General features: G+C 36.9%; 101 protein-coding genes and 1 tRNA gene (1 of these 102 running past the window's edge). 15 read left to right on the forward strand and 87 right to left on the reverse strand.

All coding sequences use genetic code 11. The features are described 5' to 3' along the window. Positions 1-308: 308 nt before the first annotated feature. The 6 genes from EKM68_RS00005 to EKM68_RS00030 all read right to left on the reverse strand — a co-directional run bounded on the left by EKM68_RS00005 (position 309) and on the right by EKM68_RS00030 (position 6,987). Positions 309-2,366, reverse strand: a complete 2,058-nt coding sequence (locus EKM68_RS00005; RefSeq protein ID WP_125587622.1) for an LTA synthase family protein — start codon at positions 2,364-2,366, stop codon at positions 309-311. A gap of 41 nt (positions 2,367-2,407) precedes the next feature. Then, complete coding sequence (locus EKM68_RS00010) at positions 2,408-3,418, reverse strand: lysylphosphatidylglycerol synthase transmembrane domain-containing protein (protein ID WP_125587623.1); 1,011 nt, start codon at positions 3,416-3,418, stop codon at positions 2,408-2,410. Then, positions 3,418-4,452 carry a glycosyltransferase family 4 protein gene (locus tag EKM68_RS00015; RefSeq protein ID WP_125587624.1) on the reverse strand — a complete coding sequence of 345 codons (1,035 nt, stop codon included), beginning with the start codon at positions 4,450-4,452 and terminating at the stop codon, positions 3,418-3,420. Before EKM68_RS00015 ends, EKM68_RS00010 begins: the two co-directional genes overlap by 1 nt. Next, complete coding sequence (locus EKM68_RS00020; RefSeq protein ID WP_125587625.1) at positions 4,445-5,644, reverse strand: glycosyltransferase family 4 protein; 1,200 nt, start codon at positions 5,642-5,644, stop codon at positions 4,445-4,447. The genes EKM68_RS00015 and EKM68_RS00020 overlap by 8 nt, the downstream gene beginning before the upstream one ends. Before the next feature lie 75 nt (positions 5,645-5,719). After that, positions 5,720-6,208, reverse strand: coding sequence for a QueT transporter family protein (locus tag EKM68_RS00025; protein ID WP_125587626.1), 489 nt, complete (start codon positions 6,206-6,208; stop codon positions 5,720-5,722). 128 nt (positions 6,209-6,336) lie between these two features. After that, positions 6,337-6,987: a deoxynucleoside kinase gene (locus tag EKM68_RS00030; RefSeq protein WP_125587850.1), complete on the reverse strand. Its 651-nt coding sequence runs from the start codon at positions 6,985-6,987 to the stop codon at positions 6,337-6,339. A 231-nt stretch (positions 6,988-7,218) separates the two neighbouring features. Here EKM68_RS00030 and EKM68_RS00035 point away from each other — a divergent pair, with 231 nt between their 5' ends. Further along, on the forward strand, positions 7,219-9,750 hold the full coding sequence (locus tag EKM68_RS00035) for an excinuclease ABC subunit UvrA (RefSeq protein WP_125587627.1): 2,532 nt from the start codon (positions 7,219-7,221) through the stop codon (positions 9,748-9,750). 10 nt (positions 9,751-9,760) lie between these two features. Next, positions 9,761-10,621 (forward strand): glycerophosphodiester phosphodiesterase, encoded by an 861-nt coding sequence (locus EKM68_RS00040; protein WP_125587628.1) that lies wholly within the window; start codon positions 9,761-9,763, stop codon positions 10,619-10,621. A gap of 18 nt (positions 10,622-10,639) precedes the next feature. Here the strand turns inward: EKM68_RS00040 and EKM68_RS00045 are convergent, their stop codons facing one another. Both EKM68_RS00045 and EKM68_RS00050 read right to left on the reverse strand, forming a co-directional pair. Next, on the reverse strand, positions 10,640-12,406 hold the full coding sequence (locus tag EKM68_RS00045; protein ID WP_125587629.1) for an adenine deaminase C-terminal domain-containing protein: 1,767 nt from the start codon (positions 12,404-12,406) through the stop codon (positions 10,640-10,642). 11 nt (positions 12,407-12,417) lie between these two features. Beyond that, positions 12,418-13,755, reverse strand: coding sequence for an NCS2 family permease (locus EKM68_RS00050; protein WP_125587630.1), 1,338 nt, complete (start codon positions 13,753-13,755; stop codon positions 12,418-12,420). 224 nt (positions 13,756-13,979) lie between these two features. On the opposite strand from EKM68_RS00050, the gene add reads away from it, so the two are divergent. Continuing rightward, complete coding sequence (gene add, locus EKM68_RS00055; RefSeq protein WP_191987361.1) at positions 13,980-14,999, forward strand: adenosine deaminase; 1,020 nt, start codon at positions 13,980-13,982, stop codon at positions 14,997-14,999. Positions 15,000-15,103: 104 nt separating this feature from the next. On the opposite strand, the gene adhE is transcribed toward add, so the two are convergent. The 20 genes from adhE to murB form a co-directional block, all read right to left on the reverse strand. Then, positions 15,104-17,710, reverse strand: coding sequence for a bifunctional acetaldehyde-CoA/alcohol dehydrogenase (gene adhE / locus EKM68_RS00060; RefSeq protein ID WP_125587632.1), 2,607 nt, complete (start codon positions 17,708-17,710; stop codon positions 15,104-15,106). A gap of 332 nt (positions 17,711-18,042) precedes the next feature. Further along, positions 18,043-19,719, reverse strand: a complete 1,677-nt coding sequence (locus EKM68_RS00065; protein ID WP_125587633.1) for an oleate hydratase — start codon at positions 19,717-19,719, stop codon at positions 18,043-18,045. A 164-nt stretch (positions 19,720-19,883) separates the two neighbouring features. Beyond that, positions 19,884-21,071 (reverse strand): acetate/propionate family kinase, encoded by a 1,188-nt coding sequence (locus EKM68_RS00070; RefSeq protein WP_125587634.1) that lies wholly within the window; start codon positions 21,069-21,071, stop codon positions 19,884-19,886. An 11-nt stretch (positions 21,072-21,082) separates the two neighbouring features. Continuing rightward, a complete protein-coding gene (locus EKM68_RS00075; RefSeq protein WP_125587635.1) occupies positions 21,083-22,099 on the reverse strand; it encodes a class I SAM-dependent methyltransferase in 1,017 nt (338 codons plus the stop codon). Between the two features lie 30 nt (positions 22,100-22,129). Further along, positions 22,130-22,363, reverse strand: a complete 234-nt coding sequence (locus tag EKM68_RS00080) for a hypothetical protein (RefSeq protein ID WP_125587636.1) — start codon at positions 22,361-22,363, stop codon at positions 22,130-22,132. Beyond that, positions 22,350-22,757 carry a ComGF family competence protein gene (locus tag EKM68_RS00085; protein ID WP_164509311.1) on the reverse strand — a complete coding sequence of 136 codons (408 nt, stop codon included), beginning with the start codon at positions 22,755-22,757 and terminating at the stop codon, positions 22,350-22,352. The genes EKM68_RS00080 and EKM68_RS00085 overlap by 14 nt, the downstream gene beginning before the upstream one ends. A 281-nt stretch (positions 22,758-23,038) precedes the next feature. Continuing rightward, a complete protein-coding gene (locus tag EKM68_RS00090) occupies positions 23,039-23,500 on the reverse strand; it encodes a type II secretion system protein (protein WP_164509312.1) in 462 nt (153 codons plus the stop codon). Beyond that, positions 23,460-23,804 (reverse strand): competence type IV pilus major pilin ComGC, encoded by a 345-nt coding sequence (comGC, locus tag EKM68_RS00095; RefSeq protein ID WP_225422933.1) that lies wholly within the window; start codon positions 23,802-23,804, stop codon positions 23,460-23,462. Before comGC ends, EKM68_RS00090 begins: the two co-directional genes overlap by 41 nt. Beyond that, the gene (locus EKM68_RS00100) at positions 23,805-24,818 is read right to left on the reverse strand and encodes a type II secretion system F family protein (RefSeq protein WP_125587639.1); all 1,014 of its coding nucleotides are present in this window, start codon (positions 24,816-24,818) and stop codon (positions 23,805-23,807) included. Further along, positions 24,784-25,752: a competence type IV pilus ATPase ComGA gene (gene comGA, locus EKM68_RS00105; protein ID WP_125587640.1), complete on the reverse strand. Its 969-nt coding sequence runs from the start codon at positions 25,750-25,752 to the stop codon at positions 24,784-24,786. Before comGA ends, EKM68_RS00100 begins: the two co-directional genes overlap by 35 nt. A gap of 79 nt (positions 25,753-25,831) precedes the next feature. Then, positions 25,832-26,566 (reverse strand): YebC/PmpR family DNA-binding transcriptional regulator, encoded by a 735-nt coding sequence (locus tag EKM68_RS00110; protein WP_125587641.1) that lies wholly within the window; start codon positions 26,564-26,566, stop codon positions 25,832-25,834. Between the two features lie 102 nt (positions 26,567-26,668). Then, positions 26,669-29,899, reverse strand: a complete 3,231-nt coding sequence (locus tag EKM68_RS00115; RefSeq protein WP_125587642.1) for a leucine-rich repeat protein — start codon at positions 29,897-29,899, stop codon at positions 26,669-26,671. A gap of 147 nt (positions 29,900-30,046) precedes the next feature. Continuing rightward, on the reverse strand, positions 30,047-30,571 hold the full coding sequence (locus tag EKM68_RS00120; RefSeq protein WP_125587643.1) for a VanZ family protein: 525 nt from the start codon (positions 30,569-30,571) through the stop codon (positions 30,047-30,049). A 4-nt stretch (positions 30,572-30,575) separates the two neighbouring features. Next, positions 30,576-32,165 (reverse strand): APC family permease, encoded by a 1,590-nt coding sequence (locus EKM68_RS00125; protein WP_125587644.1) that lies wholly within the window; start codon positions 32,163-32,165, stop codon positions 30,576-30,578. A 99-nt stretch (positions 32,166-32,264) separates the two neighbouring features. Further along, positions 32,265-34,076 carry a glutamine--fructose-6-phosphate transaminase (isomerizing) gene (gene glmS / locus EKM68_RS00130; protein WP_125587645.1) on the reverse strand — a complete coding sequence of 604 codons (1,812 nt, stop codon included), beginning with the start codon at positions 34,074-34,076 and terminating at the stop codon, positions 32,265-32,267. A gap of 262 nt (positions 34,077-34,338) precedes the next feature. Beyond that, a complete protein-coding gene (gene glmM, locus EKM68_RS00135) occupies positions 34,339-35,691 on the reverse strand; it encodes a phosphoglucosamine mutase (RefSeq protein WP_125587646.1) in 1,353 nt (450 codons plus the stop codon). Positions 35,692-35,709: 18 nt separating this feature from the next. Further along, positions 35,710-36,837 carry a CdaR family protein gene (locus EKM68_RS00140; RefSeq protein ID WP_225422934.1) on the reverse strand — a complete coding sequence of 376 codons (1,128 nt, stop codon included), beginning with the start codon at positions 36,835-36,837 and terminating at the stop codon, positions 35,710-35,712. Next, on the reverse strand, positions 36,815-37,681 hold the full coding sequence (gene cdaA, locus EKM68_RS00145; RefSeq protein ID WP_125587647.1) for a diadenylate cyclase CdaA: 867 nt from the start codon (positions 37,679-37,681) through the stop codon (positions 36,815-36,817). Before cdaA ends, EKM68_RS00140 begins: the two co-directional genes overlap by 23 nt. A gap of 81 nt (positions 37,682-37,762) precedes the next feature. Continuing rightward, a complete protein-coding gene (locus tag EKM68_RS00150; protein ID WP_125587648.1) occupies positions 37,763-39,880 on the reverse strand; it encodes a cation:proton antiporter in 2,118 nt (705 codons plus the stop codon). Between the two features lie 464 nt (positions 39,881-40,344). Then, entirely contained in the window at positions 40,345-41,244 is a 900-nt protein-coding gene (gene murB, locus EKM68_RS00155) for a UDP-N-acetylmuramate dehydrogenase (RefSeq protein WP_125587649.1), read from the reverse strand. 114 nt (positions 41,245-41,358) lie between these two features. Here murB and EKM68_RS00160 point away from each other — a divergent pair, with 114 nt between their 5' ends. Both EKM68_RS00160 and EKM68_RS00165 read left to right on the forward strand, forming a co-directional pair. Beyond that, positions 41,359-42,111 (forward strand): exodeoxyribonuclease III, encoded by a 753-nt coding sequence (locus tag EKM68_RS00160; protein ID WP_125587650.1) that lies wholly within the window; start codon positions 41,359-41,361, stop codon positions 42,109-42,111. Between the two features lie 16 nt (positions 42,112-42,127). Further along, positions 42,128-42,664 (forward strand): 3'-5' exonuclease, encoded by a 537-nt coding sequence (locus EKM68_RS00165; protein WP_125587651.1) that lies wholly within the window; start codon positions 42,128-42,130, stop codon positions 42,662-42,664. Here EKM68_RS00165 and EKM68_RS00170 read toward each other — a convergent pair. Genes EKM68_RS00170 through EKM68_RS00185 form a run of 4 tightly spaced genes read right to left on the reverse strand, consistent with a single transcriptional unit; the run spans position 42,661 to position 45,286 of the window. Continuing rightward, positions 42,661-43,125, reverse strand: coding sequence for a GNAT family N-acetyltransferase (locus tag EKM68_RS00170; protein ID WP_125587652.1), 465 nt, complete (start codon positions 43,123-43,125; stop codon positions 42,661-42,663). The genes EKM68_RS00165 and EKM68_RS00170 overlap by 4 nt on opposite strands. After that, positions 43,122-43,601 (reverse strand): tRNA (adenosine(37)-N6)-threonylcarbamoyltransferase complex ATPase subunit type 1 TsaE, encoded by a 480-nt coding sequence (gene tsaE, locus EKM68_RS00175; RefSeq protein WP_125587653.1) that lies wholly within the window; start codon positions 43,599-43,601, stop codon positions 43,122-43,124. The genes EKM68_RS00170 and tsaE overlap by 4 nt, the downstream gene beginning before the upstream one ends. 18 nt (positions 43,602-43,619) lie before the next feature. After that, positions 43,620-44,588: a phosphate acetyltransferase gene (gene pta, locus EKM68_RS00180; protein ID WP_125587654.1), complete on the reverse strand. Its 969-nt coding sequence runs from the start codon at positions 44,586-44,588 to the stop codon at positions 43,620-43,622. A 2-nt stretch (positions 44,589-44,590) separates the two neighbouring features. Further along, on the reverse strand, positions 44,591-45,286 hold the full coding sequence (locus EKM68_RS00185; RefSeq protein ID WP_125587655.1) for a uracil-DNA glycosylase: 696 nt from the start codon (positions 45,284-45,286) through the stop codon (positions 44,591-44,593). An 81-nt stretch (positions 45,287-45,367) separates the two neighbouring features. On the opposite strand from EKM68_RS00185, the gene EKM68_RS00190 reads away from it, so the two are divergent. Continuing rightward, positions 45,368-46,261, forward strand: a complete 894-nt coding sequence (locus tag EKM68_RS00190) for a Cof-type HAD-IIB family hydrolase (RefSeq protein ID WP_125587656.1) — start codon at positions 45,368-45,370, stop codon at positions 46,259-46,261. Beyond that, positions 46,258-46,797, forward strand: a complete 540-nt coding sequence (locus tag EKM68_RS00195; RefSeq protein ID WP_125587657.1) for an LURP-one-related/scramblase family protein — start codon at positions 46,258-46,260, stop codon at positions 46,795-46,797. Before EKM68_RS00190 ends, EKM68_RS00195 begins: the two co-directional genes overlap by 4 nt. 41 nt (positions 46,798-46,838) lie before the next feature. Here the strand turns inward: EKM68_RS00195 and EKM68_RS00200 are convergent, their stop codons facing one another. The 12 genes from EKM68_RS00200 to EKM68_RS00255 form a co-directional block, all read right to left on the reverse strand. Next, positions 46,839-47,405, reverse strand: a complete 567-nt coding sequence (locus tag EKM68_RS00200; protein WP_125587658.1) for a GNAT family N-acetyltransferase — start codon at positions 47,403-47,405, stop codon at positions 46,839-46,841. Between the two features lie 100 nt (positions 47,406-47,505). Next, positions 47,506-47,979, reverse strand: coding sequence for an SsrA-binding protein SmpB (gene smpB / locus EKM68_RS00205; RefSeq protein ID WP_025025234.1), 474 nt, complete (start codon positions 47,977-47,979; stop codon positions 47,506-47,508). 6 nt (positions 47,980-47,985) lie between these two features. Continuing rightward, positions 47,986-50,358, reverse strand: coding sequence for a ribonuclease R (gene rnr / locus EKM68_RS00210; protein WP_125587659.1), 2,373 nt, complete (start codon positions 50,356-50,358; stop codon positions 47,986-47,988). Then, positions 50,351-51,100, reverse strand: coding sequence for an alpha/beta hydrolase (locus EKM68_RS00215; protein WP_125587660.1), 750 nt, complete (start codon positions 51,098-51,100; stop codon positions 50,351-50,353). Before EKM68_RS00215 ends, rnr begins: the two co-directional genes overlap by 8 nt. Positions 51,101-51,167: 67 nt before the next feature. Next, on the reverse strand, positions 51,168-51,404 hold the full coding sequence (gene secG, locus EKM68_RS00220) for a preprotein translocase subunit SecG (RefSeq protein WP_125587661.1): 237 nt from the start codon (positions 51,402-51,404) through the stop codon (positions 51,168-51,170). 74 nt (positions 51,405-51,478) lie between these two features. Beyond that, complete coding sequence (locus EKM68_RS00225; RefSeq protein WP_125587662.1) at positions 51,479-53,017, reverse strand: ClC family H(+)/Cl(-) exchange transporter; 1,539 nt, start codon at positions 53,015-53,017, stop codon at positions 51,479-51,481. Positions 53,018-53,086: 69 nt separating this feature from the next. Then, positions 53,087-54,139, reverse strand: coding sequence for an oxidoreductase (locus EKM68_RS00230; protein ID WP_125587663.1), 1,053 nt, complete (start codon positions 54,137-54,139; stop codon positions 53,087-53,089). Between the two features lie 95 nt (positions 54,140-54,234). Then, entirely contained in the window at positions 54,235-55,536 is a 1,302-nt protein-coding gene (gene eno, locus EKM68_RS00235; protein WP_125587664.1) for a phosphopyruvate hydratase, read from the reverse strand. 85 nt (positions 55,537-55,621) lie between these two features. Continuing rightward, on the reverse strand, positions 55,622-56,374 hold the full coding sequence (tpiA, locus tag EKM68_RS00240; RefSeq protein WP_125587665.1) for a triose-phosphate isomerase: 753 nt from the start codon (positions 56,372-56,374) through the stop codon (positions 55,622-55,624). 19 nt (positions 56,375-56,393) lie between these two features. Beyond that, a complete protein-coding gene (locus tag EKM68_RS00245; RefSeq protein WP_125587666.1) occupies positions 56,394-57,608 on the reverse strand; it encodes a phosphoglycerate kinase in 1,215 nt (404 codons plus the stop codon). Between the two features lie 117 nt (positions 57,609-57,725). Next, on the reverse strand, positions 57,726-58,742 hold the full coding sequence (gene gap, locus EKM68_RS00250; RefSeq protein ID WP_125587667.1) for a type I glyceraldehyde-3-phosphate dehydrogenase: 1,017 nt from the start codon (positions 58,740-58,742) through the stop codon (positions 57,726-57,728). Positions 58,743-58,780: 38 nt separating this feature from the next. Beyond that, positions 58,781-59,821: a sugar-binding transcriptional regulator gene (locus EKM68_RS00255; protein WP_125587668.1), complete on the reverse strand. Its 1,041-nt coding sequence runs from the start codon at positions 59,819-59,821 to the stop codon at positions 58,781-58,783. 225 nt (positions 59,822-60,046) lie between these two features. Here EKM68_RS00255 and EKM68_RS00260 point away from each other — a divergent pair. Both EKM68_RS00260 and EKM68_RS00265 read left to right on the forward strand, forming a co-directional pair. After that, positions 60,047-60,118 (forward strand) — tRNA-Arg (locus EKM68_RS00260). Between the two features lie 106 nt (positions 60,119-60,224). Continuing rightward, a complete protein-coding gene (locus EKM68_RS00265) occupies positions 60,225-61,229 on the forward strand; it encodes a carboxylesterase family protein (protein WP_125587669.1) in 1,005 nt (334 codons plus the stop codon). A gap of 36 nt (positions 61,230-61,265) precedes the next feature. On the opposite strand, the gene trpA is transcribed toward EKM68_RS00265, so the two are convergent. From trpA to EKM68_RS00300, 7 genes are all read right to left on the reverse strand, one after another. Then, entirely contained in the window at positions 61,266-62,018 is a 753-nt protein-coding gene (gene trpA / locus EKM68_RS00270) for a tryptophan synthase subunit alpha (RefSeq protein ID WP_125587670.1), read from the reverse strand. Then, positions 62,011-63,219: a tryptophan synthase subunit beta gene (gene trpB / locus EKM68_RS00275; RefSeq protein WP_125587671.1), complete on the reverse strand. Its 1,209-nt coding sequence runs from the start codon at positions 63,217-63,219 to the stop codon at positions 62,011-62,013. The genes trpA and trpB overlap by 8 nt, the downstream gene beginning before the upstream one ends. A gap of 12 nt (positions 63,220-63,231) precedes the next feature. Further along, positions 63,232-63,807 (reverse strand): phosphoribosylanthranilate isomerase, encoded by a 576-nt coding sequence (locus EKM68_RS00280; protein WP_125587672.1) that lies wholly within the window; start codon positions 63,805-63,807, stop codon positions 63,232-63,234. Between the two features lie 3 nt (positions 63,808-63,810). Further along, positions 63,811-64,545 carry an indole-3-glycerol phosphate synthase TrpC gene (trpC, locus tag EKM68_RS00285; RefSeq protein ID WP_125587673.1) on the reverse strand — a complete coding sequence of 245 codons (735 nt, stop codon included), beginning with the start codon at positions 64,543-64,545 and terminating at the stop codon, positions 63,811-63,813. Further along, on the reverse strand, positions 64,542-65,576 hold the full coding sequence (gene trpD, locus EKM68_RS00290) for an anthranilate phosphoribosyltransferase (RefSeq protein WP_125587674.1): 1,035 nt from the start codon (positions 65,574-65,576) through the stop codon (positions 64,542-64,544). Before trpD ends, trpC begins: the two co-directional genes overlap by 4 nt. A gap of 491 nt (positions 65,577-66,067) precedes the next feature. Beyond that, the gene (locus EKM68_RS00295; protein WP_125587675.1) at positions 66,068-66,640 is read right to left on the reverse strand and encodes an anthranilate synthase component II; all 573 of its coding nucleotides are present in this window, start codon (positions 66,638-66,640) and stop codon (positions 66,068-66,070) included. After that, entirely contained in the window at positions 66,637-68,076 is a 1,440-nt protein-coding gene (locus EKM68_RS00300; RefSeq protein ID WP_125587676.1) for an anthranilate synthase component I family protein, read from the reverse strand. The genes EKM68_RS00295 and EKM68_RS00300 overlap by 4 nt, the downstream gene beginning before the upstream one ends. A 630-nt stretch (positions 68,077-68,706) precedes the next feature. Here EKM68_RS00300 and clpP point away from each other — a divergent pair. Then, a complete protein-coding gene (gene clpP, locus EKM68_RS00305) occupies positions 68,707-69,294 on the forward strand; it encodes an ATP-dependent Clp endopeptidase proteolytic subunit ClpP (protein ID WP_125587677.1) in 588 nt (195 codons plus the stop codon). Between the two features lie 56 nt (positions 69,295-69,350). Here the strand turns inward: clpP and EKM68_RS00310 are convergent, their stop codons facing one another. The 4 genes from EKM68_RS00310 to EKM68_RS00325 all read right to left on the reverse strand — a co-directional run bounded on the left by EKM68_RS00310 (position 69,351) and on the right by EKM68_RS00325 (position 74,173). Next, on the reverse strand, positions 69,351-69,536 hold the full coding sequence (locus tag EKM68_RS00310) for a hypothetical protein (protein ID WP_125587678.1): 186 nt from the start codon (positions 69,534-69,536) through the stop codon (positions 69,351-69,353). A gap of 179 nt (positions 69,537-69,715) precedes the next feature. Then, positions 69,716-71,881: a hypothetical protein gene (locus EKM68_RS00315; protein WP_125587679.1), complete on the reverse strand. Its 2,166-nt coding sequence runs from the start codon at positions 71,879-71,881 to the stop codon at positions 69,716-69,718. An 81-nt stretch (positions 71,882-71,962) separates the two neighbouring features. Beyond that, entirely contained in the window at positions 71,963-73,051 is a 1,089-nt protein-coding gene (locus EKM68_RS00320) for an Ig-like domain-containing protein (RefSeq protein WP_125587680.1), read from the reverse strand. 12 nt (positions 73,052-73,063) lie between these two features. Beyond that, positions 73,064-74,173: a hypothetical protein gene (locus EKM68_RS00325; protein WP_125587681.1), complete on the reverse strand. Its 1,110-nt coding sequence runs from the start codon at positions 74,171-74,173 to the stop codon at positions 73,064-73,066. Positions 74,174-74,589: 416 nt separating this feature from the next. Between EKM68_RS00325 and EKM68_RS00330 the strand changes: the two genes are divergently transcribed. The 5 genes from EKM68_RS00330 (at position 74,590) to EKM68_RS00350 (ending at position 80,498) form a co-directional block, all read left to right on the forward strand. Beyond that, on the forward strand, positions 74,590-75,972 hold the full coding sequence (locus EKM68_RS00330) for a DHA2 family efflux MFS transporter permease subunit (protein WP_125587682.1): 1,383 nt from the start codon (positions 74,590-74,592) through the stop codon (positions 75,970-75,972). A 124-nt stretch (positions 75,973-76,096) separates the two neighbouring features. Next, positions 76,097-77,812, forward strand: a complete 1,716-nt coding sequence (locus tag EKM68_RS00335; protein ID WP_125587683.1) for a glycosyltransferase family protein — start codon at positions 76,097-76,099, stop codon at positions 77,810-77,812. A 142-nt stretch (positions 77,813-77,954) separates the two neighbouring features. Further along, complete coding sequence (locus EKM68_RS00340) at positions 77,955-78,677, forward strand: ABC transporter ATP-binding protein (protein ID WP_125587684.1); 723 nt, start codon at positions 77,955-77,957, stop codon at positions 78,675-78,677. Further along, complete coding sequence (locus tag EKM68_RS00345; protein ID WP_125587685.1) at positions 78,677-79,792, forward strand: ABC transporter permease; 1,116 nt, start codon at positions 78,677-78,679, stop codon at positions 79,790-79,792. The genes EKM68_RS00340 and EKM68_RS00345 overlap by 1 nt, the downstream gene beginning before the upstream one ends. 67 nt (positions 79,793-79,859) lie before the next feature. Further along, positions 79,860-80,498 carry a TetR/AcrR family transcriptional regulator gene (locus EKM68_RS00350; RefSeq protein WP_125587686.1) on the forward strand — a complete coding sequence of 213 codons (639 nt, stop codon included), beginning with the start codon at positions 79,860-79,862 and terminating at the stop codon, positions 80,496-80,498. Between the two features lie 33 nt (positions 80,499-80,531). Here the strand turns inward: EKM68_RS00350 and whiA are convergent, their stop codons facing one another. The 32 genes from whiA to hpf form a co-directional block, all read right to left on the reverse strand. Then, on the reverse strand, positions 80,532-81,464 hold the full coding sequence (whiA, locus tag EKM68_RS00355) for a DNA-binding protein WhiA (RefSeq protein WP_125587687.1): 933 nt from the start codon (positions 81,462-81,464) through the stop codon (positions 80,532-80,534). Continuing rightward, positions 81,464-82,498 (reverse strand): gluconeogenesis factor YvcK family protein, encoded by a 1,035-nt coding sequence (locus tag EKM68_RS00360; protein ID WP_125587688.1) that lies wholly within the window; start codon positions 82,496-82,498, stop codon positions 81,464-81,466. Before EKM68_RS00360 ends, whiA begins: the two co-directional genes overlap by 1 nt. Beyond that, the gene (rapZ, locus tag EKM68_RS00365; protein ID WP_125587689.1) at positions 82,485-83,399 is read right to left on the reverse strand and encodes an RNase adapter RapZ; all 915 of its coding nucleotides are present in this window, start codon (positions 83,397-83,399) and stop codon (positions 82,485-82,487) included. Before rapZ ends, EKM68_RS00360 begins: the two co-directional genes overlap by 14 nt. A gap of 99 nt (positions 83,400-83,498) precedes the next feature. Beyond that, positions 83,499-84,026 (reverse strand): DUF3278 domain-containing protein, encoded by a 528-nt coding sequence (locus EKM68_RS00370; protein ID WP_125587690.1) that lies wholly within the window; start codon positions 84,024-84,026, stop codon positions 83,499-83,501. 4 nt (positions 84,027-84,030) lie between these two features. Continuing rightward, positions 84,031-84,219 (reverse strand): helix-turn-helix transcriptional regulator, encoded by a 189-nt coding sequence (locus EKM68_RS00375; RefSeq protein ID WP_125587691.1) that lies wholly within the window; start codon positions 84,217-84,219, stop codon positions 84,031-84,033. Positions 84,220-84,342: 123 nt separating this feature from the next. After that, positions 84,343-87,231 (reverse strand): excinuclease ABC subunit UvrA, encoded by a 2,889-nt coding sequence (gene uvrA, locus EKM68_RS00380; RefSeq protein WP_125587692.1) that lies wholly within the window; start codon positions 87,229-87,231, stop codon positions 84,343-84,345. A 2-nt stretch (positions 87,232-87,233) separates the two neighbouring features. Further along, complete coding sequence (gene uvrB, locus EKM68_RS00385; RefSeq protein ID WP_125587693.1) at positions 87,234-89,243, reverse strand: excinuclease ABC subunit UvrB; 2,010 nt, start codon at positions 89,241-89,243, stop codon at positions 87,234-87,236. 117 nt (positions 89,244-89,360) lie between these two features. Beyond that, complete coding sequence (locus tag EKM68_RS00390; protein ID WP_125587694.1) at positions 89,361-90,605, reverse strand: MFS transporter; 1,245 nt, start codon at positions 90,603-90,605, stop codon at positions 89,361-89,363. Then, entirely contained in the window at positions 90,602-91,891 is a 1,290-nt protein-coding gene (locus tag EKM68_RS00395; RefSeq protein ID WP_125587695.1) for an alkaline phosphatase family protein, read from the reverse strand. The genes EKM68_RS00390 and EKM68_RS00395 overlap by 4 nt, the downstream gene beginning before the upstream one ends. Before the next feature lie 98 nt (positions 91,892-91,989). Next, on the reverse strand, positions 91,990-94,518 hold the full coding sequence (locus tag EKM68_RS00400) for a SpaA isopeptide-forming pilin-related protein (RefSeq protein WP_125587696.1): 2,529 nt from the start codon (positions 94,516-94,518) through the stop codon (positions 91,990-91,992). 111 nt (positions 94,519-94,629) lie between these two features. Continuing rightward, positions 94,630-96,348 (reverse strand): phospho-sugar mutase, encoded by a 1,719-nt coding sequence (locus tag EKM68_RS00405; protein ID WP_125587697.1) that lies wholly within the window; start codon positions 96,346-96,348, stop codon positions 94,630-94,632. 119 nt (positions 96,349-96,467) lie between these two features. After that, positions 96,468-96,719: a helix-turn-helix domain-containing protein gene (locus EKM68_RS00410; RefSeq protein WP_125587698.1), complete on the reverse strand. Its 252-nt coding sequence runs from the start codon at positions 96,717-96,719 to the stop codon at positions 96,468-96,470. 142 nt (positions 96,720-96,861) lie between these two features. Next, on the reverse strand, positions 96,862-97,797 hold the full coding sequence (trxB, locus tag EKM68_RS00415; RefSeq protein WP_125587699.1) for a thioredoxin-disulfide reductase: 936 nt from the start codon (positions 97,795-97,797) through the stop codon (positions 96,862-96,864). A 98-nt stretch (positions 97,798-97,895) separates the two neighbouring features. After that, positions 97,896-98,711, reverse strand: coding sequence for a prolipoprotein diacylglyceryl transferase (lgt, locus tag EKM68_RS00420; protein ID WP_125587700.1), 816 nt, complete (start codon positions 98,709-98,711; stop codon positions 97,896-97,898). Further along, on the reverse strand, positions 98,708-99,658 hold the full coding sequence (gene hprK, locus EKM68_RS00425; protein WP_125587701.1) for an HPr(Ser) kinase/phosphatase: 951 nt from the start codon (positions 99,656-99,658) through the stop codon (positions 98,708-98,710). Before hprK ends, lgt begins: the two co-directional genes overlap by 4 nt. A gap of 120 nt (positions 99,659-99,778) precedes the next feature. Next, the gene (locus EKM68_RS00430; RefSeq protein WP_125587702.1) at positions 99,779-100,144 is read right to left on the reverse strand and encodes a phage holin family protein; all 366 of its coding nucleotides are present in this window, start codon (positions 100,142-100,144) and stop codon (positions 99,779-99,781) included. Then, positions 100,141-100,434: a PspC domain-containing protein gene (locus EKM68_RS00435; RefSeq protein WP_125587703.1), complete on the reverse strand. Its 294-nt coding sequence runs from the start codon at positions 100,432-100,434 to the stop codon at positions 100,141-100,143. The genes EKM68_RS00430 and EKM68_RS00435 overlap by 4 nt, the downstream gene beginning before the upstream one ends. Before the next feature lie 64 nt (positions 100,435-100,498). Continuing rightward, positions 100,499-101,176 (reverse strand): phosphate signaling complex protein PhoU, encoded by a 678-nt coding sequence (gene phoU / locus EKM68_RS00440; protein WP_125587704.1) that lies wholly within the window; start codon positions 101,174-101,176, stop codon positions 100,499-100,501. Between the two features lie 11 nt (positions 101,177-101,187). Continuing rightward, positions 101,188-101,946 (reverse strand): phosphate ABC transporter ATP-binding protein PstB, encoded by a 759-nt coding sequence (gene pstB, locus EKM68_RS00445; RefSeq protein WP_125587705.1) that lies wholly within the window; start codon positions 101,944-101,946, stop codon positions 101,188-101,190. An 11-nt stretch (positions 101,947-101,957) separates the two neighbouring features. Next, positions 101,958-102,764: a phosphate ABC transporter ATP-binding protein PstB gene (gene pstB / locus EKM68_RS00450; protein ID WP_125587706.1), complete on the reverse strand. Its 807-nt coding sequence runs from the start codon at positions 102,762-102,764 to the stop codon at positions 101,958-101,960. Positions 102,765-102,768: 4 nt separating this feature from the next. Beyond that, on the reverse strand, positions 102,769-103,656 hold the full coding sequence (pstA, locus tag EKM68_RS00455) for a phosphate ABC transporter permease PstA (protein ID WP_125587707.1): 888 nt from the start codon (positions 103,654-103,656) through the stop codon (positions 102,769-102,771). Further along, on the reverse strand, positions 103,656-104,576 hold the full coding sequence (pstC, locus tag EKM68_RS00460) for a phosphate ABC transporter permease subunit PstC (RefSeq protein WP_125587708.1): 921 nt from the start codon (positions 104,574-104,576) through the stop codon (positions 103,656-103,658). Before pstC ends, pstA begins: the two co-directional genes overlap by 1 nt. Before the next feature lies 1 nt (position 104,577). After that, the gene (locus tag EKM68_RS00465; RefSeq protein WP_125587709.1) at positions 104,578-105,453 is read right to left on the reverse strand and encodes a phosphate ABC transporter substrate-binding protein PstS family protein; all 876 of its coding nucleotides are present in this window, start codon (positions 105,451-105,453) and stop codon (positions 104,578-104,580) included. Between the two features lie 131 nt (positions 105,454-105,584). After that, a complete protein-coding gene (locus EKM68_RS00470; protein WP_125587710.1) occupies positions 105,585-106,562 on the reverse strand; it encodes a glycoside hydrolase family 73 protein in 978 nt (325 codons plus the stop codon). 236 nt (positions 106,563-106,798) lie between these two features. Next, complete coding sequence (locus EKM68_RS13785) at positions 106,799-107,830, reverse strand: glucosaminidase domain-containing protein (RefSeq protein ID WP_125587711.1); 1,032 nt, start codon at positions 107,828-107,830, stop codon at positions 106,799-106,801. A gap of 135 nt (positions 107,831-107,965) precedes the next feature. Then, the gene (locus EKM68_RS13650; RefSeq protein ID WP_225422935.1) at positions 107,966-108,121 is read right to left on the reverse strand and encodes a hypothetical protein; all 156 of its coding nucleotides are present in this window, start codon (positions 108,119-108,121) and stop codon (positions 107,966-107,968) included. Between the two features lie 102 nt (positions 108,122-108,223). Continuing rightward, the gene (locus EKM68_RS00480; RefSeq protein WP_225422936.1) at positions 108,224-108,898 is read right to left on the reverse strand and encodes a peptidoglycan recognition protein family protein; all 675 of its coding nucleotides are present in this window, start codon (positions 108,896-108,898) and stop codon (positions 108,224-108,226) included. A gap of 136 nt (positions 108,899-109,034) precedes the next feature. Further along, the gene (gene pnpS / locus EKM68_RS00485) at positions 109,035-110,684 is read right to left on the reverse strand and encodes a two-component system histidine kinase PnpS (protein ID WP_125587712.1); all 1,650 of its coding nucleotides are present in this window, start codon (positions 110,682-110,684) and stop codon (positions 109,035-109,037) included. A 2-nt stretch (positions 110,685-110,686) separates the two neighbouring features. Beyond that, a complete protein-coding gene (locus EKM68_RS00490) occupies positions 110,687-111,349 on the reverse strand; it encodes a response regulator transcription factor (RefSeq protein WP_125587713.1) in 663 nt (220 codons plus the stop codon). A gap of 1 nt (position 111,350) precedes the next feature. After that, a protein-coding gene (gene prfB, locus EKM68_RS00495; protein WP_125587714.1) for a peptide chain release factor 2 occupies positions 111,351-112,467 on the reverse strand; the annotation gives its coding sequence in 2 pieces (ribosomal slippage) (positions 111,351-112,415 and positions 112,417-112,467; 1,116 coding nt in all). Between the two features lie 44 nt (positions 112,468-112,511). Next, a complete protein-coding gene (gene secA / locus EKM68_RS00500; protein WP_125587715.1) occupies positions 112,512-114,872 on the reverse strand; it encodes a preprotein translocase subunit SecA in 2,361 nt (786 codons plus the stop codon). A 265-nt stretch (positions 114,873-115,137) separates the two neighbouring features. Further along, positions 115,138-115,343: the 3' portion of a ribosome hibernation-promoting factor, HPF/YfiA family gene (gene hpf / locus EKM68_RS00505; RefSeq protein WP_125587716.1), read on the reverse strand. The gene runs 343 nt beyond the window's last position; the window shows 206 of its 549 coding nt (coding positions 344-549); its start codon lies off the right edge, out of view — the gene reads right to left on this strand; the stop codon is at positions 115,138-115,140.

A 115,343-nucleotide genomic window follows, 5' to 3' on the forward strand; every position in this document is an offset into this window, starting at 1 on the left:
AACTTCTTAACAAGCGACTCAATTAGTTTATCAAGAACCCAACATGATGTCAAGAACTTTTTAAAATAATTTTTCAATGACTATCAAGTTGGAAGCTCTCAAGCCGTTGTCGCCGTTGCTCTGTCGCAACAACAAATAATATATTACCAATTAGAATTGATGTATGCAAGTGTTTTTGCGAAAAAAGTTCATTTTTTTATCATCTAATAATTGGTACTGGTGATTACTTACTAATATTACTACGTTTTACTATTAATTGTCTAGATAAAAAAATACCAAAGACGATTGTGTCTTTGGTATCAAAGTTACTACTTACTTAGCTCAGGAGCGTCAGTGGTATATAGATCGAGCATTGATTTATTGTCATTTTGAGCTAATAAACTAGTTCCGTTCTTACTTCTAGCCTTCTTTAACTCTTTCAATGCAGTACTCTTCTTATAAGAGTAATCTTTCTTATTAACTTTTGTAAATCCTGGCACTGTATGGAACCTCAATAGATCCCCATTAATTACACGATCAGATAAGGAGAGCTCTGTCGTAACTTTATTAGATAGTTTTGCCTTCTCAGTAGCTGATATCTTCTTGTCTACTTTACCTGTCTTGGTATTGTAGTAAACACTTCCGACCTTAGTTACATTTGGAGTGACAAAGTCTCCGTTTCTAAATGCAACAACCTGTGAATGATCTTTAGATAGTAGATCACTACCAAATTGAATCATATTCTTATCACTTACTCCTAAGAGATTAAGTAATGTTGGAAGAACATCGATCTCGCCACCATAAGTATGATTGATTCCACCCTTTAGTCCATCCATATGAATCATAAACGGTACACGTTGGTATTGAGCATTATCAAAGTCATCGAATCCCTTAATGCCTGTCAACTTAGCCATAGCTTTCTTATGGTTATCAGAAATACCATAATGATCACCATATAGTACGACCATACTATTCTTATCTAAACCTGTTTCCTTCAACCAGTTCATGAATTCACCGATAGACTCGTCCAAATATCTAGCTGTCTGAACATATCCATCAACTGTTTTATCACCAGTATCTGTCTTAGATATACTTTGGTTCTTCTTATCCAATGTATATGGATAGTGGTTAGTTACAGTGATTAGTTTTGCATAGAATGGTTGTGGCAATTGCTCAATGTACTTAGCTGAATCCTTAAGGAAAATCTTATCCTTCATACCATAACCGACTTCATAATCCTTCTTGATCTTATAGTAGTCAGAACTAAAGAAGTAATCATATCCCCATGACTTGTATGCATTATCACGGTTCCAGAAACTTGGAACATCCCCATGGAATGAGGCTGTAGTATAACCATGTTGATCCAAGATAGCCGGTGCAGCTTGGAAAGTATTAGTTGTACCATCAGTAACCATAGCTGAACCTTCTGGTAATCCATACAATGAGTTTTCAAGCATCAATTCCGCATCGGCAGTCTTACCTTGTCCAACTTGATTAAAGAAATTATCAAAACTTAAAGTATCATCCTCGTGATAAATCTTGTTTAGATTAGGAGTTACTTCTTCTCCGTCCCATTTGAAGTCGATCATAAATTGTTGCAGACTCTCTAAATGAATAACAAAGACATTCTTACCTTTGGCAACACCTGTATATTCAACGTTCGGTGTTACATAGTTATTCTTCATATACTTCTCAATAGAATCCAAGTCTGAACTCTTAGACTTAGCCTTAACAGCATTCGTTTGCGAAGTCTTAACCACGTCATAAATATTAAAAACATTGAGTCCTAAATACTTAACAATATAGTTATTATCAAATGTTCTTGTCAGTAATTGTGAACGGTCACTCTCGGCAAGAGTTAGGTTAGCACCAAATAGAAGAACAGCAAGTGAGCTGATCAATACTGGTATTCTCCAATTCAGTCGTTTAACATCCATTCTAATAACATGAAATGCGAGTAACAGTATTAATATCAGAACGTCTAGGAAGACTAAGAAGTCAGTTGGTTTAACAATTCCGAGAATACTCTTACCTAAGTTATTGGAAACCGATCCTGAACCTTTGATCAAGACCATTGTTAGAAAATCTGAGAATTCACGATAGTACAAAATATTAGAGAACAGCCATACAGTATCCAAGAAATCAACGATCAATAGGAATATGTATGACTTTCTCCCTTTCATATATAATGCGATACCAAATAGAAGCAACATTATCGGTATTGGGTTGATTATCATCAAGAAGGTTTGAATCGACCCTTTAACACCTAGGTTAAACTTATTTTGATAGGCATATACAGTTTTAATAGTGTATAAAAGTACAGCTAAGATTACGAATCCCAGCCTAGTATTTAAAAAATTGGAAATACTTTTAACAATACGCTTCATTATTTACGCTCCATAGATTTACTAACAACTTTTACGATGTCTCATTTAATTTTGGGTTTCTTCGAAACCGCAACAATCCCCAAAAACATCCCCAAATAATATGTAATAAATCTCCATAAAAACATACCTAGAATCAAACCTGAAGGAGAAGGAATGAATCCAGCAAACAGTGTTTTGAAACTAAATTCCGCTCCACCTGAACCCCCAGGAATCGGAAAAATAGATGTGATCATTACAATCATTATGTGCATCACTAAAACATCAACAATATTTACATGATCACAGTTAAGTGCTAACAGTACAAAATAAACTACAAAATAGTATAAAAACAGTTGAACAATCGTTAGTAGTGACGCTTTGATAACTTTTTTCTTCTCACGCTTTAATACTAAACTTTCATTGTAGAAACTATCAATACTTTCAATAGTTGACTGTAAAATTCTATCACGTTTTTCTTCTTTTAGAAAAAATAAAACTGGTTTAAGAATGACATGAACCATTTTTTTAGTGAAATCATAATAGTACATAATCATTAATAAGAATGAGATGGTAACTAAATGAATGACCATTCCAAACAAAATCAAAGTGGCAAGTCCTGAGAAATGTTGTGCAACACTCTTAAAACTCACCGCCATTGCAACAATGAAATTTACCAAAACCATTGCTTGATAAATAATAAACTTCATCAGTAATACTGAGCTTGCTCGCCCAGGATCAATCTTAGACTGCATCAAACCAACCAATTGAGCCGGTTGTCCACCAGATGAAAATGGTGTTATGGCATTAAAAAGTGCTTGAATCAATGGGATACGATACATTTCCCAAATACCAAACTTTCTATCTTCTTTCTTTTTTAACAGTGTATGCAATACTAATGCTTCTACCGCATACGACAAAAGAATTGATAAGAGTGCCACAGCTAGCCAGCCATAATTCAGGCTCTTAAAAGTTGTAACTAGTGACTTGAAATCAATCTTTCTGGCTTCCCACCAAAAAATACTGAATCCCAGTCCTAACATTACAAATAATGCAACTATATTTTTTCTACTCATTATTTATCCCGTTTAGCAATTTTATATTGATCGGTATAAAACTCGTACCAAATTTTACTTAAATTATCCTCTGAATATTGTTCCGTAGCCTCTTTAGACTTCTTCTTAAAACTATTCAAAATATCTCTGTGAGTCGCAGCCTTATTAATAAAATCATTCATATCTGAATAATCTCTAGCTGGCTCGTAATAACCTGAAATTATCGCACGATAAAGATCTAAATCTCTCAACAAAACTGGTGCTCCACATGCAAATGCTTCTAATACTGACATTGGGAACAGTTCATCATATGATGGCAATAAGAATAGGTTACAAGCATTGTAATAATCCACCAACTCATTACGGTCAACGATACCTGTAAATTTCATATTCTTAGGTGCATTATCGATCATATCCTTGTAACGGTCGTATCCATCAGTTATTTTTCCAAATGAGAAACCACCTGCCCAAATGAATTGGATATCAGGATTACCCTTAGCAAGTTTGTAAAAATCATCAATACCTTTACGTTCTTGAACTTGTCCATCGCCAAAAACGATAAACTTATCTTCAGGTACACCGATTTTTTTACGAAATGCCTTTTTTTCTTCATCAGACTTCTCATAGAAGTTTTCAGTCGAAACAAAGTTAGGAATATATTTGATTTTTTTACGATCAAGTCCATGAGCTACTAGTTTATCAATAAAAGTCGGATTGACAACTACTATTTGATCCATTCTCTTATAAAAATTAATTACATATTTATAAAAGACTGACTTAGCCGGCTCTGGCAACTTAATACTGCCTTCAAGTGTTTCAGGTAAAAAATGAACATATCCTATCTTGCGACCTCTTTTTTTAGAAAAGGTAGACAAATAAAATTGTGGATCGATTGTATGATAGTGACTCAAATCACTACGTCCATAATTATTTATCTTAATATCAAATTTATCACTAAAGCGTTCTTTCAGCAGGTTAATTAATTCCTTATAGGCACTGCCGACACCTTGTCCCGCTACTTTATCCGCTGATGAAAACATTGTTATCTTAATCATTCGAATACTCCTCTGGATCTATTGATGAATCTGAAAGTTCCTCTCTGACAAAGTATTCCTCTGAATGGTGGTAAAAATCTAAAATAGAATTACCAAAATTATCTGAAGATATATTATAGAGGATCTTTTGTCTTGCATCGCGATCATCAAATGAATTTGGGTGATCGAGGTAAGCAATAATTCTAGGCACTAACTGACTATCTTGAGAGAATGTTACACCAACTGACGGATCTGTCAAAAGTTGATCTGTGTATGGTGCACTTCTAACGACGATTTTTAATCCTGAAGCAATTGCCTCAATATACGTTAATCCTTGAGATTCAGTATCACTCGAAGACACAAAAATATTCGCCATATGATAGTATGGTGAAATTTTATCATGTTCAACTTCACCAGTAAAAGTAACATTATCACTAATGCCCAAGTCCTTAGACATTTGAACTAATTCATCCATATCAGGACCGTCTCCAACAATAACTAACTTTATATCAGGATTGTATTTTAACAACTCTGGCATCGATCTGAGCATATGATCAATTTTCTTCTCTAGAGCAATTCGGCTCAGCATCAAAATAACTGGTGTATCTTCAGAGAAGCCAAGCTTTTCACGTATATCCGATGCGTTGACTGGTTTTGTATACTCCGACAAATCGACTCCAGTTGGGATAATTGAAATTGGGGCCGGAACATCATATCGATCTAAGGTTGATTTAACTTGTTTACTTGGAGCGACAACGCCTGAAGCATTTTTCAAAAACATTCGTGACATTTGCTTAACATGATATGGCTTTAACAAATGTCCGTTCAGGACGTAATGCAAATAATCCTCATACATTGTGTGATAGGTATGAACAAAAGGTATTTTCAATTGTTTGGCAACAAATTTACCCATCAGTCCCATCGAGAATTCAGTCTGCGTATGAACAATGTCCAGCTTTAGTTCTTTGGCAAGATCCACTGCATGAAACATTCCTCTAATGGCAATTCTTCTATCAGTAAATGATATGAACGGAACACTTCCTACACGGAAAATATTTGGTTCAATTGTTTTTTTAGAAACATTAGGATCAGTTGTTGTAAAAATATAAACAGAATTTCCTTTTCGTTCCAAATCATTCTTCAATGTTTGGATCGATGTAGCTACTCCACTAACTTGAGGGAAGTATGTATCGGTAAAGATTCCGATATTCATAAAAACATCTCCTCACAATCTTTATAATGATGATTATAACAAAAAAAAAGAGGAATCACTTCCCCCTTTACAGTCTTAATTAATTAATTTACTGAAATTACGATTTTTCATTAAGAAATAAAAAATTGCAGCTCCGATTGCAACTACGACGACTTCGCCAAGTGCCACTGATCCAGCATTGATCCAAAATGGAATCTTTAAGACAAAATGTAATTCTGCACCAACGATAATTCCATTAACAACGGCACAAATTACTGGCACAGTCCAGATCCATTCCATCTTAGACGGAACTAATGTGATCAAATAACAAGCAATAGCCGTAGCCAGTGTACCGACTATCATATCGATAGCTGTAACACTGAAAATATTGGAAATGAAACATCCAATAATCAATGACCAGCTGTACTTGTGATTGAAAAACGGCAATAACATCAGGATCTCAGAAACCCTAAACTGAACTGGACCATACGAAAAGGCCGATAGTCCAGGGGCAGCTGTCACCGCCACATATAAGGCAGCAATAATCGCTAACTGAGTTATATCCCTAGTATTTAATTTGTTCATAGAAAAAAAATCCCCCACTGTTTTTATTTTGGACAGGTTACCAGAAAAACTGTCTTAAATAGATTAACGTATTTTGTTATAGACATCAAATAAAAAAGAAGCCAAGCGGCTTCTCCATTAAATCAATTTTAATTATTAGATGTAATTCTGTATTTTGCTAATTCAGTATCGATTTGGTCTAAGACTTTTTGTAAATCTTCAGGATTTTCAACGAAATCATACTTATCTCCATCGATCTTCATCTTAGGACTGTAGTCATAGTCGTCATACCAGCCATCATAACGGCCAAGTAAGTTGTGGTAGTACTCAACCAATGATGGATCTTGTTCTGGTTGCTCGTAATCACGACCACGTTTTTCGATACGCTTGATCATAGTGTCATATGAGATATCAATATGAACTAATAAATCTGGAGCTTTTTTAGCAGCGGCATATGGTAGCTCTTGCATCATATTGTCCAGCAATTCATCATAAACTTTAACTTCTTGTGGTGTAGCGCGTCCCATATCAGCGTTCATATGGAAGAATAATGAATCCTCGTAAATTGAACGATCCAACACATTGTTATCATCCACCATTGCTTGTTTGATAGATTCAAAGCGTTTGTTCAAAAAGTAAATTTGTAATAGAAATGCATATTTTTTAGGGTCAGCATAAAAAAGTGGTAACACGGGATTGTTATCTACTTGTTCATAGAATGCCTCTGTTCCTAAATGTTTTGACAAAATAGTTGCCAATGAACTTTTACCGGCTCCAATAGTGCCGCTCAATACGATCATCATTATTCTCCTCCAACCAATTCATTAAATAATCTGTAAAAAATCAACATTCACTATAATACCACTTCATGACTAGATATTGTATACAAATATAAATCTTAACCATATATGGTAGTGGTTTCACATGTATAGTCCTTGACGTGATAGGCTTTATATTCTCTGGAATTTCTAAATTCACAATATAATTGTCATCAATGTTAGAATATTAATGCAAAACGGAAGGAGTTAATAATGACGATCAGACATAAAAATTATATTCCAGATAATATTGAGGTCCGCGGTGCAAATGCGAACAATCTCAAAAACTTAGATATAGATATTCCGTTAAATTCATTCGTTGCGATAACGGGTGTTTCTGGGTCAGGAAAATCATCCCTTGCAATGGATACGATTTACTCTGAAGGTGCCAGAAAATATCTCAACGCATTATCGACCTACACGAGAAGACGCATCACCCAAATGGGGCGTTCAAATGTTAAAGAAATCAAAAATCTTCCCTCTACAATTGCTCTACGACAAAGACCAGTGGTCCCTGGTGTTCGTTCAACCGTTGGAACAATGACAGAGAGTTTGAACATCTTGCGACTAATGTTCTCTAGGCTTGCTTCAGTTAAATGTCCCAATGGACATCGCTTAGATCCAACTTTAAAAATTTCTCAGGTTATGGACTTGCCTTCTTCGGATGACAATATGGGAGTCTTAACTTGTCCAGTCTGCCATGTTCACTTCATGACCTTCGGTGCTGAAGACTTTGCCTTTAATTCCACTGGAGCATGTCCAACTTGCCAAGGCACCGGATTTCTCAAAACAATTGAGCTTGATAAGATTATACCCGATAAAAGTTTAACCATTGCTGAAGGTGCCGTTCGTTCGTGGCGACTACCGGGACGTTCACTTCAAATAGAACTTGTTGAACAGCTAGGAGTTAGAATTAACGTTCCATTTGAATCATTAACTGACAAAGAAAAAGATATTGTTATTAAAGGTAAAGGAGTAAAACGAGAAGTTATCGTTCCTACATCAACTGGTAAATCTTTCAAATTGAATGCCTTATATGAAAATGCTATCGATTCTGTAAAGCACAGTTTGAAAAGTGCCAAAAACGAAAACACACTAAATCGATTAGGCAGATTCTATTCAACTCAAGAATGTCCCAATTGCTTGGGCAGTCGCTTTGACCCCAAATTATTCAATAATGAATTGGTCGGCAAAAACATTGCAGAAGTATGTCAGTTAAGCATTGATCAACTCCAAAATTTCTGTTCTGAAATTCTAAATTGGTTACCTGAAAATATGCAAAAATTAGGTAAAAATCTGACTAATGAACTATTGGAGCTGTTACAGCCAATCGATGACCTCGGCTTAAATTACCTAACTTTGACGCGTGCTGGTAATACTCTATCAACCGGCGAACTACAACGAATCCAATTAGCTAGAACGATCCGTAACCAAATGACTGGCGTTTTATATGTCCTGGACGAGCCAAGTGTGGGATTGCATCCTGCTAACGTTACAGGATTGATAAAAATACTTCGTGAGTTAGTCAAACTAGGCAATTCTCTGATTGTGGTCGATCACGATACTAGCATCATCGCTGCAGCTGATTATGTTATTGAAATCGGTCCATCTTCTGGTGCCAGTGGCGGACGCGTTATCTCAAAAGGTACTGTTGATGATATTATGAAGGATCAGGATTCAGTAATTGAACCCTATCTAACTGGTAAAGCTAAGATAATTCAACACAATCATATTGAACCTTTTAGTAAAGGAACCATCGATGTAGAAATTAGTGACCGTTTCAACATTCATAATATGCAAGCAAAATTCAGTAAAGAATCCTTGAACGTCGTCTCTGGTATGTCTGGATCAGGTAAAACTACACTTGTCTTCGATAGTTTCATTAACGCCCTTGAAGATAAAACCAATGGTGACCCCATGCCAAGTTTCGTTAAAAAACTGGATGCTAATGGGATCAAAAATATTTTGACCGTCGATTCAACACCGATCGGTAAAAACGTTCGTTCAACCGTGGCTACATATACCAAGATACTCGATAAAGTACGCAAATTGTTTGCCGCAACTGATTCAGCCAAAACTAAGAAGTACACTGCTAGTTATTTTTCTTATAATAATAAGGAAGGTGCCTGCCCTAACTGCGGTGGTACTGGTGTGATCACGCTAGACATTCAGTATCTTCCAGATATGGTTGAGACCTGTCCAGTTTGTAACGGTAATCGTTATAATCCGGATATCTTAACAATTACTTGGCACGGAAAAAATATTGCTGAAATATTAAATATGTCAATAACTGAAGCTGCCAAATTTTTTGAAGATGAATCTAGTATTGAGGGAACCATCGACACCTTGAATGAAATTGGATTGAGTTACTTGGAACTTGGTGAAAGCACCCCCACTCTGTCTGGTGGCGAGGCTCAGCGTCTCAAACTGGTTACTTATATGAAGCGAAGTCAAAAAAATCAATTATTCGTTTTCGATGAGCCTAGTGTTGGTCTCCATCCTAAGGACGTTTCAATTTTGATAAACGTTCTTAATAAATTAATTAATAATCATGCTACCGTTATTGTTATTGAACATGATTTAGATATCATTGCTAATGCTGACTATATTAATGACCTTGGTCCCGAAGGTGGTATCAATGGTGGTAAAATTATAGCCAGTGGAACTCCAAAGGATATTTGTTCATCAAGCGATAGTATTACTGGTAAATATCTTCAAGAGCACATGAAACTATTTAATATTTAAGGGAATAAATATGAAAAAAATATCTATTATTGCTAGCCTCGCAGCCATCTTCATCGGGTTAACCGCGACTGGTGTAACGGTCAATGCCGCTGTTAAGGCAAAAAATCTTACTTCTATAGAAACTAGCGTTAACCATGCTGCACCAGAATCACCACTTGTCTTCTCGCATCGTGGTAGTCCATATAATCAACCAGAACATTCATTTGCCGGTTATAATACCGCTATTAAAGATGGAAGCCAGTATATTGAACAAGATGTTTGGTTGAGTAAAGATGGTAAACTGTATGTTTCACATGATGACAATTTGAAACGTACAACTGGTAAGAATATCAAAATTTCTGATTCCACCTCTAAGGAATTATCCAAGGTAAAATTAGTTAACGGTGAGAAACTGCATCAGTTAAGTGACATCTTCAGACGTTATAAACAAAATGTTCATTATATTATAGAAGCAAAAAAGAACGCTGGAGATAATACTGATACCGAAAAAGCCTTGGCCAAAACTCTAGATAAGTACAAAATGAATAAAAATATTATCATGCAAGACTCGAGTATTCCTGGTATCAAAGAATTTCATAGTAAAAAAGCTCAAAAGAATATTCCAATTTTATGGTTACTCGATTCCGTTACAGAAAGACAATATACTGAAGAAATCAATAACGCTCCTAGATATATCAAATTTATTTCAATTGACCAGACTCAATGGACAAAGAAACTCGTCAAAAAGGCCCATGACAATGGATTTAAAACCAACGCCTGGACTATGGATACTTATAACGATAATTACAATGCCTTAAATATTTATAAGTTTGACAGTGTCTTTACCAATAATACTAAAGAAACTAACAAACTTATCAGCAAATGGAAATAGTAAAAGCTAGCCAATCGGCTAGCTTTTTTTGATGTTTAAAATAGGATCAAATAATTTCAATCCAATACAATCCGTCGGACCAAGGTCTGTTATTGCCAAATCTGGAATCGCAGTAATTGGTAAAAATGTCATATAAAACATCGGATCATCAACTTTACTTCCCAAGCTACGTGCAGCTTTGAGAATACTTTTCTCTTGTTTTACCACTTCTTCAGGAGTTGCTTCAGAAACAATTCCGGCAATCGGTAATGGTAAGAAGCTGAGAACTTGGTGATCCTTAACAACGATTTGTCCGCCACCACGAACGATTAGCTCGTTAGCAGCAAATGCCATGTCCTCTGCATCAACACCCATAACAATCAAGTTGTTATCATCCGGTGCAGCGGTCGATGCCATTGCTCCAGCTTGAAGTCCCCAGCCAGATGTGAACCCTAATGACTTATTACCATTGATCCCAAATCTTTCTATTACTGAAACCAGTGCGACATCTTTGGCAGGATCAATTTTAACTTCATAATTCTTAACCGCCAATTCAACATCACGACGTTTTCTAACGAAAGGACCGACGCTCTTAATAGTTTCAACATCAGCAACACCATTTTCAACATCAACATTATAAATAAAATCTGCTGCTTTTAGATGATCAGCCTTAACAGAATTCATAATATCCTCTGAATACTCCGTTTTGGGAACGACATCAGCGTCAACAACCTTACCCTTTGAAATAACTTCTGAAATTTCAAATTTATTCAGATCTTCAACGAATAAAATATCAGCATCGCGATTAGGCGCAATCATTCCAACTTGATCATCGATTCGATATGCTTCAGCAGAATTGATAGTTGCCATTTGAATAGCAGTCAATGGTGGCACTCCAGCTTGAATTGCCAAACGCACTACGTGATCCAAGTGACCAAGTTCAGCGATATCAGTTGCAGTAACATCATCTGTACAAAAACTAACATGACGAGCAACATCAGCAGTGTTTTCGGTAATTGCACGAATATTTTCTTTTAAGAAATGTGTGACTGATGATTCTCTGACAACGACATTCATACCCTTACGAGCTTTTTCTAGTAATTCTTCATGATCATAACTTTCATGATCAACACGAACACCACTCATCAAATATTGATTAAGTTTGGTGCCACGAGCCATTGGAGAACATCCCCAAACTGGCTTATGTGCTTCTTTAGCGTATAGCATTGTCTTCAACGTGTCGTCATCTAATTCTTGGATATCTTCACGAACTGTTTCCCAAACACCATAGACATTCGAATGTTTTAGCAATTCTGATTGCATATCTGAATCAATGTTTTCAGCAATCGTTGATTGCGGAATTGTATAAGGCGTCTTGAATGGAGCACCCCAGAACAATTTCAAATCAGACTGATCTATTTCTTTAAAGATTTCTTTGAGACCCTTCAAACCAATTACAGAGATATATTCATCTAATCCTGAAATAATACTTGTTGTACCATGTGGAACAACTGCATGAGCAAAGCTTGTCATACTTAACTTGCTACATTCAACGTGGATATGTCCATCGATCATACCGGGAACCAGGTACTTGCCCTTGGCATCGATCACTTTAGTGGAATCACCAAAGTATTCTGACACATCCTTATCTACCGCCACAATTTTGTTCTTGTAGATAGCAATCTGTGCCGGATAAACTTCCTTGGTTGAAACATTCACTAATTGTCCATTTTTGATAATTATATCAGCCGGAATTTCAGCTGCTCCAGCTCGAATCAAATCTTTGAAATCATTCAAATCTAACAAAGTAGTGCCTCCTATTTGGGTAAGATATTAATTGTATAAAGCAAGATAATAAATACAACGAACAAGATATACATAATTGGATTAATTTCTTTTCTTCTACCTGCAGCAAGCATTGTAAGTGGATAAGCTAAGAATCCGAAAGCAATACCGTAAGAAATATTATAAGTAAGTGGCATACCAACAATTGTTAAGAAAGCTGGCATGGCAATTTCAAATTTGCCCCAATCGATTTCTTTCATTGATTGTGCCATTAAGATACCAACAATGATCAATACTGGCGCTGTAACATTAGAAGTCACAACGGTAAGTAGTGGTGAGAAGAACATTGCAAAACCGAACAGAATTCCGACAACCATTGAAGTCAACCCTGTACGACCACCAACTGCGATACCGGCACTTGATTCAACATAAGCAGCTGTTGGAGTTGTTCCCATTACTGCTCCACCAAGCATTGAGATCGAATCAGCCATCAAAGCTCCACCAATTCTTGGCATCTTGTTATCTTTCATAAATCCAGCTTGTGCAGCCAAACCAATCAATGTACCGGCTGTATCAAAGAATGCAACTAATAGAAAAATAAGTACGACTGACCACAATTGAGGTTGACTGATGTCACCCAAGTGAGCCACACCAACTCCAAAGGTTGGTTTCAAACTAGGAATAGATGAAACAATATGACTTGGTAAAGGAATAAGCTTTGTTACTAATCCTAAAACAGTTGTTAGGACCATTCCGATAAAGATTGAACCAGGAACCTTTTTCGCCATCAATCCTGCAGTTACTACTAATCCAAAAATAGTTAACCAAGTAGTAGGAACTGATAGTGAACCCATGGCAACAAGTGTTGACTTACTTCCAGTGATCAATCCACCGCCTTGAAATCCAACGAATGCAATAAAGATACCAATCCCAGCTGCCATCGCTAACTTAAGATCATGTGGAATTGCATCAATAACGATTTCACGTAACTTCACTAGTGAAAGGATCAAGAACAAGATACTGGAAATAAATACTCCAGCCATTGCTGTTTGCCAAGGAATACCCATGGCTAGTACGACTGAGTAAGTGAAGAACGCATTGTCACCAAGTCCAGGTGCAATTGCGATTGGGTAATTTGCTAATAATGCCATTAATACTGAACCTAAAATTGCTGATAGTGCCGTAGCTGTAAAGACTGCTCCCTTGTTCATTCCCGCATCCCCTAATACTTGCGGATTAACAAATAGGATATAAGCCATCGAAACGAAAGTTGTTAGTCCGGCTAAAACTTCACGTCTTACCGTTGTTCCATTTTCTTGAAGATGGAATAACTTTTCAATAAAACTCTTTTGGTTCATTGAGGTATCCATTTTATTTAATCTCCTTTTGCGTTAAGTACAATTCTCATACTCGTTTACAACAGAAGTATCTCAAATTTGTATAATAATATCAAGTAAAATACGATTGATTTTTATTAATATTTTTCTATTGTTCGTATTTAACAAATATTTTTATGTCTCAGACGGTTGATTAATAGTTTTATCCTTGTTATTCTTAACTTTGTAAAATAATACAGATTAAGGAGCTAATCAACTTGTTACCCAAAACAATTACGAGAGAATTCATAGAAGGACTGCCCAAAGCCGAACTTCACTTACATCTAGAAGGAACGCTCGAACCTGAATTGAAATTAAAATTAGCACAAAAGAACGGTATCGATATCGGTCAAACTACTATAGAAGATGTTCGAAAATCATACGACTATGATTCTTTGGCATCATTTCTTGCCGTATATTACCCTGGAATGAATGTTTTACAAACAGAAGATGACTTCTATCAATTAGCAATGGAATACTTAAAGCGTGCCAAACAAAATGGTGTACGACATGTCGAGATGTTCTTCGATCCTCAAGCACATCTAACACGTGGAATCTCTTTTGAAACATTTATTCACGGTTATCATCGGGCTTGTGTCGACGCCAGTGCCTTCAATGTTGATGCACATTTAATCATGTGTTTCTTACGAGATATGTCGTCTAAATCGGCCAATGAAGTGCTCAAAATGGCAGAACCTTACCGTGATATGATTCTCGGTATCGGACTCGACTCAGATGAACATCACAATCCACCATTGAAGTTTGCTCGTCCATATAGTGATGCAATTGCGCAAGGGTATCACACTACTATGCATGCCGATATTGATCAAGTAGATTCAATCGACCATATTAAACAAGCTCTAGAGATTATCGAAGTCGAAAGATTAGATCATGGAACTAATATTGTTGAAAATCAGGATCTAGTCGATTGGGTAAATCAAAAAAAACTAGGACTGACAAGTTGTCCACTATCTAACGGCTTTGTAACTAATGATATGAAGGGTAAAGAAATGATTGAACTGATGGAACAAGGTGTTAAAGTTTCAATCAATTCTGACGACCCCGCCTACTTTGGCGGTTACATTGCTGATAACTATGAGTCTATGGCAAAGAACTACAATTTAACTGCTGAACAATTGGTGACATTTGCTAAAAACTCGTTTGAAACTTCCTGGATCAGTGACTTTCAAAAAGAAACCTACTTAAAAGAAATTGACGATTTTGTAAATAAGTTTTAATCAAAAAAAATAAGCTTTCGGCTGTTAAAGTCGAAAGCTTATTTTTTATTCTATTCAGTATCTATCAATATTCGTACCAATAAGCGGCATTAAAACCAAAAATATTATTTAATATCCTTACCCTCATAAGCATTCAATAATACTTGTTTCAATTCAGCAATCAATGGTTCTTTAGGATTAGCAAATGAGAATTGATCTGCAAATGCTGATTCTGCTAATGAATCAACTTTTTTATCGAAATCAGCTTTGTTAATACCATTTTCTTTTAAACTCAACTTAACATCAACACGATGTGCCAAATCAATAATTCTATTGATTAATCCATCACGCAATTCTTCGTTGTTCTTGCCATTCAAACCAATTGAACGTGCAATTGTTGCATAATCTTCATCAGCTCTGAAGTTTTCATACTTAGGCCACATAGCAATCTTGGTAGGTTGTTCAAAGTTATATCTAATAACTTGTGGCAAAGCAATGACTGAGGCAAGTCCATGTCTAATGCCAAATTCATTATTCAGAACATCAGTAATTGAATGACCTACACCTGCAAAGGCATTACCAAATGACATACCAGCTAAAGTTGAAGCATTGTGCATTTCAGCTTGTGCGTCAGGGTCACCATTGTATGCCTTAGCTAAATTATCAAAAACTAGTTTGATAGCCTGTAACGCATAAGGACGTGTGTAATCAGATGCCATGTTTGATACATAAGATTCAATCGCATTATTCAAGACATCCATTCCCGATTCAGAAATAACATTCTTAGGCATTGTTTCAACAAATTGTGAGTCAACAATGGCAACATCAGGTGTTAATGAATAGTCGGCAATTGGATATTTAACACCAGTCTTGGAGTCAGTTAATGAAGTAAATGGTGTAACTTCCGAACCTGTACCAAATGTTGTGGGAATAGCTACAAATTGTGTTTTTTCAGGCTTAGGGAATTTGTAAGTACGTTTCCTAATATCAATGAATCCTTGCTTAGCTCCAAATAGGTCAACATCAGGATGCTCGTAGAATAACCACATATCTTTAGCTGCATCCATTGTTGTTCCACCACCGAGAGCAATGATCGTATCTGGTTTAAATAGTTTCATTTGAGTAACCCCACGGTTCACCATGTCGGTCGTAGCTACTGAATCAACATCTGAGAACATTGAATATTCAACACTAGTCTTACTACGTTTTAATTCATCAACAATGGTATTAACGTAGCCAAGTTGAACCATAACTGGATCACAGACAATGAACGCTCTGCTCATTCCTTGTAGATCTTCTAGATAACGTACTGAAGTTTTTTCAAAGTAAACACGAGGTTGTTTGATCCATTGCATATTGTTTCTCCGTCTAGCGATTGTCTTAATATTAAGCAAATCAAATGATGAAACGTTATGTGAAACTGAATTTTTTCCCCATGAGCCTGTACCTAGTGTCAATGAAGGAATCATTTCATTGTACAGATTACCGATTCCGCCAATAGCAGCAGGCGTATTAACAAGTACACGACTTGCTTTCATCTTAATACCAAATTCTGTTGCCAAGTCTTCGTCCATTGTGTGAATTGCGACCGTATGACCCAGTCCACCGAAGTGAAGTAACTTATCAGCTTTGTCAAAAGCATCCTTGTGATCCTTTGCTTTGAAAACTGATAAAACTGGTGAAAGTTTTTCAGCTGAAAGTGGCTCACTTGGTCCGATGCCTGTGATTTCAACACCAACGACCTTCGTATCATCAGGAACCTTGATACCAGCTAGCTTAGCAATTTCCACTGCCGACTTACCAGCGATAGGTCCCTTAACTCCACCTTCTGGCCTAAACATTGCATCAGCTAAAGCCTTGTGATCACTCTTCTTAATGAAATAAACTTTGTTCTTCTCTAATTGTTCTTTAACTTCTTTATAAATATCTTGATCAACAATGGCACTGTTTTCTGAAGCACATACCATACCATTATCAAATGTCTTGGAAAGTACGATATCATTAACCGCACGTTTGATATTAGCTGTTTTCTCAATGTAGGCTGGTCCATTACCAGGTCCAACACCCAGTGCAGGTTTACCAGTTGAGTAAGCCGCCTTAACCATACCAGGGCCACCGGTTGCTAGAACACTGGCAACATCTGGATGATTCATCAAGGCTGAAGTAGCCTCAATACTTGGTTTTTCGATCCATTGAATGACATTTTCTGGAGCTCCAGCTTCAACCGCCGCCTGGAGCATGATTTTTGCTGCAGCAACAGATGACTTCTGTGCTTGAGGATGAAAGCCAAAAATAATTGGGTTACGTGTCTTTAACGCAATCAATGATTTGAACATTGTCGTTGAAGTTGGATTAGTAACTGGTGTAACACCTGCCAATACACCAAGTGGTTCAGCAACCTTGATCAAACGATGCTCTTTATCATCTTCAATAATACCAACAGTCTTATCACGTTTGATCGAGTGCCAAATTTCCTCAGTCGCAAACATATTTTTGATAACTTTATCTTCAGTGACTCCACGACCAGTTTCTTCATGTGCCAACTTAGCTAATTCTAAACTAGCATTTAATCCGGCAATTGCCATGTGATGAACAATATGATCGACTTGTTCTTGAGTGAAACTATCCATGATATTCAAAGCCTTTTGTGCTTTTGCAACCATAGTATCAATAACAGGACCTACTTGATCCTTCTCATTTTGAACCATTTCTTCTTTCGAACCTTTTAACATTACAATACCTCCAAGACAGAATAATATTTTGCTAATTAATTCACGTTATATATTTCACAGTCTATCTTAGCATTCTTTGAAAATATAGCAACTGTTTTCAGTTAAAAACTAATAAAATTGTCAAAACGTATAAATATCAATATATAATCATTGACATACCAGTGATTATATATGAAAACGTTTTCACTAAATACACCATTTTTAACTTGTTTATGTAATGTGATTTTTGTGAAATAATAGTCAATCACCACTACCGGCATAGTATTTTCCCTTGTTAAATGAATTCACAAGGACACAAAAAATAGAATACCCGAAAGTATTCTATTTGATTTCTATCTAAACATTGTTTTAGCAGCTCTAGTCATAACTTTAGGATCTTTTTCATAATGATGCATTGGCGTCATTTCTGATAAAGGAATTCCTAAGAATGTATAGACTGCTCTTTGTGCTGCTCTAAATGAATATTGTTCTGTAAATACCATATCAAATGGTTGTTCACAGAATTGACTGATAAATGCTAAGTTCTTGCTGTGCTTTGGCACAACGTCAGGACGATCTCCGACCGCTCTTTGATTGAACAAGGCACTGGCATATGGCATGTGAACGGGAATTACGTTGACGATGCTGTCCATAATTTCATCTGTGTGATTCTTGATGTTGTCTTTACTTGGATCGACTGCGGCTAATTGTCCTAATAATTCTTGAAGCATCTCTTCACCTGTCATTTCGATAACTGGCTTTTGAACATAGTCACCATTACGACGTGGATACATGAAATAACCCCAGAAGACTGATTCATTAGGTTTCTGTGCTTTGAAATGTGGTTGATGGTGAATAACTAATGACATCAACGGTGTACTATTGATCCATGTATTCAAGGCGTTACCTGGTTCTTGCTGAGTAATACGAGAAATCTGATTTAACAAATAATGATTATTTGTAGTAATAGTAAAACTCATCCACTCACTCTGCGTACGGTCATCAAAGAACTTATCAGGATTACCTAGTGAATAGAATTTTTCAGCTGCTTTCTTCCAAAGCATGGCGCTTGGAGCGTATTCCATATTCTCAGTAACTGGTGTGTTGTAATCACCAATTGATGAACTATCTGTAATTGAACCATTTGTATCAAAGACTAAATCATTTTCATCAATATCGATATGACCTTCTTTGTTGTCATTATCGACTTCTTCATACTTAAGTCCAGTAACGATGATGTCATCTTGTAGCGGTGTATCCTTGAATTCGAAGTCTGTAACCTTGCGATTATCAATGAATGTTACACCACGATCTTCAAGATACTTACGCATTGGAATAATAATACTTTCATATTGATTATATGGTGTTCTTGTAACACCCTCCAAAGTATTGATACGACTGAATTCTAGAATCATACGATTCATGTAACGACGTAATTCCATGGCTGAACTAGCACGTTTAAATGCAAAAGTTGTTTGCCACATATACCAGAAGTTTGTGGTAAAGAAATGTGGAGAACTAGCAAAGTATTCAGCAATACTAATATTGTTCAATGCTTGTTCATTTTTTTCAGAGCTCATCATCAACTTGGATAACAACATTCTATCTTTGTTGTTAAACTGCATGTGTTTGTAATTATCTTTATTATTTTTAATACGTGGTCCGTCATAATCCATCAAACGACCAACATCGTGTGTTGGGTGAGCGTGATCAAAGTTAAGAATATCATCTGTAACAGTTTGACCTGGATTATCCAGAGAAGGAACTGAACGCAACAAATCCCAAAGGTTTTCATATGTTTCTTCATTGAGCATACGTCCGCCCTTTGCTAGAAATCCTTTGTTGTTGGATAAAGCTTGATTACTATATTCACTTTCATATGATGCGGTTGTGCCACCATCATTTGCACCGTGAGTTTCGAGACCCATCATAGTTATTTGGTCACCTTTGAAGCCACCATCACGGATCAAATAAATACCTGCAGCTAAATTACCGATACCAGTACCAATCATATAAGCTTTTCTTGTCATATTATGACCTCCGTTCAAATTGTTACTCCCTACAACCTAAATATAGCTAGTTTACGAACAAATGTAAAGGCTTTCTAAATTATATAGCTAAAAATTGATAAATATATAATTTATTTTTTGATAATTGATTTAATAAAAAAGACAGGGCAATTAAGCCCCATCCATTATTTTGTCAATCTAACTACATCACGAACAATCATTAATTCCTCGTCTGTAGGCACAACTAATACGTCTACCGATGAATCATCCGTACTGATCTTACGAATACCTTTACCGTTCTCATTTGCATCCTTATCAATCTTGACTCCCATATAATTAAAACTGTTAGCAATCAATTCACGAATCCAAGGATTACCTTCACCCATTCCAGCAGTGAAGAGAATTACATCTGTTCCACCAAGTAAGGCGATATATGAACCAATATACTTAACAATACGATTAATGAAAATTTCAATTGCCAATTCAGAACGCTTGTTATCATCCTTGGTAGCAATCAAATCACGCATATCAGGTGAAACACCTGATATGCCGAGTAATCCAGATTTGTTATTTAAAATGTCAATCATGTCTTGAATATCAGTTATCTTGAGTTTTTGCATTAAGAATGCAACTAATGAAGCATCAATATCTCCTGAACGTGTACTCATAGTAATACCAGCAAGCGGTGTGAATCCCATTGAAGTATCAACAGATTTTCCACCTTCGATAGCGTCGATTGAAGCACCACTACCCAAGTGAGCAGAGATAATCTTCAAATCTTCAATTGGTTTGCCTAGGAAATCGGCTGCAGCCTTAGAAACATAGCGGTGGCTAGTTCCGTGGGCCCCAAACTTACGAACACCATATTTCTCATAGTATTCATATGGCAAACTATATAGATAATTTACTGGCTCCATTGTTTGATGGAATGATGTATCGAATACAGCAACTTGAGGAACATCTGGAAGAATCTTCACAAAAGCTTCGATACCCGCAGCTTGTCCAGGATTATGTAGTGGAGCAAACTCTGACAAATCTTTGATTTCTTTGATGACCTTTGGTGTTACGACAGCAGAATCTTTGAAAATATTTCCACCGGCAACAACACGGTGACCAATACCAGTAATTTCATCGTAACTACTGATGATCTTCATCTCTAGCAATTTTTTCAACATCATATTAACAGCTGTTATATGGTCTGGAATATCGCCAACCTTACTGAATTTTTCACCATTATATTTTACTTCAAATACTGAGTCTGATAAACCTAAACGATCTACCATCCCTTTGGCAATCACATTTTCTTCTGGATATGAATAAAGCTTCCATTTTAATGTCGAACTACCTGAATTAACTGCAATGATCTTTGACATACTATTTTCACCTAACCTTTAAAGTTGTTTCTTGCCCAATCTTGTAATTGATCTTTGAATCCCTCAAATAATTTTGGTTGATTCGTATCTGGAATTGTACCCATCAAAACATTATCTGCTTGCTTTGAATTACCACCGTGTTTTTGTAGCACGACAACCGCTTTTTGCGCTTCTTTAGAAGCAAAGAGATTTGAAGGTAAATCTAATACTGCTTGTAGATAAACGCTCGAAACCATCCATTCAGATAGCTTTTTAGCTTGATCTGTTTGGAAGATTTGTGACGGAACAATGAAGATACCAACACCACCATCATTCAAGTTATTCATAGTTTGTTCAATCAAGAGATGATGTGCATATGAATGTCCTTCATCTGACTTGGTCTTAAACTTAGCTGCATTCTCGTCAATTGGATAATATCCAACTGGCAAGTCTGCAATCGCCATATCAATGTCAGTAACTTCCCACTCTGAGATACCGTCTTGATGGTAGGCATCAAGATTGATATTCATAACTTCACTGAATGCTTTTGATAGGGTAACCAAAGCGTCATCATTATCGATTGCGGCGGCATTGATTTTGAAATCACCGGCTTGTCGTAATTGTTGGATAAATTCAATTAAGAAATTACCTGTACCAACAGTAGGATCAATCAAATTCAGTTCGTTCTTACCTTCTGATTGTAAGATTTCAAAAGCAATCAAGCTGGCGATCAATCCAATCATATCGGGTGTCATCAGTTTATTAACTTCAGAATTATCAACTTTTTGGTCTTTGATGATATTAACTGTAATGGCTTGTTTCAATTGTGCTGGAGTCAATCGTAATTGTTTGAGTTCAGCGTATATTGATTCTAGTTGTGACACTGTTTCTTTATCGGGAGCACCGTTTTCTACAAATACGTGTCCATCTGCAATATTAGTCAGATTCTCGGACAATGCATCCAAATAACTGGTACCAAGTGACTTCTTTAGTAAAGTGGTAGCTTGATCTAATTGATCATAGTACTTTTGCATATTCTCTTCTGCCATATTTTACCTCTTTAGTAACATACTAAAATATTACCTTTGTAAGCGATTTAATTCAAGGGGTTGTAGCGTTTCCATAAATTTAACATTAGTATTTTTAGTATTGTTAATAATTTCTTGCCGATATTTCTCATCAAGTTTTTGATAATTGCTAACTTGCCTTTCAAAATAAGCATTACTAAATCCTATCACTAAAACGGCAATAGATAAAATCATAACTGCATTGAGAATAATTGTTCCTTGATGTTTATGATTACGTTCCCTCATTGATTAAGTACATCTCAGACTTTCGATCAAATTTATCAATAGTATGAATAATATAAATACTTTCTTTTTGTTCAAATTTAATATGTTTTAAATTTACTAAAATAGGCATATGTCCGCCGGACTCAGCACCGGTCATTCGCAACATGTCACCATTTTTATATGATTCAATCGAATACCTTTTGTCTTCCGACACTTCGAAGACTATTTTTTGCTCAGTACTATTCAATACTTTTGCATATAAAAATAAATCTTGAATCCGTTCGTTTGAAACATGCCATCGAAGGACTTCACTTCTGGTATTTGACTCGACCTTTTTCACAATTTGGAGCGATTGCTGCAATATTCCCAATGTCATGACTGTTACTAGTAGTGCAATTACCGCTTCAGCCAACATAAACCCCTCATGGCGACTTCTGTACATAAAAAACTTTTCCATTCACTTCCACCATCATTTTGTCTTTCGTTTGACTGAATCGGTAAACTCGTCCATCTATTGTAATATTATTTGGCACATTTTCGTATCTGGAATGTAGCTGTATTATCTTGTGTGCACTAGTTCGAGATTCCCAGTTACTGATTATTTTGAATTGTTCGCTAACACAATATGACAGAGTTAAAACTATCATCACAGAAATTGTCAGTGTTATTAGGGATTCTAACAAAATGAATGCAGATCTATTTTTCAACCAGCTCACCCCACATCATTTGAATCGTATAATGATAAATTCTGTGAGTTAAACTAGATTCCAATTCAATAGTTCTTGGACCAGTTGAACCATTATTACTGACATTTATTCGAATGTCATGCCCTCGGTTACTTTTAAGGGTTTTGGGCAATTTAATCTGATTGAAAAATTTATCTTTGTTATTGTAATCCATAAAGTTCATTGTATTAGTTTCATAATTATAGAAAAATGTAGAATAATTTTTATTCAGATAGGAATAGTTCAGCATATTGTGCCAATTAGTTTTGAATTGGCTGATAACTTGTTTCTCCTCTATCCGCTGTTGATATGCATGAAGCCCATAAATTGAAACTGAAATAAGTGTACAGAATATGGCCAGTGAGATTACAGTTTCAAGCAGGGTAAAGGCTTTATTTCGCCGAAGCTTCAGTGAGAGAAATTTTATATGCACTAGTCTTCTTATCCAGAATAATATAGTATTTTTTGCTTGCACGTTTAAACTGATTCTCAGAAATATATCCATCATCTTTTAAATTTCTCCATGTTGGAATACTTACGCCATCGCCATCATACATATCAATTTCAGTTTGCATAGTAGTTACAAAAGCATCCTCACTTTTAGTACTTGCATTATTTTTTTGTGCACCAAGGTTAGGAATCATTACCAGCAATAATAGTGAAATAATAAATAATACGATCACCATTTCAATCAGTGTAAAAGCTTTTTTAGTTTTCTTAATTAGTTTGCTCATCATTTATGTGAGTCCTTTCATCATCCCGTATACTGGGAGAAGTACAATCAAATATGTCACGAGTATCACAATAGCAATCACTCCGAACAATATAGGCTGTACCAAATTTAGTATTTTTTTTAGTCGTCTTTGGGTCTCTTCAAACTTGAGCTCAGACATCAATGTCAAATCTTGCCCAATTTCTTTAGTACTGCCACCTGATTGAAGTATCATCTTCAATTCATTTGGCAATAGTGGTTCGTTCTCTATCAATGAATATATATTCTTCCCACAACTCATTCCAGTGCTGAATTTGTTTGATAATGCACACTGTATCGATCCTTGTTCAAATAGTTGACTTGATGAACAAATATCATGGAGATTCATACCACTTCCAACTTGCATCCCCAATCCTTGTAAAATTATGAATTGAAAAAAACTAGAATATGTTTTACCAATAATTGGAAGTTTGATGAGTACAACTGCTCGCTGATATTCAGTCATTTTTTTTAATTTGTAAATAAAATACGTCATCCCGATAAACGTGAATATAATTAAAGAAATAACTGACATAATAAATATATCTATCAAGTTACTATCATTATTCAGATCCAATTGAGGAATAATATATGCTTTCATTCCTACTAACATCACTACCAAAAACAACATTATAAAAACTGGATAGGCCAAGAGATCCATCAATTTTTCTTTTTGCCGAGATTTGTTTTGTAAGATCATTCCACTTTGAAACAACGTCTGTTGCAAGCCACCATGGCTTTGTGCAATCATCAATTGATTATTTATCACTGGTGGCAGTTTCAGATGGCGCATTGCATGGGCTATCATTTCACCCATTTGCAAATCCTGATAAATCAAATCAAAAATATCTTTTTTATCTTCTAGCATCTTTAAACAATTAATAGCTTGTTTAATCGAAAAACCATTCATAGTTAGTCGACTTAATACCAACAAATATTCCGCTTGTTTCTGTGGCTTTAATTTTTTATCCGTAAATAAATTCTTGGTAAGTATCTTCATCGATATATCCATCTTGAAAAGTATTTTTGATCATCTGAGCCCAATTATTATCAGGTTCATTTGTATTGATAAATTGCTTAATGCTTTCTGTATCAATCAAATCGATAAACAATTCCTTCTTATTGATGGTCGGAATCAATCTCTGATATGAAATTAAATTTATTGAATTTAAAATTTCTAAATCATTTATTCCAAATTGTTTTAATCTTTGAAGCACAGAATACTTTGATTTACCATGAATCGTGGTGAGAACTGTGTAACCGCATAGTGCCGCCTGCATAGCTTGCTGTGCTGTCTTACTATCACGTATTTCTCCGATGATCAAGACCTCTGGACGATGGCGAAGACTTGTCTTAATCAGCTCTTCATAGTTCATACCAGAATCTTCATTAACTTGCAGTTGTAAAAACGAATCTTCTACAATTTCAATCGGATCTTCAATACACATTACCGTTTTATTGACTGACAAATATCTGCCAAGTGCATACATCAATGATGTTTTGCCTGAACCCATAGGACCGGCGAAAATCATCATTCCTTTTCGCTTAGCAATTGGCAGCAACTCGTTCAAAATACCTTGATCCATTCCGATACCCAATGCTTGGGGATAAATCAACCGGATTACAACTGATTCTCGATTTCTGAAGTCTCCAACAGCTGAAATACGAATATGAATCCGATGATTCTGAAAATAAAAACTAAAAGAGCCTTTTTGGGATCTCCGTCTTTCAGAAACATCTAGTCCACCATTGAACTTCAAGAAGTTAATGATTGCTGATGTTTCATCCAATGTAAATTCCGCAAATACGTACTTCCCGCCATCATTGCGAGCTTCGATCCGATATGAATCTTCTTTAGGTAAAAAATAAATATCCGATACCATATCCTTACAAGCATTCAATAATAAATCGTTAGCCATCGTTTCAGTGGTCATGTCATTCCTCCTTATACTTAAAATTACGTAAAAAAAAAGACCGCAAACTTTAAAAGTTTGCGATTTTTATTATTTATGACTATTCTTCGTCATCATCAGCTGCGGCTGTATAAACTTCTGAAACATCATCGTCATCTTCAAGTTGATCGATCATGTGTTCAAATTGTTCTTGTTTATCTTCAGGAACTGCTGTTGTATTTTGGGGAATCATTGTTAATTCAGCATTAGCAATTTCATAACCCTTTGCAATTAGTCCATCACGAACTGCGGCAAATTCTTTGGCATCAGTATAAATTTCAAATGCTTCATCTGATGTTTGCAAATCGTCTGCTCCAAGATCCATGATGTCTAAAAGAACTTCATCTTCGTCTTGTGTATTCTTTGAGCGATCGAGTACAAGGTAACCTTTACGATCAAACATATATGCAACTGATCCACTAGAACCTAAACTACCTCCGTTACGAGTAAACGCAACACGTACGGCAGAGGCTGTTCTGTTCTTGTTATCTGTCAAAGCTTCAACTAAAACTGCAACTCCACCTGGAGCATAGCCTTCGTATATAACCTCATCATAATGTTCTTCACTGCCACCTTCGGCCTTATCTAAGGCACGCTTGATATTATCTTTAGGCATGTTAGCTGCACGAGCTTTATCTACTATTAAACGGAGAGCAGCGTTACTGTCCGGATCGGCACCACCCGATTTTGCTGCCATGAATAATTCACGTGATAGTTTTTGGAAAATCTTTCCACGTTTAGAATCTTGGGCGTTTTTTCTACCCTGGATGTTATGCCATTTTGAGTGTCCTGACATTTCTGCTTCCTTCTTTCGTCAATAATTGTAAACCAGGTAATATAATATCAAACTATGCCCGCCATTACAATGTCTACAATCAATTAACTACTCGTTTAAAAGCTATATTTTTCTTCTTTTAATATCAATTCCTAATAATCCTAGTGCCGCTATAACGATACCAACTACAGAAATAGCTGTTCCATTGCTAGAACTTGTTTGTGGTAATCGACCACCATTATATGTTTTAGCAGATAAATTATCAGATGGTAATATTACTGTTTTAGAACCAGATAGGACAATCACATTGCTTGGATTCTGGTTATTATTACTTACACTAGCTGAATCTGTATTCGCTATTGGTGGATCTACTGGATTTGTAGGATCTTTGGGATCTGTCGGATCCGTTGGGTCTGTCGGATCTGTTGGGTCTGTTGGGTCTGTTGGGTCTGTTGGGTCTGTTGGGTCTGTTGGGTCTGTTGGGTCTGTTGGGTCTGTACCACCATTGCCGCTATCATTCCCAGTTCCCAAAACATGTAATACAACTGTCTTGGTCTGACCATCTTTCGTACTTAACAAAACATCGTAATTCCCCACAGCGGTCAGATTAGCACCATTCAAATCAAGTTCAACATCCTCTGGTTGACCATTCTCGTCAGTCGCACTTGCCTGAAAATCACTCACAGTCGGAGTTGACTCACCGACATGCATTGTATAATCACTGCCTGCTAAACTAAGTGCAGCTTTGTCAATGGTAAAGGTTCCGTTATTGACCGTAACAATGTAATTTCCATTTGCTGTATAAGTAATGTTGATTGGATAATCACCAACAGTCTCTCCTGCTTGTCTATCAATACTATATTCAAAATCATTATTGTAGATAGTTCCATTAACCGTAGCTGATAAAACTGGATCCTTTTGTCCAGCAATTTTGGAGCTATTATTTGCTGTAATTGTTACGTTCTCTGGACTGATAGTGAATGATGGCAGATCTCCTGCCAATGTCCAATTGTAAGTTGCGCTTTGATCAAGACTATTAAGATTACTTATTCCCTGATCAGATAAGGCCACTTGGTAACTACCAGCATTAGTTGCATTGCCATTTTCAATCTTCAGATCCCCGGCTTGGAGTTGATAAGTCGTGTTGTCGGATAATTGCACATAATATTTCGAAGTATCGGGCGTCTGACTAACGCCATTATAAGTACTTGATGAACCACCAACAATTTGATAAGTACCTTCGGCTTTTAAAACTGTGACGGTAACTGCAGTACTATCATTTCCATAGCTATAAGTAACTGTATACTGATGCGCTTTGGATGTATCTACAGTATCTACAGGGGTATCTGCTGTATAATCATGAACCGAAACAGTTATACTACTCAAACTTACAGACTGCCCATCAGGGGTTTGTGCACTAACAAAGTTGTCCTTTGGTTCCCAGTTAGATCCAGCCATAATTTGTGAACTAACAGCCTTAATATCGGGATCATTTAAAACAACATTATAATCACCATTGTATCCATCGCTCATATACCAATGGAATGAGAATGAATTAGTTCCTGTCGGTATGTTAAATAATCCAGTATATTCACTATATGTAACGCCATTAGTTAAACTACTCAAATTCAATACTTTTTCAGTATAGCCATCGACATTCAAATCAAATAAGTCGGAAATATTATCATGGGCAGAATCCGTAAAAATCGTTGCTGCTTGATCAGCCGCTACATTGCCTTGCAATACAGCACTCGGTGCATAAATATTAGTAATACGGTTATACTTGAAGGCTTCGTCCTTAATAGTTGTATTGCTTCCATCTAACACCAATTTTGTAATCTGATTACCCAAGAATGCCTCTGTACCAACAGAAGTTGTTGCTGCTGGTAATTCAACAGTTCCGCCAATATTATTGAATGCAAAAGCAGAATCACCGATACTTTGAAGATTATTATCAAATTTAACACCTGTTATATGATCACCAGCAAATGCCTGGTCACCAATCGAGTTTAAACTGTCGGAGAAGTCTAAATCTCCTGTAACTCCTGAGTACTCAAAAGCACCATTACCAATAGTAGCTAAACTCGTAGCATTCGAAATATCTATATTCGATAATTCTCCATCATAAAGAAAGGCTGAATCGCCAATAGACACCAGCCCACTGTCTAATTTGACTGACTGTAAATGAGTATTGGATACAAAGGCAAGCTTTCCAATGGTTTGAACTGAATCAGGTAAATCTATGCTTGTTAATCCAGTATCATAAGCAAAAGCACTATCTCCGATTGTTGTTAATGTACTTGGAAAATTAACTGTTGTTAGTCCTGTATCACCTGCAAAAGATGCGGTGCCAATGGTAGTCAGTCCCTCATTAAGACTGAGATTGGTTAAATCCGAATCATAAGCAAAGGCATTATCTCCAATAGTCTTCACCGAATTAGGAAGAACAATTGACGAAGCATGTGCTGATATAAAGGCATTGTTGCCAATAGTGGTCAATGTCGTATTATTCGACATATCAATGGACGTTAGATTAGGTATATACGCAAAAGCTCCATCACCAATGGTTTGTAATCCATCATTTATAACCACGCTAGTGATATTGTCATTACCAACAAACGCATTATCGCCAACCGCGGTAACATCGTAATCCTTGCTATTCAAGTTTACTTTAGAAGGAATATTAACCTCAGTATAAGTACCGTTAATTCCCGTAACAGTCGCCGTTGAATTAGTATCATCAGTACTCCACAAAAAATCATCTGCACTATCAGCAACTGTCTTAGTAGCGGCAGGTGCTACAACTGTGGTTGGAGTTGATGTAGCATCTACAGCATCAGCTGGAGCTGCCGCAGCGACCGCTTCAGGAACAGGTGCGGTCGACTGAACTGTCGGAGCTGCGTTGCTAGTATTAACCGCTTCGGTAGTAACTTCAGGCGTAGATGCGTCTGACGACGGTACAGGTGTAGTTACCGTTGTATCTGAGGTACCTGAAGCAGTGCCATCAGTCTGGCTGACAGCATTCACAGGTGTTGCTAATGGAGTGACTGTAGCGGCAGGTGTCGCATCCGCAGTCTTAGTTTGAACTGATGTAGAGCTCTGGACCACCGGAGTTGAAGTTGTTACCGGTGTGGAAGTATCTGATGTTGCATCAGAATTTCCAGTTGTATTATCAGAACTAGTACTTGTAGATGCAGTGCTATCCGACACTGTTGAACTAGACTCACCAGTTGAATCTGCCTTAACGACTAATTCATGTTTAAATGATGCACCAACTCCCATTGCCATCACAGCACTAGCAGCAATCATCAATTGTTTACTATTTTTGGATATCATTATCTTTCTATTTTTCATAGTGCTACCCCACTCAAACGAAATTTATTCAATTATATTATCATTTTATACACCATGATAAATTCTGTCTTTAAACAAATATATTTACCATTTATGACAAAAATATAAGGCCTGATATTGGAAAAATCCAAATATCAAGCCTTTTTATTACAATTCGTCATTATGATGTCGTTCGACTAACCAAAGCACTAGCATAAGAACTAAAATACCAGTTAGAGCACCCATGCTATCTAAGATAACATCTGTAACTGATGGGGTTCTACCACCGGTTAATCCTTGATGAAACTCATCGAATGCTGCTAATCCAGTTGTAGCTAACCATGGGATTAGCATCATCAAAAATTTATTCTTACTGAAATACTTGTATACCGCCAAACATAAAAATAATCCTAGTAGCAGATAAATACTAAAATGTGCCCCTTTTCGAATGAAGAATTCAACAAAATGGTAATATCCATCATTCTCGATCGACTGAATTTTTCCACCATAATTAAATTTAATTTTACTCAATCCACCATAAAATGGTTTATCCGAATGTCCTAATGTACGCTCCAAAAACGGTACTGAAGTCTGTTGTTTATAAGTCATTGATGAACTATAAAATAAAATCAGTTCAATCGCAATGACCGCACCCCAGAACCATTTTGCTTTATCTTTTAATTTATTATGCATGTTATCATCCCATATTTACTTTTGAATTTAATTTTCTCGCATCGTCAAAGTACCCAGAATGATAAGAGGAATTGATTGCCCAATAATACATAATCGTTGAGAAAGCAATTATCACTACGAAGTCAATTGGATATTTAATTAAATTCAATCCACCAAAGTCTGTACTGCCGATCCATGATATAACTGACAATCCTATTAAATGAACAATTATCCATAAACTGGCATACATCTTCTGTTTAAATTCTTTGAATCCTCGTCTGTAATCATAAATAAGATAAATTGGCAATCCAACAATTATGATTACAATAACTTGAACTGTCGTTGGAAACATTGACCAATAGATTGCCAAACTTATCAAATCAAAAACAACCGGCGCCAAATACTTCATTCCGCGTATTTTGGTTGGACGCTTGAAGTCAGGACCCATTCGGCGCAAACTTCCGGCAACTACTGGCCCAGTTAATAATGAAATCAACGTTGAGGCAGCAACTACCCGTGACAATAATGCCCAATTTTTGAACATTAATATTAACAAGAAACTAACCATAAAATCAACTGCCAACGCTACACGTGGCGTATTGTATTTATTATTTGTCTTGCTCAAAAACTTAGGTAGATGCTTATTCTTAGGCATCGACGATAATGACTTACTTGCTGAAGCTGAAAATGCTATTCCACTTCCAACCGGTGAAATAAATGCCGTAAAATAAATTAGCGTTGATAACCAGTATACATTTAACAAAATAGCCAAATCGGCGAATGGGGAATTAAAACTAATGTGACTCCAACCCGCACTAATGATCGACTTAGGTAACGAACCAATGAAGACAATCTGTAATGAAATGTAAATCAGAGCACTTATCAATAGCGACAAAATAATCCCTCGACGAATATTTACAGCTGGTTTTACAATATCATTACCTAGATTAATAACTGTCTGAAAGGCAACATATGAGTATATGATACCTGCACTACCAATAGCAATAAAGATTGAGGACGTACCATTAGGCATAAATTGACTAGTAGTCGTTCCCATGTTAGTCCAGTCAAAATGTGATGTTATCAAAACAATCATCGTGATAATTGGCACAAATAATTTGAATACTGAAATAAAGTTATTAAATTTGGCCATAATGGTTACTGACCAATAATTGATCAAAGTAAATACAAAAATCAATAATGTCGCCATCATCAAACCTTCTGCTGACAATTCTCCATGCGACATGAATCCGTGAGTCCACTGTGCCCATTTCCAGGGCCAGGTACTCATATATTGAGTTGATGCCACAGCCTCAATCGGAAGAATGGCAAGTAACGATAACCAGTTTGCCCATGAGGCAATATGCCCTAAAAATGAACCATGAGTATACATCGTAAATCTGCTCATTGCTCCATCTTCCGGAAACATTGTTCCTATCTCTACATAAACCATAGCAATCATCGCAACCAAGATTGCTCCAAGTATCCAAGCAATAATAGCTGCTGGACCTGCAATTTTGGCTGCTTGACTAGATCCAAACATCCAACCTGACCCAATGATGGCACTGAGGCCAAACATCACGGTTGAAAACAGGTTGAGCTTTTTACCTTTCATTAAGAAAATCACCACATCTTTTAAATATTTCGTCATTATCGGTAAACAAAAATAGTCTCTATATCCATAGAGGCTATTTTTTAATAACTATTTCGTACCTTACTCTACTGTGACACTTTTCGCAAGGTTACGAGGTTTATCAACATCGTTGCCACGCGCCAAACTTGCATAGTATGAAAATAGTTGTGCGGGCACGACACTAACGATTGGAGAAATCATTTCGTCGATTTCAGGAATGATAATTTGGTCTCCAGGCTTAGCGTATTTTTCATTAGCAATAACCAGGACATGAGCACCACGTGCTTCGACCTCTTGGATATTACCACGAGTATGGCTTGCACCGACACCATCATTAATATAAGCAAATACCGGCGTACCTTCTTCAATCAAGGCAATTGTACCATGCTTCAATTCACCAGCAGCAAATCCCTCAGCATGAATATATGAGATCTCTTTCAACTTCAAAGCAGCTTCAAGTGACAAAGCATAATCAATTCCACGACCGATATAAAAAGCATGATCTTGACCATCCAAGTAGTCCGCACTCAATTGTTTGATGTAATCTTTTTCATCAACAATTGTTTGGATTCCATTAGCGGCAATAGCCAATTGTTCCTTCAAGTCAAGGTCCTTAGCTGCTTGAACTCCTTTTAACTCACCTAGTGCTTTGGCAAGAACCGCTTCAACCGCAATTTGTGATGTATATGACTTTGTTGAGGCAACAGCAATTTCTGGTCCAGCTAGTAATTCCATTGTGTAATTTGATTCACGTGACAAGGTTGAATTAGCAACGTTTGTCATTGTCAAACTTGGCAAGTTCATTTCGTTGATTTTAACTAGAACTTGACGACTATCGGCAGTCTCACCACTTTGTGATAAGAAGATGAAGAATGGATGTTGTGACAATTTTGGCATATGGTAACCAAATTCACTACCCAACTCAACATCTACCGGAACATCTGCCAAGGTCTCAAAGATATTCTTACCGACTAATCCGGCATGGTAACTAGTACCAGCAGCAACAATATATAGTCGATCAGCTTTATTGATCTCTTTCAACATCTCAGGATCAACATTGATCGAACCATCTTCCCTGATATAATTCTTAGAAATACGACGCATAACACTAGGTTGTTCGTCAACTTCCTTCAACATATAGTGCTCGTAAGGACCCTTTGAAATGTCACTTGCATCAATATTAACTGTGTAAGAACCACGTTCAACCGGTGTACCATCGAGCTTACTAATTGATACCTTGTTCTTTTCAAGGATAACAACTTCACCATCATGAATTTCAACGAACTCATGGGTACGATCGAGCATTGCCATAGCATCAGAACAGATAACATTGAACCCGTCGCCTAATCCGATCAACAGTGGACTCTTGCTCTTAGCCACAAAAATCTTATCCGCTTCTTCTTTGTCAACCATAGCAAATGCATATGATCCTTCAATCAATCCGAGTGCTTTTCTAAAGGCTGATTCGGCATCCATACCTTCGTTAGCAAAATGAGAAATCAATTGAACTGCGACTTCAGTATCGGTTTGACTCTTAAAATCAACGCCCTTCAAATATTCTTCTTTTAGTTCGTTATAATTTGTAATTACACCATTGTGTACAAGATAAAATCTGTTGTCAGCTGAAAAATGAGGATGAGCATTGTCAACTGTTGCTGGTCCATGAGTTGCCCAACGAGTATGTCCAATTCCTGTTAGTCCTTGAACATCGGGTGTAACAGCTTTTTCAAGTTCACTAATTTTACCGACTTCTTTAATTAGGAAATCTTTTCCCTTTTGATTGTTTACATAAATGCCTGCAGAATCGTATCCACGATACTCAAGCTTTTCTAATCCATTTAATAAAATATCTGTTGTTTCTGAATTACCAACAACTCCAACAATTCCACACATCTTTAAAAACCTCGCATTTATAATTGGTCTAGCCATTATTTTTTTAATTGGTCTAGTCTTATTAACTAGGTATCCCTTATGGGAACAAAGCTTAGAATACTAATTTGTTTGTGGTTTGTCAATGGTTTTATTTTTATTTTGTATACATCTTAAATAATTGGTACAGTTGGTTTATACCAATATTGGTATAAACTGTTTTTGCGTAAAAAAAATAGACCAGAATGTATACTCTGATCTATAGCGTTTGATTTTGTTTTATCTTCTAATTCATTTCAGTCTTTACAACTTCAACGATTTGGTCACAGAATTCACTTACTTTTTCTTCTGTCGCAGCCTCACACATAACACGTAGTAATGCTTGTGTTCCACTAGGGCGAACTAGCACACGGCCATCTCCGTCCATTTCGTCTTCAACGGTCTTAATTGCATCAATAATTGGTTGGTGTTCCTTCCACTTATCCTTATCGTGCACAGGTACGTTTACAAGCTTCTGTGGATAAACTTTAACAGGAGCACCTAATTCTGCCAAACTCTTGCCACTTTCTTTCATAACGTGCAATAAATGGATACCTGTAAGCATACCGTCACCAGTATTCATGTATTCATACAAAACAACATGTCCAGATTGTTCTCCACCGATGTTGTAGTTATTCTCACGAATTTCTTCAACAACGTGACGATCACCAACAGCTGTTTGCACACTGTGCATGCCATTAGCTTCAATAGCCTTGTACAATCCCAAGTTACTCATAACAGTAGTTACAATGGTATCTTTCTTTAAACGTCCCCCATCATGCAAATACTTACCTAAGATGTACATGATCTTATCACCGTCAACAATATTACCATCCGCATCAACAGCAATACAACGATCTCCATCACCATCAAAAGCTAATCCAGCAACAGCATCTGATTCTTTAACTTTTTGAGCTAATTGTTCTGGATGTGTTGAACCAACATTTTTGTTGATATTGATACCATCCGGATGTGATGCCATGATTTCAAAGTCAACATTCAAGTCAGCGAACAATGTGCTAGCAAGACGACTGGTTGATCCGTTAGCTGTATCCAAAACGATCTTCATCCCACTTAAATCATCTGATAGTGTTTGCTTCAAGAATTGTAGGTACTTTTGTGCACCTTCTGGATAATCTGATACGCTACCCAAGCCTTCAGCTGAAGGTCTTGGTAATGTGTCTTCTTTAGCGTCTAATAATTCTTCAATCTCATCTTCAACATCGTCCGGTAATTTGTAGCCATCAGAACCAAAGAACTTGATTCCATTATCTTCAGCAGGATTGTGTGATGCCGAAATCATAATTCCAGCATCAGCTGAAACGGCACGTACTAAGTAAGCTACAGCTGGAGTTGTGATGACATCCAAGTTCAAAACTTCGATACCAACCGATAGCAATCCAGCGATTAGGCTGGATTGTAGCATTTGCCCAGAAATACGTGTATCTCTAGCAACCAAAACACGAGGATGTGCATTTTCATTATCTGAATGTTGTGTTAATACATAACCACCTGAACGGCCTAGCTTAAAAGCTAGTTCAGGACTCAACTCCTTATTAGCAATTCCTCTTACTCCATCTGTTCCAAAATACTTTGTCATAAATTAATACCCCCAACGTTACTTTCCATCGTTGTTATTATTGTTATTGTTGTTTGAATCACTATTGTTACTTGTAGAACTATCATCACTTGAAGTGTTGGTGTTAGAACTACCGTTGTTATTATTAGAATTAGTATTTGTACTATTGCTGTTATTGTTGACTGAAGTACTTGTACTACTGCCACTATTACTAGAAACACTGACATTAACATCTAATGTCTCCGGATCAGTTAAAGTCACTTGATTACCTAAAGCATCCGCAAGATTAATCGTCTTTTTGGTATCTTGGGTCACATCGGATACATCAACCGGCACATCAATTGAATCATCGATAGCGTCAAGTTGATCTTGAGTGCCATAGATTCTGATGGTTTTCACATCAGATTCAAAGGAGAAATTCGAATTTGAGGAACTCCCCTTCTGTGTGAGATTAATACTTACTTCTTTACTTGGCATACTAATTGGAATCTTAACATGAACTGTTTGTGGATCCAAAGTTACATTAACAGTTTTACCATTTTTATCCAAAGCTTGCACTAAAACTTCTTGATCAAAGGTAGTTTTTATACCCTTAGGCAAGATTGGTTTGACAACAACCTTCTTGATCTTGTTGACTTCTGATGCGGCACCAGTAACGCTAACCGTCTCGGGTGATAATGTTATCTTACCTGCTTCATAGCCAGATGCCAACGCACTCTTAGTGTAATCAACATCGACTGCAAAAGTTTTGGTCTTACGTTTTTGAATGTTTACATCTACATATTTAGGCTTGATCGTATATGTCAATTCACTGTTCAATCCAGTTTCCTTGATCTGTACACGATGTTGACCAGTTGACAACTTTTTCAAATTCAGATAAAGATTAAAGTTTTGAGTATTCTTCGTAGCTGTCACCAGTGCTGAAGGTCCCTCAATCGTAATTTTGACACTATCTGGATAACCAGTAATGTAATAATCATTTGTATTCGCCTGTACTTGAAGTGGCACAGTTAGTGTCGTCTTAGTATTCACAGTCGAAGTACTAGATTGATTAGAGTCTCTGGTCGAACCGACTCCGGGAGAACTAACGGTTAAGAACAACCAGATAGCAGCGCAAAGTGCAATGAAAGCATAAAAATAATTACTATTTATTATTTTCTTCATCATCGTCTTGCTTCCCCCCATTCTTTCGACGTATTGAGAAAAGACTTAAAATTGAGTGACTGCTTTCGTCGTCTGAATCCGCAAGTTGTGCCTTGAGATACTTCAAGTAATCTTCCCTAGAAAGATCAAGCATCATGTGACCATTTCGAGTGATCATGACACCACCTGTTTCCTCCGACACAACAATCGTAATGGCATCAGTAACTTCACTGATACCAACAGCCGCACGGTGACGCGTACCTAATTCCTTGGGAATTGTATTACTCTCTGATAATGGCAAATACGCAGCCGCTACAGAGATTCGATTTTTCCGAATAATTACCGCTCCATCATGCAACGGTGTATTCGGAATAAACGTATTAATCAAAAGTGCGCCGGTAACTTCGGCATCCAGTTTGATACCTGTTTCGACGTACTCTTCCAAACCAGTATTCATTTCAAGAGTTATCAGCGCACCAATTCTACGCTTACTCATATATTGAATAGCCTGATCCAAACTCTCTATCAGATGGTTCTTGGTCTTACCTTCTTCATTACTTGCTGTACTGAACAGAGGCATTCGGCCTAAATGTTCCAAACCACGTCTGATTTCAGGTTGGAAAATAATAACTATGACAACAATTCCCCAATTGATCAATTGATCCATTAAGAATGAAACGGTATGTAGATTCAACGCCCAACTAATTAATTTAATCAGGAATATTATCACGATACCTTTTAGCAGTTGAACGGCCTTAGTTCCTCTAATCATCGAGAGAACTTTGTAAAGGACATACCAAACTACTAAAATATCAACCAAATTGGCTAAATTCTGCCACGTAAATATATTACTTGGTATAAAATTCATATTTATTACCCCTTTACAGCTCGAACTAATTATATCAAACAATAAAAATTATAAAAGTTTAGTAAATATAATAATTTTTATTTAATCAATATCTACATTAATTACTTCTTCACTGTAATTAATATTTTGACGTAATTCATTAGCAGTTGATTTACTTATTTTTCCTTGTTCCAGTAAGTCTTGAACAAAGGCACGTTGATAACTTAAAGCTTGAATCTCAATCGTGATACGTTCGCTGTTGAATTCTGGTGAACGATGTTTGTGTCGGCCTTGTAACAAGTCCAATCGATCTTCGTAGTGACGTTGGAATACATAAACCAAATTATCCGCAACACCACCATGTTCACTCTGATCCAATTCATGTAACTTTGCCAGAGCTCGTTCGGCACCAGCAATTGAGATTTTCATTGCATCCTGATCGAATTGAATTACTTCTTCTCGTTTGATCAAGCTACGACGAATTGTTTTTTTAATGCCACGATAAGTTTTTTTGAAATAATTAATAAAGAATTCAATTGACTGACTGTACCTACGACGAACGATTTCTTTTTTATATTTAGCAATTTTCTTCAGAGCTAACTCATAAGAATCTTCAGATATCTCGTCATGTGAATGCAATTCCTCAATTGCTTCTAATTCACAATTGAAACAAATATCCCATAATTCGGCATCTTTCTTATTCTTAACACGTTTTTTACTGATTGGAGATGGATAGTTAGACTGGATTCCGAGATTATGAAGACTATACAAATACTCAGCTATGACAGTTGAATAAACAATATTTTCATCTTCTTCATTCTCGTCTTTTAATTTATCAATAGTCTTTTCCAGAACTAATTTGTTGGCTTGATATTGATCTAATTCAATCTGAGTATCAACAACCTCTGTATCTTCAGCTTCATCGTCAATATTAATATCGTCATCAATAAACGAATTACCACGATAGGCAACTGGTGCACTATTCTTAGTCATCAACGGGATCAAAATAGTTGCACCTAATAAACTAAAAATAATAACGGTACTAGCGATAAATAATACCAGAGTCCTTGATGGAAAAGCTGCTCCACCACTAATAGTTAATGGTATCGACAAAACACCAACCATCGTCACGGCACCACGAACACCTGAGATGCCTGACATTAAACAATAATCAAATCTTTCTTTAGAAAACATGCTAAATTTATCATCGGCAAATGTTGAATAAACATAGCTCCAGATAGAACGTATGGCAACTAACATAATCCAAATAATGAATGACAATCCAATTGCACCAAACGTATTGATATTGTCATTGTGAACCAATTTTTCCATAGCAAACGGAATTTCAATTCCTAGTAATACAAAGACAATACCATTGAGAACATAGACTACCAAGTCCCAAGTTCTTGATGTTACCAAACGTATTTCTGGTGAAAAGGCACTGACGGTCCTGCTTGAAGAAATATTCATAATTCCGGCAATAACAACCGCTACGACACCAGATACATTCAAAATATCTTCAGCAATATAGTAAATAATAAACGGAATAATTATCTGAATAATAGCATGAAGAATAGAATCGTCAACACCTTGATTGATCAGATAAAGTCTGACACCATTGAATATCCAAATCATCACAGCACCAGCTAATGCACCCATGATGGAAATATAAAAGAAGTCTATCGTAGCACTCCGCAAAGAGAACATCCCTGTAACAGTAGCCGCCACACCATACTTGAAACAAATCAATCCAGACGCATCATTGATCAAACTTTCTCCACTGATCAAATGCATCAACTTATCTGGAATATGGGCTTTCTTAGCAATCGACTGTACAGCAATTGGATCAGTTGGTGACAAGACTGCTACTAATGTAAATGCCACTGACCATGGCAAAGTCGGAATAAGTTCCTTAACGATTATTCCTCCGACTACCGTAGAAATAATAACTAGTATAACGGCGTTACCTAGAATCGGACCTTTAAGTTTCCAAAGTTCACGTTTAGGGAACCGATTTCCATCATTAAACAAAATTGGCGCAATAAACGCCAACATAAACCATTCCGTATCAACAGAAATTTGAACATGCATGAATAAGGCGGCCAGTATCCCCGCCGCAATTTGTATTAAGCTGGGGGGAATTGACACGAAGTAGTGGCTAATAATATTTGCCACAATTAATAATGTAAGAATCAAAATAATTGATTCAAGTATCTGCACAGACATCACCCATTTCTTTTTGTTTTTGTCTTTTATTTTTAAATTTGTATTGGTTAGGGCCGCTTCCAATTGTCACTGACTCCACCCGCTGTGGGACCAGTCCCAGCCATAGTGCGGTCTGGGACTTCGACTTTAAGCTTTGCTTCGCAAATCTTAAAGTTCGTCCGTTTTGTAAGGCCGGATAAATCGCCGACCTAACAAAACTTTCACAGCTGGTTCCATCACTGACAATCTCCAGCTAAATAAGTTCTTACTCTGCAGTAATTGATTGAATCCAAGTGGAGCTAGGCAGGCACGATAATCCCGTGTTGATGCAGTTAGTCAGCGATTTATGCTGACTTACTGCATGGGACGACCTTGAAGACGTTATTTCCGGCTTCAAGGCGAGGCCATAGACCACTTTGTGGCTATGGCCGTTCCCCACAGGATACCGTGCCTGCCTAGCGGAACGACGTACCTAAAAACTACTTAACATCCTCACCAATAATTCTAACTTCAGTGTGAAGATCAATATCAAATTGATACTTAATAGCTCTTTGAATCAAATGAATCAAGTTCATATAATCCGTCGCAGTTGCACCGCCTAAGTTAACGATAAATCCAGCATGTTTCATTGAAACCTGTGCTCCACCAATAATACGACCTTGTAGTCCAGCCTTGATGATCAGAGGACCAGTAAAGTGGTCCTTAGGACGTTTAAAGACACTACCGCAACTTGGATATTCCAAAGGTTGCTTCGAACGCCTAAGCTCGTTTAAACGATCCATTTCAGCTTGAATCTTTTCTCCATCACCTTGTTTCAAGGCGAATGTAGCACTAATAACAATGCCACCATTTTCCTGAACCAAACTATGACGATAAGTAAATTTCATGTCATCATGTGTTAAAGTAACAATTTTTCCATCTGGTAATAATATTTCGGCAGATTCAAAAACATCTTTGACCTCACCACCGTATGCGCCAGCGTTCATAAAGACTGCTCCACCAACACTACCAGGTATCCCGGCCGCAAACTCAAGACCAGTTAATGATGCTTTTTGAGCAACAATTGTTGTGTCAATAATCGTTGCTCCAGCTTCAGCTGTGACTTTGTCACCATTGACTTCGATATTCTTGAAATTAGGCAAAATAATCACGATTCCGCGAATCCCACCATCTTTGATAATCAAATTACTTGCATTACCAATGATAGTAATGGCAATATCATTTTCACGGGCAGTATTAACAATCTCGACTAATTCTTCGCGAGTTTTCGGAAAGGCCAATGTATCAGCATTACCACCAGTTTTTGTAAAAGTATACTTACTTAATGGTTCGTTAGTTTTAAATTCAATATTAGGTAATTTTTCAATTGGAAAGTTCAAAATTTCATCATCCTTAATATATGTAAGCTATTTACAATTTTATCACATAGTCGGTTCCATAACGAACTGCCAAGTTCTGGAATAATGATATAATCGTTTCGAGGTGATTAAATAATGAAACTTATATCATGGAACGTTAATGGGCTACGTGCCGTCGTAAAAAAAGATTTTACATCAATCGTCGATCAATTAAATGCCGACATTATTTCGATCCAAGAAACAAAATTACACCAGGATCAAATTGACCTTGAATTACCCGGATATCATCAATATTTTTATGATGCTGAACGTAAAGGATATTCTGGCACAGCCATCTTTACTAAAGAAGAACCGATTAATGTGACTCACGGACTTGGCGTTGAAGAGTTAGACACTGAGGGTCGTACATTAACACTAGAATTTCCAAAATTTTATTTAATTGACAGCTATTCACCAAATTCACAGCAAGAACTTAAGCGTCTCGACTTCAGAATGCAATACGATGATGCACTACGAGAATATATGAAACAATTATCTGCCGACAAACCGGTTATTCTCTGTGGAGACTTAAATGTTGCCCATGAAGAAATCGATATTAAAAATGATAAAGCTAATCATAAGAATCCTGGTTTCTCAGATGAAGAACGCAATAAGTTCTCAGAACTACTCGATAGTGGATTCATTGATACCTTCCGTTACATGCATCCCGATGAGGTTAAGTATTCATGGTGGAGTTACCGTTTCAATGCACGTAAAAACAATGCCGGTTGGAGAATTGACTACTTCGTGATTTCTGACAATGGCAAAGACCTAGTCGCCAACGCTGATATTCTAAATGATGTTTTCGGATCTGACCACTGTCCTATCGAATTAGACTTAAACTTATAACATAAGGAGTTTTTATATGAACTTTGTTTCCATGGATTTTGAAACTGCCAACGGTCATCGTACTAGTGCTTGCTCACTAGCATTGGTACTTGTTCGTAATAATGAAATTGTCGACAGTTTCTACACATTAATCAATCCACAAGAATTTTTTAGTCCCAGAAATATTCAAATTCACCATATCAGACCTGACGATGTCAAAGATGCGCCAACTTTTGATCAAGTTTGGAGACACATTCAACCGTTGTTTGATAGCTCACATTTAGTAGCTGCCCACAATGCTAGTTTTGATAATAGTGTTTTGAAGAATACATTAACAAATTACGGCATTTTTGCACCAAAGTACTTAACAATCGATACACTCAAAACTAGTCGTAAATTTTATCCACAATTGCCTAATCACAAATTGGATACTGTTTCGCGAAATTTGAACATCGACCTTGAGCATCATCATAATGCCTTGGCGGATAGTATTGCTTGTGCTGAAATCTTACTCAAAACTGAACAACAATTTGGTACTGAGCAAATAAAAAAGATGGTTAAGCTAACTAGCTAAACCATCTTCAACATAATTATAGTTTTATCTGTTTCTGACTCTGTTGCAAATCCATATTTTTCATAAATATGAATTGCGGCAGGGTTATTTTTGTATACTTCTAAAGTTAACTTATTTAGTGTGGAATCAGTAGCCCAATCAAGAGCTTCTTCAATTAAATATGACGCAATACCATTATTCCAAAAGTCAGAATCCACTACTACTCCAAATTCAGCTATACCATCGGTCGTTTTTTCCAAGCGAGTAAATCCAATAATATCATCATCAAAAATAGCAACGATCAATTCATCTTCAGCCGAGTTATAAATCTCATCTAATGATTCTTCCTCGGATTCGACGGTAACATTCGCCAAAAAATCATGTTCAATAAAGTTGCTTTGGTTACTGGCACGCTTCAAAAAATCCAATAATTTACTAGCATCACTGGGGATCGCTTCTCGCAAAATTAATTGTTCGCTCATTTGGTAGCTCCATCCAAATATTTTCCGAAGTCACGTTTTTCATAACGATCACCATACATTTTGAAGGTAATTTGACGATCATCATCAGCTTCTAAGCGTTTGATATTGATCGACATGTGATCATCTGGGACTTCTTCCTTAATAAATTGTGGCCATTCAACGATCGTGACACCGTCTCCATTAAAATATTCATCAAATCCTAAGTCTTCATCGGGACTGCTTTCTAGTCGATAAGCATCCATGTGATACAGTGGCAAACGGCCTTCTTGATATTCACGGATCAAAGTAAAAGTTGGACTTTTAACATTCTTCTTGATACCCAATCCCTGAGCCAATCCTCTAGTAAAAGTTGTCTTGCCAACGCCAAGGTCACCATTCATCAAAATGACATCCCCTGCCTTCAAATATGGCGCAAGGCCCTTACCCAAAGTTTCAGTATCTTGATAAGAATTCGTTTGTAATTGATATTCAGTCATATTATTCCCCATTAAAAATTAAAGTGCTAAGGCAGCTGTAAGAATTGATGTCTTGTAAACATCTTCCTCATTGCATCCACGTGATAAATCAGAGATTGGTTTGTTCAAGCCTTGTAAGATAGGTCCAATAGCTTCGAATCCACCAAATCTTTGAGCAATCTTGTAACCGATGTTACCTGATTGTAGATCTGGGAATACGAAGACATTAGCATGTCCAGCAACCTTTGAACCTGGAGCTTTTTGGGCACCAACACTAGGTACAAAAGCAGCATCAAATTGCATCTCACCATCAACTGGAAGATCAGCATCTAGGCCGTGAGCAAATTCTGTAGCTGTACGAACTTTATCCACTTCTTCACTCTTGGCACTACCCTTAGTTGAAAAGCTAAGCATAGCAACTTTTGGATCAATATCAAAGAGTTTTGCACTCTTAGCAGTTTGAACAGCAATTTCGGCTAGTCCTTGAGCATCTGGGTTGATATTAATGGCACAGTCAGCAAACATGTATCTTTCGTCACCCTTTTGCAAAATAAATGATCCACTGATTCTTGAATTGCCTGGAGCGGTTTTAACAATTTGAAGTGCTGGACGGACAGTATCACCAGTTGAATGTACTGAACCAGATACCATACCACTAGCCTTATCCATATAAACAAGCATTGTACCGAAGTAGTTATTGTCTTTCAACATTTTAACTGCTTGTTCTTTAGTATTCTTACCCTTACGACGTTCAACGAAAGCATCAACCATTTCATCAAATTCAGGATAAGTTTCTGGATCAATAACTTGGAGTGCATCAATATTTAAAGAATTATCACTGGCAACTTTTGCGATGTCATTTTTGTTTCCCAACAAAATTGGTTTGAGAATATTTTCTTTTTGCAAGCGAACTGCAGCACCTAAGATACGAGGTTCAGTACCTTCAGGTAGTACGATCGTTAAATCTTTCCCATCAATTTTATTCTTAAGACTTTCAAATAAATCCATTATTAGTTCTCCTCCATTTCATCGACAACTTCAGGTAATTGCCAATTGATTACCCTTTCATTATAGGATAAAAGCGCTTTATTTGTGCGAGAAAATGGTTTTGAACCAAAAAAACCTCGATAAGCAGACAATGGACTGGGATGTGGTGACGAAATAATTGTGTTTTTACTTTGATCTATTAACGGAATTTTGCCTTTAGCGGCACCGCCCCACAAAATAAAAACGACTTTACCACGATCTGACAAGGCTTTGATTGCATAATCTGTTAACTGCTCCCACCCCTTATCCTTATGTGAGTACGCCTGACCTCTTCTAACGGTCAAAACAGAATTAAGTAATAATACACCTTGATCAGCCCAAGACTTCAAATAGCCATGGTTTACTGGCGTACATCCAACATCATCTTGTAATTCTTTATAGATATTAACTAATGACGGTGGAATTCTCACACCTGGTGCCACTGCAAAACTACATCCAATAGCTTGATTAGGTTCGTGGTACGGATCTTGTCCTAAAATAACTACTTTTGTATCAGCAAAAGATGTCCAGATGAAAGCTTGGAAAATATTATACATATTTGGATAAATAGTTTGTGTATTATATTCTTTCTTCAAAAAACTATGAAGATTCTGATAATACGGTTTATCAAATTCTCCATTCAAAACATCTTGCCAATCATTTTTTATTAACGTTCTCAAATTTACACCTACTGTCCTTGTATATGTCTTCTTAAAATATGGTAACATTCAATTATAGAATAACGCATTCGGAGGAGCTTTATGATTAAATTAATTGCATCAGATATGGACGGAACTTTGTTAAACGAAAAAATGGAAGTATCCGAACGTAATATTCAAGCTATAAAAAGTGCTAAAGATAATGGCATTGAATTTTTAATTGCATCGGGCCGCGGCTTGAGTGAAGCCAAGCCTTTCTTAAAAGATCGCGTACATCCCGGCTATATCACCCTTAATGGAGCTGAAGTTTTTGATAGTGAAGAAAATATGGTCTCCAGTAATCCCATTTCTAAAAAATCAAAATTCAAAATTGTTGAATTGTTTCATAAATATGATGTATATTTCGAAGTTGTAACCAACAAAGGAATCTTTTCAGACAATAAAGAACTACGTATTTCTAGTTTAGCTGAACTACTTATGAGTTTGAATCCCGGAACAACCTACGAAAAAGCATACGCCGACACCTTGGAAAAAATCAAGTTGACTCCAATGACTTTTGTGGACAGTTACGATAAAATTTTCGATGACGACTCATATCAAATAATGAAATTACTCGCATTTGATTCTGATAATAAACGAGACGTAAAATTGGAACCACTAAAAGATGAGATTCACGATTTGCTGACAGATGTTGTTGTTACGGCATCTTCACCTAACAATATTGAGGTAAACAGTACAGATGCCCAAAAAGGTATTGCCCTGCTGAAATACGCTAAAACTAAAGGTATCAAACAATCTGAAATAATGGCTATTGGCGACAACTTGAATGATGCATCGATGATCCAAGAAGCAGGTGTCGGAGTTGCTATGGCTAACGCTATTCCAGAAATAAAAGATATGGCCGATGAATTCACCGACAACAACACTAATGATGGTGTTGCCCAAATTATCGAAAAGGTTATCACACAAAACGAGATGGAGGGTCAAGTGGAATGAAACTTTATATACGCAAAGCAGACTTAATGGTGGGAAATATTCTTGTAGTAACAAATCAGAATAAAGAAACTATTTTTATTGCTTCGCGTGATAAAGACAATCCTTTTTTGATTCAGCTATACAACCGCCTCAACACTAAAATTGGTGAGATAAAGCTCAAAAATAATTTTTTGAAAATTTATTCGATTGAAGTCAATGGTGAAGAAATTGCAACAATAAATGCTGTTCCAATGATAGATATGAAGTATGTATATTTATCTAAGATAAACTGGAATATAATTGGCAACATGGTCATTTCTAACTACCATGTAATGCAAGCTGGTAAAGAAATAATGACGGTTCAGCCTACAATAATGAGTCAAGGCCATCCCGGACTCGAGATAGATATTGATGATATGGACAATAGACCAATCGGTACAATGGTTGCTATCTTCTTAGATAAATACATCAAGGTACCAAATCTAAAGCCTGACAATGACGTCGACATTGGCTTCAAATCAAAACTATCATTTTTTAACTTCAAAAATAAATGCTAGACAAAAATAGTGCTCCTGACCAATTGTCAGAAGCACTATTTTTATTTATTTAATTCAAGTTGCATGTGATCGTACAAGTGATCACCAATATATAATTGACCCACTTTGTCAAATCCAACTTTGTCATAAAGATGTCTGGCAGGTTTATTGGTAACATCAACATTCAAACTCATGATTTTCTCACCACGTCCATGGATCAACTCAATCAATTCTTTGAGCGTCTTAGTTCCAATTCCTTTACCTTGCATATCTGGAGCAACCGCAAATGAATCAAGATACCATTCCCCTGGCCAAGCTTCCTTGTCAGTAAAAATACTGTCTTTTTTGATTCCATGCTCGTGCATGATTTTAACTAGCGGTGCATCGATTCCATCTTCTAATTCTTCAGGATAACCAACAGAGATAGCAGCTACCTTGCCGTCGATCTCATTAACCAAAATGTGATCTAATCCATAACGGTAATCGGGTAGTTCAAATCCTTCGCGAATGATTTGTGCCATCGTATCATTACCAAGTTCCTTAAAAATATCTAACTCCATTTCGTCAAATATTTGGAACAATGTCGGTAATATCTGATCGATGTCTCCCTCTTTTGCATATCTAAACATACTTTCACCTCAATAACATAATACATGAAAATAGATAAATTACCAAATTAGACAAAAAGATACCCAAAAATTGGATATCTTTTTATTTTTTATATGATTTTTAGCGTACTGCACTCTTCATTGCACGTTGAATTTCACGCTCTTGGTCACGTCGTTTGATAGTCTCACGCTTATCAAATTGGCGTTTACCTTGAGCTATTCCAATCAATACTTTGGCAAAACCATTTTTCAAGTATACTTTCAAAGGAATAACTGTAATTCCTTTTTCTTGAACAGTTGAAGCAATTTTTCTGATTTCTTTTTTGTGTAATAGTAATTTTCGATTACGCAATGGATCATGATTGAATTGATTTCCTTGATCATAAATAGCAATATTCACGTTCTCAAGCCACAATTCACCATTTCTAGGTTGAACGAATCCATCACGAATGTTGATTTTACTTGCTCGTACGGACTTTATTTCAGTACCAGTCAGAGAAATACCTGCCTCATATGTACTCAAAATATTGTAATCGTGACGAGCTTTACGGTTGTTAGCTACTTCGTTAGCAGCTTTTACGTGATGCTTCTTCATTTCTCATCACCGACTTTCGTATTTACCACGTCTCTTATTATTTCCGTTACTGCTATGACCGTGATTGTTATTGCCACGACTTTGACCACCGTTATTAGAGTGACCATTCGAATGATTGTTACCACCACTGTGACGACGATCACTTCTACTGTGACTGCCACGACGCTTAGCAAATTCTTCTTCGCGCTTCTTAGCTTGTTCAGCCTCTTCAGGTGTTAGAACTCTCTCAAAGTCGATTTGACGATGTTCAACGTCAGCACGGATAAGTTTTACTTGGATAGGTTGACCGACCTTAAAGGACTTACCAGTTCCACGTCCATGCATTGACATACTCTTCTCATCGTATTCGTAATAATCATCTTTCATATTAGAAATATGAATCAGGCCTTCAACGGTATTATCTAGTTGAATGAACATACCAAAGCTTGTAACTGAGCTGACAACGGCATCAAAAGTTTCACCGACTTGATCAGCCATATATTCAGTCTTCTTAAGATCATCAACTGCACGTTCAGCATCAATTGATTTTCTTTCACGACCAGAAGTATGCTCACCAATTTCTTTAAGTCTGCCACCCCACTTAGCTTGCTCATCATCAGTAAAGCCGTTCTCGTCATAACTGTGAATCATACGGTGAACAGTCAAATCAGGATAACGACGAATTGGTGAAGTAAAGTGCGTATAATACTTGGCAGCTAATCCAAAGTGACCTAACGGTTCGTCTGAATATCTAGCTTGTTGCATACTTCTCAATAACATGATCGTAACAACGGCTTCTTCAGGTGTACCAAGTACTTGTGCAAGTACTCCTTGGAACATCTTAGGACTGATATCTTTCAAATTGCCATGAACATCAATACCCATTGCTGCAACAAATTCAAAGAATTTCTTAACCTTTTCATCATCTGGCTTCTCATGGACACGATATAGGAATGGAACATGCTTCAAATTATAGTTCTTAGCAACTGTTTCGTTAGCAGCCAACATGAATGATTCGATCATTCGTTCAGAAGTACCACGGTCACGCAATTGAATATCAATTGGCTTACCATTTTCATCCACAATGATCTTAGCTTCTGTTTCTTCGAAGTCAATTGCTCCACGTTCATGACGCATCTTTAGTAGAATTTCGTGAAGTTCAGCCATATCTTGCAACATTGGTACTAGTGGCTTGTATTCTTCATTTAACTCTTCGTCACCCTCTAATATCTTATTAACATTGTTATATGTCATACGATATTTAGATTGAATAATACTAGGATAAATATCATACTTCTCAACTTGTCCAGCATGATTGATGACCATATCACATGTTAAGGCAAGTCTATCCTCACCAGGATTCAATGAACAAATACCATTTGACAATCTAAACGGAAGCATTGGAATAACACGGTCAACTAGATAAGTACTAGTTCCACGTTCATAAGCTTCCTTATCAAGTGCTGAACCTTCAGTTACATAGTGTGTAACATCAGCAATATGAACTTCAAGATGAAATTTACCATCAGCAAGTTTTTCAACGCCAACAGCATCATCAAAATCTTTTGAGTCATCCCCATCAATAGTGATAACCATATTGTCAGTCAAATCATGACGTCCCTCCCGATCACTTTCTAGAACATGATCGGGAATTTGTTCGGCCTCGTCTAGAACTTCCTTAGGAAATTCTGGATTAATATCGTTATCAACAACGATCGACATAATATCAACACCAGGGTCATTCTTGTTACCAATGACTTCTAGAGCTGTACCTTCCATGCTTTGTGGATGCTTGTCATTTGGATATTCATCAATCGATACTTGAACCATATCTCCCATTTGTGGATGTAGTCCCTTATCTGAGATGAAGACCATATATGAAGCCAACTTCTTTTCGTGACTCTTAACATAACCATAGTTGCCAGACTTCTCCACTTGAGCATCACTGTACGGATGAAACTCACCAACGATTTTTGACAACGAACGTTCAACAATCTTGATAATTTCACCCTCTGGTCCTTTATCGATCCAAGGATTAGATGGTTTAGTGATTTTAACTTCAACTGTATCTCCATTAACGGCGTGAAGTGTGTTGTCTCTTGCAACGAAGGCATCAGGTTCTACTTCGTCATATCTAACGAAACCAAATCCCTTGTCATTACCCTTAAATGTACCTTCAAGTACTTTGTCAGGTTGAGTCATCTTGAACTCTTCCTTGTTTGTGAGAGTGATCTTACCCTCACCTTCAAGAACTGCCAAAGCCTTCACAACACGTTTAAATGCTGAGGCTCCATTCATTCTCAAAGAATTTTCAATTTGTTCAGAATTAAATCTACGTTCTGGATTATTTCTGAAAAATTCTAGTATATCTGCAATTAATTTATCTTCTTTATCAGGCATTTCTTTCCTCAATGTTTTCTAAAAAGTTTAGCACATCGCCCTCTAATTCCTTATGAGCACGATTAATTGTTAAGACATGTCCTGCATCATATTGATGAAATTCCGCAGTCTTAACTATCTGAGCCACTTGCTTAGCGGCTTCAGGATCTATCATTTTATCTCTCGTACCTTGCCCTATAAAGTAGGGCTTATCTATTTCAGTTAATTTATTACCCACACCAGTGGTCGTATTTCTAATATCAAGCAGCATTGAATCAATTTTTGAATCGATCGTTCGCAGATTTTTATATTTTTCTATTTCTGAAACTTCACGAATTTCATAGGCCTTCTCAGCATAAGTCATGAAAGCATTTCTGACATTTTTGAAGTCCCTGGACAATACTGGCGAGCCAAATACTCCTCCAGCTTTGATCTCGGGAATTTCTTCAATTGCTTTAGTTGCAAAGATTGCCCCTAATGAAAGTCCAAATATATATATTTCATCCTTGTCATGATCCTTCAAAAAAACCACCGCATCATTGACTTGTTGCCACCACTTATCTGGTCCACCGAGATTCAAAATATCCATTGGCTCTGCTGTTCCGTGGCCCATAAACATCGGAGCATACGCTGAAAAATTATTACGTTCCAACATTCTGCCCATTAATCTCATATCATTAGATGTCCCTGAAAATGAATGCAACAATATTACCGCCTTTTTTCCTGAGTCAAAGAAAAAAGGTTTCGGTGTCAAAATTCTCAATAAAAAACACTCCTTATAACAAAAAACCTCCCAAGCAACTTTTAGTAGCTTCAGGAGGGTAACTTGCTTAGTGTGATGATAAATATACTAATACTATAGCAAACACAAAGAATAGCACTAGTAAAACATAGGTAACCTTTACCATGAAGGCTTCAAAACCACGTTTCTTCTGGTTGCTGAACAAGTCTCCACCGCCACCTGACAATGCATTCAATGCATCTTGTTGCTTTGTAGGTTGCATTAATACTGCAATAATTATCAAAATGGAAACAATAATTAATAAAGTTTCAATAACGTTATACACCCGTAAAACCTCCGTTCATGGTGTTAAAAAGCTGAAATCACTCCTAAAACAATAACACAAAATAAGTCAAAATTCTAGTCAATTTCATTAATCAAATGATTTATCTTGTCACGCATTTGCTTACGCTTGGCGGCATTAACCATCATGACTATTCGATCCCCGGCCTTGATAACCGTGTCACCCTTAGGAAGGATTTGAGTCTCTCCACGATAAATAGCAATGATCAAAACATCCTTGGGAAAAGGAATATCTCGAATATACTTACCATCGATCGTACTACCTTCAAAAATTGGAATCTCCAATCGATCATTGAACTTACTAACACGATTCAAATAATTTGTATCAACATTCAAACTTTCCTTCAATGATTCATAAATTGGAGCACCGTTTAACATATCAACCACTATGTACGCTACCAATGATAACACAGCTAATGGCATCAAGTGTCCCAGTGAACCGACCATTTCGGTAACCAAAATAATCGCAGTGAATGGTGCTTTACCGATGCAGGCAAAATACCCTGCCATTGAAAAAATAATCAAATCACTTTCAAATCCCGATGGAAGTAACCCCATACTGTGCATAAACACAGCATAAATTGCTCCAATAATAGCACCTAAGTTCAATATAGGAAGAAAAATCCCGCCCGGAAGTCCAGAACCATAAGAAATCATTGAGTAAATAAATCTCAACGCTAATAATCCTAGCAGGAACCACATACTCGATCCCCAACCATTCAGACTAGTAATGATACTATTACCACCACCAATAAACTTAGGAAACAACATTCCAATAGGAAGAATCAGAATGATAGGAACTAATCCCTGCAAATAACGTGGAATTCTTGTTTTATCATACCAAGATGGCATGGCTAACAAAACAATTTGATACAAACGTCCCATTAATCCCAACACAATACCTAATAATATCAAGTGCCAATATAAGCTTATCGGCAGACTCTGTTTATGAGTAATATTCAAAACTGGCGTCAATCCGAATACGTAGAGAGCTACAAAGTTTGCACTCACAGCACTTGCCAAAGACGTAACCCATACTAGTGGAGAAAAATTATGATAAATTTCTTCCAAAACAAACATTGCACCCGCAATCGGAGCATTGAAAGCTGCGGCCAATCCACCCGCGGCCCCACTAGCAATCAAAACTCGACGGAAAACACCGGTCTCTTTTGTAACTTCACTGAATCCTTGTCCAATAGCTGAACCTAATTGAATAGACGGTCCTTCACGACCAAGGAACAATCCTGGAGCAATACTTAAAACTCCTCCGACAAATTTGCGCCAAAGAATCGACCACCAATCCATTTCCATTTCTCCAGCTAATTGAGCCTCGACTTGAGGAATACCGGATCCTGAAATATTAGGTTCTTTTTTCAGAAACATAGCAACCAAAAATCCAATCACTAACAATAAAAATAATAATGCCAAAAAAATAATTATATTATTCCTTGCAGCAACATATGCCCCTTGAAATATCATTAGTAGATGGCCGATTGACCATCTAAAAGTACTAACGACAGCACCTGTAAGGGTCCCGACAACTATCCCTTCAAGTGTCAATTTTAATCTATCGTGGTCTGCAACGACTACTTTCATAAACTTCACCCCGTTACATATAAGTATACAACAGTTACTAAGATATAAAAAAAGCAGTCACTTAGACTGCTAAATTTCTGGAACATTGTAAATCGATGGTGATGGTTGATAAAAACCAGCTTCCAATAATTCAATATCAGTTAATACTTGTTCATCAGTAACTAGTTTAGGAGTGCCATTAACCAATGTATCATAGACAGAATCATAATACATACCATAATCCCCAACAGGTGTTTTTATCTGTTTCTTGATCCAATCGCCGTTAGAGTTTTGATATTTAGCAACGCCATAATACATTGGACTATCTTCTCCGAATCCGTCAGCACCAGGCATGATTCCAGCTTTAAGATCATTCTCTTGCTGATCAGCGCCATATTTAATAAACGAGCCCTTAGTTCCATGGACAATGAAACGAGGATATTCACTGGCAATATCATAACCAACTTTTACTTTAACTTTCATCTGTGTTTTATAATGCAGATCAACATCAAAATAATTGTCCACAGCATCTGCCACTTCAGTATTACGAATATCATAGACAACTTTATCAGGACGTCCGAACAATGCGACCATTCGGTCCATCAAATGAATTCCTAAACCATAGAAGTTTCCTTGTTCTTTTGTACCTTTAGCTACGACTTTCCCAGGACGATAATAATCGATATGTGATTCAACTTCGACAATATCACCTAAGAACCCCTGTTCAATGACTTGTTTAGCTGCTAAATAATCACCATCAAACCGGCGATTCTGATATGGCATTACTAAGACATGTTTATCTTTGCCTAATGCTAATAATTCTTTGGCATGGTCAACTGTATCAACAAATGGCTTCTCCACAATAACAGATTTTCCAGCATTTATAACTTGCTTAGCCAACTCATAATGCGTGCTGGCAGGAGTACAAATAATTACAAGATCAATCGCCTTATCTTGCAAAATTTCATCCATATCAGTTGTGAATTCAACACCCTTTTCCCGATATGGTTTGGCCAATTCTTCGTTCGGACCCTTACGAGTATATACTTTTTTCAATTCAAAGTTTTCACGAATATTTATATATGGTAAGTGATAACGATTAGCAGACTTACCAAAACCAATAAAAGCAATTTTCAATGACATTTCATTTCCTCCAATGATGTTGCTGTATCAATTAAACTTTAACAAAACCACAAAAAAAGACAACCCCGAAGGATTGTCTTGATTTCAAATATTAATTATTTGTTTAAGTTGTAGAAACTGTGGATACCTTTGTATTCAGCTTGGTCGCCAAGTTGATCTTCGATTCTCATCAATTGGTTGTACTTAGCAATACGATCTGTACGGCTCATTGAACCAGTCTTGATTTGACCTGCGTTTGTAGCAACAACAAGGTCAGCAATTGTTGTATCTTCTGTTTCACCTGAACGGTGTGATACAACAGCTGTGAATCCAGCTTCTTTAGCCATTTCGATAGCTTCGAATGTTTCTGTAAGTGTACCGATTTGGTTAAGCTTGATAAGGATTGAGTTTGATACTCCCATATCAATACCCTTCTTCAAGTAGTCTGTGTTTGTAACGAACAAGTCATCACCAACAAGTTGTACTTTCTTACCAAGAGCCTTTGTAACTTTTTGCCAATCTTCCCAGTTGTTTTCGTCAAGTGGGTCTTCGATTGTGATAACTGGGTACTTTTCAACGATTCCGTCAAGTAAGTCGATGAATTCGTCAGTTGTTAAGCTGGCACCATTTTCGCCTTCACCCTTAAGATCGTATTTACCAGTTTCTGTGTTGTAGAATTCTGATGAAGCACAGTCAAAACCAATAGCGATATCTTCGCCAGGTTTGTAACCAGCTTTTTCAATAGCTTCAACCAAAATCTTGAAAGGAGCTTCGTTGTTTTCAAGGTCAGGAGCAAATCCACCTTCATCACCAACAGCAGTGTTTAGGCCACGGTCTTTAAGCAATGATTTAAGTGCTTGGAAAGTTTCTGAACCCATACGTACAGCTTCGTGAACTGATTTTGCACCAACAGGTACGATCATGAATTCTTGGAAGTCAACGTTGTTATCAGCATGCTTACCACCATTGATAACGTTCATCATTGGTGTTGGAAGTACGTGAGCATTAGGACCACCAAGGTATTCGTACAATGGTAGACCAATTTCATCAGCAGCAGCACGAGCAGCGGCTAGTGAAACACCTAAGATAGCATTTGCACCAAGGTTACCCTTGTTTTCTGTACCATCAAGGTCGATCATAGCTTGGTCAATACCTCTTTGATCAGTAACGTCCATACCAACAATCTTCTTGGCAATCTTGTCGTTAACGTTAGCAACGGCTTTAAGAACACCCTTGCCACCAAAACGTGATTTGTCGCCATCACGTAATTCAACAGCTTCGTGTTCACCAGTTGAAGCACCTGATGGAACGATTCCACGGCCAAAGCCGCCTAATTCAGTATATAGTTCAACTTCAACAGTTGGGTTACCACGTGAATCAAGAACTTCACGACCTAAAATATCAGTAATTACAGACATATTTTAAAAATCTCCTTTATGATTTTAATACAGGTTAATTTTAACCTTTTTATTACCTAAAATAAATATTTTAACTAAGATTATATTATTTATTGAAGTTTGCTAATGCTAAGAATGATTCAGGGTCCATGCTGGCACCACCAACAAGTCCACCATCAATGTCTTCTTTAGACATTAATTCTTTAACATTTGCAGGTTTAACTGAACCACCGTAAAGAATACGTACTTTATCAGCAGTATCAGCATCGTACAAGCTAGCAACCTTTTCACGGATTACATGAACCATTTCTTGTGCTTGATCAGCAGTAGCAGTTTTACCGGTACCAATAGCCCAGATTGGTTCGTAAGCGATAACTGACTTAGCTAAGTCTTCAGCAGAAATACCTTTAACAGCATTTTCGATTTGACCAGTTACCCATGATTCAGCATCTCCGGCTTCACGTTGTTCCAATGTTTCACCACAGCAAATCATTGGTAGCATGTTGTTCTTAAGGATAGCATGTGCTTTTTTGTTGATATCTTCGTCAGTTTCACCGAAGTATTGACGTCTTTCTGAGTGACCAATGATTACATAATCAATGCCCATGTCTGAAAGTGCCTTTGGTGAAGTTTCACCAGTAAATGCACCGGCGTCTTCGAAGTAACAGTTTTCAGCAGCTGTCTTAAGTGGTTCGTCTTTCGAGAACCATGTAAGAGCGTTTAAGTCGATTGCAGGAGCACCAATAACAGCTTCTACGCCAGATTCTGGCAACTTACCTTTGATAGCTTCTAGAAATTCTTGGGTTTCTTGAGGATTTTTGTTCATCTTCCAGTTACCCGCAATAATAGGTGTACGCATAAATTTAACACTCCTTAAATTATTTATCAGAAATTGAATCGATACCAGGTAATACTTTACCTTCTAGATATTCTAGTGAAGCACCACCACCAGTTGAGATGTGTGTTAGCTTATCAGCAATACCAAGACTCTTAGCAGCAGCAGTTGAATCACCACCACCAACAATAGTAATAGCATCTGACAAGTTACCCATTGCACGTCCAACTTCTAATGTACCTTCAGCAAACTTGCTCATTTCGAATGCACCCATTGGTCCATTCCATACAACAGTCTTGGCACCCTTTAGAGTGTCTTGGAATAATTTAACTGATTTAGGTCCGATATCAAGAGCCATTTCGTCGTCAGGAATATCAACTCCATCAGTAGTTGTTGCGTCAGCATCATTTGAGAATTCTTTAGCAACGATATGATCTACAGGAAGAACAATCTTGTCGCCAGCTTTTTGAAGGAGGTCCTTAGCTAGTTCAACTTTGTCTTCTTCGAACAATGACTTACCAATCTTGTGGCCTTGAGCAGCTAAGAATGTGTATGCCATACCACCACCAATAATGATGTGGTCTGATTTTGGAATTAGGTTTTCAATAACACCGATCTTATCTGAAACCTTTGCACCACCAAGAATTGTTACAAATGGGTGTACAGGATTAGCAACAGCGTTACCTAAGAACTTGATTTCTTTTTCCATCAAGAATCCGGCAGCAACTGGTTTACCAGCAGCCTTCATAGCTGTTGAGATACCAACGTTTGAAGCATGGCTTCTGTGAGCTGTACCAAAGGCGTCGTTGATAAATACGTCACCAAGTGATGCCCAATATTCACCAAGTTTTGGATCATTCTTGCTTTCACGTTTACCGAAATCATTGTCGATATCTTGGAAACGAGTGTTTTCCATCAATAGAATGTCGCCATCTTTTAATTCATTGATAGCGTCTTCAAGTTCTTTACCTTCGTTAGTTGGTACGAACTTAACTGACATACCACTTAATTCTTGTAACTTTTCAGCAACTGGCTTCAATGACAAAGCTTTCTTGTCTTCATCACTCTTAATTCTACCCAAGTGAGATAACAAGATAACCTTTCCACCTTGTTCAGATACATATTTGATTGTTGGGATGGCACCAACGATACGGTTAGTATCGCCGACAACACCATCTTTAATAGGAACGTTGAAATCTACACGCATAAGAACTTTCTTGTCTTTTACGTCAACGTCAGAAACAATAAGTTTGGCCATTAATAAATCCTCCAGTGTTTTCCTTAAAAAAAAACGGAAGGAGTTATCCTCCCTCCGCCAATTTAAATCGCTAAATTAGGTTTTATCTTAACTTAGATACTAGGTTAAACTAATGAATTAGTTTAATGTAGCAAATTTTTCAAGTGTACGAACCATTTGTGCAGTAAATCCTGATTCGTTATCATACCATGCAACAGTCTTTACAACTTGGCCTGCACCTGAACCAACAACTTGTGTTTGTGTTGGGTCAAATACTGAACCAAATGATGTTCCGATGATGTCTGATGATACGATTTCGTCATCATTGTAACCGAATGAAGGGTTGTTTTCTGTATACTTCTTAACAGCAGCATTAACTTCGTCAACTGTAACTTCTTTGTCAAAAGTTGCAACTAATTCTGTAAGTGAACCTGTGATAACTGGTACACGTTGTGCATGTCCATCAAGCTTACCTTTAAGTTCAGGAACAACCAAACCAAGGGCCTTAGCAGCACCAGTTGAATGAGGGATGATGTTAGCAGCAGCAGCACGTGCAGCACGAACATTACCTTTACGTTCTGGACCATCTTGAAGCATTTGTGTAGCTGTGTATGCGTGAACTGTTGTCATTGTACCAGCTTTGATACCGAATTCTTTGTTTACGGCATTAGCTAATGGTGCAAGACAGTTTGTTGTACATGAACCAGCTGAAGCGATCTTAACGTCATTTGTAAGAACATCGTCGTTAACACCATAAACAACTGTAGGCATGTCACCTGATGGAGCTGAGATCAATACACGTTTTGCACCAGCATCGATATGAGCTTGTGCTTTTTCTGTTGATGTATAGAAACCAGTACATTCAAGAACGATTGAAACACCGTCATTCTTAACCCACTTAAGATCAGCCGCATTCTTTTCAGCGTAAACAGGGATTTCTTTACCATCAACGATGATTGAGTTCTCTGTAGCAGTGATTGAATTAGCCTTGAAGTTACCATGAGCTGTATCATACTTTAATAAGTGTGCAAGCATAGCAGGTGATGTCAAATCGTTAATAGCAACAATTTCCAAATCTGTGTCAATTGAAGCAATACGGCGGAAAGCCAAACGACCGATACGTCCAAATCCATTAATACCAACTTTTGTAGTCATACAAAAATTCCTCCTTCAGGAAAGTAAAAAATATATTTTTAAGGGTTATCCCTTAAAATCAGTTTTGAGGCACCTTCATCAGTAATAAGTACTGTATGCGCAGGTGCATTTTTCATATATGATTGAATCGCACTAGCCTTTTCAGAACCACCAGCAATCGCAATCACATATTTAATTCTATCAAGGTCCCGGACATGAAGTCCAATCCTAGGTACCTTATATACAAGTCTACCACTTCGATCGAAGAAATCACCAAAAGCTTCAGAAACTGCTTGTCCTTCAGTAATTATTTTTTTCTCATCTTGCGACAAGTTTCTACGATCTGCCATGATGTCTGCGGAGCCGATGCTATGAATTACTACATCACTCCTATATATTAAATCAAGAACCGACTTAATTGAAGTCTCTTTTTGAAGAGATTCGAAACTTTTTTCGCTAATATCTTCGGGAAGATACATAGCTCGATATTGGCCTTGAGTTTTCTCTGCCATTTCAGCACAGACACTGTTGGCCTGAATCACTACTGACTCACCTACACCACCTCTGGCGGGTAAAAAAATCAATTGACGATTCTTGGATAAATCCGGTGAAAGGTTCGTTGCCACTTTGGCAAGTGTTCGACCACCAGTTACTGATATTAATGCTTCTCCATTCGGAAGAATCGAACCTAACAGTTGATTAAGTCTTCTTCCAAACGAATCGATCACACGTGGTTGCTTATCAGAATTACCTGGCAAAACAATACAGCGTGCAATTCCTAACTTCCGGCTTAGCTGTTTCTCCAGAAGTGCGGTACCTTGATAATCAGCTAACATCTTCCCAAGCTGATCAGTTATGTGACTGCCATTTATGGTTAGTGACATTCCTGACTTGGAAGACGTAATCAATCCTTGCTTTCTAAGCATATCCGTCTCTGTCCGTAAACTCCGTTCAGTGACATTCAGGTCATCAGCAAGAACTCTACGCCCTACTGGCTCCATTAATGAAATACTCTGAAGAATCATAAATCGCTTTTCCACAGTTTTAATGAAGTCTGGGGCAATTAAATCTAGCAATTCTAAATCTTCATCATTAGTCATTTGATATACTCCGTGGGGCAAGATACGTCCCTGTATGTCTTAATACGACCCATATACTCAAAAAATAATAGCTCAGTCGAACCATTAATCTCCTAAGCACACTGATTATTATAACTGGTTCCCTGATTATTTCAAGTAATATCCCCCAAAAAACGTCATCTTTGTGAAATTTCTTTTTGTAATTTACTTTTGACATACAAATGAGATAAAATTAGAAATGTAAACGCGCCGTTAGTGTAATGGATCGCACGTAGGATTCCGGTTCCTGAAATACGGGTTCGACTCCCGTATGGCGCATGGTATATAAAGATTATCTCTTCTATCTGAGATAATCTTTTTTGTTATATTTATAATTATTCAAATGTAATATTATAAAGCCATCAACTAATAGGAAGTGTAAGATATGAGATCAAAAAAATCTTTATTATTTATGATACTGCTTTCGTTCCTGGCAATATTTACCACAGCTTGTTCATCTGGAAGTTCTAGTTCCTCATCAACCTCTTCCAAAAAATCAAGTACAACTAGTAGTTCATTTAAGAAGACTGATACTAATGATTCAAAAACAGATCCTTCTGCGTCAAGTGTAACTAGCTCCGTTAAATCAAAATTCAAGCAGCTTTCATATACTGACAAAAAAACAGGTGTAACTCTTCGTTATGCACTATATGTTCCTAAAAACTATAATAAGAAAACTGCGTATCCTCTACTAACATTCATCCCTGATGATTCAGTAACCGGTCAAAGTACTGCCACGGGAATCACTCAAGGTTATGGTGGTAGCATCTGGGCAACATCATCAGAACAAAAGAAGCATGCTAGTTTTGTTTTGATTCCAGTATTTGATTCTTCAACTGTATCTGGTGGCATGGGACAATTTGGTTCTTCTGTTGTAAAGAAAAATGTTAATACTTATCTTGACCTATTAAAATCAATCCAAGATAAATATAATATTAATTCTAGACGTCTATACGGTACCGGCCAATCAATGGGTGGTATGACCATGTTCTATATTAATTCAACACATCCAAATCTATTTGCTGCAACACTATATGTTTCATCACAATGGGAAGTCAGTCAATTATCTGCCCTCAAGAATCAAAAATTCTTCTATATTGCTGCTGGTGGTGATTCAAATGCTTCAACTGGTCAAAGTAATGTTAAGAGTATGTTGAAGAAAGCTAACAAGAAATACTCAGAAGTAACATTAGATGCTACTGATTCATCTGCAAAGAAAAACACTGCAGTTAATAAACTAATAAACGAAAAGACAAACGCCAACTTCATAACTTGGAAAGCTGGTACTGTTCTCGAAAATTCCGATCAAACGCAAGAACATATGGCATCATTTAATTACGGATACAACGTTCCAGCTGTTCGTGATTGGTTATTTAATCAATCTAAATAATTCAAAAATCCATCTCACTAATTGAGATGGATTTTTTTATATTGCTGCCTTTATTTTGTTGGAATATTCTGCCAGATCATCACCATTATTAAGTAATTCTACAACGGCGCTACCAATGATTATTCCATCAGCAATTTCTGCCAGCTTCTTAGCTTGTTGTGCTGAATGAATTCCGAATCCAATTGCGACTGGAACATCGGTATATTTTCTTATTTCTTCTATAGTAGTTGCCAATCTTTTGGAGAAGTCCTCACGCTGACCAGTTACACCCATGGAAGAAACCATATAAATGAATCCTTCAGCTTGCTTGGCAATTTTCCCAATCCGATCACCAGACGTTGGGGTGATCAATTGAATCAACGAAATATCATATTGCTTTGTATATTCTGCCAAATCACCTTGTTCTTCTAATGGCAAATCAGGAATTACTAATCCACTGATATTCAGTTCATGACATCTTTTACAGAATTTTTCATAGCCATACTTGAAAACAACATTAGTATAGGTAAGAAAAACCAAAGGTACATCGGTTGACTCTCTTATCTTTGTAACAATGTCAAAGATAATATTAGTATTTACTCCTGCATCAAATGCTCTTAAATCAGCCTTTTGAATTACAGGTCCATCAGCCACAGGATCAGAGAAAGGGATTCCTAATTCAATAATATCGGCTCCGTTATTAGCTAACGTTAAAACATTTTTTACTGTTGAATCAAAGTCTGGATCATCCGCAACTACGAATGGTATAAAGGCTTTTTTATTTTGGAATACTTTTTCTAATTTATTCATCGATATCTCTCCCTCTATACTTGGCAATTGATGCAACATCCTTGTCACCACGTCCCGATAAGGTACAAATAATGATTTGATTCTTAGACATGGTTGGAGCTAATTTTTGAACATATGCAACTGCATGACAGCTTTCAATTGCAGCAATAATCCCTTCGGTTTTGGCAATATATTCAAAAGCATCCACAGCTTCATCATCAGTGATTCCCACATATTTCGCACGTTTAGTAATTGCTAAATGCGCGTGTTCTGGTCCAACACCTGGATAATCAAGTCCAGCTGAAATTGAATATACTTTGTCAATTTGACCATCATCATTTTGTAAGAATAGTGACTTCATACCGTGAAAAATACCAGTAGATCCACGTTCAATCGTAGCAGCGGTTTGATCAGTATCAACACCTTTACCAGCAGCTTCACAACCAATTAACTCAACGCTTTCATCATCAATATATTGTGCAAAACTTCCAATAGCATTGCTTCCTCCACCGACACAGGCGACTACTGCATCCGGTAGACGACCTTCTTCGTCCAAAATCTGTTGTTTAGATTCTTTGCTAATAACACTCTGGAAGTCATGAACCATTTGTGGGAACGGATATGGTCCTACGGCTGATCCCATTACATAAAACGTATCATCGACTCTACGGGTCCATTCTTGTAGTGTGGCATTAACAGCATCTTTTAGTACCATGGATCCCGAAGTAACCGGATGAACCTTAGCACCTAATAATTCCATTCGATAGACATTAAGTTTTTGACGATCTGTGTCCATCTTTCCCATGTATATTTCACATTCCATTCCAAACAGTGCGGCAATAGTTGCAGTGGCAACACCGTGCTGGCCTGCTCCCGTTTCAGCAATCAAACGTGTCTTTCCCATTCGCTTCGCAATAAGTGCTTGACCAATAACATTATTGATTTTGTGAGCACCAGTGTGGTTTAAGTCTTCCCGCTTAAAATAAATTTTGGCACCACCAAGATCCTTGGTCATATTCTCGGCATAATACAACAATGACGGACGATTAGCATAATCACTGAGTAGTGTATGTAGTTCATTAAGAAAGTCTGGATCATCCTTGTATCTGTCATAGGCTTCTGACACTTCATTCAAAGCTGTCATTAGTGTTTCGGGGATAAATTGTCCCCCAAATTCACCATAGTAATGTGATTTTGAATTTGTCTTTTGCATTTCTTTCATATTAAACACTCCTTATAATTCATGAACTCTATTTACCATTTGTTTTATTTTTAATGGATCTTTTTTGTTATCAGTTTCAACACCACGTGAGACATCTATGATCTGTGGGTGCACTTGATCTATTGCTCCATCAACATTAGTCAGATCAATTGCCCCTGCCAAAATATCAGGTGTTGTCTGCAAGGTATCCCAATTCAAAGCTTGTCCGTCACCTTTGCCACTATCTATCATTAGATAATCAGCTTGAGTTCTTAAGACTTCTGACAATTGCGATTTGAAGACCTGAATAACTTTGACACCATGATTATGAAGAATCGTAATTGTTTCTTCAGATTCATTACCGTGTAACTGAATAATTGACACTGCACCACTATTAACGATTCGTAGCATTTCTGACATCGAAGCATCTACAAAGACGCCAATACTGGGAATTCTTTCATCAAGTTCTGCTCGTAATTTTAGTGCTTGATCCAAATTTACATGATGCCTTCCACCAGCAAAGATAAATCCAGCAAAATCTGCATGTGCTTGATTAACTGCTTTGATGTCAGAAATTGTCATCAATCCACAAATTTTTATTTTTGTCATACGCTACACTTCTTTGAATTTTTTAATTAGTTCTGCCTTATCAGTTGATCTCATGAAAGTTTCACCTATCAGTGCTTCATTGACATTGGCATCTTTTAACAACCTAATGTCATTTGTATTCTTAATTCCACTTTCAGCAATAAACGGAATATTCTTTGGTACTAATGATCGCAAATTTAAACTATTATTCAGGTCAACTGTGAAATCTTTGAGGTCTCGGTTATTAGCTCCGATAATTTTAGCTCCAGCGGCTAATGCAATCTTCAGTTCTGCAGTCGTGTGAACCTCTACTATTGCTGCCAGATCCAATTCATCAGCTAGTTGTTGATAGCTCTCTAATTGTTCAGGAGTCAAAATAGCTACTATTAATAGAATTATGCCAGCGCCAGCAAACTTAGCTTGATAAATCATATAAGGATCGACTACGAAGTCTTTTCTGAGTACTGATACATCAACTTTGTCAGAAATTTTTTCTAGATATTCTAACTTACCTTGAAAGTAATCCGGTTCTGTTAATACTGATATAGCATCCACGCCAGCTTGTTGATAATCTTGTGCAATTTGTAAATATGGAAATTCTTCAACGATCATCCCTTTAGATGGAGATGTCTTTTTGACTTCACCAATGAACCCTAACTCTGGTTCTAAAAACTTGTTTATTACTCGTTCAATATTTCCAGAACCCTTTTCTTGTTTAATTCTTTTTTGTGTTGCAGCAACCAAGTCGTCTAGTATCATGCGACCAATCCTACCTTAGTTAGTGAAATAAAGCGTTCAAGCTGTTGGTGCGCAGCTCCATTATCAATAACTTTTCTGGCCATTTTGATACCCTCAGCAATGCTGATATCTGGTCTAGCAGTATGAATTGCAACAGCGGAATTTAGTAAGACAACATCACGCTTAGCATTCTTCTCACCGTTCAAAATATCTCTGGTTATTTGTGCATTTTCTTCAGGTGTGCCCCCAATAACATCTAACTTATTGCAACGTTTGATTCCAAATTCTTCGGGGGTGATTTCATATTTTTTAACTTCCCCATCAACTACTTCGGCAATTGTTGTTGGTGCTGAAGCTGACACTTCATCGAAGCCATCTTGACCATGAACAACCGTGGCATTCTTGACACCTAGCTGATTAAGTACCTTAGCCATCGGTTCAACCAGTTCCTCATCATAAACTCCCAGTAATTGAGAAGTAGCATGAGCTGGATTGGCCAACGGGCCTAAGATATTAAACAAGGTTCTGATCCCTAACTCTTTACGAACAGGAGCAACATACTTCATGGCTTTGTGATATTCCTGTGCGAACAAGAAACAAATTCCAATTTCATTCAATACTGCTTCACTCTGCTTAGGGTCGATATTGATATGTATTCCTAATGCCTCAAGTACATCAGCTGCTCCACTCTTGGAACTAGCAGCACGATTTCCGTGTTTGGCAACCGGAATGCCTGTTGCTGAGACGACCAACGCTGAAGTCGTTGAAATATTAAATGAATTAGAATGATCGCCACCAGTTCCAACAATTTCCAGAACAGGTTCATCAGCTTTGAATTCCAACGCATGAGCCCTCATAGCATCGGCTGCTCCAGCTATTTCTTCAACTGTTTCTTTTTTAACTGATAATGCCGTTAAGAAGCTGGAGATTTGAACTGCGGTTGTCTTTCCACTCATAATTTCATCGATTACCTGATTCGTTTCTTCAAAAGTTAAATCCGTTCCGTTAACTAGTTTTTTTATGGCTACTTCAATTTTTGTATTTTCTTGCATGATGATTCCTCCAATTTAATTTTTAGCGTCTAAATCAAATTGGTGAAACCATCGCTTTCCGGGATTTTGTATCATAATGGTTGCTCCTTTTAAATTCTTGATACAAAAAAATCCGTCCATAAGCTTATACAGTTTAAGGACGGATTTTCCGCGGTGCCACCTTACTTCAATAGACTATGAGTGTATATGAAACACAATACACTTCAAGTCCATTACTCTTAGTGAAGGGCAAACACCCTCCCGACAACTTACGTATGCCTGACGTTTCTCTGTACTAATCTGATTTTAATAATCAAATATTCGAGAGAACCCTCGATGGTCCATTTAACTACTTGCGTTTGGTTGCACTCTCATCACCGGCAACTCTCTGTACATGCACAATAGTCTTGATCTCCATCTCATCGGTTTATGGACGAATTTGTTTTGTTGTTATGAGAATAAGAGTATTCACTCTCATTGTCAATAGTTTTTTAAATATTTTTCTAATTTGATTAATTTAATTTAATAAAATTTTTGATTATTTGTTGACCAATTTCTTTGTCGGTCATGATAGATTCAGGGTGGAATTGTACACCGTAGACCTTATTGTCTTCGTCCGCAATTGCCATGATCTCATGATTGGAAGTTTGAGCTGTGATGTTCAGTTTATCAGGGAGATCAGTAACTATCAGTGAATGATATCTGGCACCTGTGAATGAATGTGGACAACCTTCAAAAATCTTTCCACCATGTACTAACTGAATATTAGATGATTTACCATGCATCAGAACAGGCGCATGCACTACTTTTCCACCGTATACTTCAGCGATCGCTTGATGGCCCAAACAAACACCGAGAATTGGTACACGACCAATGAAATATTTTAGTTGGTCCAGCATATGTCCCGCATCTTCAGGACGACCAGGGCCAGGTGAAAAAATCAATTTGCTGGGATTTCGGAATGCCAATTCTTCAACGGTTAATTCATCATTTTTAATCACGATAATTGGTTCATCCGTCAATTCACCTACCAATTGGTACAGGTTGTAAGTGAAGCTGTCATAATTATCAATCAAATAAATCATTCTCTCACCTCTGCAGTTTTTTTTAAGGCATCAATAACAGAACTTGCTTTGTTATTAAATTCTTGAAATTCATTTTTTGCGATACTATCTGCCACAATACCAGCACCAGAATGAACAACTAAATCGTCGTTTTGTCGATACGCTAAGCGAATTCCGATGCAAAAATCTAAATCACCTGAAAAATCAATATATCCAATGCAGCCACCGTAAATTCCCCGTTTTCGCTGTTCTAATTGACTAATTATTTTCATAGCACTAATTTTGGGCGCGCCTGAAAGTGTTCCCGCAGGCATTAGTGATTCCACAATATCAATTGCCGATGACTTGTCGTCAACTAGGCTCTCAACCGTTGATCCCATATGCATAACATTACTGAACTTCAATAACTCCCTAACACGAGTAACCTTTACACTTCCAAATTGACTTATTTTACCAAGATCATTGCGACCAAGGTCAATCAGCATATTGTGCTCCGCTAATTCTTTGGGACTAGTCGTCAGTTCATTAGCAAGTTTTTTATCTTCTGCAATCGTCTTGCCACGTCTTCTCGTGCCTGCTAATGGATAAGTATACAAACTGCGATTTTGCTTAGTTATTAGGGTTTCAGGTGAAGCACCGATAGATTCAAAATTATCGTGCTTAAAATAAAACTGATATGGTGTAGGACTGCTAGAAAACAATTCTTTTGCAACAGTGAACAAACTACCACGAATTTTACCATGCCGAGGATTCGAAAGAATCAATTGAAAAATATCACCATCCGTAATATGTCGCTTAGTTTTGGCGACCTTGTCTTCAAATTCTTTAAGTGAAAACTGCAATTTCAAAGGACTAGTGATTTCAAAGTTAGACCTGACAGATACAGTTAAATTACTTAACAGCACACTCTTCAAGTCTTGAAGTTTAGTAATTGTTTGTTCATAAACCGAATCAAGCTTGGAAGTCGGAACTATGCAAGACAAAGTTACTGTTTTGGTTTGGTGATTAAAGGAAATTACTTGTTTGACCAACAATAAATCGACATCATTCAAATTATATGGGTCTGAAATATTCTGTGGCAAAGTCGGATTAGCAAATCGAGCATAATCATAACCCAAGTAACCTGATAGTCCTCCGACAAATGGCGGTAATTCTGGTATTTTAGGTATTCTATTATCTGATAAGATTTTTTCTATTACCGGTTTTAAATCTGTTTTAGTTTTGCTATTATTCAAAAATCCATCTTTATAAACAATTGCTTGTTCCGGATCAATACCAATAAAACTATAACCATCCTCTTCAGACTTGGGTCGTCCAGTAAATAAAAAACAGGCAGTTTGGTTCTTCTTCAAAAATTGCATTAATTCCAAAGGATCAAAGTTCACATCCTGATAGCTGATGGTCACTGGTGACATTGGATAATTCTTACTTAACCTTTTTAATTCTTCTAAATTCATATTTTCTCCCCCAAACAAAAAATCCGCCCATAAACTTATACAGTTTAAGGACGGATTTTCCGCGGTGCCACCTTATTTTAATAGACCAATAGTGTATGCAAAATAACACTCACTACCAGTCCACTACTCTTAGCGAAGGGCAAACACCCTCCCGACAACTTACGTATGCCTGACGTTTCTCTGTACTAATTCGGTTTTATAACCAAATATTCGAGAGAACCCTCGATGGTCCATTTAACTATCTGCGTCTGGTTACACTCTCATCAACGGTAACTTTCTGTACATGCACAATAGTCTTGATCTCCATCTCATCGGTTTATGGACGAATTTATTTTGTTGTTACAGAGAATAAAAGTATTTTGATAATTTGTCAACATAAATCTTTCACTAGATTAATCTTTGTTTATCCTTCCTCATCAGCATCAACATCCCCATCAAGTGTCTGAACAAGTCAAATAACGACTAAAAAAATAAGATTTGTGCGATAATTAAAAAAGTTATCGAACGAATCTTATTTATTTTTATATTTCGAGGTTTGTTTGTTGACCCAATACTGATTGTATGCTAAATTAGCACTGTACTATTAAGAGTGCTAAAAATAACAAGTGCTAATTAATTAGGAGGCAGTTTATGTTAGTTCCTACAGTTATTGAACAAAGCTCACGTGGCGAACGTGCCTATGATATTTATTCAAGATTATTAAAAGATAGAATCATTATGTTATCAGGTGAAGTTAACAGCCAAATGGCTAATACAGTCATTGCTGAATTACTATTCCTTGATGCTCAAGACTCAGATAAGGATATTTCAATGTATATCAATTCACCCGGTGGTTCTGTTACCGATGGATTAGCAATTGTTGACACTATGAACTTCGTTAAGTCAGACGTTCAAACAATTGCTACTGGTTTAGCAGCATCTATGGGAAGTGTTATCTTGTCATCAGGTACAAAGGGCAAACGTTTTGCTCTTCCAAACTCAACTGTTCTTATTCACCAACCATTAGGTGGCGCTCAAGGACAACAAACAGAAATCGAAATTGCCGCTCAAGAAATTTTGAAGACAAGAAAGAGATTGAATCACATCTTGGCTGATAATTCTGGTCAATCATTTGAAAAACTTCAAAAGGATACTGATCGTGACAACTACATGACAGCCCAAGAAGCTAAAGACTATGGTTTGATCGATGAAATCATGACAAATCAAGCTGATAAATAATAGTTCAATTTAATTAATAAGAGCTAATCGCAGATGCGATTAGCTCTTATTTTTTATTATTCAGGATTTAATTCCAAACGACGATTTTTAATAATAGTTTCCAGTTCTTCTAAATCAGATACAGTCGACTTATTGCGGATAAAACTACGAGCTGATGATCTCATTGCAATATAATTAGCGCGTTCTCGATTATTTCTGTGCCATTTCTCGTTGGCACGTCTCTGTGCATCTGTTAATACCATAATATTATCTCCCAGCGTTTAATAATTACCTAACAATATTATACATAAATTTGGTAAATAAACTTTCCATATATTATAATTATCTTTTACAAAATACGATAATTTGTAGAGTAATATATGTGTGATTTTTGATTAAGCCTTATCATTAGATAATTTTTGCACTTATATTTAAATAATTATTAAATTGTGTCACTTATGGTCCAGTCCAATTGTGTTGTATATTTGCCCGAAGGGATAGCAGTATCTGCACCGTTTACGTGAAGCAATAATCCTTTATCTTTTGCCCAAGAAATAGATGACATTGTTTCCCCATTTTTGGAAACATAAATTGGAACTGCACCACCAGTTAATAATGAAGTGAATTCGTCCGTCGAACTATCTGGATCATAAAATCTTAACTCACCCGGAAATGTAACTGTACCGTTCGTCAAATCTCCTTTTTGTTCAACCGATATTGTCTGACTGTTCTTATCTGAATCACTTCTATCATCTTGAACTGCTAATACTGGTGAATCATCATTGTTTACTCGATGTCTTAATACGTCCGTAGTAACGAATGTATTGAATGAACCAAAATCTATATCCATTGGCTTCAATGTAATACCACCACCAGGTTCAACTGTCCTATCGAAGTTGATCAATTGTTCCTTACCATCTGCATCCACATACATTGGTTTACTTGTATCACCATTTTCATACCCACCAATACCTTTAAAAGTTGGAGTGAATGTAAAATCATCTTGATTGTCATCTGTTACCGTTCCGTTAAATACTAATTTAAAATTGGCATTAGCTATTCCGTCTGGATCTAGGTTAATATTGCTGACGGTCAGAACTTGCTTGGTACTATCATCTGGATCGGTGACTATGTTAACGTAACTTGAATCTATCGTACTAACCACGCCGTCGTCATTTGTGAACTCAACACTGTTAGTATCAATATCCATTCCTTTTGGAATAGACACTGTATAGACACTCTTTGAAATAGTTCCTGAATTTTCTCCAGAATTGTCATAAGTGGAATTCAAATTTGCAGTATATTGAATTGAGTCATCTTTTTTGACGTTTTTAACAGCCAAATATTTGCCATCTGTATCCGGAGAGTCACTATCTGTGTTTGTTAAGTTATGAATTTCATTATCCAACTTAACTTCTGGTAACTTATCTGATGTTGTCGGCGTTGATGTATATTCAACGATAAGACCACCAAAGTTGGTGACCAATTGCCCAGTTCTAGTAGTACTGAGGATACCTGCTTTATAAGTGTAATCCAATACTAATTTTGCATACACACCATTCATGAATGCATCTTCTATATCACTATTTGGACCATCTTGTTTATATAACAAATACTCGGTTTTCAGATCCGCAGGGTCGTAGCCATCTAACACATCAATTACATCATCCGATATAAGGGTCGGCGACTCTTCTTCAAAGCCATTTTTACGATAGTCCCTTATCCAATGTAAATGAAAACCAGTAACACTAAAACTTTTCAAATCTGGAGAATATGATTTCATAGCTTCATATACTTCATCAAAAATATTTTCTCTAATATTAAAATGCATCAAAGTATTAATATCAGCATGTGGAACATAATCGCTAGAATCCACAACCCCACCAAGTGACAGTTCCAATTCTGCGGGCATGTTATTAGTTACTTCGGCTGTTATCTCAATGGCACCATTTATTGGCATATTAGTGTAAATATTATTTGTCTGCGTTGAAGATCCTACCAGAGTTGCTGTCGTATCAGAACTCATAGTTATGATGTCTCCATATCCAGGAAGTTTGGCTGACTTACCAAGCTTGCTGGATGATACAGGACTATCGTAACCTCTTTGAATTGTCCAAGAACTAGCCGTTCCAGAGGCATTAGGATGAATACTCTTTAAAGATATAGTTGTGGTATTAGCAACATTTACATCATTTTGTATTGTACTAAACAAATACCCAACATCTGCCTCTATGTAATATCCATTAACATTGACATCTCCAGTTGTAACTTTATTATATATGGCCAATGGCGAAATTAATGAATTCAATAAAGTTGTTTGATTAGTATTAGTTACAGTCGTTATTGGTGAACTGAACTGTGTCACAACATCGGTTATTGACTGTTGATTTGCTTGATCAGTTATGGCTAGTGTTTTTTTTGTAGCAATATCAGCGGTTGACGCAGAAGTATTCGCACTCGCAGATGGGTTATTTGAATTTTTATCGATTGTAATTGGTGATCCAAAGGTCGCGGCATCTACCTGAGTTGACTGTAGTGAAATCACAATAGTAATTAATAAGAAGAATATTACTAGTACTTTACTAGAAAACGAATTATAAAATTTCAACTTACTCCCCCCTTTTCAACAAGTCATAATTAATATAAAAAGAGACCATTCACAATATATGCAATGATCTCTTAAATATAATTAATAACTAGCGTAGAGAGTTGCCCAGTTAGTTTTTATAGTTGTGCTCTTAGAACCTTCTTTAAGAGTTATCTTTGCTTGATATTGTGTTCCATTATCTGAAACAGTTGTATTAGCTGTCGTATATGAAACGCTATTACTCTTACCCAAATATTCTGCTTTTGTTTTACCTGGAGCTTTCTTGTACCATTCGACCTTGATACGATTGTCATTTATGAGTCCCGTAAAACTCTCAGTATCGCCACGGAGCGCGAAAGTAGCTGCTTGACCGGATGGAACAGTTTGATTATCCAATCCACCACCAACTTGAACGTACGTCGTTCCAACCACGAATGATGTATCCATATTACGGAACGTACCAGTAACCTTCACTACACCAGCTAATCCCTTATCATTTGCAGTTATCTTACCAGTACTATCAACTGTGGCTAAATTAGTATTATCAACACTCCACGTTACTTTACCAGTTGAACTAATAGGATCAACTGTGGCGTGAGCATAAGTTGTATTAACTTGGCCCTCACTATTGTTATAGATGTAATCACTATCTGTGCCCACACTGACACTAGTTGCATTAGTTGGTGTATTCACAGCATTAACTTCGGCAACGGTCGAATAAATATGTGTCTTAGCAATCCAACCTGTTAAGTAATTCCAATACTGCGTATCTAATTGATACCAAGTTCGACTTTCTTGCGTTGTTTGAATCGGCAAGTTTTTGCGATGACCATTTTGCCATTCAGGAACTTCACTCCAATTCATTCCATCATCAGATTTGTACCATCTGTAATGTGGTGCGTCGAAGACTCCACCAAGCACACTCCATAATGAACGAGCCGCATCAGTATTAAGAGTTATTTCATTTCCAACGACCTTGTAAGTGATTGCTTCCGGTTGAAGATCATATCCGTTAGTGTTCCAAATATTTAAAAACTTATCAGGTGCCGGCGTTGCTGTAAATGCGCTATTGGTTAATGGAGTGCCTACTTCAGCAGCATTTGCAGTTGTATTTTGAGTAGAAAAAATTCCAATTATTATCAGAGTAATGAGTGATAATAACCCATTGCGTTTTAGCCTAATTCTGTCCATAATTGAATCCCCCTATTTGACTGTCAGTATTGCCCAATTTGTAGTTAAAGTAACTTTTTTAGTACCCTTGCGCATAATTATCTTTGCTCTGTATAAATTACCGTTATCTGTTTTTGATACCGGATTAGTTGTGTAATAAAGATTATGTGTAGAACCTAGCAATTTCTCTTTATTATCCTTTTGACTAGCTTGTTTTGAATACCACTCAACCGAAATATTGTTATCATCCCAGTAACCATAGAAATCATCAGTGTTACCTTGTAGTTTAAAGGTAGCAGTATCATCAGCTTTGGCGACTTGGTTAATTAAGCCACCACCAACTGTTACCTGTGAACGGCCAACAACCGTTTTAACATTATCTTCAGTTGAGCCGGTATATGTCGCAATAACTGAGGCAGTTCCACTTACACCTTTTGAATTAGCAGTGATTTTACCAGTATTTTTGTCGATAGTTATTAATTCTGGTCTGTTGGTTGACCATTTGATTGTTCCAGTTGCATTGGTTGGATTAACAGTTGCATGTGCATAAGTTACATTCATCAATTCATCACTGATGTTGTAAATATAGTCGCTCTCGGTTGATACACTCACAGAATCAGCATCGATACTAGTAGCTAGAGCATTGACTTGTGTGATGTTTGAATAAATATGTGTTTTAGCTAACCAACCTGTTAAATAATTCCAATACTGTGTATCCAGTTGATACCAAGTTGTTCCCTCTTCACTGGCATTGATCGGCATATTCTTTCTGTGACCATTTTGCCATTCAGGAACTTCACTCCAAGTTTTGCCATCATCTGACTTATACCATCTGTAATGTGGCGCATCAAAGACTCCACCGACAACTGACCAAACTGAACGTGCAGCATCTGTATAGATTGTCTTGGTAGCATCATTAACTTGAACATTATAGACGGGATCTGGTTGTAGATCATAACCATTAGAATTCCATATATTTAAGAACTTAGATGGTTCTGGTGTAGGATCATTCAAGTAATACTGCAATTCGGTACCTAACGGTGCAGCATTGACCTCAGTATTATTCTGTACAACAAATGTTCCTAACGCCAAGGTAGAAAATAAAGTAACTAACCCTAACTTAGTTGCTCTTCCCCTTTTCATAATTTAACCTCCAAATATAATATTTTCTTCACAAACAAGTATACAATGTATGTTATTATTGATTAATCCATATTTTATAATAAAGCTTTACAATATATGATATTTTATATGTTATGATATTTAGTTTTTAAATGTATAAAAAAGATAATACCCATTATTGATAAATATGGGCATTATCTTTTTTTAGTTAATATTTATGGCTTTTTTGCTCACTTAATTAGAAATAAACTATAAAATTCTAATATAAGTGATAATAATATATCATGATATATTATATATAATATATTATTGATACAAAAATATAAATTTGTGATATTTTTTAAGATTATTATGCCTATTCATCAATTTTAAGTCTACCTAATGTCCATAGACGAAAACTTCAAATAAGTTTATCCTAATCTCTGGAGGTTAAATATATGGACAGTACAATTAATAACGCACTAAAACGTAAATTATTCATCATTACTTTATTATCCGGAACATTCACCATGTCGATCAGTCAGTCATCACTTTCAACTGCCTATCCAACATTAATGAAGTTCTTCGGAGTAAATGCTCCAACTATCCAATGGTTAACAACTGGTTTCATGTTGATCATGAGTATCATGATGCCGATCAGTCCCTGGCTCTTAAACAATATTTCATTCAAAAAAATATTTCTAGGAGTTGTTGGAATATTCGCGGTCGGTACTCTGATCATTATCTTGGCACAGAACTTCGCTATGGCGATGCTCGGTAGAGCCTTGGAAGCAATCGGAGTTGGGATTCTCTTCCCATCATTTCAATCGGTTCTTATGACTATCACTCCTGAAGAAAAACGTGGTACTACGATGGGATTCGCTGGGTTAGTCATGGGTTCCGCCCTTGCATCTGGTCCTATTATCTCTGGTATCGTATTGAACTTCTTACAATGGCAAGGACTATTCGTGATCTTCTTATTGATAATGATCGTTATCTTCATTACTGGTTTAATCTACATAAAAGACGTTATGCCTCGTCACAAAGTAAAACTCGATAGTTTGTCGATCGTCTACTTATTAGGAATAATTGGCTTATTATATGTAGTCAATCAAGCTGGTAGTGAGCACAAATTATCAACTAACTTGATGATCCTACTAATTGTCAGTTTGATTCTGTCAGTATTATTTATCCACCGTCAATTGACTAAGGACGAACCATTGTTAGACTTAAAAGTTATGAAGAACTTCAACTTTGACTTATCAGTCTTACTAACAGGATTTTCATACATTTCATTGATTGTTGTTACGATTATTTATCCACTGTATTATCAAAACATCCTGCATACCTCAGTATTAGTATCCGGTTTAGCTTTAGTGCCACCGGCTATTCTACTAAGTATTTTGAATCCACTAACTGGTAACTTAGCTGACAAGATTGGTTTCAAAAAAACATTGATCTCTGGTATGTCGATGATTGTCGTCGGTTGGGTTCTCTTATTCTTTTTGAATATGAAACTCAGAATTTGGCCAATGATCTTGATTGCTATGCTAATCGAAGGTGGTAATGCTTTCGTCATGATGCCAGCAACAACTCTTGGTGGTAACTCATTACCTGAGAATTTGATTCCACATGGTACAGCTATTATCACAACCGTTCGTCAATTACTTGGATCACTTGGCGTCTCACTAGCTACTTTGATTCTGGTAACTGCGAACCAGAACCATGGATTATCAGCTAACCTCGGATTGATCGGTTATCACTACGTCTTCGGTTTCTTCTGTGCAATGGCAATTATTGGATTTATCTTTGCATTGCTTATTAAGAATCAGAAGGACTAACACCTACGTTAAAAATTGATTGAACTTGCTGTGGAAGACATACAAAAAACTGCAACCATCTGGTCGCAGTTTTTTTGTATTAGAAGTATAATTAATTCCTGGATTATTAATTATGGGGGATTTTATGAACACTCAAAACCGTATTAACAAAAAAACCATTTCGGTGATTTTGCTATTTTTTATTACCCTACTTGGCTGGATGATTTGGCAATTTCACTTCAACTATTTGATTTCAGGAAGTGATACCTTTTTTCACACCCAACGGGTCTACGAAATCAGGCAAGCATTCTTAAATGGAAACCTACCAGGTTGGTTGAACTTCAATACTTTTTTTTCAGCTGGACAAGCCGTTAATGGGATGTATCCTGACTTCACACTCTGGCCCTTTGTCTTCATAACTGATATGTTGTCACCAATTCATCAGGTAATTGCGATCAAAGTTCTTATTGCTGCATTAACATACATTGTGACATTTTTATCATTAAACAAACGCTATAACAGTTTCAATTCAAGTATGGCTGCACTTATCTTCACGTATTCTGGTGCTGTACTTCGTGACATCACAACTGAATTTCAACCTGGAACGGCCATCGTTCTCGCATTCGCCTTTCCACTCCTATTTACTTTTAAGGATGTTATCGAGAGTAAAGAATTAAACTACACTCTAGCAATTAAATTGGGATTGTTGATGACAATCGTTATTAATTCGCACTTGTTAAGTGCCATCGTCTTATCGATGGTTGCGGGCATATTCTTGATTGTTAAATCCATCAAGAATCGTACGATTATGCCTTGGCTCAATGTGATTGTCGCTGGAATACTCGCCGTGGTTTTGTGCCTACCAGTAATCTACCGCATCATGACAATTTCTAAGTCAGGCTTGTTAGCACCATTTGGCAAAGGAAACATTATTGCCGATCCAATAACACTCTTGTTTACTAATTCAAAATGGAACGCACGAGTAGCCTTTTCTACTTTGTCATTAATCATTATGCTAATTGTTTTTGTTGGATTCGATAAAAAGAAAATCAAGCGTCTAGCTCCTTGGCTCTTGATCGAAGCGTTGTTAATTGTTTTAAGTACTGATATGACACCCTGGGCAATCTTCAATCACATTCCTATCATCAATAATTTTCAAGAATCAAGCTGGCGTTTTGCACTGTTTCTTGGCGTTATTCCCATAATATTATTGCTGGAAAACTTCAAAGAACACACTAGTCAATATATTTTAATCTTGCTATCCATCCTCTCAATCTCTGCGGCAACTCAAGTCACTAGTAATTATATTTATAATCACGGTAAGGACTTGGCTACCGTCACAGCAACATCAACCAAGACCGTTGGACTAAATGATGATGTTAAATTAACTTCAGACGGTATCAACAGTGAGACTATTCAACGGACGTTGATACCAGATTATGCACCTGACCAAATTGAGCTTGAGCCCAACAGTAACGGACAATTGTTAGCAAATGATATTCAAAACAAGTTAACTCATCATTGGGCAACACAAGTAAAGCATCAAATTCCATTAACTAAAACTGATTCATCCACCAATTGTGTTACCTACAAGGGTAATAACATCAAGTCTGGCAATATTGAATTACCGATCATGGGTTATTCATCATTGAACTATGAAGTAACTGTGAATGGCAAAGCCACCAGCTGGACAACTGATAATAAAGGATTCCTAACCATTCATATCAAGAAAAATATCAAGACCGCCAGCATTTCCATTTTTAGTTCTTATCCCCATTCTTATCCATACATGATCTGGATTTCAGTCATTTTATTTATAACTTTAACTGGCTATCTTATCTATGACAAATTCCACGTTTAATCACTAAATCAAATTCTCTTTTTGAGGATTTGATTTTTTTTTACAAAAATTGTTGACAAAAAATCTGATGATGCCATTATTATTTTTGAAAGGTGAGTAACTAATCACTCATAATTACAGTTTTTTAAGAGGAGATAATCAAATGCAAACTTCAATCATTAACTTGCAACATCTTGTTAAAAAGTTCGGCAAACAAACCGTTCTTAAAGACGTGAACATGAACGTCTTATCCGGTGAAATTGTGGGATTGATCGGGCCTTCTGGTGCTGGTAAATCGACTGTTATCAAAACAACCTTAGGGATGGAAGTTGTTGACGGAGGATCTGCCACAGTCTTCGGTGAGACAATGCCTAACCGTAACTTGTTAGCAAATATTGGATATATGGCACAAACAGATGCCTTATATGATGCCTTATCTGGTAGAGAGAACTTAGCGTTCTATGGTCAGATGAAGGGTTTATCACCATCTGAATTAAAAAGAGAAATAAAACATGTTGCTCAAGTCGTTGACTTAACTAAAGATCTGGACAAACGTGTCAGTGGTTACTCTGGTGGGATGATGAGACGTTTATCGTTATCAATCGCCTTGTTAGGTAATCCAAGATTGCTGATTCTAGATGAACCAACAGTTGGTATCGACCCAGCATTACGTAGACAGATCTGGGCTGAACTTGGTAAAATTCATAATGAAGGTCGTAGCATACTGATTACTACTCACGTTATGGATGAAGCGGAATTATGTGATCGTGTTGCTTTATTACTTGATGGTCAAGTAATGGCATTCAATCAACCAGATGTACTAAAGATGCAATATAACGTCGATTCAATCGAAGACGTATTCTTAAAAGCGGAAGGTGTACAATAATGCGTTCAATTGCAATTATGAAGCGAGTTCTAAAAGAACTCTTAAGAGATAAAAGAACATTAGCCTTAATGTTCGTAGCACCGGTAATTATCCTATTATTAATGAGTTTTATTTTTAACTCTAATTCATCAACAAATGTCGACGTTGCAACAGTCGACTTACCTACTTCACTGAATAGTAATATCGGCAGTACCAAACACGTCGATGTACACAAGTACAGTACAAAGAAATCTGCCAAAAAAGCTTTAAAGGATGAAAAGGTCGATGCAATCATCCAAAAGAAAGGCAATAATTATGATCTAACATATGCAAATACTGATTCTACAAAAACAGCTGCAGTGAAACAAGTCTTCAGTGCTTCATTAACAAAAACGAATGTCAGCACCATGAAGAACCAATTGGTTACGACTACAACAGCTCTAGCAAAATTAACCGGTCAAACTGCACCTAGTGCTTCATCAAATGTCTCCACACCAAAAATTCACAACCATTATGTTTATGGTGATAAAGACACTGGATTCTTCGATAAAATTCTACCAGTTCTAATGGGATTCTTCGTCTTCTTCTTCGTATTCCTAATTTCAGGTATGGCACTTCTCAAAGAACGTACCAGTGGAACACTTGATAGATTACTGGCAACACCTGTTAAACGTTCTGAAATCGTCTATGGTTACATGCTAAGTTACGGTATCTTAGCAATCGTTCAAACTATTATTATTGTTTTAACGACTGTTTGGTTACTGGGAATCGAGGTCAAGGGTAATATCATCTCGGTTATCTTCATAAACCTAATACTATCATTGGTTGCTTTGGCATTTGGTATCCTGCTATCCACCTTTGCTAAATCTGAATTCCAAATGATGCAATTCATTCCTATCGTGGTTATTCCCCAAGTGTTCTTCTCAGGAATCATCCCATTGGATTCAATGGCACATTGGGTCAGTGATATCTCATATATCATTCCCATCAAGTACTCTGGTGATGCCGTATCTGCCATCATCATGCAAGGAACAGGTATTCTTTCATTATGGCCTGACATCCTTGTCCTATTAGGAATCTTACTCGTACTAACATTCCTAAATGTCGTTGGTTTAAAACGTTATCGTAAAGTCTAAAAAAAATAGAATGGAGATAAACAGTTATCTATTTATCTCTTTTTTCTGAATAAAAGGAGATATAAATATGGAGTCCAATATTTTTGCAAACTATCGTGATTGGATTACCAGTCAAAAAATACCTCATGGGAAAAAAGCTGTTTTGCTGGCGGGATTAGAATTATTCTCCAAGAATGGTTATCATGGAACCCCGACCGCAGACATTGCCAAAAAGGCAGGTGTCAGCCAAGCAACAATTTTTAAATATTTCAAAACAAAACAGGATCTACTTATCACGATCATCAAACCTATTATCGAAAACATGGTCCCAAACTATCGTGATCAATTTTTAAGTGGTATGAATAAATATCATAATCTCGAAGAATGGGTAAACTTTGTGGTAAGAGACCGCTATAAGTTTCTAAAAGATAATTCAGATGCAGCAATTATCTTACTATCGGAAATGATGATAAACCAAACGGTTAGAGATTTATTCTTTGAAATTTTTGAAAAATCTGTTCCTGTGGTTAAAACCACTATTGTTAATAAACTCGAATCAAGTAATGAAGTTCGCGATGATCTCGACTTGAGTGGAATCATCAGAACCATTGTTGGACAATTCATTCCCTACTTCTTCCAACAATATCTAGTCCCTAACTCAATTGAAGATGAGGAACATGACTTAGAACAAATGGTAGATTTAATTATGCACGCTATTGCAAAATAAAAAATCGAAATCTCATAATGAGGTTTCGATTTTTTATACGGCTTCTTCAGCCATTTGATTCAATTTTCGTAGTCGGTGATTGATACCAGACTTAGATATAGCACCACTTGGCACCATATCACCTAATTCCTTCAAAGAAACTTCCGGATTCTCTAATCTTAAGACAGCAATTTCACGTAATTTAACAGGTAATGAATCCAAACCAATCGTGCTTTGAAGATGCTTGATATTCTCAACTTGACGTTCAGCTGCTGCAACGGTTTTATTAATATTGGCATTCTCGCAATTGACCAGTCGATTAACAGAATTACGCATATCACGGACGATCCGAATGTCTTCAAACTTCAGCATGGCATTAGTTGCTCCAACAACTTGTAAGAAGTCCGCAATTTTCTCTGCTTCCTTCAGATAAACAATATAGCCATTACGACGTTGTGTAACTCTAGCATTCAAATTAAAATGATTCATCATTTGAGCAATGCCATCGTTGTGGGTTTCATAGAGTGAATAAATCTCCAAATGATATCTGGATGTCTCGGGATTATTAACACTACCAGTAGCCAAGAATGCTCCCCGAAGATATGAACGCATGCGTTGATCTTCATCAAGGATATCTTCAGGTACATCAGTATTGATCGACAATCCCGTATCATCTAAGATACCTAGGTCTTTTAGGACCTTTTCAGTATCATATTTTAAGCGAACAAGATATTGATTGTTCTTTTTTAATTTCATTTTTTTACGAACCAATAGTTCTGATTCCATCCCGTAACGCAATTTAATGAGTGAAAAAATCCTACGAGCAATCGCAGGATTCTCCGTTTGCGCTGTCAAAACAAAATGATGATTCTGTAAACTCAACGAACCATTCATTCTCAGCAAGGCTGATAATTCAACACGTGCATGTTCGGGATGAACTTCTAAACTAGTGAGTTCCTTTTTTACTTCACTTGCGTAAGAAGCCACTAGTGTCTCACCTCATTTTTTCTATTTCCAGATTGAAATGATAAATTCAAAACTTCACGACCAATTTTTTTACCATCATGAAAGGCTCCATTATCGTGTAAAGATAAAAAGTCGTCTTGAATTACTCGACATCCCATATCTCGCAATGCTTTGAAGTCGGGCTTTACCTGACTGACATACTCATCGTATTTTTTATGATCCATGTAACCATCTGGCACTTCTCGAGTATTGACCAAAACTGTGTCGATGTAATTACCACCTAAATGCTCATTCAAAACGCTAACATGATCAGCATCTGTAAAACCTTCTGTTTCACCGATCTGAGTCATAATATTACAGATATACACTACCTCAGCGGGTGTCTGACGAACTGCTTCACCAAGATCACTGATCATTAAGTTAGGTAGAATACTTGTGAACAAACTACCTGGTCCAAGCACCACGACATCAGCCTGCATAATCGATGCAACGACTGGTAACAGTGACTTAGGTGTTTCATCAGGATTATCCGAATTAGTCACCCAAACACGTTTCACGTGTTTACCGGAGTGAGTTATTTCGTGTTCACCTGACAATGTTGTTCCATCTGTGAACTCTGCATTCAGCGTTAATTTAGTATTGCTGGCAGGAAATACCCGACCATCAATACGCATCATCTTAGATAGTTCTTGAACAGCGTCAAAGATATTAGGTGACATTTCTGACAATGCAGCGATAATTAAGTTTCCAATCGCATGACCGGAAAAGAAGTCATCATCACTATTGAAACGATACTGAAAAACATCCAAATCAACTTTTGGCAAATCTGATAGTGATGCTAGAACGTTACGAATATCCCCAGGTGGTACGACGTTGATGTAATCTCTCAATACACCGGACGAACCGCCATCATCGGCAACGGTCACGATAGCTGTGATATCAGCATCCTTGTTTCTCAAACTATTTAATACAACTGGTAATCCAGTTCCCCCACCTATAACAACAACCTTTGGACGGCGTCCCTTAACAACACGAACTATCCTATTTGTTGGCATGTTCAATTACCTTCTTTTGAGATTTTTCCATATCACGATGTGTGATATCAACGTAATAGTTATCTTTTAAATCTGTGCCTAACCTTTGTGCAATAGCAACTGAACGATGTTGTCCACCAGTACAGCCGATAGCAATCGTTAAACTAGTTTTGCCTTCCTTTTCATATCCAGGAATAATGTCTTTTAATAAATCAGCTAATTTACTATAAAAATTCTCAGTTACTGGATCATCCATTACATAATCATATACTGGCTTATCCATGCCCGTCTTGGTCTTAAGACTGTCCACATAAAATGGATTCTTCAGGAATCTGACATCCATGACAATGTCGGCATCAATTGGTAAACCATATTTGAAGCCGAATGACATAACTTCAATATGAAATGTTGGCGTACCTGAACTCTCTTGGAAATTATCAAATATTTCTTCACGAAGCTGTCTTGGAGTTAAATCAGTCGTATCAATCTCAACTTGCGCACGACTTCTGATTTCTGAAAGTAACTCACGTTCCTTGTGAATGCCATCAAGCAGACGACCTTCCATAGCCAAAGGATGGCTACGACGAGTCTCTTTGTAACGTGAAACTAATTCTTCATCAGAGGCGTTCAGAAATAGAATCCTCATATCAACTTTTTGTTGTTTTTCTTGTTCATCTTCATCCATTTGAGAAATCATCGAAAAAATCTCATCATAAAACGCACGTGAACGAATATCCACAACTAGTGCGACTTTTTTGATTGTTCCAGATTCATGAACTAATTCCCAGAACTTAGGTAGAAGATTTGGTGGCATATTATCAATACAGAAATATCCCAGATCTTCGAAAGATTGCATTGCTACAGTCTTACCAGCACCACTCATACCGGTTACGATTACCAAACTTTGCATGTCTTTTGACATAGTGCACCTCGCATTCGGATATAATCATACCACAACGTGCCTGGTGTGTCATTTTTAGGCAATAAAAAAGCTTGACTATCATTAGCCAAGTTAATAATTTTAATCACGATATCTTCTTAAATGTGAGTAATCAATAACTAAAGAAAAGAATCCAAAAATTGTCGCAAATATACTTGCAGTCATTAGCATATCCAAGGAAACTAAAAATGACATCAAATCAACACCATCCTTATGCATACCCACAGCATAGAAAATACAATAAATCATCGTACATATAACGGTTCGACGAATATCTCGCTTCAAAATCATCCTTCTAACATCTTTGTAATTCATGGCCGATACATCAGTAATATTTAACTTCAACTTGTGAATTGCAATGACGGTATACATTCCACTACCGAGCATCAGGAATAAAAGATTGAAAAACAAATAATTTTGTAAAGATTGGAAATTATTTCTGCCAACTAACTCCACTACAATTGTCGAAACTAATAAATAATAGAACAATATCATGTATGCATTATTACCAATACGATTCAATTCACTACGACGATACTCATCTAATTCTCCATCGATCCCGTAAAAATATTTGATAAACTTAGTTGAAAAGGATTCCCTAGTTTTCATAACTTTATTCCTCCCAGAATAGTTGATTCAGATCGGTCCCCAGAGCTTTTGCTAATTTGATGCACAAGTCCAATGATGGATTGTACTTGTTATTTTCAATCATATTTATTGTTTGACGTGCAACTCCTATTTCTGAAGCTAATTTAATTTGCGAAATCTTCAATCCCGTGCGATATTCTTTTACTCGATTCATAAATCCTGCCTTTTATGTCATATATATTTGACACCTTAAGTATATAACGTATACAAACAATGTCAAATATATATGACATATTTGAACACAAAAAAACCCGACCAATGAAGGTCGAGTTAAATATCATTTTTTAGATTTGCTAGTAGTTTTCTTCTCAGATTTCTTTTCAGCATCAAGTGTTCGTTTAGTATCACGTTCCAAAATCGGCTTCAAATATTGACCAGTGTAGCTTTCTTTCACTTCACATATTTCCTCAGGTGTACCAGTAGCGACAACTTGCCCGCCGCCTTCTCCACCTTCAGGTCCAAGGTCAATGACCCAATCAGACGATTTGATAACATCCAGATTGTGTTCGATAACTAACACTGTATTACCTTCATCAACTAAGCGTTGAAGGACTCCTAACAAACGCTTGATGTCATCCGTGTGTAATCCAGTTGTAGGTTCATCAAGAATATAGAAATTCTGACCAGCTGATTTCTTATACAATTCTGAAGCAAGCTTCATACGTTGAGCCTCACCACCAGATAATTGTGTAGCTGATTGTCCCATTGAGACATAGCCAAGGCCAACATCAACAATTGTTTGAAGTTTTCTTCTAATCTTTGGAATATTGTTGAAAAATTCAAGTGCATCTTCAACCTTCATATCCAAAACTTCGGCGATATTCTTACCTTTGTATGTAACTTCAAGTGTTTCTGAATTATATCTTGTACCATGACAAACCTCACAAGGCACATAGACATCCGGCAAAAAGTTCATTTCAATCTTAATAATTCCATCACCATGACAATTTTCACAACGTCCACCCTTGACATTAAATGAGAATCTGCCCTTTTTATATCCACGAAGTTTGGCCTCATTTGTTTGAGCAAACAAATCACGAATATCATCAAAAACACCCGTATACGTAGCAGGATTACTTCGAGGTGTACGTCCAATTGGACTCTGGTCAATGGCAATCATCTTTTCGAGTTTTTCATAACCAGTGATTTTTTTGTACTTACCAGGCTTGTGTGAATTACGATTCATCTTTTGTGCCAAAGCACGCTTAAGAATTGTATTAACTAAAGTGGATTTTCCAGAACCGGAAACACCAGTAACGGAAATGAACTTACCTAATGGGAACTTAACATCGATTTTTTTCAGGTTATTCTCTTCAGCACCAAACACTTCAACGAAATCACCACTGCCATCTTTACGTTCAAGTGGTACCTTAATGAACTTCTTACCCGACAAATATTGTCCAGTTAATGACTTAGCACTACGCATAACTTGCTTAGGTGTTCCAGCGGCCACAATTTGACCACCTTTTTCACCTGCACCAGGGCCAACATCAATCAAGTAATCTGCAGCCAACATTGTATCCTCGTCGTGCTCAACAACGATCAAGGTATTACCAAGATCACGCATTTTCTTCAATGAACTGATCAAACGATTGTTGTCACGTTGATGCAACCCAATGGAAGGCTCATCAAGAATGTACATAACTCCTGACAAGTTAGAACCAATCTGTGTAGCCAAACGAATACGTTGAGCCTCACCACCAGATAGTGTTCCGGCAGAACGTGACAAAGTCAAATAATCCAATCCAACGTTAATCAGGAATGATAGACGATCTTTAACTTCTTTCAAAATCGGCTTAGCAATTACAGTATTTTGTTCACCCAAAGTAATGCCATCGAAAAATGGTAATTCTTTCTTGATTGATAGATTTGATACTTCCGCAATATCTTGTCCTCCAACTTTGACAGACAAAGCTTGACGATTCAATCTCTTACCATGACAAACAGGGCAAGTAAGTTCAGTCATATACTTACGCATAACTTCACGTGTAAAGTCACTGTTTGTTTCGTGGTAACGACGATTGATATTAGGAATTACACCTTCAAACGGAACATCAACATCACGCACATTACCGAAGTCATTCTCATAGTGGAAGTGGAAATTCTTACCGTCAGAACCATTGAGAACAAGGTTCTTATCATGATCTGATAATTTTTCAAATGGCGTATTCATATCAATTTTGAATTCTTTACAAGCTTGTTCAAGCATTTGTGGATAGTATTGTGAACTAATAGGATTCCAAGGAAGAATTGCTCCCTCAGCCAGAGTCTTAGATTGATCAGGAACGACCAAATCAATATCAACTTCTAGCTTAATTCCCAAACCATCACAGTTAGCACATGCGCCAAATGGTGCATTAAATGAGAACAAACGTGGTTCAAGTTCACCAACAGTGAAACCACATAATGGACAAGCATTCTTTTCCGAAAAAACCATTGTATCTTTGCCAATGACGTCTATATTCATATATCCATCTGACAAACGTAATGCCGCTTCAACCGAATCAAATAAACGTGACTTGATATGATCATTGATAACAATTCTATCAACAACAACATCGATATCGTGTTTTTTATTTTTATCAAGTTCAATGTCTTCACTAATGTCATGCATTTCACCATCAACAAGAATTCTGACATAGCCTTGCTTTTGAATCTGAGCAAGAGCCTTTTTATGTTGACCTTTTTTGGCACGAATAACCGGTGAAAGAACTTGTAATTTTGTTTTTTCGTCTAATTTCAAAACAGCATCAACCATTTGTTGTGCTGATTGACTAGTGATCACTGTACCGTCATTAGGACAAATTGGTGTTCCAACACGTGCCCATAATAGACGCAAGTAATCATTAATTTCGGTAACAGTACCAACAGTCGAACGAGGATTCTTTGAAGTCGTCTTCTGATCGATAGATATAGCAGGACTTAACCCATCGATCGAATCAACGTCAGGTTTGTCCATCTGTCCTAAGAACTGACGCGCATATGAAGATAAACTCTCTACATAACGACGTTGTCCTTCAGCATACAAAGTATCAAAGGCCAGCGAACTCTTACCAGAACCTGACAATCCTGTCATTACGACTAACTTGTCACGGGGTATAGTGACATCAACATTCTTTAAGTTGTGAGCACGTGCTCCATGAATTACGATTTTATCATTTAACATAGTTACTTCATTTCCGCCTTCAAATCTAGAATTGTGTCACGCAAATTAGCAGCAGCCTCAAAGTCTAGTTTCTTAGCAGCGGCTTCCATTTGTTCTTGTAAGTTACCAAGTAACTCGTTTTGTTCCTTCTTCGACATGTCTTCGAATTTAAGATCATCATCGATCTTTTCAGATTCAGAAGCAGTATTGTCGACCTTTTGGAACATTGAAATAGCATCACGAATTGGCTTAACGATCGTCTTAGGTGTAATGCCATGTTCTTCATTAAACTTCTCCTGTAACTCACGACGGTGCTTCGTCTTAGAAATAGCACCTTCCATTGATTCAGTTACAGAATCAGTATACATGATAACTTTACCATTCTCATTACGAGATGCACGTCCAATGATTTGGATAAGTGAACGCTCTGAACGTAAGAATCCTTCTTTGTCAGCATCCAAAATTGCAATCAACGAAACTTCTGGCACATCGATACCTTCACGAAGCAAGTTGATACCTATCAAAACATCAAACTTACCTAAACGTAAGTCACGAATAATCTTAGTCCGTTCCAAAGTTTTGATATCACTGTGCAAATATCTAACTTTGATTCCAAGATCCTTGAAGTAATCACTTAAATCTTCGGCCATCTTCTTAGTCAATGTCGTTACGAAGACACGCTCATGTTTTTCAACACGTTCGTTGATTTCTCCTACCAAATCATCAATCTGTCCCATAATTGGACGGACTTCGATCTTAGGATCAAGCAGTCCTGTTGGACGAATAATCTGTGTTGCCAAATGATCAGTTCGATCCATTTCGTAGGGACCTGGTGTAGCTGAAACATACAAAATACGGTTAACATGTTTTTCGAATTCTTCTAGCTTCAGAGGGCGGTTGTCCAATGCACTAGGCAGACGGAATCCATAATTAACTAACATCTGCTTACGTGCACGATCACCATTGTACATACCACGAACTTGCGGCATCGTAACATGTGATTCATCGACCATGATATTGAAGTCCTTAGGAAAGAAATCTATCAACGTGAATGGAGGTTCACCTTCGGCACGTCCTTCCATGTGACGTGAATAATTCTCGATACCAGATGTGTAGCCCATTTCACGCATCATTTCAATATCATACTCAGTACGTTGTTTAATCCGTTGAGCCTCTAACAATTTGCCTTCTTTGGTAAATGTCGCAACCTGCGTATCCATTTCTTTTTGGATACGGTCAAGTGCATCTTCCATCTTTGAATCACTAATCATAAAGTGAGTAGCTGGGAAGATACCGATATGATCCATTTGACCCTTGATTTCACCAGTCAAAGCATCCATTTCAATAATTCGATCAATCTCATCACCAAAAAATTCTACACGAATAGCGTTATCATCACGTGAAGCTGGAAAAATATCCACAACATCCCCACGTACACGAAAACGGCCACGCTGAAAATCAATATCATTGCGTTCAAATTGATTATCAACTAACTTCTCCAATAAGTCATTACGGCCTAATTCCTGACCCACACGCAGTGAAATAATACTGTCAGAATATTCCTTAGGATCACCTAGACCAAAGATACAAGAAACAGATGCCACAACAATAACGTCATTACGTTCAAGCAATGAACTAGTTGCCGAGTGACGAAGCTTATCGATTTCATCATTGATACTAGAATCCTTCTCGATATAAGTATCACTTGATGGAACATACGCCTCCGGCTGATAGTAGTCATAATAACTGACAAAGTACTCAACTGCATTGTTAGGGAAAAACTCCTTGAATTCCCCATAAAGCTGTCCAGCCAACGTCTTGTTATGTGAAAGAATCAAAGTTGGTTTATTCAAATTCTTAATAACATTTGCCATCGTAAAAGTCTTACCCGTACCAGTTGCTCCCTCAAGTATAACTTCTTTATCGCCAGCCTTAAAATCATTAGTAATCTTATCGATTGCTTGTTGCTGATCCCCTGCTGGTGAATACTTCGAAACCAAATCAAACTTATTATCGTCTACTCTATCTATCAAAAATTCATCCTCCATAAAGCTAAAAAATACACCTAACTCTGTGAATTAGATGTAATTTGCGTTAGGCACAAATATGTGTCTTTATATTAACATATCGAACATACTTTCGCTATGTTTTTACTCATTAGACGATAGTTTTGGCAAGTAAGCAAATATAACCAAACCTATCAAGAATAGAATGCTTAATGATGCAGCACCGATAGTTGATTTACCAGTCATTTGCGTAACAATACCAACTAACACCGGACCCATAACAGCTGAAAACTTACCAAGAATATTATAAAATCCAAAGAATTCACTACCTGATTTTTTCGGTATCAATCGTCCAAAGTACGAACGACTCAAGGCTTGAATTCCACCTTGACTGGTCCCAACTAAAACTGCCAAAATCCAAAAATCAATTGTAGAATTTAATTTCAAAGCATATAAACAAATTCCTAAATATAAAATAATTCCAATAAAGATTCCGGTTCTAGTTGAAGTTTTGTTAGCTAACCAGCCGTACAAAATTGAAAACGGAAAAGCGACCAATTGAACCACTAGCAAGACGATCATTAACGTCGTCGTGGTTATTCCCATGTCCATACCAATCGATGTTGCCATCGTAAAAATTGTATCTACACCGTCAATATAGAAGAAATATGCCACTAAGAACCAAGCAACTTTCTTATATTTTTTAATGTGCTTGAGAGTTGTCCAAACACGTTTAAAACTAGAGCTGATCGGATGTGCATCAGCTTTAACTGAATACACTTGTTTAACATTTTTGATCAGTGGAATATAAAAGATTATCCACCAAATTGCGGCTAAAACAAAGCTCCATCTAGCAACGCCAAAACTCGATAACATTCCAAATCCACTAGTTAATTGTAGAACTAGAAACAGAATAAATGCCAGTACTCCACCCAGATATCCGAATCCATATCCGTACGAGGAAACCTTATCCATTTCCTCATTATCGGCTACATCGGTCAAGAAACTATCATAAAAAAGATTTCCACCTGAATAACCAATTATTGACAGGATATACACAGCTAAGAGCCATGACCACTGACTTGTTGGTACTACACTCAAACCAAAGGTCATTAAGACACCCACGAGTGCAAAAATATTTAGCATACGCTTCTTATAACCGGGATAATCGGCTAGCGCGCCAAGTACCGGTGCCAAAATCGAAACAAGTAATGTTCCGAAACTATTAGCATATCCCCAATAAGCGGTCGAATTAGCGGCACTAACACCATTACCTTGAGCAACCGCCTTGAAATAGACTGGTAGAACCGCAGTCGTCACAATAATTCCATAACCAGAGTTCGCCCAATCATAGAAGATCCAGCTCCATTGTTGCTTATTAAATCTCATTTGATAACTCCTTCGATACATTTACCGGCGAGATCATCTTTGAACTCAAGACCTAATAAACGTGCAAATGTTGGTGCTTCATCAACCAAGTTGGCATGTTCAACTGTTTTTCCAGTATTAACTGCTGGACCATTAAAAATTATTGTTGTTTGATAATCCGGCTTATCAGGATCATACCCGTGAACACCATGATAACGATCAGGTTGTCCTAATGTATTCGGATCAACTTTTTCAACTACTTCAGGGCGACTACTTTCATCGGTAAAATAGTACCCTTCTTTGGCCTCAACCATAAAGGTAGACATTGGATCAGCACCACGTTCAATGGCACGATAACGTGGATAAACTGTTTCAACTCCTTCAACACTGTTGATAAGTTCTGCTAATTCATCCTTATCGTCAAAGTTCTGTGTATAAATATAAGTTGAACCATCACAGGTCTTAGCCATGACACGCCATTTTTTTTCATAAGTCTGATCTGGCTTAGGCGTTAACCAACCTTTTTGAGCAAACAAAGTATTCAAGTGAATCATCGTATCAACGTTAATTTGATAATGATCACCTAGGATAACAAAGTTAGTATCATAAAACGTCCCGGCCTTCTTAGTAGCTTCGATGACTTGTTCAACGTGAGCATCTAAGCGATGCAAGGCCTGCATTGCTTCATCTGAACGAACTCCATAACGATGACGCATGCTGTCCATATCGACTAAATGTAATAACGTCAAATTTGGTTTCTTATTCTCAATCGTATCGACTGCACACGCAGTAATGAAATCATCTAGTTGTGGCTGTTTGATACCATTACGTAGCTTGCCGTATTTGTGATTCATCTCTAACAGGAACAATGGTGAACTAGCTTTAAGTGAGACTAAAACTTGATTAGTCCAAATTCGATTTGGAAAAATTTCAGCTAAATTATAATTGATCTTACTTCCAGCTGTAACCGGCCACAAGAAAGCTGCTGTCTTCATCCTTTTTTCACGTGCCAAATCATACAGCGTGGTAGACTTAACATCCTTCTGATACCAATACCAGTCCGGTGAACGACGTTCAGGCTGAATTTTAGTATTATTGACAATGCCATGGACATTTGGATACTGCCCAGTGATTATCGTTGTATGTGATGGATAAGTTAGTGTTGGATAAATACCAGTCACTGACTTGACCCAAGTACCCCCACTAACTAATTTATTTAATGTTGGTAATTCGTGTTGATGTTCGCGAATGTCTCTAAATCCAAGTGAATCTAATGAAATTACGACCATGTGTTGATTCGTTGACAAAATTAATCCCCTCGCTCTCATATTCGATATTATAACGCAAGTAAGTGATCGCTTACCAATATAAATAAAAAATAGACGAATCGCTTCGTCTATTTTTATTATTTCTTAATTTCCACATACTCATATGCCATACCAGATACAGCGAGTACAAGAACAAAAATTCCTAAATATAATTCAAGATTACTTCCAGCAACTCCTGTTTGCGGTAACTTACCGGAATCATTGGTTTGACTAGACGTAGCATTTCCTTGTGTTGGAACTGAAGTATCAGTCCCAACGTTAGTCCCAGGAACAGCCGGAATTAACGGCTGATCCGGATCAAATGAAGTGTCAGGTATCCTGGGATTACCCGGTGTAAATGGCTGTGACGGCGTCAATGGTTCAGTTGGTACTCCTGGATTAGATGGACTTACAGGTGTTGTTGGTTTGGAAGTAGCCTCATCAGTCATCGAAACATTAACAACCTTATCCGCAACAATTGTGAATTCAACCGACTCTGAATTCAGTCCATAACCTTCAGGCGCAGTTATTTCAACAAAACTATACTTACCAGGCTTTAAGCCAGCAACATTCAATTGTCCATTTACATCTGTAATGTAGTCACCTGAGACTTCACTACCTTTACTATCCAGCAACTTGAATCTTGCACCTTGTAATACTTCGTTAGTTGAAGCATCACGCTTAGTCAAAGTTACACCACCGGTTGAATCCGTCGGCGTGGTTGTTCCGCCACCGCCACCAGATGTTATCCTAGTATCAATCATTTTAACTGTCTGAGCAGGATTAACCTTATCTACGGTAAAGGTAATTGGTGTTGCATCTTTCTTATAATTATCAGGTGCTTTCGTTTCAACAAATTGATAATCACCATAGGCAAGGTCATTTACCGTGATCTGTCCATTGGAATCAGTAGTTTGCGAGTCGCCAACAATTGTTCCATCTGCCTTTTCAAGCTGAAAGGTTGCACCAGAAAGTGCTTTTTTAGTATCTGAGCCCGTTTTAATTAGCGTTACACTTCCACTGTCAGTTGTGCCACCACCAGAGGTTGCCTTAGCATCAACCATTGAAACAGTTGGATCAATAGTATCTTTGTCAATCGTGAAAGTTAACGGCGTAGTATTTTTATCATAATTATCAGGTGCTTTCGTCTCAACGAATTGATAATCACCATACGCCAAATCGCTTACTTTTATTTGACCATTAGCGTCGGTTGTCTGTGGATCACCAACTGCAGTACCATCGGCCTTTTCAAGTTGAAAAGTGGCTCCTGCAAGTGCTGCCTTGGTGTCCGACCCCGTTTTGTTTAAAGTTACACTTCCCGTAGGAACTACAACGTCAGCTTTAGGATCTGTCATAGTGAAACTCTGATCTGTAGATTGATTATCTGCAATCGTAAAATTCTGAATATTATCTGTACCTATTTTGTAACCATCTGGCGCCGTTATTTCTTCTAATGAATACTTCCCGGGATCCAAATAATTCAAAGTTATTTTACCATTACTATCTGTAATTAAATGATTGTTCAGAATTTTCCCTTCCGAGTTTAACAATTCAAATACAGCGCCTGAAAGAACTTTACTAGTGTCATCAGTATCCTCTTTAGTCAACGTGACATTCCCATTATGTCCGCCTGCAGTTGCGCTACCACCAAAAGGTATAGCAGAATTAGCGGCCTGGCTACCGATTGCATATGTCATCACGTCACCATCGGAATTAACTACATTATCGTTCGTGCTTATTGCATAATTATTCCAAATATAATCCCCACTTAGTACTAAATCATCTTGATTTGTTATTTCTGTCCGATAGGTAATCGAAATATTCTTCGTCAAAGTATTTTCAAAAGTTATGGTAAATTCTGTATCATCAGTATTGTACTTAATTGTATAAGGGACAGTTTCATTATTGTCCCCCGCTGTAATACTCATTGTATTTTCTAATATTTTTTGATCATCTGCGACATTATCAGTAAGTGATTGGTTAGTCACAGTATAACTGTGTGGATTCAAAACAATATTCCAATACAATTGTTGCGGAAGTCCAGTAACATTGACTCCCGTACTTGTATCACGGTCTATCCAGCCAGTCTTGGCAGAATAAACTCCATCATCACCACCACCAGATCCAGAACCACCTGTTCCAGAAGAATCTATGGCTCCCTTAGCATTCAATGTCAATGTCCCACTCACACCTGTATTGAAATTAGCGAGTTTACCATTAAAGGTAATGGTTCCCTCATGAGAATTGTACGGGATAGTTGCTTCACCAACTTTTACCGCACCATTCATAACATCTATGGTATATGGTTGTCCAACACCATTGCTGAATTGAGCATCAACATTGGATGGTAATTCAAAAGTTATTGTATCTCCATCATTGATTGTCGTCCCATTAGGAACGCTCCAATCAAAATTAACCTTTAGATAAGTATATCTTGATAAATCTTTAATGTTAGTAACATCCGTTCCGTCACCTGCAATGATTTTTGCATCACTACTACTTAAAGTTTGAAGCGTTTGTGCATAACTAGTAGTACTTGTAGCAAAAAAATTAGCTAACAAGGACATGCCAAAGACAAACAGCAACAGAATTGCTGATATTTTTTTGTTCCTTGTAATCAAATTCATAATAATTCCCCCTAATTACCATAAATATAATTATATCGCATTATATAGATAAAATTTAAAAAGTAGAGGTCATCTTAATGATGATCTCTACTTTTTTAACATTTCTTAATATTATTCCCAGCTCTCAACAACCTTAGCAAAACCATCTAACTTAGTGGCTGCATGGTCATCACTATCACTGGTGATTCCAATATAGAATTTCATCTTTGGTTCGGTACCTGATGGACGAATTGCCACCCATGTACCATCTTCCAAGATAAACTTCAATGCATCAGCCTTTGGTAAGCCTGTTTCTTTAGTACCATCGGCAGTCTTATCAGTTTGACTCAAGTAATCAAGTGATTCAACAACTTTGACGTTATTGATATCTTTGATACCTTCTTCACGGAATTGTTTCATGATAGCTTTCATTCTATCTTTACCGGAAATTCCTTCGAATGTCTTCGAGATAGTCTTCTCACGATAGTATCCGTATTCAGCATATAAGTCTTCCAAAGCATCATAGATAGTCTTGCCCTTTGATTCATAGTAAGCAGCGGCTTCAGCCAACAAAATAGTTGATTGCATAGCATCTTTATCACGAACAAATGGTTTAACTAGATATCCATAACTCTCTTCAAATCCGAATAAGAATTCATGACTACCAGTATCTTCAAAGTTTTGAATTTTTTCAGCGATATATTTAAATCCAGTTAGAACATCGTACATTTTAACGCCATATTTATTAGCAATTGCCGTAGCTAATTCTGATGAAACGATTGATTTAACAACTGCACCATTAGCTGGCAATGTTCCGAGTTCCTTTTTAGCATTCAATAAATAGTTCAATAGAACTGAGGCGATTTGGTTACCTGTCATCAACTTGTATGAGCCATCTGGCTGACGAACGGCGGCACCCAATCTATCAGCATCTGGATCAGTCGCAATCAAGATATTAGCACCGATTTTCTTACCCTTTTCGATTGCCAAATCAAAGGTTTGAGCAAATTCAGGATTAGGAAATGGTGTTGTTTCAAATTCAGGATCAAGAATAGCTTGTTCAGTTACCATTGAGAAGTTTTCAAAGCCAAGTTTTTGGAAAATTCTTGGAGCAATCATCTTACCTGTACCATGAAGTGGTGTATAGACGAAGTTCATCTTATTACCGACTTCCTTAATCAAGTCATGATTTACGACGACTGTATCTAGTTTATCCAAATAGTTCAAATCGATATCTTCACCGATCAATGTCAACAGTTTATCAGCACGTAATTCTTGAACTGACTTAATTTGGATTGCAAACAAGTCATTAGCTTTGCGTGCAAAACTAGTAATATTATCTGATTCTGCAGGTGGCATTTGTCCACCATCTGGACCGTAGATTTTGAATCCATTATATTGTTTAGGATTATGACTTGCAGTGATCATAATTCCGGCATACGTAGGAATACTTCTAACTGCAAACGATAATTCTGGAGTTGGACGCAAGCTATCGAAGACATAACTATGAATGCCATGAGCGCCGAGAACTTTAGCTGATTCATATGCGAAATCCTGTGAGTGATAACGTGAATCATAACTGATGGCAACACCTTGTGACTTTTTATCGTCATCAAGTGTATCCATGAACGATGCCAAACCTTCAGCAGCTTGACGAACAGTATAAATGTTCATGCAGTTAATTCCGGGTCCAATCAATCCACGCATTCCAGCGGTACCAAATTCCATTGGTGTATAAAATGCTTCCTCACATGCATCAGAATTTTTTTGTAATTCATTTAATTGAGATTTTAATTCAGGATCTAGTTCCTTATAATCTAGCCATTGTTTCACTGTTTCTTGCCAAGACATTAAACTGTCCTCCTACTAATTTGTAAGTACTTACACGTTTTTATTATAACAATAAAAGTTAAACAGAACTTAAAAACAATATAAAAATAACCCGCTACTGTAATAACGAGTTATTTTGTCTAAATTGCTTCACAACTTATTATGCAGTTGACCGTGGTTCCATAGTAATCTGCTAGTCTAATTAAGGTTTCGATATCAGGTACTCGAATCCCTGTTTCATAGTGAGAGAGTGTTGTCACATCAATATGTAAAACTTCAGCAACTTGTTTTTGAGTTACTCCATATTTTTGACGGAGTAATTTTAAATTAGTGTGAATGTTCATCTCAGAATCTTGATATACCTGATTACTCTCATTTATAAATTCGCGCATATAAAACACTCCAATCCTTATCTTTAATTCATAATATATTATATGTTTAAACAGGTTAAAAGTGAAGTCAATTTTAGCAAAAATATTTTAATAAATCTGGATATAAAAAAAGAGTGGACCATGTCCACTCTAATTAGCGTTATTAAGCTGTAACTTTGTCACCTAATGTTTGGATATAGTTGAATGCTTCTTGTCCAGCAATTCCACCTTCTCCAACAGCTGTGGCGATTTGACGTAAGTCTTTCTTACGTACATCCCCGATAGCATAAACACCAGGAACTTTTGTTTCCATGTGAGTAGTTGTATCGATCCAACCATTCTCATCAAGAACGCCTAGGCTCTTAAAGGGTTCTGTCATTGGTTCAATACCAACATAGATAAAAGCACCACTAGCAGGAACAACATGTTCGTCGCCAGTTTCCTTATCAATATAACGAACACCGCCAACTTTACCGTCTTTTTCAACGATTTCTTTGACATCAGCATTCCATACAAACTTAATCTTATCATTCTTAAAAGCACGATCTTGAAGAATCTTTTGTGCACGTAATTGATCACGACGGTGAATAATTGTAACTGAACTAGCTAATTGAGTTAAATAAATTCCCTCTTCAACAGCCGAGTCTCCACCACCAATAACAGCGACATCCTTGCCTTTGAAGAAAGCACCATCACATACGGCACAGTATGAAACTCCGCGTCCTGAGAGTTGTTCCTCACCAGGTACACCGATCTTCTTATATTGTGATCCTGTGGCAATAATTACAACTTTTGCTTCATAATCACCATCATCAGTATGAACAATCTTAGTAGTTCCTTTGTCTTCCACTGATTCAACAGCGCCATAACCGAAATCTGCACCAAAACGAGTTGATGAATTATACATCTTCTCACTCAAATCTGGTCCTAAGATAGAATCAAATCCAGGATAATTTTCGATTTCAGCAGTGTTGTTCATTTGACCACCGTAAATCCCACGGTCAAGAATCATTACTGATAAGTTAGCTCTTGATGCGTATAGAGCAGCAGTTAAACCACCAGGTCCAGCACCAATGACTACTACGTCATATGTTTTCATTAATAGTACCTCCTCTTGCGTAATTCCGCAGACAAGCAAACATACGTGCTTATCTGTATCAACTTTTAAAATCTTACCATTTTAAAAATAAATATCCATTATTTTGCCTCAACATACCATGGCAACTTAAAAACATTTCGTCTTCGATAGATAAAGAGGCTTACAGCCGCAATTAATAGTAATACTGACAAGACTTGTGAAACTCGAATGCCAGGCATGATATAAAGACTGTCGGTTCTCATCCCCTCTACAAAGAATCTAACTGTAGGATACCAGATTAAATATGATAAGAAGACTTCCCCTTGTTTAAGTAACTGCTTACGATGACGAATAGCCAAAATAATTATTAAACCAATCAAATTGAAAAATGATTCATACAAAAATGTCGGTTGACGATATGAGCCATTGATATACATCTGTTCGATCACAAAACGTGGTAAATGTAATGATTGCAAAAAGCTTAAATTCGTCTTTGCACCAAAGGCTTCTTGGTTCATGAAATTACCCCAGCGACCAACAATTTGACCTAATAATACGGACGGTGCCGCAATATCTAACATCAACCAGACTGAAATACCGCGCTTCTTACATAGTACATACAAAACAATACCAGCGGCGATCAATCCACCATATATGGCAATTCCACCGTGCCAAATCTTGATTATTTCACCAGGATTAGCCATGTAAAATGGCAATTCAAATACTACATAATACAACCGTGCACCGACAAGTCCAATGGGAACTCCCCATAAAACTAAATCCAAAATATTGTCTGGATCGATGCCACGTTTTTTTGCTTCAGACATTGCCATTATGACTCCGACTAAAGCTCCCATAGCAATAATAATTCCATACCAATGAATCTCTAAACCACCTAAATTAAAGGCGATGGGATTTAAAGCTAATAAGCTCATTTCTTACCCTCTTCATTTTCAGTATTTTCCTTGATCAATGAACCGAGATTCTCTTCAAACTTCTTAGTCGCATCATAACCCATTTTTTTAGCACGGAAGTTCATTGCAGCAACTTCAATAATAATAGAAATATTACGACCGACTTTTACAGGTACCGTTATTTGTGGAACTTGAACATCAAAAATTGGACGGTTGTCTTCCATTGAACCCAGTCGATCATAATTCTTATCTGGTGCCCAATCTTCCAAATTGATAATCAAAGATATTTTACTTTCTGAACGAACAGCACCAGCACCAAACAAGTTCATTACATCAATAATACCGATGCCACGAATTTCTAGTAAGTGATTCAAAATTTTAGGTGCTTCACCAACAATTGTTTTTTCATCTTGTTGATACACATCGACACGATCATCTGCAATCAAGCGGTGACCTCTCTTAACTAGTTCCAAAGCGGTTTCACTCTTACCAATGCCTGAATGTCCAGTTAGTAAGATACCGATACCGTAGACATCAACTAATACACCATGTATCGACTCTCTAGGTGCTAAACGCTGATCGAGATACTCCGTCACCATACTAGACAATCTTGTTGTAGGTAATTCTGAACCAATTACTGGGACTTTATGTTCAACTGCAGCACGCAATAATTCCTTACTTGGCTTGATATCACGCGATATCAACAAAGCTGGAGTATCTTCTCGGCAGATTTCTAGCATTACCTTGTAACGATTGTTTGCCGTCATAGAATGTGAATAAGCGGATTCAGTTTGTCCAAACAATTGAATACGTTCACTTGGATAGTAATCAAAATATCCAGTTAGCTCGATCCCAGGACGTGAAATATCACTTGTCGTTACCCTTTTGCTATCTAGAAGTTCCTTACCACCATAAACTTTTAGGTTATTTTCTTTAACTAATTCAGATACCGTAACAAAACTTGTCATAACGCAACCCTCACTAATTTTTATTCTTAACTTTAATTCTATCATTTTAATGATGATAAAAGAATTGAGCTGAATCAAGAAATCAAAAAAGACGCGTCAGTTAGACACGTCTATTTAAATCTAAACACGTTTATTAAAATTATTTGATGCATAATTACTAATAATCGAATTACAAATTGCCAAAATGATAGCAACAACAATGGCAGCACCAAAACTACTGAAATAGAAAGTCGATGGTCCCATCAATGATGATGTTATTTCCAAAGTAATAGCACTGATCACGAATGAGAATAACCCGAAAGTTATAAACGTGATTGGAAGGGAAATAATATGCAAAATTGGTTTGACTGTCCAATTCAAAACTATCAAAACAAAACTAGCCAGAACAGCTGTTCCTAAACTATTTACATAGAACATACCTGGTAATAATTTTGCTATTGCTAAAAATAGTACAGTGTAAATCGCCATTTTGATTAAAAGTCTCATTTGTTTTTATCACTCCGCTCCTTCGTATTATTTATCTTACGAATTCTATTGTTGATTCGATTATATGGATTGTATGATTTATCAAAATCTGTTCGTTGGATATTGCGTTTCTCAGGCATGAGATAAACCGCAATAATATATGCTGGAATGGTTAAGAAATATGTGAATGGAGTAATAAAAACTAAGCCCAATCTTATCCAAGTTGAGTCTACTCCAAAATGTTCACCTAACCCACCGCAAACTCCGGCCAGCATTCTATTGGTACTAGATCTTGTAAAACTATTTTTCAAGAAATATCACCTCAACTTTGTCTGAAAAATATACAACATAGTTGTGATAATTTCAACCAACAACTTAATCTTCGTCAGCCATGTGCTTACGATTTAATTCAATCACGTGGCCGCTATTAAGGTAAACTACCCATTCACAGATGTTAGTTGCATAATCCCCAACACGTTCAAGATAGCTAGCAACTAGCATATATGATGAACCACTTAAGACGTTGTCAGCCGTCTTTTGCATATCTTTGATACACAATTCATTGATCATCTTACTCTTACCGTCGATTTCAATATCGCGTTTGGCAACTTCTTCAGCCATGCCGCCATCTTTTTTTAGGTAAGCTTCCAATGAATCTTCAACGATACTTGTACTCATATCGCCCATTTCACTGATCAATTTTTCAATTTCAGGAATACGTGTCTTTCCCTTAACTCTAATTGTTTCCTGAGCAATACTTACCGCATGATCACCCATACGTTCAAGGTCAGAACTAGCCTTCAGAACTGTGACGATCATACGCAAATCTGATGTAACAGGTTGTTGTAATGCAATCATCTCGAATGAATTCTTCTCGAGATTCATTTCACGCCTGTTAATATAGACATCCTTTTCAATAACTTCTTTAGCTAGTGCTTTATCGTGATTGATATAAGCTTTAACAGATTTCATGATAGCCTCACTGGCCATCATCCCCATTTCTGAGAATCGTAAGTGCAAATCATTAAGTTGTTCTTCAAAAGTACTACGCATATCTTTGCCCCCTATCCGAATTTTCCTGAGATATAATCTTCAGTTTGTTTTTCTTTTGGATTTAAGAAAATATTTCTTGTTTTGTCAGCTTCAATCAATTCTCCGTTTAAGAAGAATGCAGTTCTATCAGAAATTCTTGAAGCTTGCTGCATATTATGTGTAACGGTAATAATAGTATAATCCTCACGCAAGTTAAGCATCGTATCTTCAACTTTTGCTGATGAAATTGGATCAAGTGCAGAGGTTGGTTCGTCTAACAAAATTATATCAGGTTTTACTGCCAAAACTCTGGCAATACAAACTCTTTGTTGTTGTCCGCCGGATAATGACAAAGCACTTTGATGCAATTTGTCTTTGACATCATCCCAAACAGCAGCGTTTTGTAAACTTGTTTCAACTGCTTCATCCAAAACGGCCTTATCCTTCACACCCGCTAAGCGTAGTCCATAGATTACATTATCATAAACAGAGAACGGAAAAGGATTCGGTTGTTGAAATACCATACCGACTTGCTTCCTTAATTCTACCGTATCAATGTTAGGTGCGTAAATATTTTTCCCATCTAATGAGATAGTTCCAGTAATTGTTACATTAGGTATTAAATCGTTCATTCGGTTTAAGCAACGAAGATAAGTTGACTTACCGCAACCCGAAGGTCCGATTAAAGCAGTAATCTCATTTTTATTAAAATCAAGATTGATACCTTTCAGTGCTTCTTTTTTTCCATAAAACAAATGCACATCTGAAGATGTTAAAATTTTTTCTGCCAAGGTGGAGCCTCCTACCCAAAGTGTCCTGAAACATAATCTTCAGTCGTCTTAATTTTCGGACGAGTGAAGATTTTTCTAGTTTCGTTGAATTCAATAACGCGTCCCATATGGAAAAACGCTGTGTAATCACTAATTCTAGCTGCTTGTTGCATATTGTGTGTAACGATGATGATCGTAAACTGGTCTTTCAAATTGAGCATTGTTTCTTCAATATTTGAAGTCGAAATCGGATCCAGAGCACTGGCAGGTTCATCCATTAATAAGATGTCTGGCTTCATCGCAATTGCCCGTGCAATACATAAACGTTGCTGTTGTCCACCAGATAATGCCATTGCGCTCTTATTGAGATCATCTTTTACTTGATCCCAAAGTGAAGCCTGCTTCAAAGTTGTTTCAACAATCTCATTTAATTTTTTCTTATCATGTAATCCATGACGTTTAAGAGCAAAAGTTATATTGTCATAAATCGACTTTGCAAAAGGATTGGGACGCTGAAATACCATCCCAATATGCTTTCTTGTTTCGTAAATATCTACATCATTCTTGTTAATATCTAGACCACGATACATAATCTGACCCTTAACAGTTGCTCCAGGTACATTATCGTTCATCCGATTCAAAGACCGCAAGAAAGTTGATTTACCAGAACCAGAGGCACCGATCAAAGATGTGATCTTATACCGTTCAAATTGCAGGCTAGCCTTGTGCATAGCTTCCTTTTCACCATAGAACACCTGCAAATCTTTGGTCGACATGGCAATTTCATGGTCTTTTTCATCTAAATGATGGATAAATTGTTCTTCACTTTGTATGTCCATAAAATTACTCTCCTGTCATTTTCTTATAAACCAAATTACCGATATATCTTGATAATAAATTGAATAGTAGTACAGCGATAATCAAGACTGCCGAAGCTCCAGCTGATACTTGTACAGCATCAGGGATAAGACCTTCAGAATTTACTTTCCAAATATGAACAGCCAATGTTTCGGCTGGACGCATCAAGTTCAATGGACTAGTGATACTGAAGATATTGAAATTAGTAAAGTCAAGCGGTGGGGCACTTTGACCGGCTGTATAAATCAAGGCAGCTGCCTCACCAAAGACTCTACCAGCACCAATGATCATACCAGTAATAATACCGGGCAGACCATCAGGGATGATAACATGGATAACTGTTTCCCATTTTGATAATCCAAGGGCTAGTCCTGCCTCACGTTGTGACTGGGATACTGATCTCAAGGAATCTTCGACATTGCGAGTCAAGATAGGCAAGTTGAACACTGTCAAAGTCAAAGCACCTGACAAAATAGAAAATCCAAATTTAAAACTAATTACGAAAATCAAAAATCCAAACAAACCGACAACGATCGAGGGTAATGAACTCAATACTTCAATTGAGATTCTGATAACCTCAACCAATTTGTTCTTACCAGCATATTCAGATAAATAAATACCAGCCGAAATTGAAATTGGAATTGAAATCAACATTGATAGTATCAATAGAAAGAACGAGTTAAACAATTGAATTCCAACACCACTACCAGCCTGAAAAGCTTTTGATCCTGATGTTAAAAAATGCCAATTAACGTAACGTAAACCACTACCGAGAATATAGAGTAACAGGCCCGCGAGAATTAAGACAATAATGCCGGACATTACATAAATAGTACCAGTTGCAATTTTATCTTTTACTTTTTCATTGAACATTACATCTTACCTCTCTTCGCAATCAATCTAATAACAAAATTAAATAGCAATGACATAAGAAGCAATAGTAATGCTAATGACCATAACGCATTATTAGGTGTTGACCCCATAATTGTATTACCCATATTCATTGTTAAAACACTGGTTAATGTCGACGATGGTGATACTAAATTATTTGGTAACAGCATAGCATTACCAATAACCATTTGTACTGCCAGTGCCTCACCGAACGCACGTGACATACCAAAGACTACGGCTGTCAAAATACCAGGTGTTGCTGCACGCAAGATTACTTTGTGAATTGTTTGCCAGCGCGTTGCTCCTAAGGCAAGTGAAGCTTCACGATAATACCTAGGCACGGCCTTTAGAGCATCAACTGACATTGAAGTAATTGTTGGTAAGATCATAACAAATAGAACAAATGATCCGGCTAAAATACCAAAACCACTACCACCTGCAATTTTCCTTACAAACGGCACAACAATAGTTAAACCGATGAATCCATAAACAACTGAAGGAATACCAACTAGTAATTCAATTACCGGTTGTAAAACCTTACGACCCCACTTAGGTGAAATCTCAGTCATGAACAGAGCAGCCGCAATTGCAAACGGTGTACCAATCAAGGCTGCAATCAAAGTAACTGCAAAGGATCCTACAATCATTGGGGCAGCACCAACAATTGGATGACCTGCACTGTCCAATTTACTTGGAGCCCAAACAGAATGAGTCAAAAAGTTAATAGGATTAACTCCATCCTTGATAAAAATGATCAACCCACGGGAAGCAACAAATCCAATAATCGTTACAACTAAAATTACGATAACAGCGGTGAAACTAAATGAAATTATTTTTCCTCGAGTCTCACGCTTAGCTGAAACTGATTTTTTGGTTAAACTCTCTCTAATTGGATCTTTCATATTACTTTGCCCCCTTTGAAACGGGTGTCACATTACCCTTATAGTCTTTTTGATATTGCATGTTCTTGATTGGAACGTATTGTAACTTCTTAACAACTTGATTTTGAATCTTATCAGTCATGATATATTCCAAAAATTTCTTAGTCATACCAGTAGGTTCACCCTTAGTATATAGATGTTCATATGACCAGATAGTCCAAGTGTTATTCTCGATGTTCTTAATTGTTGGTTCAACATTGTTTACCTTAAGAATCTTAACAGTGCTATTCAAATAAGGCATGGCTAAGTAACTGATGGCACCGTTAGTATTGTAGACAATTTGGCGTACCATTCCACTTGAATCCTGTTCTTGAGAACTGGCAAATTGTGCATTGCCCATAACATCATCTTCAAAAGCTGATCTAGTACCACTTCCATCAGCACGGTTGATGATAGTAATCTTCAAGTCTTGTCCACCAACTTGTTTCCAATTAGTTACTTGACCAGAAAAGATTTGTCGTAATTGTTTGATCGTTAAAGAGTCAACTTTGACATCCTTATTAACGATTGGAACCATTCCTACTGCCGCAATTCGATGATCGACTAATTTGCTAGCGTCGATATTATCTTTTTGTTCAGCATAAAGATCAGAGTTACCAATATTTACGGCACCCTGTTGTATCTGGCTCAATCCAGTACCTGTTCCTCCACCCTGAACATTGACGTACTCATTAGGATTGTCCTTTGAGAATTCTTCACCTGCAAGTTCAACCAAAGGTTGTGCTGCTGAGGATCCAACAGCTGTGATAGTCTTCTGATTGCTACTCCCAGAACAACCAGATAACACAAAAATTGCAGAAAGCATTACAGCAAATAATGCAACAAGTCTTTTTTTCAATATCCTCACCTCTATCCATTCAATAGTAATATACCAATGTATATTTTTTGTATAAAAATGGCTTAAATTACAAAAAAAATCATAAAAAAAAGCTATCGAATTAATCGATAGCTAATTGAAATTTTTATAAATTATTTTATGACATAACTGTCATTAGCACTAACCCATTCTGTTGTAGCAACATGATACCAAACAGTACCATTTGAGTCAGTCTTAGTCTTGTTATAGTACCAATCAGTATTTGTCATTAAAGCACGGTTCTTAACAAGGTTACCATCATTATCATAAATTCTAGCATATGGTGAAGTTGTTGTACGAACTGTTCCTGTAGTTGCATCATTATCAGCACCACTGTTTGTTTCAGCAGTTCCATCATATTGAGTTAAATTGTATGTTGAAATCAAACTGTTCAATGATGAAGCATAGTTAGGAGCAGTTGCATATCTGCCTTGTAGCCATGCGGTAGCATCAGTATATGAAGCAGCATTTTCTTTCCATGTACCTGAGTAATAACTTGAGTTCCATGAAACACCGTTACGTAACTTATCACCATTATCTAAGAATGATTCATAGTAACTTGGATATTGTCTGAAGTTAGCATAGATTGTATACCAGCCTTGTGATGCACTCCACTCGGATGTTGGCATTGAGACATAAGCACCGTTATAGTCACCCTTAATACCAAATAAGTTATGACCTTGAGTAGCTAGAGTTGATGTACCCCAAGCACTTTCAAGGATAGCTTGAGCTAACATAACAGAAGCATAAAGATTATACTTTGCAGCAGCTTGTTGAGCCATTGGAACAGCTTCAGCTAAGAATGCTTGTTGTTGAGCAGCTGTAACGCCACTACTTGTTGCTTGAACAACAGCCTTTGTTGATGTTTGTGTTTGAACTGCAGCTGAATGTGCAACAGTTGTATCGACCTTTGAAACATCTGATCCGGCGATTACATTAGTATCTTTATTATCTTGAGTTGTGTTACTTACTTGTTCTGTAGAATCCGGAACACTAGTAGTGTCCGTGGCAGCGGAAGCAACCGTTGGTGCAGCGACGGCAGCTAGTGTGTTGAGAACGGCAACGCTTGTTAACAGCACTTTTTTATTCATTTAAGGAATCCCCCTATATAATATCTATGTATTAGATTACTATCTTGAAAACGTATTTTCAATGAATCCTCCGTTCTGTAACAGAAACTAAATATTGTGTAATATTTCTGCAACATTGTGAGTAAATGAGTACACTTTTTAAGAATTTATTAAGGTTTTATTGCCTTTCTCTTAAAAAAATAAAAAAATCACTTTTCTTTTCAGAAAGTGATTTTTTAAAATTATTCCAAAATTAATTATTTTTGAGTAATGTCGTTAGCATTGACCCACTCGTTTGTAGCAACATGATACCAAACTGATCCGTCAGCATGTGTTGATTTCTTATTAAAATACCAATCAGTATTCGTCATCAAAGCACGATTCTTAATTGCCTTACCATTATTATCGCTGATACGTGCATATGGTGTAGCATTAACAGTCACTGTTCCTGTAGTAGAATCATCATTTGAACTACCATTTGTTTCAGCATTTGTATCAGTATTTGTATCAGTATTAGAATTATCTGGTGTAACATCAGGTGCTGAAGTTTGACCATTATCATACTGAGTTAAATTATAAATTTGGATCATATTGTTCAAAATAGCTGCATATGTTGGTTCAGTAGCGTATCTACCCTGCAACCAAGCAGTAGCATCTTGATATGATGAAGTATTTTCTTTCCAAGCACCACTATAATACTTTGCATCCCATGCAACGCCGTTACGAATTTTATCACCGTTGTCAGCGAATGATTCGTACAAACTTGGATACTTTCTAAAAGCAGCGTTAATATAGTAATACCCCTGTGAGGCACTCCACTCAGCAGTTGGAAGATTGATGGATGAACCGTTGTAATCACCCTTCATACCAAACAAATTATTACCCATTGTTGCTAAATCTGAACTACCCCATGCACTTTCAATAATAGCTTGAGCAAGCATGACAGATGCATAAACATTATACTTAGCTGCAGCTTGTTGGGCCATTGGAACAGCTTGAGCTAAGAATGCTTGCTGTTGTGCTGGTGATACATAATTACTTGATGATTCAACAATAGTTGGTTGAAGTGGATCTGCTGAACTTGCCTGAACAACAGCCGAATGAGCAATCGTAGGATCAGCCTTCTTAACTTCAGGACCAGCAATAACATTGGTATCACTAGTTTTGTCTGAAGTTTGTTGTGTTGTAGTTTGATTAGTAATGCTTGCAGCTGAAGCAACAGTTGGAGCAGCAACCGCCGCAACAGTATTCAAGACCGCAACACTAGTTAACAGCACTTTTTTATTCATATATACCCCCCTAAATAACGTTATCTATTTCACAGGTTACTATTCGAAAAATATACATTCAACGATTTGGAAGTTTTATAAATAAAAATTAAACAATTGCAAACAAAAAGCCGAGATTTCTCTCGACCTATAATATTAAATAACGTATGTAGTATCGACCCATTCGTTTGTAGCAACACGACGATATGTAAGACCATTTACTTCTTTGGTCTTATCAGTTTGCCAATCAGTATTATTCATCAACGCACGATTTCTAACAGGAGTAAATGTTCCATCATCTTTTAACGCCATGATCGGAACATAATCACCATTAGAATTATTAACACGAAGAACATTGGCACTTGGGGTCGTTGAACCATTGTTGTCTGACCCAGAGTTAGTATTACCACCATTCTAAGCATATACATTACCGTAACTCTTAAGGTTATTGTAGTAATAAGAAATCATACTATTCATTTCATCCATACTGTAACCTTGAGCTGCAAAATAAGTATCAGGGTCAACATGAGTTGTTTCATGATACATCAAGCTTACTTGATGATGAGATAAAACAGTTTGACCAGGAATGTCTGGTAAATTGTATTGAATCAACTTTGATGCCACATAAAAAGCATCATTAGCAATTGAACGTGCAAAAGCATCGTAACCGTTCACGCGACAAAGTTCGATTTGAATATATTTATAATTGGCCGATGGACCGGCACCCCAGACTCCATAATCAGCACTGTGAATGTTGATTGTTTCCTTGTCATCAGTAAAAGCATGCACGTAAGTCTGTTGTGTCTTCCAATTGTTGTTAAAGCTGGTAACAAATTGTTCCGCATTAACACCAGGAGTGGCCGTTTCATGAACAACGACCCCTTCAGGCTTACCAACCCCATTTTCATATCCAAACCACTCATTAAAAGTACCTTCGCGATATTGGATCTTAGCTGGTTGAATCTTATTTGAAATTATATAATCATTGATTCCTGACGCCTTAACTTCAAGATTGTTATTAGAAAATAACAATACTCCAAAAAAGACAGACAAAATACTCAGAAACCAAATCTTTTTTCCCTTAAACATATAGTCCTCCCCTATTTCTAGAATTCTTACTTACCAACTATAACTTAGAAATACCGGCTTGCGAACCCTTTTTGGTATTACATTTTGATTACAAAAGAGCCGAATTCCATTCTGGAATTCGGCTCTATTATTTTAATTATAATGGAATGTTAACCGTAAATGTTGAACCAAGGCCCTTATGCGATTCCACACTGATCGTACCATTGAGTGTATCAACAGTCTCTTTGACAATGGCAAGTCCCAACCCTGTACCACCTGTCTCCAAGCTTCTGGATTTATCAACACGATAGAATCTTTCAAATACCCGATTCTGATCATCATCTGTCATCCCGATACCTGTATCTTTAATAACAAATCTAATTCGATTTTCAATCTCATCATGATGGAATTCAATTGAAATGTCACCATTTTCTTTATTATAAGAAATAGCATTTTTAATCAAATTACTCATTATAAGATTTATTTTTTCTTTGTTGATCGTAATATTCTGATTACCAAAGAAACTCGTATTTACTTGAATACCATGTTTATTAATTGGAATTGACAAACTATCAATTATCTTATCTATATCTTCAGAAATATTAACCATTTGAGATTGTTCAGTATCTTTTTTGACCTTAGACAGCGACAAAATATCCTGAATCAATTCAGATAATCTTACACTCTCATGATTAATAATATTTAAGAAGTGATCAAGCTTCTCAGGATCATCCTTAGCACCATTCAATAGAGTTTCAGAGAATCCTTCAATTGAAGTTATTGGTGTCTTCAACTCATGACTTACATTATTAACGAAGTCAACCTGCATTTGTTCAAAACGACGGCTTTCTGTCAGGTCATACAAGATAACTAATACTTGTTGATCAAAGTCTTCACGAGAATGAACTAGTCGAATAACATTGGCATCAACATATTTTTGTGAATTACCAACTAGTTGTATTTCACGATGATGATTTTTATTTTTGCGCAAAGTGTGTTCAATCATTCGACTCAAACTATAGGTTTTAACATCTTCAATAAATGGATGTATATCATTTGAAATGTTTTCATCCAATAAACCAGCCATAGCTTGATTATGCATCAATACTTCGCCTTGAGAATTTAGTAGCATAACACCAATTGGCAAATGACCAATCAACCCCTTGAAGCGACGTTCACGCAATCTAGCATTGTCACGTAACTCATTAATATCTCTATTGATATCATTAGTTTGTTCAACTAGATCATAAAGCTCATCATCAGGCGATAAAATCAATGATGCCATGTCTTTATTCTTACGAACACGTTTCAAGTTGTCCGTAACACTTTCAATATCCTTACTCAACATCTGACGTCGACGGTAGAAGAATAGGATCATTGAATCAGTCATAACGAAATAAACAAAAGCAACCATTACAAATGAAAATGTGTCTTGACTCCATAAACGTTTGTACTTTTTAGCGACAACGTAGTGATTTGACCCGTGCATGTAATACATTGTACGAGTACCAAAAGTATTGTTGGTTACAAAATTTTGGCCTGGCGTCAAACGTCCACGATGAATCAAATCATAAGCACCTTTTTCCAAACTCGTATTGCGCTTGGTTGTATCCACATAATACAAACTAGAGTATCTGGCTGCTTCTATTTGAGAATGATTCTTCTTCAATTCACGATATGAAGCAGTCTCTTCTTCAAACATTTCATTTTGAGAATGACCAAGAATATTATCAGAGAATACTGCCAGAACGATAAAGACTATTACTGATATGGCGATCGCAATTATTGGACCTAATTTTTTTCTCATCATCACACCTCTAAGACATAACCGAATCCGTGCACGGTTTTGATTATTTGTGGATCCTTTGTATCTTTTTCAATTTTATCACGAAGGTGGCTGATTTGAATGTCAACCATCCTTAATTGAGAATTAGAATTCAATCCCCAAACATTATCAAAAATCTGGTCTCGAGATACAACTATCCCTTTATTGTCCAATAAGAATTCTAACAATTGGTATTCCTTGCGAGTTAAGGGTATCTCAGTTCCATTGATCATCAAACTCTTAGCTGCCTTATTTAGAGCAAAATGTGTCTTATCAGACTCCGAGGTCCTACGCAACACAACTTCAATACGAGCCAACAGTTCTTTCACACTAAATGGTTTCGTAATATAATCATCCGCACCACTGATCAAACCTTCAATTTTATTCTCTTCAGCATCTACAGCGGTCAAAAATATAACTGGGGTTGAATTACCTGAGGCACGAACTTTTTTGAGGATTTCGATACCGCTTATTTTAGGAAGCATTTGATCTAATAATACCAAATCAAATTTTTCCATCAATATTCTGTTCAGTGCATCTTCTCCATTATTGGAGCAGTCAACATCATAACCATTAGCGGTTAAATTATATTCAATTAATTCTAGGATCGATGCTTCATCATCTACAACTAAAATTCTTTTTGGCATATTAATCTGGATTCTCCCCTTGAAGTTTCCATTGTAAGTAAGCATAAATAAATGGATCTAAATCTCCGTCCATAACAGCTTGGCCGTTACCACTTTCATAATTAGAACGATGATCCTTAACCATTGTATACGGATGGAAGACATACGAACGAATTTGCGATCCCCATCCAATATCCATTTGTTCACCTTTTATTTCAGCATTCTTCTTGGCTTGTTCTTCTTGCTCTCTTTGATACAGTTTAGCCTTCAACATATTCATAGCAGTTTGTCTATTTTGTAATTGTGATCTTTGCGCTTGAGAACTAACAACTATTCCTGTTGGCAAATGAGTAATTCTTACAGCAGATGAGGTTTTGTTGATATGCTGACCACCAGCACCAGATGAACGGAAAACATCAACACGCAGGTCGTCATCATTGATCTCAACATTGATCGAATCATCAAGTTCTGGCATGACATCGACTGAAGCGAATGATGTATGGCGTCTACCAGCAGAGTCAAATGGTGAAATTCTAACTAAACGATGTACTCCACGCTCAGACCTCAATAATCCATAGGCGTTCTTGCCTTTAATAATCATTGAAACACTCTTGATACCTGCTTCATCACCTGGTTGATAATCTTCAATCTCTACAGAAAATCCGTGTTGATCAGACCATCTCTGATACATGCGAAGCAGCATTTCTCCCCAATCCTGTGATTCTGTACCACCAGCACCAGGATGAATTTCAAGGATTGCGTCATTAGAATCGTAAGGTTCAGACAGTAACATTGTCAATTCATACGATTGCATTTTGGATTCTAATTCCGAAGTGTCTTCCTCTAGCTGAACTAACAGATCATCTTCCGGATCATCTTGATATAATTCTTCTAATACTTGTAAATTTTCGAGAGCTTCATCCAGACTTTTAAAATTATCATATTTGTCTTTTAAATCATTATTTTCATCAATTACCTTTTGAGCGGAATCGTGATTATCCCAAAAACCGTTCTCAGTCATCTTGGCTTCATTTTCAGCGATTGCTTCTTCTAGACTATCTAAGTCAAAGAGACCCCCTGAATTGACTGATTTTACTTTCAATATTGCTTATTTTAGTTTTTATTTCTCCAAATTCCATAATTACACCCTTATAAAAAAAGACAGGCCAAGCGGCCTGCCGATTTATCTTTCCATGTTTTGTCTAATTTCGGCCTTCATGAATAATCTGGTTACATCATATTCGATATCTGAAACCATTTCTTCGAACATACGATATCCTTCTTCTTGATACTCAACAAGTGGATTCAATTGTCCATAACCACGTAAGCCAATTGATTGACGCAATTGATCCATCGCATCAATATGATCAGTCCAGTGTTCATCAACAACTCGAAGAATAACAACTTTTTCAAATTCTAGCATTTGTGCTGGATCACCAAGTTGTTCTTTCTTAGCTTCGTAGTTCTTGTTAACAAAGTCCATTAGGTACTTAACGATTTCATCAGCTGTCTTCAATTGAAGATCAACTACACTGAAATCTTTGTCATTTACTAGAGCCGATTTAGCAAAATCAGCAATGGCATCTAGATCCCAATCTTCTGTCTTACCTTGTGTATGTACATCAACTTGAGCTTTGATTGTACGTTCGATCATAGGTAACAGAACACGGTCAAGATCTTTGTCCTCAGTAATGACTTCCATTCTTTCCTTGTAGATAACTTCACGTTGTTCACGCATAACGTCATCATACTGTAAAGTATTCTTACGTGTATCGTAGTTATTACCTTCAACACGTTTTTGAGCAGATTCAACTTGACGAGTCATCATACCACTTTGAATAACCGCATCATCGTCTTCGATCTTCAATGCCTTTAGGACACGCTTGATTCTATCTGAACCAAAACGTTTCATTAAGTCATCTTCAAGAGACATGTAGAATTGCGTAACACCAGGATCACCTTGACGACCAGATCTACCACGTAACTGATTATCAATACGACGTGATTCATGACGTTCGGTACCGAGAACACACAATCCACCGACTTCTTTAACACCAGGTCCAAGCTTAATATCAGTACCACGACCAGCCATATTAGTAGCAATCGTAACGGCGCCACGTTGTCCGGCGTTCATAACGATTTCAGCTTCCTTAGCATGGTTCTTAGCATTCAAGACAGCATGTGGAATGCCTTCTTTATCAAGTAACTTAGATAAGTATTCTGAAGATTCAACCGCAACGGTACCAACTAGTAATGGTTGGCCCTTTTCGTGACGAGTTTTGATATCTTCAACAACTGCCGCAAACTTACTCTTCAATGTTGGATACAGTACATCTTCTTTATCATCACGAATAACAGGTTTGTTAGTAGGAATTGAAATAACTTCCATGTTGTAGATTTCTCTGAATTCTTCAGCTTCAGTCTTAGCAGTACCTGTCATACCTGACAACTTGTCGTACATACGGAAGAAGTTTTGGTAAGTAATATTAGCCATTGTCTTAGTTTCGTCTTGGATTTCAACACCTTCTTTGGCTTCAATAGCCTGGTGTAATCCATCTGAATAACGACGACCATCCATAACACGACCAGTAAATTGGTCAACGATCTTAACTTCACCCTCTTGAACAACATAATCAATATCAAGAGTCATGATGTAGTTAGCACGTAAGGCTTGATCCAAATGATGGTTCAAGACAGTGTTGTCAATGTCATATAAGTTATCTAAACCAAAATAATCTTCGGCTTTTCTAATTCCTGTTTCAGTCAAACTAATTGACTTTGTAGGCCAATCAATCTTGTAATCATCTTTTTCAAGAGTCTTAGAAAATCTGTCTGCACGAACATACATAGCAGTAGACTTCTCAGCAGCACCAGAAATGATCAATGGTGTTCTAGCCTCATCAACTAAGATCGAATCAACTTCATCGACGATAGCAAAATGTAATGGACGTTGTACCATTTGTTCTTTGTAAACAACCATGTTGTCACGTAAATAATCGAAGCCTAGTTCACTGTTAGTTGAGTATGTAATATCACAATTGTATGCTGCACGTTTTTCTTCTGAATCCATGCTGTTAACGTTAAGACCTACTGATAATCCTAACCAGTTGTACAATTCACCCATCTCTTTGGCATCACGAGATGATAGATACTCATTAACTGTAACAACGTGAACACCTTTTCCAGCCAGGGCATTCAAATAAACTGGTAATGTGGCAGTCAAAGTCTTACCTTCACCAGTTTTCATTTCAGCGATGTTACCTTCATGAAGCGTAATACCACCAATGATCTGAACTCTAAATGGATAGAGTCCTAGAACTCTCTTAGCACCTTCACGAGCTGTAGCGAAGGCTTCAGGTAAAATATCATCTAATGTTTCACCCTTAGCTAATCTTTCTTTAAATTCAGGAGTCTTAGCTTTAAGTTCATCGTCAGAAAGTTTTCCCATTGCATCTGCAAAGGTCTCAACTTTATCGGCAATTTTGCCCATACGTCTGACTTCTCTTTTGTCGCTTTCGACCCATTTTCTTAATGGATTTGCCATATGTAATAATCTCTCCTAAATACTAAACATACTCTTAATAGTAGCATTTTTTTTGAATGTTTTAAACTCAGAATTATATAGAGTCTTCCAGAGTTAATATACTACACCATATTTGTATATTTTTGGTGTATTTTGCACAAAATTAAAAAAATACTAACCCTTATTAATTATTAATTTAATTCATATAAATAACATGATTGTACTTATAAATAAAAATTAACCAGAAAAAAAGCTAGGACATAGAGTCCTAACCTTTTTAAATTTCCTATTCGTTTGTTTCGATCAAACCATACTTACCGTCATTACGTTTGTAAACGATGCTTGCACCATTAGTTTCAGCATCTTCGAAAATAAAGAATTCATGTCCAAGCATTTCCATTTGTAGAACTGCTTCTTCAGCATCCATTGGTTTTAGAGATAGGCGCTTTGTTCTAACGATTTGTGATTCGTCTTCTTTGGCGTCTTCAGCAG

This window comes from Companilactobacillus jidongensis, assembly GCF_003946575.1.
Taxonomy (GTDB): Bacteria; Bacillota; Bacilli; order Lactobacillales; family Lactobacillaceae; genus Companilactobacillus; species Companilactobacillus jidongensis.

Excerpts from the sequence above, each read along its gene's own strand:
- EKM68_RS00265 (WP_125587669.1), top strand. The coding sequence starts at position 60,225 with ATGAGATCAAAAAAATCTTTATTATTTATGATACTGCTTTCGTTCCTG.
- pstA (WP_125587707.1), bottom strand. The coding sequence starts at position 103,656 with ATGTTCAATGAAAAAGTAAAAGATAAAATTGCAACTGGTACTATTTAT.
- EKM68_RS00195 (WP_125587657.1), top strand. The coding sequence starts at position 46,258 with ATGAAACTTTATATACGCAAAGCAGACTTAATGGTGGGAAATATTCTT.
- glmS (WP_125587645.1), bottom strand. The coding sequence starts at position 34,076 with ATGTGTGGAATTGTTGGAGTTGTTGGTAATTCAGAAACAACAGATATT.
- EKM68_RS00405 (WP_125587697.1), bottom strand. The coding sequence starts at position 96,348 with ATGTCTTGGCAAGAAACAGTGAAACAATGGCTAGATTATAAGGAACTA.
- EKM68_RS00100 (WP_125587639.1), bottom strand. The coding sequence starts at position 24,818 with ATGAAGATACTTACCAAGAATTTATTTACGGATAAAAAATTAAAGCCA.
- EKM68_RS00230 (WP_125587663.1), bottom strand. The coding sequence starts at position 54,139 with ATGTCATTGAAAATTGCTTTTATTGGTTTTGGTAAGTCTGCTAATCGT.
- EKM68_RS00050 (WP_125587630.1), bottom strand. The coding sequence starts at position 13,755 with ATGGATACCTCAATGAACCAAAAGAGTTTTATTGAAAAGTTATTCCAT.
- EKM68_RS00310 (WP_125587678.1), bottom strand. The coding sequence starts at position 69,536 with ATGGTATTAACAGATGCACAGAGACGTGCCAACGAGAAATGGCACAGA.
- comGA (WP_125587640.1), bottom strand. The coding sequence starts at position 25,752 with ATGACCACTGAAACGATGGCTAACGATTTATTATTGAATGCTTGTAAG.
- EKM68_RS00170 (WP_125587652.1), bottom strand. The coding sequence starts at position 43,125 with ATGAGCGAACAATTAATTTTGCGAGAAGCGATCCCCAGTGATGCTAGT.
- EKM68_RS00340 (WP_125587684.1), top strand. The coding sequence starts at position 77,955 with ATGCAAACTTCAATCATTAACTTGCAACATCTTGTTAAAAAGTTCGGC.
- pta (WP_125587654.1), bottom strand. The coding sequence starts at position 44,588 with ATGGATTTATTTGAAAGTCTTAAGAATAAAATTGATGGGAAAGATTTA.
- EKM68_RS00160 (WP_125587650.1), top strand. The coding sequence starts at position 41,359 with ATGAAACTTATATCATGGAACGTTAATGGGCTACGTGCCGTCGTAAAA.
- adhE (WP_125587632.1), bottom strand. The coding sequence starts at position 17,710 with ATGTTAAAAGGTTCGAAAGAAGAAATGGTTCAAAATGAGAAGGATCAA.
- pstB (WP_125587706.1), bottom strand. The coding sequence starts at position 102,764 with ATGGACATACAAAGTGAAGAACAATTTATCCATCATTTAGATGAAAAA.
- EKM68_RS00400 (WP_125587696.1), bottom strand. The coding sequence starts at position 94,518 with ATGAATTTGATTACAAGGAACAAAAAAATATCAGCAATTCTGTTGCTG.
- EKM68_RS00470 (WP_125587710.1), bottom strand. The coding sequence starts at position 106,562 with ATGAATAAAAAAGTGCTGTTAACAAGCGTTGCCGTTCTCAACACACTA.
- trpD (WP_125587674.1), bottom strand. The coding sequence starts at position 65,576 with ATGCAAGAAAATACAAAAATTGAAGTAGCCATAAAAAAACTAGTTAAC.
- tsaE (WP_125587653.1), bottom strand. The coding sequence starts at position 43,601 with ATGACTGAATATCAATTACAAACGAATTCTTATCAAGATACTGAAACT.
- EKM68_RS00010 (WP_125587623.1), bottom strand. The coding sequence starts at position 3,418 with ATGAGTAGAAAAAATATAGTTGCATTATTTGTAATGTTAGGACTGGGA.
- rnr (WP_125587659.1), bottom strand. The coding sequence starts at position 50,358 with ATGCCTGATAAAGAAGATAAATTAATTGCAGATATACTAGAATTTTTC.
- EKM68_RS00020 (WP_125587625.1), bottom strand. The coding sequence starts at position 5,644 with ATGAATATCGGAATCTTTACCGATACATACTTCCCTCAAGTTAGTGGA.
- EKM68_RS00480 (WP_225422936.1), bottom strand. The coding sequence starts at position 108,898 with ATGTTTAAGGGAAAAAAGATTTGGTTTCTGAGTATTTTGTCTGTCTTT.
- EKM68_RS00165 (WP_125587651.1), top strand. The coding sequence starts at position 42,128 with ATGAACTTTGTTTCCATGGATTTTGAAACTGCCAACGGTCATCGTACT.
- EKM68_RS00410 (WP_125587698.1), bottom strand. The coding sequence starts at position 96,719 with ATGCGCGAATTTATAAATGAGAGTAATCAGGTATATCAAGATTCTGAG.
- EKM68_RS00370 (WP_125587690.1), bottom strand. The coding sequence starts at position 84,026 with ATGAAAACTAGGGAATCCTTTTCAACTAAGTTTATCAAATATTTTTAC.
- EKM68_RS00360 (WP_125587688.1), bottom strand. The coding sequence starts at position 82,498 with ATGCCAACAAATAGGATAGTTCGTGTTGTTAAGGGACGCCGTCCAAAG.
- EKM68_RS00080 (WP_125587636.1), bottom strand. The coding sequence starts at position 22,363 with ATGAGGGAACGTAATCATAAACATCAAGGAACAATTATTCTCAATGCA.
- rapZ (WP_125587689.1), bottom strand. The coding sequence starts at position 83,399 with ATGTCAAAAGACATGCAAAGTTTGGTAATCGTAACCGGTATGAGTGGT.
- clpP (WP_125587677.1), top strand. The coding sequence starts at position 68,707 with ATGTTAGTTCCTACAGTTATTGAACAAAGCTCACGTGGCGAACGTGCC.
- pnpS (WP_125587712.1), bottom strand. The coding sequence starts at position 110,684 with ATGAGAAAAAAATTAGGTCCAATAATTGCGATCGCCATATCAGTAATA.
- EKM68_RS00335 (WP_125587683.1), top strand. The coding sequence starts at position 76,097 with ATGAACACTCAAAACCGTATTAACAAAAAAACCATTTCGGTGATTTTG.
- EKM68_RS00085 (WP_164509311.1), bottom strand. The coding sequence starts at position 22,757 with ATGTTGGCTGAAGCGGTAATTGCACTACTAGTAACAGTCATGACATTG.
- cdaA (WP_125587647.1), bottom strand. The coding sequence starts at position 37,681 with ATGAATTTTATACCAAGTAATATATTTACGTGGCAGAATTTAGCCAAT.
- EKM68_RS00120 (WP_125587643.1), bottom strand. The coding sequence starts at position 30,571 with ATGCATAATAAATTAAAAGATAAAGCAAAATGGTTCTGGGGTGCGGTC.
- EKM68_RS00070 (WP_125587634.1), bottom strand. The coding sequence starts at position 21,071 with ATGTCAAAGATCATTGCAGTTAATTCAGGTAGTTCGACATTAAAATGG.
- comGC (WP_225422933.1), bottom strand. The coding sequence starts at position 23,804 with ATGATGAGCAAACTAATTAAGAAAACTAAAAAAGCTTTTACACTGATT.
- EKM68_RS00025 (WP_125587626.1), bottom strand. The coding sequence starts at position 6,208 with ATGAACAAATTAAATACTAGGGATATAACTCAGTTAGCGATTATTGCT.
- EKM68_RS00140 (WP_225422934.1), bottom strand. The coding sequence starts at position 36,837 with ATGATGAAGAAAATAATAAATAGTAATTATTTTTATGCTTTCATTGCA.
- EKM68_RS00190 (WP_125587656.1), top strand. The coding sequence starts at position 45,368 with ATGATTAAATTAATTGCATCAGATATGGACGGAACTTTGTTAAACGAA.
- trpA (WP_125587670.1), bottom strand. The coding sequence starts at position 62,018 with ATGAATAAATTAGAAAAAGTATTCCAAAATAAAAAAGCCTTTATACCA.
- EKM68_RS00325 (WP_125587681.1), bottom strand. The coding sequence starts at position 74,173 with ATGAAAAGGGGAAGAGCAACTAAGTTAGGGTTAGTTACTTTATTTTCT.
- EKM68_RS00040 (WP_125587628.1), top strand. The coding sequence starts at position 9,761 with ATGAAAAAAATATCTATTATTGCTAGCCTCGCAGCCATCTTCATCGGG.
- EKM68_RS00030 (WP_125587850.1), bottom strand. The coding sequence starts at position 6,987 with ATGATCGTATTGAGCGGCACTATTGGAGCCGGTAAAAGTTCATTGGCA.
- EKM68_RS00390 (WP_125587694.1), bottom strand. The coding sequence starts at position 90,605 with ATGAGATTTAATAAGCAACAATGGAGCTGGATCTTCTATGATTGGGCG.
- pstC (WP_125587708.1), bottom strand. The coding sequence starts at position 104,576 with ATGAAAGATCCAATTAGAGAGAGTTTAACCAAAAAATCAGTTTCAGCT.
- EKM68_RS00115 (WP_125587642.1), bottom strand. The coding sequence starts at position 29,899 with ATGAAAAATAGAAAGATAATGATATCCAAAAATAGTAAACAATTGATG.
- hprK (WP_125587701.1), bottom strand. The coding sequence starts at position 99,658 with ATGACAAGTTTTGTTACGGTATCTGAATTAGTTAAAGAAAATAACCTA.
- EKM68_RS00295 (WP_125587675.1), bottom strand. The coding sequence starts at position 66,640 with ATGATTTATTTGATTGATAATTATGACAGCTTCACTTACAACCTGTAC.
- EKM68_RS00330 (WP_125587682.1), top strand. The coding sequence starts at position 74,590 with ATGGACAGTACAATTAATAACGCACTAAAACGTAAATTATTCATCATT.
- EKM68_RS00125 (WP_125587644.1), bottom strand. The coding sequence starts at position 32,165 with ATGAAAGGTAAAAAGCTCAACCTGTTTTCAACCGTGATGTTTGGCCTC.
- trxB (WP_125587699.1), bottom strand. The coding sequence starts at position 97,797 with ATGAAAACATATGACGTAGTAGTCATTGGTGCTGGACCTGGTGGTTTA.
- EKM68_RS00245 (WP_125587666.1), bottom strand. The coding sequence starts at position 57,608 with ATGGCCAAACTTATTGTTTCTGACGTTGACGTAAAAGACAAGAAAGTT.
- lgt (WP_125587700.1), bottom strand. The coding sequence starts at position 98,711 with ATGAGCTTATTAGCTTTAAATCCCATCGCCTTTAATTTAGGTGGTTTA.
- phoU (WP_125587704.1), bottom strand. The coding sequence starts at position 101,176 with ATGCGTAGTACTTTTGAAGAACAACTTAATGATTTGCACTTACGATTC.
- EKM68_RS00225 (WP_125587662.1), bottom strand. The coding sequence starts at position 53,017 with ATGAAAGTAGTCGTTGCAGACCACGATAGATTAAAATTGACACTTGAA.
- EKM68_RS00375 (WP_125587691.1), bottom strand. The coding sequence starts at position 84,219 with ATGAATCGAGTAAAAGAATATCGCACGGGATTGAAGATTTCGCAAATT.
- EKM68_RS00280 (WP_125587672.1), bottom strand. The coding sequence starts at position 63,807 with ATGACAAAAATAAAAATTTGTGGATTGATGACAATTTCTGACATCAAA.
- EKM68_RS00490 (WP_125587713.1), bottom strand. The coding sequence starts at position 111,349 with ATGCCAAAAAGAATTTTAGTTGTAGATGATGAAGCATCGATCCTAGAA.
- EKM68_RS00035 (WP_125587627.1), top strand. The coding sequence starts at position 7,219 with ATGACGATCAGACATAAAAATTATATTCCAGATAATATTGAGGTCCGC.
- EKM68_RS00430 (WP_125587702.1), bottom strand. The coding sequence starts at position 100,144 with ATGAGACTTTTAATCAAAATGGCGATTTACACTGTACTATTTTTAGCA.
- EKM68_RS00300 (WP_125587676.1), bottom strand. The coding sequence starts at position 68,076 with ATGAATTTAGAAGAATTAAAAAGGTTAAGTAAGAATTATCCAATGTCA.
- EKM68_RS00110 (WP_125587641.1), bottom strand. The coding sequence starts at position 26,566 with ATGTCAGGACACTCAAAATGGCATAACATCCAGGGTAGAAAAAACGCC.
- EKM68_RS00345 (WP_125587685.1), top strand. The coding sequence starts at position 78,677 with ATGCGTTCAATTGCAATTATGAAGCGAGTTCTAAAAGAACTCTTAAGA.
- trpB (WP_125587671.1), bottom strand. The coding sequence starts at position 63,219 with ATGAAAGAAATGCAAAAGACAAATTCAAAATCACATTACTATGGTGAA.
- EKM68_RS13785 (WP_125587711.1), bottom strand. The coding sequence starts at position 107,830 with ATGAATAAAAAAGTGCTGTTAACTAGTGTTGCGGTCTTGAATACTGTT.
- EKM68_RS00075 (WP_125587635.1), bottom strand. The coding sequence starts at position 22,099 with ATGGCAGAAGAGAATATGCAAAAGTACTATGATCAATTAGATCAAGCT.
- EKM68_RS00200 (WP_125587658.1), bottom strand. The coding sequence starts at position 47,405 with ATGTTTAGATATGCAAAAGAGGGAGACATCGATCAGATATTACCGACA.
- EKM68_RS00065 (WP_125587633.1), bottom strand. The coding sequence starts at position 19,719 with ATGACAAGAAAAGCTTATATGATTGGTACTGGTATCGGTAATTTAGCT.
- gap (WP_125587667.1), bottom strand. The coding sequence starts at position 58,742 with ATGACTACAAAAGTTGGTATTAATGGATTTGGACGTATCGGTCGTTTG.
- smpB (WP_025025234.1), bottom strand. The coding sequence starts at position 47,979 with ATGAAGAAGCATCACGTAAAAGCTGCTAACGAAGTAGCTAACAACCGT.
- EKM68_RS00005 (WP_125587622.1), bottom strand. The coding sequence starts at position 2,366 with ATGAAGCGTATTGTTAAAAGTATTTCCAATTTTTTAAATACTAGGCTG.
- EKM68_RS00350 (WP_125587686.1), top strand. The coding sequence starts at position 79,860 with ATGGAGTCCAATATTTTTGCAAACTATCGTGATTGGATTACCAGTCAA.
- EKM68_RS00015 (WP_125587624.1), bottom strand. The coding sequence starts at position 4,452 with ATGATTAAGATAACAATGTTTTCATCAGCGGATAAAGTAGCGGGACAA.
- EKM68_RS00320 (WP_125587680.1), bottom strand. The coding sequence starts at position 73,051 with ATGGACAGAATTAGGCTAAAACGCAATGGGTTATTATCACTCATTACT.
- eno (WP_125587664.1), bottom strand. The coding sequence starts at position 55,536 with ATGTCTGTAATTACTGATATTTTAGGTCGTGAAGTTCTTGATTCACGT.
- trpC (WP_125587673.1), bottom strand. The coding sequence starts at position 64,545 with ATGATACTAGACGACTTGGTTGCTGCAACACAAAAAAGAATTAAACAA.
- EKM68_RS13650 (WP_225422935.1), bottom strand. The coding sequence starts at position 108,121 with ATGGCGTTAAAAGATGATGGAACATTTACTCCTGTTAGAAATCGTGCG.
- EKM68_RS00255 (WP_125587668.1), bottom strand. The coding sequence starts at position 59,821 with ATGACTAATGATGAAGATTTAGAATTGCTAGATTTAATTGCCCCAGAC.
- tpiA (WP_125587665.1), bottom strand. The coding sequence starts at position 56,374 with ATGCGTACACCTATTATTGCGGGTAACTGGAAGATGAACAAAAATCCT.
- glmM (WP_125587646.1), bottom strand. The coding sequence starts at position 35,691 with ATGACAAAGTATTTTGGAACAGATGGAGTAAGAGGAATTGCTAATAAG.
- secA (WP_125587715.1), bottom strand. The coding sequence starts at position 114,872 with ATGGCAAATCCATTAAGAAAATGGGTCGAAAGCGACAAAAGAGAAGTC.
- uvrA (WP_125587692.1), bottom strand. The coding sequence starts at position 87,231 with ATGTTAAATGATAAAATCGTAATTCATGGAGCACGTGCTCACAACTTA.